At 66.4% G+C, this 115343-nt stretch carries 105 protein-coding genes and 2 tRNA genes (2 of these 107 cut by a window edge); 57 read left to right on the top strand and 50 right to left on the bottom strand.

Annotated elements, in window-relative coordinates:
- From ACW171_RS09715 to ACW171_RS09730, 4 genes are all read right to left on the bottom strand, one after another.
- On the bottom strand, positions 1–529 hold the 5' portion of the coding sequence (locus ACW171_RS09715; RefSeq protein WP_492092975.1) for an aspartyl protease family protein. The gene continues 491 nt to the left of window position 1, outside the view; only the first 529 of its 1020 coding nucleotides appear in the window; the start codon lies at positions 527–529; the stop codon falls past the left edge of the window.
- Positions 530–1204: 675 nt separating this feature from the next.
- Positions 1205–4546: an error-prone DNA polymerase gene (locus ACW171_RS09720; RefSeq protein ID WP_492092976.1), complete on the bottom strand. Its 3342-nt coding sequence runs from the start codon at positions 4544–4546 to the stop codon at positions 1205–1207.
- Entirely contained in the window at positions 4543–6135 is a 1593-nt protein-coding gene (locus tag ACW171_RS09725; protein WP_492092977.1) for a Y-family DNA polymerase, read from the bottom strand. Before ACW171_RS09725 ends, ACW171_RS09720 begins: the two co-directional genes overlap by 4 nt.
- Complete coding sequence (locus ACW171_RS09730) at positions 6056–6619, bottom strand: hypothetical protein (protein ID WP_492092978.1); 564 nt, start codon at positions 6617–6619, stop codon at positions 6056–6058. The genes ACW171_RS09725 and ACW171_RS09730 overlap by 80 nt, the downstream gene beginning before the upstream one ends.
- 271 nt (positions 6620–6890) lie before the next feature.
- Here ACW171_RS09730 and ACW171_RS09735 point away from each other — a divergent pair, with 271 nt between their 5' ends.
- On the top strand, positions 6891–8009 hold the full coding sequence (locus ACW171_RS09735) for a GNAT family protein (protein ID WP_492092979.1): 1119 nt from the start codon (positions 6891–6893) through the stop codon (positions 8007–8009).
- Positions 8010–8135: 126 nt separating this feature from the next.
- On the opposite strand, the gene mscL is transcribed toward ACW171_RS09735, so the two are convergent.
- The 6 genes from mscL to aroA form a co-directional block, all read right to left on the bottom strand.
- Positions 8136–8555: a large-conductance mechanosensitive channel protein MscL gene (gene mscL, locus ACW171_RS09740; RefSeq protein ID WP_492092980.1), complete on the bottom strand. Its 420-nt coding sequence runs from the start codon at positions 8553–8555 to the stop codon at positions 8136–8138.
- Positions 8556–8595: 40 nt separating this feature from the next.
- Positions 8596–8886 carry an integration host factor subunit beta gene (locus ACW171_RS09745; protein ID WP_492092981.1) on the bottom strand — a complete coding sequence of 97 codons (291 nt, stop codon included), beginning with the start codon at positions 8884–8886 and terminating at the stop codon, positions 8596–8598.
- 300 nt (positions 8887–9186) lie between these two features.
- Positions 9187–10890, bottom strand: coding sequence for a 30S ribosomal protein S1 (gene rpsA / locus ACW171_RS09750; protein WP_492092982.1), 1704 nt, complete (start codon positions 10888–10890; stop codon positions 9187–9189).
- A 158-nt stretch (positions 10891–11048) separates the two neighbouring features.
- Complete coding sequence (cmk, locus tag ACW171_RS09755; protein ID WP_492092983.1) at positions 11049–11699, bottom strand: (d)CMP kinase; 651 nt, start codon at positions 11697–11699, stop codon at positions 11049–11051.
- Positions 11699–11947, bottom strand: coding sequence for a hypothetical protein (locus tag ACW171_RS09760; RefSeq protein WP_492092984.1), 249 nt, complete (start codon positions 11945–11947; stop codon positions 11699–11701). The genes cmk and ACW171_RS09760 overlap by 1 nt, the downstream gene beginning before the upstream one ends.
- Before the next feature lie 47 nt (positions 11948–11994).
- Entirely contained in the window at positions 11995–13314 is a 1320-nt protein-coding gene (gene aroA, locus ACW171_RS09765) for a 3-phosphoshikimate 1-carboxyvinyltransferase (RefSeq protein ID WP_492092985.1), read from the bottom strand.
- A 133-nt stretch (positions 13315–13447) separates the two neighbouring features.
- Here aroA and ACW171_RS09770 point away from each other — a divergent pair, with 133 nt between their 5' ends.
- The 5 genes from ACW171_RS09770 (at position 13448) to ACW171_RS09790 (ending at position 17464) form a co-directional block, all read left to right on the top strand.
- Positions 13448–13915: a TIGR02300 family protein gene (locus ACW171_RS09770; RefSeq protein WP_492092986.1), complete on the top strand. Its 468-nt coding sequence runs from the start codon at positions 13448–13450 to the stop codon at positions 13913–13915.
- A 181-nt stretch (positions 13916–14096) separates the two neighbouring features.
- Positions 14097–14172 (top strand) — tRNA-Ala (locus ACW171_RS09775).
- Between the two features lie 188 nt (positions 14173–14360).
- Complete coding sequence (locus ACW171_RS09780) at positions 14361–16580, top strand: AGE family epimerase/isomerase (RefSeq protein ID WP_492092987.1); 2220 nt, start codon at positions 14361–14363, stop codon at positions 16578–16580.
- A 115-nt stretch (positions 16581–16695) separates the two neighbouring features.
- Complete coding sequence (locus ACW171_RS09785) at positions 16696–17112, top strand: Hsp20 family protein (protein ID WP_492092988.1); 417 nt, start codon at positions 16696–16698, stop codon at positions 17110–17112.
- Positions 17113–17197: 85 nt separating this feature from the next.
- Complete coding sequence (locus ACW171_RS09790; protein ID WP_492092989.1) at positions 17198–17464, top strand: DUF1150 family protein; 267 nt, start codon at positions 17198–17200, stop codon at positions 17462–17464.
- A gap of 91 nt (positions 17465–17555) precedes the next feature.
- Here ACW171_RS09790 and ptsN read toward each other — a convergent pair whose 3' ends face one another.
- From ptsN to ACW171_RS09830, 8 genes are all read right to left on the bottom strand, one after another.
- Positions 17556–18026 carry a PTS IIA-like nitrogen regulatory protein PtsN gene (gene ptsN / locus ACW171_RS09795; RefSeq protein ID WP_492092990.1) on the bottom strand — a complete coding sequence of 157 codons (471 nt, stop codon included), beginning with the start codon at positions 18024–18026 and terminating at the stop codon, positions 17556–17558.
- A gap of 86 nt (positions 18027–18112) precedes the next feature.
- On the bottom strand, positions 18113–18778 hold the full coding sequence (gene hpf, locus ACW171_RS09800; protein WP_492092991.1) for a ribosome hibernation-promoting factor, HPF/YfiA family: 666 nt from the start codon (positions 18776–18778) through the stop codon (positions 18113–18115).
- A gap of 74 nt (positions 18779–18852) precedes the next feature.
- Positions 18853–20355: an RNA polymerase factor sigma-54 gene (rpoN, locus tag ACW171_RS09805; RefSeq protein ID WP_492096612.1), complete on the bottom strand. Its 1503-nt coding sequence runs from the start codon at positions 20353–20355 to the stop codon at positions 18853–18855.
- Between the two features lie 92 nt (positions 20356–20447).
- The gene (gene lptB / locus ACW171_RS09810; RefSeq protein WP_492092992.1) at positions 20448–21239 is read right to left on the bottom strand and encodes an LPS export ABC transporter ATP-binding protein; all 792 of its coding nucleotides are present in this window, start codon (positions 21237–21239) and stop codon (positions 20448–20450) included.
- Between the two features lie 6 nt (positions 21240–21245).
- Positions 21246–21734 (bottom strand): LptA/OstA family protein, encoded by a 489-nt coding sequence (locus ACW171_RS09815; protein WP_492092993.1) that lies wholly within the window; start codon positions 21732–21734, stop codon positions 21246–21248.
- Position 21735: 1 nt separating this feature from the next.
- Positions 21736–22395 (bottom strand): LPS export ABC transporter periplasmic protein LptC, encoded by a 660-nt coding sequence (lptC, locus tag ACW171_RS09820; protein WP_492092994.1) that lies wholly within the window; start codon positions 22393–22395, stop codon positions 21736–21738.
- A complete protein-coding gene (locus ACW171_RS09825; protein WP_492092995.1) occupies positions 22392–23012 on the bottom strand; it encodes a ribonuclease D in 621 nt (206 codons plus the stop codon). The genes lptC and ACW171_RS09825 overlap by 4 nt, the downstream gene beginning before the upstream one ends.
- Positions 23013–23149: 137 nt before the next feature.
- Positions 23150–23236: transfer RNA gene (locus ACW171_RS09830), tRNA-Leu, on the bottom strand.
- A gap of 199 nt (positions 23237–23435) precedes the next feature.
- On the opposite strand from ACW171_RS09830, the gene ACW171_RS09835 reads away from it, so the two are divergent.
- Positions 23436–24425, top strand: coding sequence for a complex I NDUFA9 subunit family protein (locus ACW171_RS09835; protein ID WP_492092996.1), 990 nt, complete (start codon positions 23436–23438; stop codon positions 24423–24425).
- Positions 24426–24457: 32 nt separating this feature from the next.
- On the opposite strand, the gene ACW171_RS09840 is transcribed toward ACW171_RS09835, so the two are convergent.
- A complete protein-coding gene (locus tag ACW171_RS09840) occupies positions 24458–25369 on the bottom strand; it encodes an isopenicillin N synthase family dioxygenase (protein ID WP_492096613.1) in 912 nt (303 codons plus the stop codon).
- A 254-nt stretch (positions 25370–25623) separates the two neighbouring features.
- Between ACW171_RS09840 and ACW171_RS09845 the strand changes: the two genes are divergently transcribed.
- Both ACW171_RS09845 and ACW171_RS09850 read left to right on the top strand, forming a co-directional pair.
- Complete coding sequence (locus tag ACW171_RS09845) at positions 25624–26298, top strand: YiaD family glycine zipper/OmpA-like lipoprotein (RefSeq protein WP_492092997.1); 675 nt, start codon at positions 25624–25626, stop codon at positions 26296–26298.
- A 168-nt stretch (positions 26299–26466) separates the two neighbouring features.
- Complete coding sequence (locus ACW171_RS09850) at positions 26467–26652, top strand: hypothetical protein (RefSeq protein WP_492092998.1); 186 nt, start codon at positions 26467–26469, stop codon at positions 26650–26652.
- A gap of 180 nt (positions 26653–26832) precedes the next feature.
- Here ACW171_RS09850 and ACW171_RS09855 read toward each other — a convergent pair whose 3' ends face one another.
- From ACW171_RS09855 to ACW171_RS09865, 3 genes are all read right to left on the bottom strand, one after another.
- Positions 26833–28320, bottom strand: coding sequence for a capsular polysaccharide export protein, LipB/KpsS family (locus ACW171_RS09855; protein WP_492092999.1), 1488 nt, complete (start codon positions 28318–28320; stop codon positions 26833–26835).
- Positions 28321–28333: 13 nt separating this feature from the next.
- Positions 28334–28471, bottom strand: a complete 138-nt coding sequence (locus tag ACW171_RS09860; RefSeq protein ID WP_492093000.1) for a hypothetical protein — start codon at positions 28469–28471, stop codon at positions 28334–28336.
- Positions 28472–28848: 377 nt separating this feature from the next.
- Entirely contained in the window at positions 28849–30021 is a 1173-nt protein-coding gene (locus ACW171_RS09865; protein ID WP_492093001.1) for an OmpA family protein, read from the bottom strand.
- A gap of 856 nt (positions 30022–30877) precedes the next feature.
- Between ACW171_RS09865 and ACW171_RS09870 the strand changes: the two genes are divergently transcribed.
- The 5 genes from ACW171_RS09870 to ACW171_RS09890 all read left to right on the top strand — a co-directional run bounded on the left by ACW171_RS09870 (position 30878) and on the right by ACW171_RS09890 (position 35392).
- Positions 30878–31639, top strand: a complete 762-nt coding sequence (locus ACW171_RS09870) for an ABC transporter permease (protein ID WP_492093002.1) — start codon at positions 30878–30880, stop codon at positions 31637–31639.
- Between the two features lie 43 nt (positions 31640–31682).
- On the top strand, positions 31683–32846 hold the full coding sequence (locus ACW171_RS09875; RefSeq protein WP_492093003.1) for a KpsE/RkpR family capsule polysaccharide export protein: 1164 nt from the start codon (positions 31683–31685) through the stop codon (positions 32844–32846).
- On the top strand, positions 32846–33520 hold the full coding sequence (locus tag ACW171_RS09880) for an ABC transporter ATP-binding protein (protein WP_492093004.1): 675 nt from the start codon (positions 32846–32848) through the stop codon (positions 33518–33520). Before ACW171_RS09875 ends, ACW171_RS09880 begins: the two co-directional genes overlap by 1 nt.
- The gene (locus tag ACW171_RS09885; protein ID WP_492093005.1) at positions 33520–34425 is read left to right on the top strand and encodes a hypothetical protein; all 906 of its coding nucleotides are present in this window, start codon (positions 33520–33522) and stop codon (positions 34423–34425) included. Before ACW171_RS09880 ends, ACW171_RS09885 begins: the two co-directional genes overlap by 1 nt.
- Before the next feature lie 208 nt (positions 34426–34633).
- A complete protein-coding gene (locus ACW171_RS09890) occupies positions 34634–35392 on the top strand; it encodes an FkbM family methyltransferase (protein WP_492093006.1) in 759 nt (252 codons plus the stop codon).
- 8 nt (positions 35393–35400) lie between these two features.
- Here ACW171_RS09890 and ACW171_RS09895 read toward each other — a convergent pair whose 3' ends face one another.
- From ACW171_RS09895 to ACW171_RS09920, 6 genes are all read right to left on the bottom strand, one after another.
- Positions 35401–36729, bottom strand: coding sequence for a hypothetical protein (locus ACW171_RS09895; RefSeq protein WP_492093007.1), 1329 nt, complete (start codon positions 36727–36729; stop codon positions 35401–35403).
- A 119-nt stretch (positions 36730–36848) separates the two neighbouring features.
- Positions 36849–37721, bottom strand: coding sequence for a glucose-1-phosphate thymidylyltransferase RfbA (gene rfbA, locus ACW171_RS09900; protein WP_492093008.1), 873 nt, complete (start codon positions 37719–37721; stop codon positions 36849–36851).
- A complete protein-coding gene (gene rfbD / locus ACW171_RS09905) occupies positions 37718–38620 on the bottom strand; it encodes a dTDP-4-dehydrorhamnose reductase (RefSeq protein ID WP_492093009.1) in 903 nt (300 codons plus the stop codon). Before rfbD ends, rfbA begins: the two co-directional genes overlap by 4 nt.
- Positions 38613–39671, bottom strand: a complete 1059-nt coding sequence (gene rfbB / locus ACW171_RS09910) for a dTDP-glucose 4,6-dehydratase (RefSeq protein ID WP_492093010.1) — start codon at positions 39669–39671, stop codon at positions 38613–38615. The genes rfbD and rfbB overlap by 8 nt, the downstream gene beginning before the upstream one ends.
- A 27-nt stretch (positions 39672–39698) precedes the next feature.
- Entirely contained in the window at positions 39699–40274 is a 576-nt protein-coding gene (rfbC, locus tag ACW171_RS09915; RefSeq protein WP_492093011.1) for a dTDP-4-dehydrorhamnose 3,5-epimerase, read from the bottom strand.
- Between the two features lie 79 nt (positions 40275–40353).
- Positions 40354–41226 carry a class I SAM-dependent methyltransferase gene (locus ACW171_RS09920; RefSeq protein ID WP_492093012.1) on the bottom strand — a complete coding sequence of 291 codons (873 nt, stop codon included), beginning with the start codon at positions 41224–41226 and terminating at the stop codon, positions 40354–40356.
- A 177-nt stretch (positions 41227–41403) separates the two neighbouring features.
- On the opposite strand from ACW171_RS09920, the gene ACW171_RS09925 reads away from it, so the two are divergent.
- The 6 genes from ACW171_RS09925 to ACW171_RS09950 are packed head-to-tail and all read left to right on the top strand — an operon-like array spanning position 41404 to position 46445.
- Positions 41404–43380: a hypothetical protein gene (locus ACW171_RS09925; RefSeq protein WP_492093013.1), complete on the top strand. Its 1977-nt coding sequence runs from the start codon at positions 41404–41406 to the stop codon at positions 43378–43380.
- Positions 43381–43414: 34 nt separating this feature from the next.
- On the top strand, positions 43415–44152 hold the full coding sequence (locus ACW171_RS09930) for a glycosyltransferase family 2 protein (RefSeq protein ID WP_492096614.1): 738 nt from the start codon (positions 43415–43417) through the stop codon (positions 44150–44152).
- Positions 44153–44155: 3 nt separating this feature from the next.
- On the top strand, positions 44156–44782 hold the full coding sequence (locus tag ACW171_RS09935) for a PI-PLC domain-containing protein (RefSeq protein ID WP_492093014.1): 627 nt from the start codon (positions 44156–44158) through the stop codon (positions 44780–44782).
- On the top strand, positions 44779–45411 hold the full coding sequence (locus tag ACW171_RS09940; RefSeq protein ID WP_492093015.1) for an HAD family hydrolase: 633 nt from the start codon (positions 44779–44781) through the stop codon (positions 45409–45411). Before ACW171_RS09935 ends, ACW171_RS09940 begins: the two co-directional genes overlap by 4 nt.
- Positions 45411–46115: a glycosyltransferase family 2 protein gene (locus tag ACW171_RS09945; RefSeq protein ID WP_492093016.1), complete on the top strand. Its 705-nt coding sequence runs from the start codon at positions 45411–45413 to the stop codon at positions 46113–46115. Before ACW171_RS09940 ends, ACW171_RS09945 begins: the two co-directional genes overlap by 1 nt.
- A complete protein-coding gene (locus tag ACW171_RS09950) occupies positions 46116–46445 on the top strand; it encodes a cupin domain-containing protein (RefSeq protein ID WP_492093017.1) in 330 nt (109 codons plus the stop codon).
- A 9-nt stretch (positions 46446–46454) separates the two neighbouring features.
- On the opposite strand, the gene ACW171_RS09955 is transcribed toward ACW171_RS09950, so the two are convergent.
- Both ACW171_RS09955 and ACW171_RS09960 read right to left on the bottom strand, forming a co-directional pair.
- On the bottom strand, positions 46455–50363 hold the full coding sequence (locus ACW171_RS09955; RefSeq protein ID WP_492093018.1) for a rhamnosyltransferase WsaF family glycosyltransferase: 3909 nt from the start codon (positions 50361–50363) through the stop codon (positions 46455–46457).
- Positions 50364–50629: 266 nt separating this feature from the next.
- Positions 50630–51412 carry a phytanoyl-CoA dioxygenase family protein gene (locus ACW171_RS09960; protein WP_492093019.1) on the bottom strand — a complete coding sequence of 261 codons (783 nt, stop codon included), beginning with the start codon at positions 51410–51412 and terminating at the stop codon, positions 50630–50632.
- A gap of 56 nt (positions 51413–51468) precedes the next feature.
- Between ACW171_RS09960 and ACW171_RS09965 the strand changes: the two genes are divergently transcribed.
- The 10 genes from ACW171_RS09965 to ACW171_RS10010 all read left to right on the top strand — a co-directional run bounded on the left by ACW171_RS09965 (position 51469) and on the right by ACW171_RS10010 (position 66520).
- Positions 51469–53853 carry a hypothetical protein gene (locus ACW171_RS09965; RefSeq protein WP_492093020.1) on the top strand — a complete coding sequence of 795 codons (2385 nt, stop codon included), beginning with the start codon at positions 51469–51471 and terminating at the stop codon, positions 53851–53853.
- Positions 53854–53858: 5 nt separating this feature from the next.
- Positions 53859–56051 carry a tetratricopeptide repeat protein gene (locus tag ACW171_RS09970; RefSeq protein WP_492093021.1) on the top strand — a complete coding sequence of 731 codons (2193 nt, stop codon included), beginning with the start codon at positions 53859–53861 and terminating at the stop codon, positions 56049–56051.
- 118 nt (positions 56052–56169) lie between these two features.
- Complete coding sequence (locus ACW171_RS09975; RefSeq protein ID WP_492096615.1) at positions 56170–57030, top strand: class I SAM-dependent methyltransferase; 861 nt, start codon at positions 56170–56172, stop codon at positions 57028–57030.
- A gap of 62 nt (positions 57031–57092) precedes the next feature.
- Complete coding sequence (locus ACW171_RS09980) at positions 57093–57911, top strand: class I SAM-dependent methyltransferase (RefSeq protein WP_492093022.1); 819 nt, start codon at positions 57093–57095, stop codon at positions 57909–57911.
- Between the two features lie 78 nt (positions 57912–57989).
- A complete protein-coding gene (locus ACW171_RS09985) occupies positions 57990–59627 on the top strand; it encodes a glycosyltransferase family 4 protein (RefSeq protein ID WP_492093023.1) in 1638 nt (545 codons plus the stop codon).
- 41 nt (positions 59628–59668) lie between these two features.
- Positions 59669–61528 (top strand): glycosyltransferase family protein, encoded by a 1860-nt coding sequence (locus ACW171_RS09990; RefSeq protein WP_492093024.1) that lies wholly within the window; start codon positions 59669–59671, stop codon positions 61526–61528.
- A gap of 128 nt (positions 61529–61656) precedes the next feature.
- Complete coding sequence (locus ACW171_RS09995) at positions 61657–62568, top strand: hypothetical protein (RefSeq protein WP_492093025.1); 912 nt, start codon at positions 61657–61659, stop codon at positions 62566–62568.
- A gap of 20 nt (positions 62569–62588) precedes the next feature.
- Positions 62589–64016 (top strand): sulfotransferase family protein, encoded by a 1428-nt coding sequence (locus ACW171_RS10000; RefSeq protein ID WP_492093026.1) that lies wholly within the window; start codon positions 62589–62591, stop codon positions 64014–64016.
- Positions 64017–64181: 165 nt separating this feature from the next.
- Positions 64182–64919, top strand: coding sequence for an FkbM family methyltransferase (locus ACW171_RS10005; protein ID WP_492093027.1), 738 nt, complete (start codon positions 64182–64184; stop codon positions 64917–64919).
- Between the two features lie 203 nt (positions 64920–65122).
- Entirely contained in the window at positions 65123–66520 is a 1398-nt protein-coding gene (locus tag ACW171_RS10010; RefSeq protein WP_492093028.1) for a glycosyltransferase family protein, read from the top strand.
- On the opposite strand, the gene ACW171_RS10015 is transcribed toward ACW171_RS10010, so the two are convergent.
- Complete coding sequence (locus tag ACW171_RS10015) at positions 66517–68181, bottom strand: glycosyltransferase family 4 protein (RefSeq protein WP_492093029.1); 1665 nt, start codon at positions 68179–68181, stop codon at positions 66517–66519. The genes ACW171_RS10010 and ACW171_RS10015 overlap by 4 nt on opposite strands.
- A 90-nt stretch (positions 68182–68271) precedes the next feature.
- On the bottom strand, positions 68272–68871 hold the full coding sequence (locus ACW171_RS10020) for an acyltransferase (RefSeq protein ID WP_492093030.1): 600 nt from the start codon (positions 68869–68871) through the stop codon (positions 68272–68274).
- Positions 68872–69076: 205 nt separating this feature from the next.
- Here ACW171_RS10020 and ACW171_RS10025 point away from each other — a divergent pair, with 205 nt between their 5' ends.
- Together ACW171_RS10025 and ACW171_RS10030 are read left to right on the top strand one after the other, a co-directional pair.
- Positions 69077–70315 carry a glycosyltransferase gene (locus ACW171_RS10025; protein ID WP_492093031.1) on the top strand — a complete coding sequence of 413 codons (1239 nt, stop codon included), beginning with the start codon at positions 69077–69079 and terminating at the stop codon, positions 70313–70315.
- A gap of 252 nt (positions 70316–70567) precedes the next feature.
- Positions 70568–71440: a M23 family metallopeptidase gene (locus ACW171_RS10030; protein ID WP_492093032.1), complete on the top strand. Its 873-nt coding sequence runs from the start codon at positions 70568–70570 to the stop codon at positions 71438–71440.
- A gap of 218 nt (positions 71441–71658) precedes the next feature.
- Here ACW171_RS10030 and ACW171_RS10035 read toward each other — a convergent pair whose 3' ends face one another.
- From ACW171_RS10035 to ACW171_RS10055, 5 genes are all read right to left on the bottom strand, one after another.
- A complete protein-coding gene (locus tag ACW171_RS10035; RefSeq protein WP_492093033.1) occupies positions 71659–73341 on the bottom strand; it encodes a glycosyltransferase family 4 protein in 1683 nt (560 codons plus the stop codon).
- A 319-nt stretch (positions 73342–73660) separates the two neighbouring features.
- Entirely contained in the window at positions 73661–76696 is a 3036-nt protein-coding gene (locus ACW171_RS10040) for a beta strand repeat-containing protein (protein ID WP_492093034.1), read from the bottom strand.
- 292 nt (positions 76697–76988) lie between these two features.
- Positions 76989–77738 (bottom strand): sulfotransferase family protein, encoded by a 750-nt coding sequence (locus tag ACW171_RS10045; RefSeq protein WP_492093035.1) that lies wholly within the window; start codon positions 77736–77738, stop codon positions 76989–76991.
- A 7-nt stretch (positions 77739–77745) separates the two neighbouring features.
- The gene (locus ACW171_RS10050; protein WP_492093036.1) at positions 77746–79140 is read right to left on the bottom strand and encodes an HlyD family type I secretion periplasmic adaptor subunit; all 1395 of its coding nucleotides are present in this window, start codon (positions 79138–79140) and stop codon (positions 77746–77748) included.
- A complete protein-coding gene (locus ACW171_RS10055) occupies positions 79140–80936 on the bottom strand; it encodes a type I secretion system permease/ATPase (RefSeq protein WP_492093037.1) in 1797 nt (598 codons plus the stop codon). The genes ACW171_RS10050 and ACW171_RS10055 overlap by 1 nt, the downstream gene beginning before the upstream one ends.
- Positions 80937–81065: 129 nt before the next feature.
- Between ACW171_RS10055 and ACW171_RS10060 the strand changes: the two genes are divergently transcribed.
- Positions 81066–81341, top strand: coding sequence for a DUF6471 domain-containing protein (locus tag ACW171_RS10060; protein ID WP_492093038.1), 276 nt, complete (start codon positions 81066–81068; stop codon positions 81339–81341).
- Positions 81342–81378: 37 nt separating this feature from the next.
- On the opposite strand, the gene ACW171_RS10065 is transcribed toward ACW171_RS10060, so the two are convergent.
- Positions 81379–84876, bottom strand: coding sequence for a M10 family metallopeptidase C-terminal domain-containing protein (locus ACW171_RS10065; RefSeq protein ID WP_492093039.1), 3498 nt, complete (start codon positions 84874–84876; stop codon positions 81379–81381).
- Positions 84877–85076: 200 nt separating this feature from the next.
- On the opposite strand from ACW171_RS10065, the gene argB reads away from it, so the two are divergent.
- Genes argB through dapD form a run of 3 tightly spaced genes read left to right on the top strand, consistent with a single transcriptional unit; the run spans position 85077 to position 87561 of the window.
- Complete coding sequence (gene argB / locus ACW171_RS10070) at positions 85077–86003, top strand: acetylglutamate kinase (RefSeq protein WP_492093040.1); 927 nt, start codon at positions 85077–85079, stop codon at positions 86001–86003.
- On the top strand, positions 86000–86677 hold the full coding sequence (locus ACW171_RS10075) for a pyrimidine 5'-nucleotidase (protein WP_492093041.1): 678 nt from the start codon (positions 86000–86002) through the stop codon (positions 86675–86677). Before argB ends, ACW171_RS10075 begins: the two co-directional genes overlap by 4 nt.
- Entirely contained in the window at positions 86674–87561 is an 888-nt protein-coding gene (gene dapD / locus ACW171_RS10080) for a 2,3,4,5-tetrahydropyridine-2,6-dicarboxylate N-succinyltransferase (RefSeq protein ID WP_492093042.1), read from the top strand. Before ACW171_RS10075 ends, dapD begins: the two co-directional genes overlap by 4 nt.
- Before the next feature lie 37 nt (positions 87562–87598).
- On the opposite strand, the gene ACW171_RS10085 is transcribed toward dapD, so the two are convergent.
- Positions 87599–88741, bottom strand: a complete 1143-nt coding sequence (locus tag ACW171_RS10085; RefSeq protein WP_492093043.1) for a hypothetical protein — start codon at positions 88739–88741, stop codon at positions 87599–87601.
- A 40-nt stretch (positions 88742–88781) separates the two neighbouring features.
- Between ACW171_RS10085 and recQ the strand changes: the two genes are divergently transcribed.
- The 3 genes from recQ to ACW171_RS10100 all read left to right on the top strand — a co-directional run bounded on the left by recQ (position 88782) and on the right by ACW171_RS10100 (position 92142).
- Positions 88782–90647 (top strand): DNA helicase RecQ, encoded by a 1866-nt coding sequence (gene recQ / locus ACW171_RS10090; RefSeq protein ID WP_492093044.1) that lies wholly within the window; start codon positions 88782–88784, stop codon positions 90645–90647.
- Positions 90648–90808: 161 nt separating this feature from the next.
- Positions 90809–91429, top strand: coding sequence for a hypothetical protein (locus ACW171_RS10095; protein WP_492093045.1), 621 nt, complete (start codon positions 90809–90811; stop codon positions 91427–91429).
- Between the two features lie 206 nt (positions 91430–91635).
- Entirely contained in the window at positions 91636–92142 is a 507-nt protein-coding gene (locus ACW171_RS10100) for a L,D-transpeptidase (protein WP_492093046.1), read from the top strand.
- A 366-nt stretch (positions 92143–92508) separates the two neighbouring features.
- Here the strand turns inward: ACW171_RS10100 and ACW171_RS10105 are convergent, their stop codons facing one another.
- Both ACW171_RS10105 and ACW171_RS10110 read right to left on the bottom strand, forming a co-directional pair.
- Positions 92509–93042, bottom strand: a complete 534-nt coding sequence (locus ACW171_RS10105) for a phosphoribosyltransferase (RefSeq protein WP_492093047.1) — start codon at positions 93040–93042, stop codon at positions 92509–92511.
- The gene (locus ACW171_RS10110; protein WP_492093048.1) at positions 93035–93994 is read right to left on the bottom strand and encodes an MJ0042-type zinc finger domain-containing protein; all 960 of its coding nucleotides are present in this window, start codon (positions 93992–93994) and stop codon (positions 93035–93037) included. The genes ACW171_RS10105 and ACW171_RS10110 overlap by 8 nt, the downstream gene beginning before the upstream one ends.
- Before the next feature lie 77 nt (positions 93995–94071).
- On the opposite strand from ACW171_RS10110, the gene ACW171_RS10115 reads away from it, so the two are divergent.
- From ACW171_RS10115 to ACW171_RS10130, 4 genes are read left to right on the top strand one after another with little or no spacing between them, the layout of a single operon-like run.
- Positions 94072–94782 carry a cell division ATP-binding protein FtsE gene (locus ACW171_RS10115; RefSeq protein ID WP_492093049.1) on the top strand — a complete coding sequence of 237 codons (711 nt, stop codon included), beginning with the start codon at positions 94072–94074 and terminating at the stop codon, positions 94780–94782.
- Positions 94779–95717, top strand: coding sequence for a cell division protein FtsX (locus ACW171_RS10120; RefSeq protein ID WP_492093050.1), 939 nt, complete (start codon positions 94779–94781; stop codon positions 95715–95717). Before ACW171_RS10115 ends, ACW171_RS10120 begins: the two co-directional genes overlap by 4 nt.
- A gap of 9 nt (positions 95718–95726) precedes the next feature.
- Positions 95727–96350, top strand: a complete 624-nt coding sequence (locus ACW171_RS10125) for a YdcF family protein (RefSeq protein WP_492093051.1) — start codon at positions 95727–95729, stop codon at positions 96348–96350.
- A complete protein-coding gene (locus ACW171_RS10130; protein ID WP_492093052.1) occupies positions 96347–97057 on the top strand; it encodes a lysophospholipid acyltransferase family protein in 711 nt (236 codons plus the stop codon). The genes ACW171_RS10125 and ACW171_RS10130 overlap by 4 nt, the downstream gene beginning before the upstream one ends.
- Here the strand turns inward: ACW171_RS10130 and hisC are convergent.
- The 3 genes from hisC to ACW171_RS10145 are packed head-to-tail and all read right to left on the bottom strand — an operon-like array spanning position 97054 to position 99914.
- Complete coding sequence (gene hisC, locus ACW171_RS10135; protein WP_492093053.1) at positions 97054–98145, bottom strand: histidinol-phosphate transaminase; 1092 nt, start codon at positions 98143–98145, stop codon at positions 97054–97056. The genes ACW171_RS10130 and hisC overlap by 4 nt on opposite strands.
- 12 nt (positions 98146–98157) lie before the next feature.
- Positions 98158–98865: a hypothetical protein gene (locus tag ACW171_RS10140; RefSeq protein WP_492093054.1), complete on the bottom strand. Its 708-nt coding sequence runs from the start codon at positions 98863–98865 to the stop codon at positions 98158–98160.
- A complete protein-coding gene (locus ACW171_RS10145) occupies positions 98865–99914 on the bottom strand; it encodes a DUF2125 domain-containing protein (RefSeq protein ID WP_492093055.1) in 1050 nt (349 codons plus the stop codon). The genes ACW171_RS10140 and ACW171_RS10145 overlap by 1 nt, the downstream gene beginning before the upstream one ends.
- Positions 99915–100157: 243 nt before the next feature.
- Between ACW171_RS10145 and ACW171_RS10150 the strand changes: the two genes are divergently transcribed.
- Positions 100158–100592, top strand: a complete 435-nt coding sequence (locus tag ACW171_RS10150) for a VOC family protein (protein WP_492093056.1) — start codon at positions 100158–100160, stop codon at positions 100590–100592.
- Between the two features lie 24 nt (positions 100593–100616).
- Here ACW171_RS10150 and ACW171_RS10155 read toward each other — a convergent pair whose 3' ends face one another.
- On the bottom strand, positions 100617–100961 hold the full coding sequence (locus ACW171_RS10155; protein ID WP_492093057.1) for a hypothetical protein: 345 nt from the start codon (positions 100959–100961) through the stop codon (positions 100617–100619).
- A gap of 95 nt (positions 100962–101056) precedes the next feature.
- Here ACW171_RS10155 and ACW171_RS10160 point away from each other — a divergent pair, with 95 nt between their 5' ends.
- The 3 genes from ACW171_RS10160 to ACW171_RS10170 all read left to right on the top strand — a co-directional run bounded on the left by ACW171_RS10160 (position 101057) and on the right by ACW171_RS10170 (position 102859).
- Positions 101057–102361 (top strand): amidohydrolase, encoded by a 1305-nt coding sequence (locus ACW171_RS10160; RefSeq protein ID WP_492093058.1) that lies wholly within the window; start codon positions 101057–101059, stop codon positions 102359–102361.
- Positions 102362–102446: 85 nt separating this feature from the next.
- Complete coding sequence (locus ACW171_RS10165) at positions 102447–102596, top strand: hypothetical protein (protein ID WP_492093059.1); 150 nt, start codon at positions 102447–102449, stop codon at positions 102594–102596.
- A 38-nt stretch (positions 102597–102634) separates the two neighbouring features.
- On the top strand, positions 102635–102859 hold the full coding sequence (locus tag ACW171_RS10170; RefSeq protein ID WP_492093060.1) for a hypothetical protein: 225 nt from the start codon (positions 102635–102637) through the stop codon (positions 102857–102859).
- Here ACW171_RS10170 and dapE read toward each other — a convergent pair.
- A complete protein-coding gene (gene dapE / locus ACW171_RS10175; protein WP_492093061.1) occupies positions 102856–104043 on the bottom strand; it encodes a succinyl-diaminopimelate desuccinylase in 1188 nt (395 codons plus the stop codon). The genes ACW171_RS10170 and dapE overlap by 4 nt on opposite strands.
- Positions 104044–104090: 47 nt before the next feature.
- On the opposite strand from dapE, the gene ACW171_RS10180 reads away from it, so the two are divergent.
- Together ACW171_RS10180 and ACW171_RS10185 are read left to right on the top strand one after the other, a co-directional pair.
- Positions 104091–104567, top strand: a complete 477-nt coding sequence (locus tag ACW171_RS10180; protein ID WP_492093062.1) for a cupin domain-containing protein — start codon at positions 104091–104093, stop codon at positions 104565–104567.
- Positions 104551–105846 (top strand): MFS transporter, encoded by a 1296-nt coding sequence (locus tag ACW171_RS10185; RefSeq protein ID WP_492093063.1) that lies wholly within the window; start codon positions 104551–104553, stop codon positions 105844–105846. The genes ACW171_RS10180 and ACW171_RS10185 overlap by 17 nt, the downstream gene beginning before the upstream one ends.
- A gap of 164 nt (positions 105847–106010) precedes the next feature.
- On the opposite strand, the gene ACW171_RS10190 is transcribed toward ACW171_RS10185, so the two are convergent.
- The gene (locus ACW171_RS10190; protein WP_492093064.1) at positions 106011–107033 is read right to left on the bottom strand and encodes a 2'-deoxycytidine 5'-triphosphate deaminase; all 1023 of its coding nucleotides are present in this window, start codon (positions 107031–107033) and stop codon (positions 106011–106013) included.
- Between the two features lie 76 nt (positions 107034–107109).
- Between ACW171_RS10190 and apaG the strand changes: the two genes are divergently transcribed.
- From apaG to ACW171_RS10205, 3 genes are read left to right on the top strand one after another with little or no spacing between them, the layout of a single operon-like run.
- Positions 107110–107514: a Co2+/Mg2+ efflux protein ApaG gene (gene apaG / locus ACW171_RS10195; RefSeq protein ID WP_492093065.1), complete on the top strand. Its 405-nt coding sequence runs from the start codon at positions 107110–107112 to the stop codon at positions 107512–107514.
- A gap of 35 nt (positions 107515–107549) precedes the next feature.
- Positions 107550–107843, top strand: a complete 294-nt coding sequence (locus ACW171_RS10200) for a type II toxin-antitoxin system HigB family toxin (RefSeq protein ID WP_492093066.1) — start codon at positions 107550–107552, stop codon at positions 107841–107843.
- Positions 107844–107856: 13 nt separating this feature from the next.
- Entirely contained in the window at positions 107857–108237 is a 381-nt protein-coding gene (locus ACW171_RS10205) for a helix-turn-helix domain-containing protein (RefSeq protein WP_492093067.1), read from the top strand.
- A gap of 170 nt (positions 108238–108407) precedes the next feature.
- On the opposite strand, the gene gcrA is transcribed toward ACW171_RS10205, so the two are convergent.
- Complete coding sequence (gene gcrA, locus ACW171_RS10210; protein WP_492093068.1) at positions 108408–108944, bottom strand: cell cycle sigma 70 cofactor GcrA; 537 nt, start codon at positions 108942–108944, stop codon at positions 108408–108410.
- 210 nt (positions 108945–109154) lie between these two features.
- Here gcrA and ACW171_RS10215 point away from each other — a divergent pair, with 210 nt between their 5' ends.
- The 4 genes from ACW171_RS10215 to argF all read left to right on the top strand — a co-directional run bounded on the left by ACW171_RS10215 (position 109155) and on the right by argF (position 112739).
- Entirely contained in the window at positions 109155–109349 is a 195-nt protein-coding gene (locus tag ACW171_RS10215) for a hypothetical protein (protein ID WP_492093069.1), read from the top strand.
- A 40-nt stretch (positions 109350–109389) separates the two neighbouring features.
- A complete protein-coding gene (locus ACW171_RS10220) occupies positions 109390–110211 on the top strand; it encodes an ABC transporter permease (RefSeq protein ID WP_492093070.1) in 822 nt (273 codons plus the stop codon).
- Between the two features lie 285 nt (positions 110212–110496).
- Positions 110497–111678, top strand: a complete 1182-nt coding sequence (locus tag ACW171_RS10225; RefSeq protein WP_492096616.1) for an aspartate aminotransferase family protein — start codon at positions 110497–110499, stop codon at positions 111676–111678.
- Positions 111679–111824: 146 nt separating this feature from the next.
- The gene (gene argF, locus ACW171_RS10230) at positions 111825–112739 is read left to right on the top strand and encodes an ornithine carbamoyltransferase (protein WP_492093071.1); all 915 of its coding nucleotides are present in this window, start codon (positions 111825–111827) and stop codon (positions 112737–112739) included.
- Positions 112740–112808: 69 nt separating this feature from the next.
- On the opposite strand, the gene ACW171_RS10235 is transcribed toward argF, so the two are convergent.
- Both ACW171_RS10235 and ACW171_RS10240 read right to left on the bottom strand, forming a co-directional pair.
- Positions 112809–113312: a pyridoxamine 5'-phosphate oxidase family protein gene (locus ACW171_RS10235; RefSeq protein WP_492093072.1), complete on the bottom strand. Its 504-nt coding sequence runs from the start codon at positions 113310–113312 to the stop codon at positions 112809–112811.
- A 58-nt stretch (positions 113313–113370) separates the two neighbouring features.
- Positions 113371–113568: a hypothetical protein gene (locus tag ACW171_RS10240; RefSeq protein ID WP_492093073.1), complete on the bottom strand. Its 198-nt coding sequence runs from the start codon at positions 113566–113568 to the stop codon at positions 113371–113373.
- A gap of 229 nt (positions 113569–113797) precedes the next feature.
- On the opposite strand from ACW171_RS10240, the gene ACW171_RS10245 reads away from it, so the two are divergent.
- Positions 113798–115343 carry the 5' portion of an SEL1-like repeat protein gene (locus ACW171_RS10245; RefSeq protein WP_492093074.1) on the top strand. The gene runs 1487 nt beyond the window's last position, so only the first 1546 of its 3033 coding nucleotides appear in the window; its start codon is at positions 113798–113800; the stop codon falls past the right edge of the window.

Below are 115343 nucleotides of genomic sequence, written 5' to 3' on the forward strand. Positions count from 1 at the left end.
GCAGGTCCTGGCCCAGGATGAGGGGAGAGGCCAGTCCGTCGCCCTCGGCCAGCGGCCCCAGCGAGAGGATGGCGGCGCGCAGGGCTTCGATCCGCATTCCGCCGACCGAGACGTCCAGAGTGACGCCGCGCCCCATCTGGGCGCCGCCGCCGACGCCATAGGCGACCAGCGGGATGTCGAAGGCCTGGGTCAGTCCGAGGCGGTCGAACAGGCCGCGATCGATGACGGAATACTGGGCGCCCGAATCGACGAGGGCGCGGATCGACTGGCCGGCAACGGTGACGCGGACGGTGGGGACCACGGCGCGCGGCTCGTCATAATCGAGCCAGCCGCTGGAGCGTTCTGGCCCGAAGGCGATGCCGGGATCGCGCCAGAGGACATGGTCCCTCAGCCACCACGCCCCGCCGAGACCGGCGGCGACGAGGGCGGCGCGGGTCAGAAGGGCGCGGCGGTTCATGTCCTGACAGTGGGGATCGGTTGAGGCGCTGTCGAGGCGTTCGGGGGTCGCAGTCGTTCCGGCACGCGTCATCGTCCTTCCGCTGTGAACGGGTATGGGGAAGTCGACGGAGCCTGGGCGTTCGCCCGGAACCGAGGTGGCCCCCTGCTTTCGCGTTACGGGGACCGATTGATTGTGTTTTCGGCTCGCGCCGAAGGCTCCGTCCCCGACCGGGTCCGCGAGCGTCACCCAGCGGGTTTACGGACACCCCGGGGGGGCCTGCATCCCCGCCTCGGCGAAGACCGGCCACGAATCCCGAGTCCTTTGGACCCTCAGGCGATAGGCCCGCGACGGGCGGCGGGCTCAGGCCCGCCGGGCTCCGAGGTTTCACGCCCCCCGGACAATCCCGCTACGATCGGTCCCGCCGCACGTCCGGGTCCTGGGCCCAGGACGCCTTCCCCGACGACGGGATGGCTCCCATCATAAGGGATGTTCGAGGGGGCGCCGGTTCGGAGGGGTCTTAAAAGTTCGGGGTGTTGGAATCGTTGGGGGATTCGGGGCGTGTTTGGCCAAACTTGGATGTCTTTATCCGTGCACCCCGGCGAAGGCCGGGGTCTAGATGGAGGCACCCGACGGCTCAAGCAGCAACTCCGACGCCCATCCCGGCCGCCTGGACGTGTGATCTGGACCCCGGCCTTCGCCGGGGTGCACGGTGAGAGAGGGCGGGGATGACCCCTCATCCGCCCACAAGGGGGATGGGGGGGCGTCTCAGTGGAAATCCCGCGAGCCCGGCAGGATGCGGACGTCCCTGGGGTGGCGTCCGCGCGTCGGGGCGTGGCCCGATCCCGGCGTCGGATCGGTGGAGAGATGGCCCAGCATCGGGGTCCAGTCGATCAGATCCTCGACCACCAGATGGGTCACCCCCTCCTCCGACCGCTGGATCTTGCCGACGGCCAGGACCATCCGCGCGCCCATGGCCACGGGCCGCAATCGTTCGAACACGTCGGGCCAGACCACGAGGTTGGCCACCGCCGTCTCGTCCTCGATGGTCAGGAAGACCACCCCCTTGGCCGAGCCGGGGCGCTGACGGACCAGCACCACCCCGCCGACCCGGACGCGACGTCCGTCCTTCACAGTCTTGCAGGCCTCGGTCGTCACCGCCCCCGCCTTGGTCAGCCGCTCGCGCAGGAAGGCGACGGGGTGACCCTTCAGCGACAGGCGGATGGTCTGGTAGTCGCCGACCACCTCCTCGGCCTCGGTCAGAGCCGGCAGGGCCGCCGGCGGGGCGCCGTCCGCCTCGTCCAGCCCCATGGCCGCGAACAGGGGTGCCGACGACGCCGGGGCCGCGCCCTTGGCCGCCCACATCCCCTGACGCCGCGAGAGGTCGAGCGAACCGTAGGCGTCGGCCTCGGCCAGCCTGTCCAGGGCGGAGGGCGGGAGGTCGGCGCGGATGCGGAGATCCTCCAGATCGCGGAAGGGGCCGAGCGCGCGTTCGGCCATGATCTTCAGCGCCCAGTCCCTCTTGAACCCGTCGATGGACCGCAGGCCCAGGCGAAGGGCGCGGCGTTCCGAGGTTCGCCGCGGCTCCAGCGTCGCGTCCCAGTCACTGGCGTTCACGTCGGGATGTCGGATCTCGACGCCGTGCTCGCGCGCATCCCTGACGATCTGTGCGGGCGCGTAGAACCCCATCGGCTGGCTGTTCAGCAGACAGGCCGCGAAGGCGTCCGGATAGAAGCATTTCACCCAGGCCGAGATGTAGACCAGGAAGGCGAAGGCGCAGGCGTGGCTTTCGGGAAAGCCGTATTCGCCGAAGCCCTTGATCTGGTCGAAGCATTTCTGGGCGAAGACGGGATCGTAACCCCGGTCCTTCAGCCGGCCGACGAAGATTTCCTCATAGGTCCCGATCGTCCCCATGTGCCGGAAGGTGGCCATGGCCCGGCGCAGGCCGTTGGCTTCCTTTGACGTGAACTTCGCCGCGTCCATGGCGATCTTCATCGCCTGTTCCTGAAACAGGGGCACGCCCAGGGTCTTGTCGAGGACGAGCTTCAGTTCGTTCTTCGGACCGTGTTCGGGCGCGGGGTGCGGATAGTCGATGACGAAGGGCAGGCCCGCCTTTTCCGCCGCGCGACGTTCGGCCCGGCGTTTCAGATAGGGATGGACCATGTCGCCCTGGATCGGGCCGGGCCGGACGATGGCGACCTCTACGACCAGATCGTAGAAGACCCGGGGCTGGAGGCGCGGCAGCATGGCCATCTGGGCCCGGCTCTCGACCTGGAAGACGCCGAGCGAGTCGCCGAGACACAGCATGTCGTAGACCGGCTTCTGCTCCGTCGGGACGGTGTGCAGTTCCCACCGGTCGCCATAGCTGTCGGCGATCAGATCGAAAGCCCGACGCATCGCGGTCAGCATGCCCAGGGCCAGGACATCGACCTTCATCAGCTTCAGATAATCGATGTCGTCCTTGTCCCATTCGATGAAGGTTCGATCCGGCATGGCCGCATTGCCGATGGGGACGATCTCGACCAGGGGGCCGCGACTGAGGACATAGCCGCCGACATGCTGGCTGAGATGGCGCGGGAACTTGATCAGCTCTGCGGTCAGTTGGAGCGCGAGCGACATGCGGGCGTCGTGGCGACTGACGCCCGTGCGATCGACATGGTCCTCCTTCACATCCGAGCCGTAGGAGCCCCAGACGGTGTCGGCGAGACGCGCCGTCACGTCTTCGGTCAGGCCGAGCGCCTTGCCCACGTCGCGGATCGCCGAGCGCGGGCGATAGTGGATAATGGTGGCGACGATGCCGGCCCGGTCGCGACCATAGCGGCGATAGACATACTGCATCACCTCCTCGCGTCGCTCGTGTTCGAAATCGACGTCGATGTCGGGCGGCTCGGACCGGTCGGCGGAGATGAAGCGTTCGATCAGGACGTCCTGCTCGGCGGGATTGACGTTTGTCACGCCGAGACAGAAGCAGACGGACGAGTTGGCGGCCGAACCGCGTCCCTGGCACAGGATTTTTGCGTCCCGGGCGAACTGGACGATGTCGTGCACGGTCAGGAAATAGTTCGGATAGTCGAGCTGTTTGATCAGCTTGAGCTCGACGACGATCCCCTTCAGCACCTTGGCCGGGACGCCGTCGGGCCAGTGTTTTCGCGCGCCGGCGAAGGTCAGGCGGATCAATCTGCGCTGAGCCGTCCAGCCTGACGGGACCGGCTCCTCCGGGTACTGATACTGAAGCTCCTTGAGCGAGAACGCGCACCCGCGCACCACCTCCATGGTCCGGGCCAGGGCCGCCTCGTGCCCTTTGAACAGACGCGCCATTTCGGCGGCGGGCTTCAGGTAGCGTTCGCCGTTCGACTGAAGCCGCAGGCCGGCCTTGTCGATGGTCGTGCCTTCGCGGATGCAGGTCAGGACGTCCTGCATCGGACGGCGCTCGGCCTCGTGATACATGACCGCATTGGTGGCGATCATCGGGGCGCCCGTGCGGGTCGCCATGTCTGAAAGCCGGTTCAGCCGCGCGCGGTCGTCGCCGCGCCACAAGGGGGCGACGGCGAGATAGAGGGTGTCGGGCCAGGCGCGGCGCCAGGCCAGGAGGCGGGCCTCGAAGGCGGTGTCGGGGACCTCGGGCGCGACGGCGAGCGCGATCATCCCTTCGCCATGGGCCACGGCCTGGTCGAAGGTCAGGCGGGTTTCGCCCTTGGTGGTGCGGTCGGGGGCGGCGTCGTCGTCCACGGGCTGGACCAGGCGAAGGTGGGGATGGGGCGCGGCGGCGGGCGGTGGTGCGTCGTCGAGGATCTCGCTCTTGCCCAGGGTCAGCAGCCGGCACAGCCGACCATAGGCGGCGCGGTCGCGGGGGAAGACGATCAGTTCGGTCCCGTCGAGGAAGCCCAGCCGGACCCCGACGACCAGACGGATGTCGAAGTCCTCGGCCCCCATCAGGGCGCGGACCATGCCGGCCAGGGTGTTGCGGTCGGCGACGCCCACGGCGGCGAGGCCGAGCGCCTTGGCCTGCATCATGATCTCGCCCGGATGCGAGGCCCCCTCCAGGAAGCTGAAGTTGGTGAGGGCGCCGAGCTCGGCGTACCGGCCGTCCCAGTCGGACGGGGCGTTCACGGGAACATTCCGTGCATCCACCAGGACGGCGGCCGCTCGTCGTCCGCGCCCGTGTATTCCGCGCCGTACAGACCCTCGCGGAACAGCCAGTAGCGCAGGCCCTGGTCGTCCTCGATCCGGTAGTAGTCGCGGGTGCGGGCCAGGCGGCCGTCGGGACGCGGACGCCACCATTCCGGGGACAGACGTTCGGGGCCGTCGGCGCGGGTCACGCTGCGTCGAACGCGCCGCCAGGTGAAGAGGGCGGGCACGCCGTCGGGCATCTCGGCGATGGTCTCGACCGGCTCGGGCGGATCGAGCAGCAGGAGGGGGCGGGCACGCCGAGGATCACCGGCCGCTTCCTGCTTCGGCGGGGCCTTGGCCAGGGCCGGTCGCCAGCGCTCGGCGCGCTCGGGCAGCCAGGAGCCGAACGGATCGGCGACCCGCACCGCCCCCTCTCCCAGCCGGGCGGAGAGCCGGTCGATCAGGGCGGCCATCCCCTCGGCCTGATGCGCCTGTTCCTCCTCGCCCATGGCGACCTGAAGCGCCACCACCGGCTCGGTGACGTCGGCGGTCAGCATCAGGGCGTCTATGCCGAAGCCGGGGTCGATCCGCGCGATCCCGGCCTCGCGGAACAGCCGCATCCAGACGGTGACGTCGCGAAGCGCCCGGCCCATGCGGACCGAGAGGGCGCTGGTCCGGCCGTCGACGCGAAAGGCGGTCAGGGTCAGGGCCCGCGCCCCCTGCCCGTCCGCCTCCATCGCCTGCGCCAGCTGATCGGCCAGTCCGGGCAGGCGCGCCTCGATCCCGGCGGTGTCGCCCAGGGGATCGGCATAGGCCTCCCACCCGCGATAGCGAGCCGGGGCGCGGGTCGGGATCAGGGCTTCGTTGGTCGCGCCGGTCGCCTGATCCAGACGCCGGACCAGACCGACGCCGGCCCCGTCACGGAAACGGCGAGCCAGACCGGCGCGCGGCATGGGATAGAGGTCACTGATCCGCTTCAGCCCGAACCGTTTCGTCTGTTTCAGGGCGGCGTCGGTGAGGCGCAGGGATTCGACCGGCAGGGAGGCCAAGACGGCTCGCACGTCGGCGTCGGTGGCGATCCGCTTGGCGTCGCCCCAGCGGGCCAGAGCCCAGGCGGCGCCCGGTGTCGGGGCCATGGCGGCGCGGACGCGGATGCCCGCCGCCTTCAGCCGGGCCTGGATGCCGGTCAGGGTCTGGGCCTCGCCGCCGAACAGATGGGTCGCGCCGGTCAGGTCGAGGAACAGACCCTCGAGCCCGCCCTCGGACGGATCGACGGTGACGGAGGGCGACCACCGCTCGCCCCAGACGGCGAGGGCCTCCAGGGCGCGCAGGTCAGCCGCCGGATCGGCGGGATGACAGGCCAGATGCGGGATCATGGCCAGGGCGTCGGCCTGGGTCTGGCCGCGCGACAGGTTCAGGGCGCGCGCCGCCGGGTTCAGGGCATGGATGATCTGTCCCCGCGCCGTGCGCTGGATCAGGGCCAGGGGGGCTGCATCGGCGGCGAAGGGATCAGGCGTATTGAGCCCGGCCGATCGCGCCCAGACCGTCACCGGCCAGTCGATCAGCCAGGCGGAGACGATGCGTCTCATCATCCTGCTCCAGCATCCAGACGCCCGGCCGCTCAATCCGGCTGCGGGTCATTTCGGCACGGATCGTCATCCGGCCCGGCGCACGGCGATCGAAGCGATCGCCGTCACTCGCCAAGGTTGTGATGCGCCACCGGCGGCGTGCGGCGCTGAGGTCGCCGGTACGGGATCGCAGCAGAAGACCCGAACAGGCCCCGTCGCGTGAGGCGAACTCCAGCCGCCGGGTCTGGGCCAGTTCGGCCCCGTCGACCGTGCCGATCACCAGGGCCGCGCCGCCGGATCGCAAGGCCTGTTCCATGACCCACAACGCCTGGGCCTCCGTTCCGGTCTCGACCAGGAGGAAGCCGTCGCGCGCCTGAAAGCCCGCCAGGCCGGGACCGTAGGGCCGTCCGTTCTCGCCCAGCCAGGCCCGTGTCGCGCTGAGCACCACGCCCCGCCCCTTGCCGACATCGGCCCTGCCGAGGGCGAAAGCCATGGCCGAGGCCATGTCTCGCGCTCCGCCCGCACACACCTCCTCCAGCCCTTCGGACAAGGTCGAAAGGGGCGGCGGAACGCATTTTGACTGTGATGAGGATGGGACGGACATGGCGGGTGAAGACTCCATGTTCATTATTTGTTCCGTTTCCAGCGGAGTCAAACCCGGAATCGCTACGGCTGGATCGTTAGCGGTTGATTCTACCTTGCCGTGTTTTCTTTGGCCCGCGTCGTGCAGGAACAGGCGGCGGAGGGGACGCGTGTATCGCTTTGGAGCCTGAACGATGACTATCTCGGTGCGACCCATCGATGAGACCGACAACGAGGCCGTCAACGCCCTGCATCGTTTCGTCGGCTGGCCCTCACGGTCCGACGCGGGCTGGGCCTGGCTGGCGGGCAATCCGGCACGGCTGGAGACGGGCGCGCCCGCCGGCTGGCTGCTGGAATCCGAGGACGGAGAAGCCTGCGGCTTTACCGGCAATTTCGTGCAGCGCTTCCATCACGGCGACCGGATCCATCATGGCGTCACAGGTTTTTCGATCATCGTCACGCCACGCGCGCGGGGCAGCAGCCGCAAGCTGCTGAACGTCTTCAATGCCCAGCCGGGCATGGCCGCCCACTACACCTTCAACGCCAATCCGGCCTCCAGCCCCCTCTACAAACGCTACGGCATGGTCGCCTGGCCGCCCGCGACCCACGATCTGAAGCTGTCATGGCGGATCGACGCCCTGGCCTGCGCCGGGGGGCGGCTGTGGCGCGAGATCGACCGTCGCGCGCCCCGCCTGACCGAGGCCCGGCACGAGCGCCTTCTGAACCCCCGCCTGCATGAGCCGGCGGCGCTGGACCTGCCGGATGGGGTGGCGGTGCTGACCGATCTTTCGGACACATCGAGTTTCGCCGACTTCTGGGAAGGGCTGAAGGCGGAGGGACGGCTGATCGCGGACCGCAGCCCGGCCATGCTGCGCTGGCGACTGTCCGACCCGGATCTGACCTTGCGCCCGCTGCTGCTGGCCTATCATCGCGGCGCGACCATCGCAGGCTATGCGATGGCGATGATGTCCAAGGGCAATCCGATCGAGCCGCCGATGCTGGAGATCATCGACCTGGTCGCCCTGCAGGACGCCCCGGAGGCGATCCCGGCCCTGATGCAGGCCCTGCTGCACAATGCCCGCAGCCTGGGAGCGGCGAAGCTCCGCATACAGATGGTCAGCCCCGATCTTCTGCGTCGTCTCGGATCGCTGACCGATACGGCGCGGCGCGAGGGCGGCTGGGGCCATTGCCATGTCAGGTTCGGCCCCGACACACCGGGCGCGGCATTGTGGTCGCCGACCCCCTTCGACGGGGATTACGGCATCTGTCTGAGGCCCGTGCCGGTGGCCGTGCCGGAGCAGCGGGCGGCCTGAAGATTAGGCAGTAGGCAGTAGGCAGTAGAAGGAGCGCCGGCTGGGGGCGCGCACCCGCTTTTTCGGCATAGCTCGGGTGCAGGGCGTTGCAGAAAGTCCTACTGCCTACTGCCTACTGCCTACTGCCTATTGCCTGGCTTTCAGCTCGTCGCGGATTTCGGCAAGCAGGGCCTCGGTCGGGGTGGGCGCGGGCGGGGCTGCCGGTGCGGGATCGGCGGCCTGTTCACGGCGCAGCTTGTTGATGCCCTTGACCATCAGGAAGACGACGAAGGCCACGATCAGGAACTGGATCACGGTGTTGATGAAGGCACCGTACTGAATGGCGACCTCTTCGAGAGCCTCCGTGGCCGGATCCTCGGGCGACAGGACCCACTTCAGTTCGGAGAAATCGACGCGGCCGAGCATGAGGCCGATCGGAGGCATGACCACCTGTTCGACCAGGCTGGTGACGATCTTGCCGAACGAGGCGCCGATAATGACGCCGACTGCGAGGTCGACGACATTGCCGCGCGCGGCGAACTCCTTGAACTCGGTCAGCAGGCTCACGGCATATCCCTTCAGGCTCTTCGATCGAGCCTGAAGCCTATCAGGCGTCGCCCGAGGCGTTCAACCGCTCGCGCAGTTCCTTGCCGCTCTTGAAGAAGGGCACCGACTTGGCCGGGACGTCCACGGTCTCGCCCGTGCGCGGGTTGCGACCGGCGCGGGCCGGACGGGCGCGGACGGAGAAGGCGCCGAAGCCGCGCAGCTCGACCCGACCACCGTCGGCCATGGCCTCGGTCATGCGACCCAGAACGACATTGACTACACGCTCGACCTCGGCGTGCGTCAGATGCGTGTGCTCCGCCGCCAGTTTTTCGATCAGCTCAGACTTGATCATGACCAGGCGCCCGCCCTTTCCTGCCCTCTCGGAGCAAATACGGGTGCAACTTCAATCGGGTTGCAGGTGCATCCTAGCCTTCGCCCGGCTGGCGAAAAAGACCTGATCGTCAGTTTCCGTCAGGGAAGAGGGTTAAATGTCGGCAACCGTACACGGATTTCCGCCCAGCCATCGGGCGTGACCGGTTGCAGACCGACCTCACGGGCGGAAGGATATCAAAGAAAAGGGCGGCCGGATCGCTCCGGCCGCCCCTTCATTCCTGTCGAGCCTAAGGTTCGGCTCGACCGGGTCGCAAGGATTCTACTCCTTGCCGGCCTTCTCACGCAGGGCCGCGCCGAGGATGTCGCCCAGCGAGGCGCCCGAGTCCGAGGACCCGAACTGATCGATGGCTTCCTTCTCGTCGGCCATTTCCAGAGCCTTGATCGAGACGGAGACGCGGCGCGTGGCCTTGTCGATGCCCGTGATCTGGGCGTCGACGCGGTCGCCGACGGCGTAACGCTCGGGGCGCTGCTCGTTGCGGTCGCGGCTGATGTCCGACTTGCGCACGAAGGAGGTGACCGGCGCGTCGTCTTCGCCGAACTTCACTTCGATGCCGCCCGACTCGATGGACGTGACGGTCAGGGTGACGGTCTGGCCCTTCTTGTAGGTTTCGCCGTCGCCGACCGGATCGCCGCCCAGCTGCTTGATGCCGAGCGAGACGCGTTCCTTCTCGACGTCGACGTCCAGGACCTTGGCCTTGACCATCTCGCCCTTGCGGTAGCGCTGGATGGCTTCTTCACCCGAGACCGACCAGTCGAGGTCGGACAGGTGCACCATGCCGTCGATGTCGTTGTCCAGGCCGATGAACAGGCCGAACTCGGTGGCATTCTTGACTTCGCCTTCGACGGTCGAGCCGATCGGGTGGTTGGCGACGAACGCATCCCACGGGTTGTCCTGGGCCTGCTTGAGGCCCAGCGAGATGCGGCGCTTGGAGGCGTCAACATCCAGAACCACGACGTCGACTTCCTGCGAGGTCGAGACGATCTTGCCGGGGTGGACGTTCTTCTTGGTCCAGGACATTTCCGAGACGTGCACCAGGCCTTCGACGCCGGCTTCCAGCTCCACGAAGGCGCCGTAGTCGGTGATGTTGGTGATGCGGCCCGTGTATTTGGCACCGGGCGGGTATTTGGCTTCGACGCCGTCCCACGGATCGGACTGCAGCTGCTTCATGCCGAGGCTGATGCGCTGGGTGTCCGGGTTGATCTTGACGATCTGCACCTGGACGGTGTCGCCGACGGCGAGCACCTGCGAGGGGTGGGAGACGCGCTTCCACGACATGTCGGTGACGTGCAGCAGGCCGTCGATGCCGCCCAGATCCACGAACGCGCCGTAGTCGGTGATGTTCTTGACGACGCCGTCGCGGACTTCACCCTCTTGCAGCTGGCCGACCAGCTCCGTGCGCTGTTCGGCGCGTGCTTCTTCCAGGATCGCACGACGCGAGACGACGATGTTGCCGCGCGGGCGGTCCATCTTGAGTATCTGGAACGGCTGTTCCTTGCCCATCAGCGGGCCGACGTCGCGGACCGGACGGATGTCCACTTGCGAGCCCGGCAGGAAGGCCGAGGCGCCGCCCAGGTCGACGGTGAAGCCGCCCTTGACGCGACCGACGATGGCGCCGTTGACCGGGTGACCTTCGGCGAACACGACTTCCAGACGGGTCCAGGCTTCTTCGCGACGCGCCTTGTCGCGGCTGATGACGGCCTCGCCCAGGGCGTTCTCGACGCGCTCCAGGTAGACTTCGACGTCATCGCCGACCTTCGGGATGACGGCGCCTTCGCCCTGACCGAACTCGCGGGCGGGGATGCGGCCTTCGGTCTTCAGACCGACGTCGATGATGATGATGTCTTTTTCGATGCCGACGACGCGGCCGTGAACGACCTGGCCTTCGCCGAGGTCGCGGCCTTGCAGCTGCTCGTCGAGCAGGGCGGAGAAGTCGTCGCGGGTGGGGTTGAGAGTATCAGCCATGAAGCTCTGATGGTTCCGATAGGGCTATGGCGCGTGACCGGACGGCCCCGCGCGAGGTGGAAGTTGCAGTTGGGATAGTCGGTCGTGGACGCGAGGTTCAGTTGAACCAGGGGCGCCCGCGGAAGCCGAGGACGGAGCGCTGGATTTGCGGAACGGGCCTAGAGGCCGTGTTTCGCTCGCGCCGCCTCGACGATACGGCGGGCCGCATCGAAGGCGGCTTCTATATCCAGTTCGGTCGTATCCAGCAAGACGGCGTCGTCGGCCTGGATCATGGGCGCCGAGCCGCGGCCCGCGTCGCGTTCGTCGCGGCGCTGGATATCGGCCAGCATGGCCTCGTAGGTGATCATGTCGCCGCGCGCGTTGAGCTGGCGCCAGCGCCGGTGGGCGCGGGTCTCGGCCGTAGCGGTCACGAACAGCTTGGCGGGCGCGTTCGGGGCGATGACCGTGCCGATGTCGCGTCCATCCAGGACCGCGCCGCCCGCCTGGGCCGCGAACGCCTGTTGCAGATCCAGCAGGGCCGCGCGCACGCCGGGGAAGCCCGCAACGCGACTGGCCGCCTCGCCCGCGTCGCCCGAGGTCAGGGCCGCGTCATCGGACAGCCGGTCGGTGTCGAGGGCGCGGGCCGCTCGTTCCGCCGCCTTGGCGTCGCCCAGGTCACCGCCGCCGGTCAGGACGTCGAGGCCGACTGCACGGTAGAGCAGGCCGGTGTCGAGGAACGGCAGGCCGTAGTGGGCGGCCAGGCGCGAGGCGATCGTCCCCTTGCCCGAGGCGGCGGGGCCGTCGACGGCGATGACGAAAGGAACGGTCATTAAGGCTGTTCGCTACCACGTCCGGGCCCGACCACAATGTCCCATGCGGTGGAAAGCAGTCCGGCGAGCGACAGAAGGAACAGCAGGCCGATGAACCCGAGGCCGATGTAGAACTGATCCGGGTCGGTCAGCCGATCAGCGACGAAAGTTCCTTTGGCGCCCCGGGGGCCGCTTCGGACGGCGATCTCTCCGGCGGCGTTGACGGCCAGGAACCACCAGCCCAGCAGCGGGGTGACGATCAGGGTCAACACGAGCCTCATCGGATCGCCCTCCGGCCCCTTCTCGAAGCGAGAGATCAAGCCCCGACGTCTCCGCCCAACCCCTGCATCATCTCGACGAAGCCGGGGAAGGAGGTGGCGATCATGTCGGGCTCGTCGACCGTGACCGGCTGTTCGGCCGCGAGACCGAGCACCAGGTGGCTCATGGCGATCCGGTGGTCGTGGGCGGTGTGGACGGTCGCGCCGCCGGGAACGGAGCCGCCGGTGACGATGAAGCCTTCCGGTTCCTCCTCCACCGCGACGCCGCAGGCACGCAGGCCGTCGACCATCAGGCGGATGCGGTCGCTCTCCTTGACCCGCATCTCGCCGACGCCGCGCATGACCGTCCGGCCCTCGGCGAAGGCGGCGGTGGCGGCGAGGATCGGGTACTCGTCGATCATCGACGCGGCGCGGCTCTCCGGCACGACGACGCCCGTCAGAGCGGAATGGCGGGCGGTGATGTCGCCGACATCCTCGCCGCCCGAGACGCGGCGGTTTGCGATGGTCAAGTCGGCGCCCATCTCGATCCAGGTGTCGAACAGGCCGGTGCGGAGACGGTTCAGCATCACCCCTTCGACCGTCACCTCCGAGCCCGGAACGATCAGGCCGGCCGCCAGAGGGAAGGCCGCCGATGACGGGTCGCCCGGCACGGCGACGGCGGTTCCGGTCAGTGGCTGGCCGCCTTGCAGGCGGATGATCCAGCCCTCGCCGTCTTCCTCGACGTCCACCACAGCTCCGAAGGCGCGCAGCATCCGCTCGGTGTGGTCGCGGCTCTTTTCCGGTTCGGTGACGGAAGTGACGCCGTCCGCGTTCAGCCCGGCCAGCAGGATCGCCGACTTCACCTGGGCCGAGGCGACGGTTTGGACATGGTCGATGGCGTTCAGCCTTCCGCCGGTCAGGGTCCCCGGCAGCAAGCCCGGCTTGCCGCTCCAGTCGAAGGTCGCGCCCATGCGGGTGAGATGGTTGGTCACCCGACCCATCGGGCGGGACCGCAGGGATGCGTCGCCGTCGAAGGTCGCGGAGATCGGATAGCCGGCCGCCGCCCCCATGAGCAGCCGCACCCCCGTTCCGGCGTTGCCGCAGTCGATGACGCCGGCCGGGGTCTGGAAGCCGCCGCGTCCGGTCACACGCCAGCGTCCGCCGCCCAGCCTCTCGACCGTCGCGCCGAAGGCCTCGGCCGCACGGGCGGTGGCCAGGACGTCGTCGCCTTCCAGCAGGCCCTCGACCTCGGTCACCCCGGTCGCCATGGCGCCCAGGATCATCGCGCGGTGGGAGATGGATTTGTCGCCCGGCGCCCGCACGGTTCCCCTGAGAGGATGGCCGGAGCGCGCGGTCAGATGGGAGGCGTTGGAGGCCAAGAAAGGCTCCGTCAGACAGAATGCGGGAGGGAGCGGGCACGGCCACGCTGAACACGGCTTTTGACAGCGGCCCCCCATGGTGGCAAGGGACGCGGCCGAAATCCCCTCCTCCATCCAAAGGTCTCCATCACCCGTGGCCGATCCCAAACTTGGCGCCAAGCAGGTCTGTCCGAACTGCCAGGCCAAATTCTACGACCTGGGCCGCCGCCCGGCGCACTGCCCCAAGTGCGACACCGAGTTCGATCCCGAAGAAGCCATCAAGCTGCGCAGCCGTCGCGGCCGTCCGGGCGGCTATGCCGCTGACGACGCCGAAGACCAGGTCGTCGAGAAGAAGGCCACCGACGACGAGGACGAAGAAGAAGACGATACCGTCGCAACCCCGGAAATCGACCAGGAAGGCCATGAGCCGATCCTGACGCCCGACGACGAGGACGAAACGACGGCCGATCCGTCCGAAGAATCCGGCATGGGCACGACCGACGGCGACGACGACGACGTCCTGGGCGACGACGACGATGACGACTCCGTCCCCTTCATCGAGGACGAAGACGACGACGCCTTCGACGGCGACATCGCCAAGGGCTCGAAAGACGAAGACTGATCGCAGTCAACCATTTGATTTCCTGACAGGTTTCGGCCTGTCGGGGGTCGAACGAAAGAATGCGAAAATAAATGACGGAAGCGGGTTGATCTGAAAATCGACCCGACATAGTTTCCGCCGCCTTGACGGGGCCCAGACGGACCCGTCGAACCAGACCGACGGACGGTGAGTCCAAAGGTTCGGGGCTTTAGCTCAGCTGGTAGAGCGCTTGCATGGCATGCAAGAGGTCAGCGGTTCGACTCCGCTAAGCTCCACCAAATTCCGAGGGGCCGGTTGCATCGCAGCCGGCCCCTTTTGGTTTCGCAGAACCGCGTTGCCCAGAAGGACACACCCGCCGGTTATCCTTCGGGATCCCCGCCGGACTGGTTGCGACCGCTCGGTGGTCCCGTTAGGTTTCGCGGGTCGAGAGGTATGCCCGAACAGGGTCTTGGTCCGGGCAATCACGATGGCGCTTTACCCGGTAATCATGTGCGGCGGATCCGGCACCCGCCTGTGGCCCGCCTCACGACCGTCACGCCCCAAACAGTTCATTCCCCTGTCCGGCAACCGATCGCTGTTCCAGGAGACCGTGGCCCGCGTCGCGCCCCTGACCGGGGACGACGGCATGCTGATCATCGTCGGGGCGGTGCGCCACCGCGAGTGGATCGTCGACCAGTTGCGAGAGATGGAGGTCACCGCCCAGGTGTTGCTGGAGCCGGAGGCGCGGGATTCCGCCGCCGCCATGGCCGCCGCCGCCGCATGGGCCGCCCGTCACGATCCCGAGGCCGTGATCGCCTTCGTCGCCTCCGACCACCATATCCCGGACCATGACGCCTTCCGCGAGGCGGTGACGACGGCGGCCGAGGGGGCGACCGGCAGGCGGATCGTCACCCTGGGCGTGACGCCGACCGAACCGTCCCAGGCCTATGGCTACATCAAGCCGACCGGCCGTGGCCTGTCGGCGGTCGGAGCCTTCGTCGAGAAGCCGGATCGCGTCCAGGCGCAGGCCTATATCGACGCCGGCTACCTGTGGAACAGCGGCAACTTCATCGCCTCGGCCCGGACCCTGATCGACGAGATGAGCGTCCATGCGCCGGCAGTCCTGGACGCCGCGAGCGCTGCCCTGCCGGACGAAGGCTATGACCGGGTCCAGACGCTGGGCCCGGCCTTCGCCGGATCGCCCAAGATTTCGATCGACTATGCGGTGATGGAAAAGACGGCCCGCGCCTCGGTGCTGGAGGTCGATTTCGCCTGGTCGGACCTGGGCGCCTGGGACTCGATCGCCGCCAGCGGCGAGGGAAGCACGGGCCTGCACATCCTGGAGGACGCCGAAGGCTGTCTGGTCCGGGCACCCGACGGGGTGCTGGTCGCGGTGCTGGGGGTGCGGAACCTGGCCATCGTGGTCGAGGACGATGCGGTCCTCGTCTCCGACCTGGCCCAGTCGCAGAGCGTCAAGAAGATCGTGGCGCGGATCGCGACCACCTCGCCCCGCCACCTGGATTTCGCCGCCGAGCCGCCGGAGGGTCTGGCGGAAGGCGCGGCGCGGTTCGCCGACTGGCTGCGGGTCCGCGCCCTGCCGATCTGGTCGACGCTCGGCCAGGCGACCGACGGCGCCTTCTCGGAGATGCTGTCCCTGGCGGGCCGTCCGCTCAGCAGGCCGCGTCGCGCACGGGTGCAGGCGCGCCAGATCTTCGTCTACGCCAGCGCCGGCATGAACGGCTGGCAAGGCCCCTGGCGCTGCATCGTCGAGCGCGGGCTGGAGCGGCTCTACTCCGACTATCTGCGCCCGGACGGATTGTGCCGGACGACGCTGACCCCGGACGGCGCGCCGCTGGATGACACGCCGCACCTCTATGACCAGGCCTTCGTCCTGTTCGCCCTGGCGACCGCCAAAAGCGCGGGCGTGGACGACCCGACGCTGGAGGCCCGCGCCGTGACGCTGCGCGACGCCCTGCTGGCCGCCGCCCCCGCGACGGGCGGGCTGATCGAGGCGGGCGACCATCCGTATCAGGCCAACGCCCACATGCACCTGCTGGAGGCCTGCCTGGCCTGGGAAAGCGTCGGAGGCGATGCGGGCTGGGCGGCTCTGGCCGACCGGATCGTCGACCTGGCCCTGACGCGGTTCATCGACCCGGAAGGCGGCTTCCTGCGGGAGTTCTTCGACGCCGACTGGCGCCCGGCCGAGGGTGAGGACGGACAGCTGGTCGAGCCCGGCCATCAGTTCGAGTGGGCCTGGCTCCTGGCGCGCGTCTCGCGGATGCGGGGCCGTGCAGACGTCCTGACGGCGGCCCAGCGGCTCTATGCCTATGGCCGGCGCGGCATCGCCGAACGGAACGCCATCGCCATCGCCATCGACGCCATGAACGACGACGGCACGGTGCGCAGCGGGCGGGCGCGCCTGTGGCCCCAGACCGAATGGCTGAAGGGGTCGCTGATCCTGTCGGAGACCGCGGTCGACGGCGAGCGACAGGCCTTGATGGAGGATGCGGCGAGTGCGCTACGAGCGCTGTGGCTCTATCTGACGCCGGACGGTCTGTGGCGGGACAAGCACCTGCCCCAGGGCGGCTTCCTGGACGAGCCGGCGCCGGCCAGCTCATTCTATCACATCGTCGCGGCCTTCAATCAGGTGGCGGAGACCGGCAAGGCCGAGGGTCTGCGCGACATGGCCGATATCGACCTCGGCTGACGGCGTCTGGACGGGCTTGCTCCCGTCGCCCCGCCTGCCCATATCGGTTCCACGGCCGACGCCTCGCCGATCCCGGGGGGCTTCAAGGCCGCAGTCGCTTGTCGAGGACTGAACCATGACGACCCGAACCGTGCTGTTCGACAGCCCCTTCCTGTTGGGCTTCGACCAGACCCGCGCCCTGATCGACCGCGCCGCAAAGGCGGCGGCCGAGAGCTATCCGCCCTATAATGTCGAACAGCTGGGCGACAATGCTGTCCGCATCTCGCTGGCCGTCGCCGGGTTCTCGCCCGACGATCTGGCCATCACCATCGAAGGGCGACAGCTGACCATCGCCGGCAAACGCGAGGCGGCCTCGCCGGACCAGGCCTTCCTGCATCGCGGCATCGCGGCGCGCGGCTTCGTCCGCAGCTTCGTCCTGGCCGACGGGCTGGAGGTGGAAGGCGCCCGGCTGGAGCACGGACTTCTGCACGTCGATCTGGTCCGGCCCGAGAACCTCGAGCCCGTCCGACGCATCCCGATCAGCGTCGGCTGATCCGTTCACCTGACGCCCGACGACGCGGCTGCGAACCCGAGCCGTATCCGGGCGTTTGTCACTCTTGAGTAAGGAGGCGGTCGCTATGACGCCGATGATGACCAATAAGGATTTTGCCGGTCTGGGTGCGCCCGACCTGGTTTACGTGCGCGAGATCACAGCCGCCGACGTCATGGCGGACGCCCTGACCGACGCGCCGCTGGAGGACGCCAAGGGATTGGTGATCGATCCAGATCAGACCCTGTACGCGGTGCATGGCGCGGACGGCGAGCGGCTGGCCGTCATGCTGGACCGCGAGACGGCCTTTGCCGCCGCCGTGGCCCATGAGCTGGCGCCGGTGTCGGTGCACTGACGGCAAGGCCGTCACTCAATCACGTAGAAACGCGCTCAAGCAGAGAGCAGCCGCGCCGCGAGGATAGGGTCCGAGGCAGGGGCGGCGGTGTCTACGCCGCCGTGGCCGGAGCCTTGGCGTCACTGACGAACAGGGCGTGGATCGCGTCTTCGGTATGGGCCTGACGCAACTGCTCGCGCAGTTTCGGGGACCGCATGGCCCGGGAGACCGCCGCCAGAGCCCGCAGATGCTCGGCACCGTCGCGGGGCGGTGCGAACAGGGCGAACATCAGGTCGACCGGGCGATCATCCACGGCGTCATAGACTACGGGTGTGTCCAGGCGCACGAACACAGCCTTGATGCTGTCCAGACCCGCCAGTCGGGCGTGCGGAACCGCCACCCCCGAGCCGAGGCCCGTCGAACCAAGAGCTTCGCGCTCCATCAAGGCGTCGAAAACGCGGGCCTCGTCCAGGCCCAGAGCATGAGCCGCAGCGGTCGCGACCCCGTGCAGAGCCTGCCGCTTGGAAGACGCGCCGGATCTCAGAACGATACCGTCCTGAACCAGCAATTCCCCGATATCCATAATCGTCCCGACTTACATACTCGAGGTTGTGGGCAGCACCCTTTGGGCGCGCGCCGTCTAGACGGTTCGCGCGCCCATGGGAAGCCTTATGCGCCAGAACCGTTTACAGAACCGTGTCCATTGAGGGAGGCGGTACGCTCGGGATCGATCCAGCCGACGTTGCCGTCCGGTCGGCGATAGACCACCGACAGGCCGCCGTGCGCCGCATTCTTGAACAGCACGACCGGATAGCCGGTCATGTCGAGTTCGAGCACCGCGCGACCGACGGTGATGGTGCGGATCTCCGAAACGCTTTCGGCGATGACCATGCCGACAGGAGGCGGACCGTCGTCGGCGCCGGCCGTGTCGAACATCGAATCCTCGACGTCATCGTCGGGGTTGCGCAACACGATACTGCGGGCGACCGAGGCGGCGGCCATCTCGGTCTTCTCGGGCGACAGGCCCTTGGGACCGATGTGGTGATCCTTGAGGCGGCGCTTGTAGCGACGGACCCGCTTCTCGAGCTTTTCGAGACTGTCGGTGAAGGCGGCATGGGCGTCGCCGCCGAGGCCGGTGGTCACGAGCGACTGCCCGGATGCGAGGCGGACCCAACAATCCACCTTGAAGCCGTGGCCGTCCTTGGACACCACGACCTCGGCGTCTTGACCGCCGCGTTCGAAGTATTTTCCGACTCCGTCTTCGAGTTCCTGGGAGATGCGCGAGCCTAACGCTTCGCCGACATCCACGTGCTTACCACTGACTTGGATCTGCATCTCGATAGAACGCGACCGACCGTGAAAGGTGTCAATCGGGAACGCCGATTTTACAGTCACGCTTTGTTGTTCGGTCAGCCGGTCTTCAGCATGCGGCGGCGCTCGATCGAGGATGGAATCCTGAGCGCTTCCCGATACTTGGCGACGGTCCGTCGGGCGATGTCGATGCCCGCTTCCTTGAGAATCTCGACGATCCGGTCGTCGGACAAAACGTCGCCGTCACGGCCTTCGTGGTCGATCATCGACTTGATCCGATGACGGACGGCCTCGGCGGAGTGGGTCGCGCCGCCGTCGGTCGCCTGGATCGCGGCCGTGAAGAAGAATTTCAGCTCGAACACGCCGCGCGGGGTCGAGACGTATTTGTTGGAGGTGACCCGGCTGACGGTCGATTCATGCATGCCGATCGCATCGGCCACGGTCTTCAGATTGAGGGGCCTCAAGAACTCCACGCCGAAGGCCAGAAAGGCGTCCTGCTGGCGCACGATCTCTGACCCGACCTTCAGGATGGTCTTTGCTCGCTGGTCCAGCGACTTGACCAGCCAGTTGGCCTGGGCCGCGCAGTCGGCGACGAAGGCCTTCTCCGTCTCGGTCCGCGCGCCGGCCGAAACCGAGGCGTGATAGCGTTTGTCGACCAGCAGACGCGGCAGGGTGTCGGAGTTCAGTTCCACCCGCCAGCCGCCCGCCGGATCCGGCCGCACATGGACGTCGGGGATCACGGTCTGGGCGATCTCGCCGGCGAAGCCCGCGCCCGGCCGGGGCGTCAGGGCCTTCAGCTCGGAGATCATCTCCGACAGGTCCTCGGCATCGACGCCGCAGACGGCGCGCAAACCGGACAGGTCGCGCCTGGCCAGCAGGTCCAGATTGTCGAGCAGGGCGCCCATGGCCGGATCGAAGCGGTTGCGCTCGATCAGTTGCAGTTGAAGGCATTCCGGCACCGACCGGGCCATGACGCCCGTCGGCTCGAACCCCTGACAGACGGCCAGCACCGCCTCGACCCGCTCCAGGCCACAGCCCAGCCGGTCGGCGATCTCGGCCAGTTCTGCGCGGAGGTATCCGCCGTCATCGACCCCATCAATAAGCGACAAGGCGATGGCGTGATCCGTGGCCGAAAACCCGGCCGAGGACGCCTGCTCCTGCAGATGCTCCCACAGGGTGGGATCGTGGCGTTCGGGGCGTTCGCCGCCGTCGCCGTCGTTGAACGACCCGCCCTTGCCCGCCGCAGACCAGTCGGACAGGCCCGGCTGTTCGGCGGCCTCGTCGGACAGACGGTCCGAGGTGCGTTCGCCCGGCGTCGCGTCGCCATAGACGTCGTCCTCGCGCGCATCGACGGTAGAGGACCGGTCGGAGGTCTCGGCGTCGGAGAAGCTCAGTTCGCTGGAGTCCGCCGGCGCCTCGCGTGCGACCTCGGCCCCAGTCTCGGGCTCCTCGCGCTGGAGCAGCGGATTCTTCTCGAGCTCGGCCTCGACGTATTCGTCCAGCTCCTGGTTCGACAATTGCAGCAGCTTGATCGCCTGCTGCAGCTGGGGCGTGATGACCAGCCCCTGCCCCTGCCGAACCTCGAGCCTCTGACCGATCACCTGGAGCACCCCCGAGGGCCGTCTTGGCCCGGAACTTGCTGTCAGGATGAACGCGATCGGTTAACGCGGGCTTTCTGTGGTCCGAGACGGCGTCAGCCGTAGAGGTCGCCCAGATAGACGCGGCGAACCTCGGGGTCATGGATGACCTCGTCGGCGGTGCCTTCGAACAGCACGCTGCCGTTCGAGATGATCGAGGCGCGGTCGATGATGTCGAGCGTCTCGCGGACATTGTGATCCGTGATCAGGACGCCGATGCCCTCGCCCGCCAGATAGCGGATGACCTGGCGGATGTCGGCGATGGCCAGGGGGTCGATGCCGGCGAAGGGCTCGTCCAGCAGCATGAAGCTGGGCTTGCCGGCCAGGGACCGGGCGATCTCGACGCGCCGACGCTCGCCGCCCGACAGGCCGGTGGCGGGCGCATGGCGCAGGTGCTGGATGTTCAGCTCTTCCAGCAGACGGGTGGTTTCGATCTCGATGGCCTTGCCCGTCTCGTTCAGTTCGACGACGGCCATGATGTTCTGTTCGACCGTCATGCCGCGGAAGATGGAGGCTTCCTGCGCCAGATAGCCCAGGCCCATGCGGGCGCGCTGGTACATCGGCTGGGCCGTGATCTCCTCGCCGTCCAGCCAGATCGAGCCACTGTCGGCCGGGATCAGGCCGGTGATCATGTAGAAGCAGGTGGTCTTGCCGGCGCCGTTGGGCCCCAGCAGACCGGCCACCTCGCCCCGCTGCACCGTCAGGGAGACGTCGGAGACCACCTGACGTGCGCCGAAGGCCCGGGCGATGTTCCTGACCCGCAGACCTTTTTCAGGCGCGGGCTCGGGCGCGACGGCCGTGGCCGCGCGGTCTTCCAGATTGAGGGCTGAGAGTTCCTTGCGGGCCATAAAGGCTCAGTTGGTCCCGCTCGGATAGAAGACGCCGCGCACACGGCCGCCGTTGGCCGCCGGGCCGCCCTGGATCCGTGCCTGACCGGTATCGACATTGTAGCTGAGGCTGGCGCCCGTCAGGACGTTCTGACCCTGGGTCAGGATGACGTCGCCGGTCACCACGACCGTCGAGTTCGCGACCGTATAGACCGCACGGTCTCCGCGGATCGTCTCGTTTGGGGTGACGTAGTAGACCTCGCCCGAGGCCTCTATCCGCGTCAGTTCGCCGTCCGACACATCGCCCTGGATGGCGTTGGCGCGCAGGCGGGTCTGCCCTTGGGTGATCTCAGCCCGCCCGCTCAGCGTCAGGTTGGTATTGGTCATCTCACCGTCGTCGGCCCCGAAGCCGATCGGCTGGTTGCTGACGTTGGAACGGGTCTGGGCGATCGCTGCGCCGCCGAGGCCCAGGGCCAAGACGGCCGCGCCGGTCAGGATGAGGTGGGTCGTCTTCATGTCATTCACCGGAAGCGGGGCTTATGGTCCCCTGCACCTTGTTATCGCCGGAACCGCTGAACACGACCCGTTGGCCCTGTTCATGGATGGCATAGGACGTTGCCGAGATGGTTCCAAGAGGGCCGCGCCCCTGGACGCCCTTGTCGCCGGTCACGACGCCCGTCGCCGTATCGACCACGGCCTCCGGCGTCGTCAGGGTGAAGCCCGATCCGCCGTCGGAAATCCTCACGTTCGGACCGATGGTCACGCTGCGGTCGGCCTCGTTGTAGATGCCGGCGTCGGCGGTCATCTCGGTCACCTTGGTGCCGCCGAGATTGAGCCTCAGCACCGGCCCGTTGAGCCGGAAGCGCCCTGTCGCCGGATCGCGCACCGCGCCCTGGGCGCCGATGATGAAGGAGCGCCCCTGTGTGTCCTGGCCGTGGAATATGGGATTATCCAGGCGGATTTCCCTGGACTGGCTGGCCTCGCGCTCGACGCCGGACATGACGGTGCGGAACACCGTCCAGGTCAGGGCCCCGCCCGCCAGCACCACGATCAAGATCGGCAGAAGGCGACGATACAGCTGGACCCGCCGCGAGCGCGAGCGCCAGCGGCCGGCCTGTTCGGCCAGCCGCGCCTCGTCGGCGCGCTTGCGGTCCTGTGCCGGGTCGAAGTCGGTCATCTGGCCCAGGTATGAGCGAAGACGTCGTCCTCGAACCCGTCGAGGTCGAGACGCGCCCGCACCGGCAGGAAGTCGAAACAGGCCTGGGCCAGCGCCATTCGGCCCTCGCGGACCAGCATGTCGTTCAGGCGGCGCATGATGACGTGCAGGTGCAGGACGTCGGACGCCGCATACTCCAGCTGGGCCTGCGACAGTTCGGCTGCGCCCCAGTCCGACGACTGCTGGGCCTTGGACAGGTCGATGCCCGCCATCTCGCGCGCCACATCCTTCAGCCCATGCCGGTCGGTATAGGTCCGCGCCAGCTTGGACGCGATCTTGGTGCAGTAGACCGGCCCGGTCTCGACGCCCAGATGCAGCTCCACCATGGCGATGTCGAACCGGCCGAAGTGAAAGATCTTCAGCACGTCCCGATCGGCCATCAGCCGCTTCAGGTTCGGGCAGTCGTAGTCGGGGCGGTTCATCCGCACGACATGGGCGTCGCCGTCCCCGGCCGACAACTGGACGACGCACAGGGGATCGCGCCGGAACCTCAGTCCCATGGTCTCGGAATCGACGGCGACCTCGGGCCCCAAGTCGAGGCCGTCGGGAAGGTCGCCTTCATGCAGATAAACGGTCATGCCTTCCCCTAAACCAGCAGGGGCGCGGAGGCGATAGCGCACCCGCTCGCGCTCAAGCAGCGAGACGCCGCGCGTCGAGCGGTAGCGCACCAAAAAGAAACGGCGCTGCACCTTGCGGTGCAGCGCCGTTTGGAAACTGGTGCCCAGGAGAGGACTCGAACCTCCACGACATTTCTATCACTGGCACCTGAAGCCAGCGCGTCTACCAATTCCGCCACCTGGGCCCCGGAAGGTCCGCGCCGAAACGCTTGCCTCACCGGAAGGCGCGGACCCTTAAGGCAGTGTTTGTGACGGGTCAACACGGTTTTCGACGGTTTCTTGTCGGTCCGCACAATCCCCCGCGTTGCGAGCGCCCGGCCCATCGGTTATCCCCCGCGTACAAGGCTCGCGCTGGCCTTCACGACGCCGCTCAAGGAACGCCCGATGTCCGAATCCACCCCCGGCCTGGTCACCGTCTTCGGCGGCTCCGGCTTCGTCGGAACCCAGGCCGTCCGCGCCTTGGCCCGCAAGGGCTGGCGTATCCGCGTCGCGGTGCGCACGCCAGCCTCGGCTGGAGACCTGAAGGTCATGGGCGACGTGGGCCAGATTCAGCCCGTGCGCTGCGACATCACCAACCCCGAGGACGTGGCCCATGCGCTGCGGGGCGCCGACGCGGCGGTGAACCTGGTCGGCATCCTGTTCGAGACGCCCGGTCGCGGCTTCGACAAGGCCCATGTCGAAGGCAGCCGCAACATCGCCCAGGCCTGCGTGGCCGCCGGCGTCGGTCGTCTGGTCCAGATATCGGCCATCGGCGCCGATCCTCGGTCGGAGGGGGACTACGGCCGCTCCAAGGGCCAGGCCGAGGCCGCTGTGCGCGAGATCAAGCCGGACGCCGTCATCCTGCGTCCCTCGATCGTGTTCGGGACCGGCGACGGCTTCCTGAACCGCTTCGCCTCGATGGCGACCATGGCCCCCGCCCTGCCTCTGATCGGCGGCGGCGAGACGAAATTCCAGCCGGTCTGGGTAGGCGACGTCGCCGAAGCCATCGCCCGCTCAGTGTCGCGCACCGATGCCGCCGGCCACACCTTCGAACTGGGCGGCCCCGAGGTCTGGTCGTTCAAGCAGATTCTCGAATACATCCTGCGCGAGACCGGCCGCAGCCGCCTCTTGGCGCCCCTGCCCTTCTTCGCCGCCGGCATCATCGGCTCGCTGGCCGAGATCACCGCCGTCCTCGGCATCGCCCCGGTGCTGACGCGCGATCAGGTGGTGATGCTGAAGACCGACAATGTCGTGGCTGCGGGCGCGGTCGGCCTGCCGGACCTGGGCATCGAGCCGACCGGCCTGGAAGCCATCGCGCCGTCGTACCTGTGGCGCTACCGCCGCGGCGGTCAGTTCGCCGAAGGTCCAGGCGCCGTGCAGACCGAAGCGGCGTAAGCCTCCCTCTCCCCGCCTGGAGAGGGTTCGGATCACAGCAACCGGATTTCCTTCAGCCGCTCCGTCAGGAAGTCCTCGGCCATGATCGACTTGCCCGCGTAACGGTCCGGGTTCTCGGCCGTGATCGTCGACGGCAGGGTCTCGATCACGAAGTCCGGGTTGAAGTGCAGGAAGAAGGGCGTGGAATAGCGCGCGAAACTGGCCCGTTCCGGCGCCGGATTGACCACCCGGTGGCTGGTCGACGGCAGGACGTGGTTGGTCAGCCGTTGCAGCATGTCGCCGATGTTGACCACCAGGGCTCCGGGCGGCGGCGCGACCTCCAGCCACTCCCCGTCGGCGTCCTTGAGCTGCAAGCCCGCCTCTTCGGCGCCCAGCAACAGGGTGATGACGTTGATGTCTTCGTGCGCGCCTGCGCGGACGCCCGGCGCCCCGGCCGGCACCGGCGGATAGTGGAGCATCCGCAGGATGGAGTTCCCCAGCTGCACCTTGTCTTCGAAATAGCCGTCATCGAGCTTCAGATATCGGGCGATGGCCCTCAGGATCCTGGCTCCGAGCGCGTCCAGCGCCTCGAACATTCCGTAGAAATGCGGCTTGAAGCCCGGCACCTCCGACGGCCACAGGTTGTCGCGCATGTACTGGCGATAGGGGTGGCCCTCGGGCAGTTCGCGCCCGACGTGCCAGAACTCCTTCAGGTCCACGGCCGCCGCCCCCTTGGCCGCCTCGACCCCGAAGGGCGTCAGACCGCGCGCCCCGCCCGTGCCCGGCTGGTGATACTGACGCTTCACCGCCTCCGGCAGGGCGAAGAAGGTCTTGGCGTCGTCGATCGCCGCCAGAATGACCTGCTCGTCCAGTCCGTGATCCGACACGACCGCGAAGCCGTAGCGGGTGAAGGAGGCGCCCAGGTCGTCGCTGAAACCCTGGAAGTCGGTGTCATAGCGCGACATGGAAACCGGCTTGATGCCTTTGGAGGCGACCGAGGGGGCGTCGAGGGTGGAGGTCACGGAGCGGGCCTTTCAGTGCGTGCGCGGCGATCGACAGACCGCCGGGGGAGAGGTTCATACGCCTTGTCGTCGGAAATTGGCAGATTGAGGTCGAAACGCGCGGTTTCCCGTCCGTTCATCCCCCGGTCAGGCTGGAACCTTCACCATAAGGCCACGTTCCCGGTCGGTACGGACGTGAACATTTCAAGGACGACCTAATGCGTATGAACCTGATCGCCACCAGCCTCGGCGTCGCCGCCATGCTCGGAGCCGGCGCCTGCACCACCATGGATCCCTATTCCTCGACCCCGCAGCGGAACAACACCGGCACGGGCGCCATCTACGGCGCGCTCGGCGGTGCGGTGTTGGGCTATCTGACCAACACCTCGGACGGTGAACAGGGTCGTCGCAACGCCCTGATCGGCGCCGGCGTCGGCGCCCTGGGCGGCGCGGCCGTGGGCAACTACATGGACCGCCAGCAGCGCGCCATGGAGGCCGAACTGTCGGGCACCGGCGTCGGCGTGGCCCGCCAGGGCGACAACCTGGTCCTGCGCATGCCGTCGGACGTCACCTTCGCGGTGAACCAGTCGAACATCGAGCCGCGCTTCGACGCCGTCCTGCGCGACGTCGCCGGCGTGCTGGCCGAGTATGACCGTTCGCTGGTCGACGTGGTGGGCCACACCGATTCCTCGGGCGGCGACGCCATCAACCAGCCCCTGTCGGAGCGCCGCGCCCTGGCCGTCGCCGATGCCCTGATCGGCTCGGGCGTGCAGCGCGAGCGTCTGTTCGTCGCCGGCCAGTCCTCGCGCGTCCCGGTGGCCTCCAACGCCACGGTCGAGGGCCGCGCCCAGAACCGCCGCGTCGAGATCCTGATCCGCCCCTTCACGGGCTGATCGAGCTCAGGCTGCAAGACGGCGTGCGTCGGTCGACGGCGCGCCAGGACGGATTTCAGGCGGCTCCCGACGGGGCCGCCTGAACTCTGTTTAACGCACACGGTTCAGTGACTTGCGTCCCGATTCCCGGTGTGGTCCTAAGGTATGCTGACGACTCGGGGGAGCGGCATGGATCAGGACATCTGGAACCGCGACGAGGGTCATCTGGCGCAGGGCGCGCGGATGATCGCCGCCGCCCTCGTCTCCGCCGTCCTGACCGCGACCCTGGTGATCGCCGTGGGACAGGCGGTGGTCGAGCGCCACACGCCCCAACCCGCCCGATCCGACGCCCTGCTGGTCCGCACAAGCCACTGAGCGCAGGCTTCCCGAGACGCGCCGAGCGCCCCGCCGCCCTCCTGCCGTTCTGGCGCTTTCTGCCTGCGGTATGTGCAGCGTCTGCGGTTGGCGACGACCTTGCTTTTGCAGTTCACGTCGGGGCCGGATCGGCGGCCCTGGCGGCTTTGGCATGACCCGGCTGGGTTGCGGAACCGCGGGTCAGCGGGCGGCGGCGAACCTGCGGGCGAGGGCGCGGGCGGTGTGCTTGCGGGCGCGGGGCTCGTGGTAGTTGCCGTTGACCTGGGTGCGGTTGATGACGTGGGCCTTGAAGCGCAGGAACAGGTCGTCCTCGGGGGCCCTGGGCGCGGTCCAGAAGCCGTCGATGGGCTGCTGGTCGGTCAGGCCGTCGATGTCGAAGAAGGCCTCGCCCAGGACCTTGACCGGGGTGGAGAAGCCGAGCGCCGAGAGCGCCGCCGAGGAGTTGTTGACCACCATGCCCGAGGAGGCCCGGCACAGGGCCGCCAGGTTGCCGCCGTCGATGAAGTCGACCCGGTCTGCGATGCCGCGCTCGACCGCCAGGACGTGGGTCATGCGGGCCAGGTCGACCAGGCCCGGATCCAGCGGGTGGTTCTTGATCACCAGCCGCGCCTCGGCGGGGGCGTTCCGGGCGAAGGAGGTCAGGACCTCGGCCAGGAAGGCGGTGTTGTCGGCGTAGTGGGAGTAGCGCAGCAGCTGGGCGTCGCCCTCGCGCTGCAGGCAGGCCAGGAAGAAGGGGCCGCGCCGGCGGATCACGTCGGCGTCGCTCTCGGACTTGGAGCGGAAGGTCAGGCTCAGATAGCGCCGCACATGGCCCGCGAACTGGAGCCAGGGCGACTGGGTATAGGGATAGACGTAGCGGCGGAACACCAGCCGGCCGAACGGCTGCATGGCGTGATACAGGCTGATGTTGATGACGTGGTGCGGCAGGATCCGGCCCACGGACCGGGTCGGCAGCATCTCCGGGATCGGCGGGTCATAGGCGTCGCGATCGCGCGGCAGGCCGGACGAGGCGTTGACCCCGTTCTCCTCGACCGTGATCCAGTCCGGGCGGAAGTAGCCGTTTTCCAGCACCCAGATGCGCATGGGCGCATCGGGGTGGGCGGCTGACGCCGCACCGCTAACGCTCGCGCCGCGGGCGCTCGCTGCTTGAGCGGAAGGGTTGCCGGTATCGGAGGCAGCGGCCTTGGCCAGGGCTTCGGCGCGGAGGGCCTTGAGCTTGGTGGCCTGGGACAGGACGGCCTGATTGTAGGGGCCGCCTTCGCCGAAGACGATCAGGTCGGTCAGGCCCTGGTCCTGGACCATCTTGGCCAGGCGGGCGGGCCAGCGGCGCACGTCGCCGGTGTAGGGCTGGGCACCCGACCGGCGCCAGTAGGCGGCGTCGCCGGCGTTGAACAGCATGCGGGCCACCGACGCGCCCTCGGCCGTCAGCTGTTCGGCCAGGGCCCGGCCGAACGGGCCGAAGGGGGCGGTGACGATCAGGAAGCGGCGGCCGGCCAGCGACTGGCCCGGCGTGAAACGGGTCGCGCCCTGGACGACCGGCGCAAGAGGGGTCTGGGGCGCGGGATGGACCTGGACCGGAAGGGCGGTCGTCCGGGCCGCGCGCGCGGACGTCTCGCGCGAAGCGAGGTCGGCGGAGGCTTGCCTGGGGGTGATGCGGATGTCCGCCATGGTCAGGACCGGCTCACGCGAGGTCTTCGGAACGGGGATGATCGGCCGAGCGCCAGCACAGGGTCTGGCCGTCCGTTCCGCCCAGGTCCCGCAGGATCGGGAGGAAGGCGGTTCCAGCGCGGACCGGACGAGAGGCTCGGAGCTGTGACATGGGGGCCTTTGTCGCCGCCCCTGTCTCTCGGATCAACCGACTTGTCCAAAAAAGCGAGCGCCGTCGCTCCAGGTTCGCCAGACCGTTCAATCCCGTAGCGGGCCTCGGGACCGCCCCGACCGCCCTCTGGGCAGGCTGGAGCGAAGGCGCAGAAGCGGGACGGTTCGGAGGCGACCTTTTCGGGTTCGACGCCCTGAAACGCAAAACCGCCGGCCTCCTGGAGGGGAGAACCGGCGGCTCAGCATACGGATCGTGACGAGAGGCGTTGTGGGTCCGGCGGCCCGCGAAGGCCGTCCGACGCATCGACCCCTCGACGTCTTCTGGTCGGTCGGATCGGGCCCCGATCCCTTGCGGGACCGGGGCCTTTTCCGGACGTCTTAGAAGTTGATGCCGATGGTGGCGCGACGGTTCAGAGGCTCGCGAACGCCGTCGGCGGTCGGACGAGCCAGGTTGGTCTCACCCTTGCCGTCGAGAGCGATCACGCCGCCGGCGACGCCTTGGGCGACCAGGGCGTCAGCCACGGTGCGCGAGCGACGGTTCGACAGACCCACATTGTAGGCGGCCGAGCCGGAGGTGTCGGCGTAGCCGACGACCAGCACGCGGGTCGGGCGACCCGTCTTGGCGTAGTTCGCCGCCTGGGTGACCACCGAGCGGGCTTCGGCCGTCAGGTCCGAGCGATCCCAGTCGAAGTACACGATGAACTCACGCGCGACCGGAGCCGGAGCCGGCGGAGGCGGCGGGGGCGGCGGGGGCGGAGGAGGCGGCGGGGGCGGGGGCGGCGGGGGCGGAGGCGGCGGAGGCGCCGTCTCGCCGCCGAAGGCATAGCGCAGGCCCAGGGTCACGGTGTGGCTCTGGTCGTAGTCGCCTTCGAAGGTGCCGTAGTTGTTGGCGGCCAGGGTCGAGGTCGTGAAGGTGTCGAACTCGAAGTCGCCCGTCAGATAACGATACGTCAGGTCGATGTTGGCGCGCTCGCCGACGGCGTAGCTCAGGCCGGCGATGGCTTGAGCCGCGAACTTGGTCGAGGAGTCGTCAGCGGCGACGGAGACGCCGCGCTGGCCGCGGATCGTGCCCACGAACTCGGTGTTGACGCGGTTGACGCCGACGCCGAGGCCGACGAACGGACGCACGCCCCAGTACTCGCCGCCCAGGTCATAGATGACGTTGGCCATCAGGGTGGTCGATTCGACGTCGCCTTCCGGCGAGAAGCAAGGACCGGTGGCCGGGGTGAAGTTGCAGACGCCGGTCGGAACCGAGCCCGTCGAGTGACGGATGCGGCCGATGTCGCCCGAGCGGTAACCGCCCTCGAGCTCGACGCGCCAGTTCGGGTTGAACCGGTAGCCCAGACGCGCGAACGCGGCCCAGCCGTCGTTGGCTTCGATCTGCCAGTTCACGCCGTTGCCCGAAGCCTCGACGTTGTAGTTTTCGTTAGCGAAATGGTAGCCGGCGTCTACAGCGCCGTACCAGCCGTCCGGCTCAGCCGAAGCAGCACCAGCGGACAGGGCGAGAGCCGCCGCCGCGCTGGAAGCCAGGAACAAGGTCTTGAAACGCATGGGTGTGAGCCCTCCGCAGCCATAATTGATTATTGCGGCGGTCTCACCGCCTGTCGGGGTCATAACAGCGTTGCCGCAGGAGGTCGATAGCGCCGCATGCCGAATTGGACGCTGAAACCTCGAGCGTGACGTTGAAGCTACAGGAGAAATCGGCGACCAGCGTGCATCGAAGCGGTTGCAAGCCCACTGGCGCCGGCCGCGCCGCGCCGTGTCGAGAGGGCTCCCCGCCCTCTCCCCGTGACCGGCCCGTCAAGCCCGTCGGGCATGATGCAGGATATCCGAGGACAATCCGGGCCGCTCAGGCATGGCGTCGCGGCGCTGCCGGCGCAAAACGAACACCTGTTGCGCCCCTCCTCGGCGGCGCTGAAAAATCAAGGACGGCTGGAAAATCGAGGACGGCAGTTCCAGTCATTTTTGCTTCATTCACCAAACGCCGGATGGCGGGTCTTTGGCAGATCTGCGCTGCCGGAAAGGCGGCGGCGCTGCGCTTCACCGCAGCGATCACCCGCCACCGCGGCGACTCGCTGCAGGAAGAGATACTCTTTCGATCGCTCGGATCGGTGCCTTCACTCAGGCGGCTTCGGCATCTGGTCGACACGCATCTGATCCACGAGCACCAGGAGGCATCGCCTCTGGATTCGACAACGCCCAGACCAATCTCAGGGCGGCGATTGCCAAAGACTGATCCGACCAAGCGTCCCGCTTGCGCTTGCTGTCGGTCGGCGTATGTTCCGCGCCGGGTCCAGCAGCTCTTTCTGGTCGGCAAACAGGCGTCTCGGCAAGCCGAAACGCCTCGTCCTGTCGGGCGGCGGCCCGCTGCGCCTGAGATCAATCGACCGAGAAACGTGTGTCCTTCGTGAGCCGACATTTCAGGATCATCGGCGCACTTTTGATGCGCGAGATGACCACCCGTTTCGGTCGCGAGGGCTTGGGCTTCGTTTGGGTCATCGGGGAGCCGCTGATATTCTGCTTCGGTGTGCTGTTCATGTGGAGCATCATCAAGCCCCCCTATGAGCACGGCATCAAACTCGGACCGCTGGTCATGACGGGCTACATGTCATTGCTGCTGTTCCGTCACATGATCTCGTTCAGCCTGGGGGCGGTGTCCGCAAACATCGGCCTGCTCCACCATCGCCAGATCGGCATCGTTCATATCTTCCTGTCGCGAAACCTCATGGAGTTCGGCGGATCCACCGCCGCCTTCGTGGTCGTGTACGTTATCCTGATGGCCATGGGGCAGGTCGACCTGCCCCATAACTACCTCCTGCTCTATTGCGGATGGCTGGTCGTTGCGTGGGTCGGCCTGGGTCTGGCGCTTCTGTTCGCCGGACTGTCAGCCCGGTTCGAACTGATGGAGCGTCTCGTGCCCGTCATCACCTATGCGATGATCCCGCTGTCCGGAGCCTTCTTCATGGTGGCGTGGCTGCCGCCCCAATATCGCGAAACCTTCCTCCTGATTCCCATGCCGCATGGTATCGAGATGGTCCGGGCCGGCGTGTTTGGAGAGTTCGTGCCCACCTATTTTCATCCCTTCTATGCGTTGGCGGTCGGCGGCATCATGATCGCAGCCGGTCTGCTGCTGCTCGCAGACGTGAAGAACCGCCTCGTCATCGAATGACACCGCATAGCGCTGAACGGCGCCCAGCGCCTCCGGACGACCAATGACCGACCAAAAGCTTAACTATATCGGCCCGATTCCGAAGATGCTCGCGTTTGAACGCGAGCCTGTTTCGTGGTGGAGGCGTCTTCCCGTGGCCATGCTGCTGGTCGTCGGCCTGCCGACGCTTCTGGCCTTGATCTACTATATGCTGATCGCCTCGCCGCGGTACGTGTCCGAAGCGCGCTTCATTGTGCGCGCCCAAGGGGCGAGCGCGCCATCATCACTCGGCGTCGCCCTGCAGGGTGTGGGTCTCGCGCCGACGCAGACCGACGCCTTCGCGGTCCACGAATACATAACCTCGAGAGACAGTCTGAGCGAACTGTCGCGTCGCTTTGAGATCGGCGCGATGCTCGCCCCGCGCGGTGTCGACGCCCTGTCCCGCTATCCGCGTCCCTGGGAGGACCGCTCGCAAGAGGGGCTCTACAAAGGCTTCCAGCGTTTCGTCACCGTCGGGTACGACTCCACCACAGGGATCAGCACTCTGCGTGTGGAGGCTTTCCGAGCGCGCGACGCCCAGGCCCTAACCGAAGCCCTGCTCGGCGGCGGCGAGCGATTGATCAACCAGATGAACGAACGCTCCACGGCTGATTCTCTGGCCCAGGCCAGGCAATCGCGGGACGAGGCTCGGACACGGTTGTCCACGGCCCAACAGCAGCTCACGGCGTTCCGCAATCGCGAACAGATCATCGATCCGGCGAGCACGGCGCGCGAGAGCTCGCAACTGATCGGCGGGCTGCTGGCCGAGGTGGCTCGACTGCGTGCCGACCGTGCCCAACTGGCGAACGAGGCGTCCAACAGCCCGCAGATTCCGGTCTTCGACAGCCGTATCCGGGCCTACGAACGTCAGATCGCAACGGAGCGCGAGAAGGTGGCAGGCGACGCCAACTCGCTCGCTCCCAAGCTCAGCGTCTATGAGGACCTGGCGCTCGCCCGCGAGTTCGCCGATCGAGAGCTCACCCAGGCGACCGCCGCCGTGGTCAGCGCGGAACAGGAAGCGCGCCGTCAGAAGCTGTACCTTGATCGCGTCGTCAGCCCTAGCCTCCCGGACGAGCCCGCCGGTCCCCGGCGCTGGCTTGCGGTTCTCACGGTCTTCGCCTCGTCGATACTGGTCTACGGAATTGGCTGGCTCGTCTACGCCGGCGTCCGGGAACACAGGCAAGATTGATGGACCTCGTCGCGGACGTTGTCGGCCTGAGCGTCGAGAACCTAGGCAAGACCTATCATGGCGCTTCCAAGCCGCTGTTCACCGGACTGAACTTCACGCTCGGTCGTGGCGGTCGTCTGGCGATCCTCGGGCGGAACGGCCAGGGGAAGTCGACACTGATCAAGATGCTCGGCGGGGTGCTTCCGGAGACGGAGGGTCGCATCCGCTGGGGCATGACTTCGTCGTGGCCGATCGGCTTCGGCGGGGGATTCCAAGGCAGCCTGACCGGCTTGGACAACATCAAGTTCCTGGCCCGCATCTACAATCGGAACTATAAGGAAACCCTTGATCGGGTAGACAATTTCGCTGAACTCGGCTCCTCTCTGAAACAGCCCGTCAAGCACTATTCGTCCGGCATGCGAGCCCGCCTGGCCTTCGGCCTTTCACTCGCCATCGAGTTCGACTGCTATCTGATCGACGAACTCGTGGCCGTCGGCGACGCCCGTTTCCAGCAGAAATGCCAGGAAGAGCTTTTCCAGCATCGGGCCGACCGATCCTTCATGATGGCGTCGCATGACACCCACTTGATCGCGCAACACTGCACGCGCGCGCTGATCATCGAAGGGGGCAAGGCCAAGATGTTCGACGACATCGGGGAAGCAGTCGATATTTATACTTGGCTGAGGGCTGCGTAGTGGAAAGCGAGCCCCTCGCGCTGGATCTTTCTGCTGCCTATTGGATCGTCCTGACCCCGTCGGTCGATGATGCCGGCTGGCGCAAAGCCATTCTCTCCGCTGCAGACGAAGCGGGTTGGATTGTGGTCAGTGAACGTGACGCATCGGTCACGAGCGTCAGTTGTCCCGTCCTGGTGATCACAGAGGATGCCGAGCGTCCGGGGCTGTACGCAGCCGATCGGATTGCAGCGATCATAGCCGAGCCCGAGACGGCGCCGGAAGCCGCTGGCGAGCTGCATGGAATTTATCCACCCGAAAGCAACCACCTAGCGTCTCTTTTGCTTGCGCGCGCCATGGCGCTGGCGCCCGCCTACCGGTTGGTCACACCAACCGAACTGTCCGCAAGACCATCGACCATCGCGCTCTTCGATGCGCTGAAGATCACGCCGCCGATTTCCAAAGCCGAAGTCTCTCGGAAACCTGCGGTCAGTGCGGCATTCAAACTCTTTCGCACTGAGCCGAAAGACTTGGAGCATCCTGTCGAGTGGTCTGAAAAGCTGTTCAGTTATGATCCGAAGGCGTCCCGGGACTGGCCGGCCTGCGGTGTTCTGGACACGACCGGACGTCCGCGAATGCTTGTCTTCGGACCGTTTCTGTCCATGCCGCCCGGTCAATGGCGCGCACGCATGCGCTTCGCCGTGGATTCCGAGGCGGCAAAGCGTCAGTACCGCCTAGATTGGGGCACACGGACGGCCTGCGTCAGCGAGTATGTAACGCCGGGAGCCCCCGGGATGTACGAACTGGAAATGGACTTCACCTGGACCGAAGTCGATGTCGCAGAGATTCGCTTGATCCTAGTCGAAGGCTCATTCATGGGAACGCTGATGTTCCAGGGCATGACCGTCCAGCCGACGCCCAAGTTCTGAAGCCAATGATTCGGGCGACGGCCCATATTGCCCGACTGACTGACTGCCGCCTGAGTTAAGGACTTCCATGGGACTGCGACATCGCCTTGCCGTTATGCTTCGGCGCTGGTCAGAAGCACTCGAGCCGGCATTCGCTGATCGCCGGAAGAGGGCGCCGGCCCCAGCCCTGGACGGCACGCGGTATTTCTACCTCGGAGCCGACGTAGCAATGACCCGGCTGACCGATGGACACCATATGTTCGTCGATCCGCACGACCGGACCGTCGGCAGCCATCTCATCGCCCATGGCTACTGGGAACGTTGGATACACGCTGTCGTCTTCGCGCTCGTGTCGCCCGGAGATCGAGTCGTGGAAGTGGGTGCCAACCTCGGCTACTACACGATCGCCATGGCGGTGAAGACCGGAAGTGAAGGTCGCGTGACGGCCTTTGAAGGCAATCCCCGCCTGTGCCGACTGATGCGGCGAACAATTGAATTCAATGGTTATAGCGATCGCGTCGAAGTCTTGAACAAGGCAGCGACCGACGTGGCTGGCCCCATTTCCTTCTCCATTTCGCGCACGAACTCGGGCGGAGGCCATGCTGGATCCTATCCGGGCTGGCCGGCACCGGACATGGAGCAGATCGAAGTCGAGGGGGTGGTTCTGGACGACGAGATCGACGGCGAGATCGATTTTCTTCGCATGGATGCCGAGGGCTCCGAACCCCTCATCCTGCGAGGCGCCGAACGCCTTCTGTCGAATCCCAAGCTTACCGTCGTGATGGAGTGGGATGTGATCCAGATGTCAGGCCGTTCGTCAGTGCCTGAACTGGTGGGCTGGTTGACCGCGAAAGACTTTCGTTTCTGGCGCATCGAGGTCGATGCGACTTTGACGCCGATCGCGGCGGAGGACATGCCGGCTCTAGCGGCCTGCGACATCGTGATGACGCGGGATGAGCCATGCCTGCTCAAGCCCATCACTATTTGAGGCCACGCTCATCGAGCGATGTAGGCTGCCGTGACGGCGATTGGGACGCGGGCCGTTTGCGGGGAAACCTCAAAGGTGAAGGTCGCGGCATGGCTGTCGCGACGAACTCGTCCCTCGAAGGTTCGGAAACGCGACCGAACCCTTGCCTCAATGGTCTCATTCGAGAGTTCGCGGCCGGACGCGTCGTGTTGAACGATACGGATTGCGGCCAAAGCCGTCTGATCTGATCCAAGCTCTGGAGCCAGGAGGCTGACGCCAAATCGGTAATCGCCTGCGGCGGGCGCATTAATCGTCTGGGTATAGGCGCCCGCAGGGACGTTTTCGGCCAAGATCGTCCTTATACAGTTGCCGTTGCCACCCCAGGGCGCTCCGTCAAGTTTTCCCGGCAGGAGCGGCGCAGGGTCGCGCAGCGCCCCCCACCCCCTTTCATCACAGCTGAACGATCCGTCGGGTTCATAAGGCCCCCCGACGTGGGTGTTGGTGAGAAGATTCTCTCCTGTATAGAGCGGATCGATCGGGAAGGTTCTGATGGCGGGGTCTTGCGACGAGGCTCCGTCCGGGTCCCAACTCCCACCCGTCGGACGCACCAGCGTCGTCCAGTTTCGGCAGTCGACCATGGAAAAGGTCTTGCCGTGAAACCGCGCCTGATAGGACGAGGCGGGACATCGCGTCTTGAGAAACTCGGGGGTCAGGCCCTCGCCGGGGCGCCAGGCCTCCCAGCGCGTCGCACCGTATTCCTTGGTGAAGTAGTTCGTCTCCATCGACCCATAGCCGGCGGAAAAGTGCCGGACCTGAATTGAATCCAGCTGGCGGGTCAGAGAGGGCGTTTCGGGATCGACGACGTAGGGATGCTGCGGAATGAACAGCCACTCCACCGTCGACGCATTGGTCCTGATCCGCCCCACGCACCCGGGAGCGAAGGTGGCCGGCGACGGTGCGTCACCACGCCTGAACGCGCGACCGTCGTTCGGATAGAGCAGCCAGCCCCGGGCCTTGCAGTCGGGCGTCCACCACGGCTGCCAATAGGCGCCCGGATCCGATGTCCCGCGGAAGAAGACGAAATCCTCGTCCGCACCCATGATGTTGTATCCACCGCGCGCGGGATCGTGGTGCACCTGGTTCAAGAAGGCCGGATCGTCATCGAAGGCGTCGGTGAAGAAGTAGCTCTGCACGCCGAGCGTCAGACCGTTCGCATCGGCGATCGGATAGGAATCGCTGATCTGGAAACCGCCCACATCGACCTTGTGATAAGGCAGGGCTTCGCCGATGCGCAGCTTCCTGCGGCTGTCGACACAGTCCACCGGGTCGCCGAAGATCGCCTGGTCGGCGGCGTCCACGCAGACCATCTGGATCAGATAGTCGGTCGGACGGTCGCTCTGATCCGTGCTCGGCGACAAGGCGCACCCCGCCAGAAGGACGGTCAGGCCCAGCCACGCCAGACCCGCCGCCTTCGGCATCACTTGCGCTCCAGCACCATGCTGCGCAGGTAGCGGCCGTAGTCGCTCTTGCCGAGCGCGCTCACCAGCGTCTCCATTTGCGCGCTGTCGATGAAGCCTTGATCGAAGGCGATTTCCTCGGGGCAGGCGATCTTGAAGCCCTGACGCTTTTCCAGCGTGCGGACGAACTCGGCGGCCTCCAGCAGGCTGTCGGGCGTGCCCGTGTCCAGCCAGGCGAAACCGCGCCCCATGATCTCGACCGAGAGCTGGCCACGCTCGAGGTAGACGCGGTTGACGTCGGTAATCTCGAGTTCGCCGCGCGGCGACGGCTCCAGGTTGGCGGCGATGTCCACCACCTGCCCGTCGTAGAAATACAGACCGGTGACCGCCCACGGCGACTTGGGCTGAGGCGGCTTCTCCTCGATCGACAGGGCCCGCATCGACGGATCGAACTCGACCACGCCGTACCGTTCCGGATCGTTGACGTGATAGGCGAACACCGTCGCGCCGCTGGTGCGGGCCGTCGCGCTGGCCAGGAGGTCGGTCAGGCCATGACCGTGGTAGATGTTGTCGCCCAGGATCAGGGCCGACGGCTGGCCGCCGACGAAATCCGCGCCGATGATATAGGCCTGGGCCAGGCCGTCGGGACTCGGCTGGACCGCGTACTGGATGTCCATGCCCCACTTGGATCCATCGCCTAGCAGGTCCTGGAAGGATGGGGTGTCGCGCGGGGTGGAGATGATCAGCACCTCGCGGATGCCGGCCAGCATCAGGGTCGACAGCGGATAGTAGATCATCGGCTTGTCGTAGACGGGCATCATCTGTTTCGACGACGCCAGCGTCATGGGATGCAGGCGCGTGCCCGATCCGCCGGCAAGAATGATGCCCTTCATTGCATGGTCTCCTGGTGCAGCTCGGCGACGATCTCGGCCACGGCGTCCTGCCAGGGCCGGGGCGCGACGCCATAGTCGCGGGTGATCTTGAACGTCGACAGGCGGGAATTGGAAGGCCGGCGGGCCGGCGTCGGGTATTCGGCCGTGGTGATGCCCTCGACCTCGGCGGACGGGCCGCCCACGGCCGCGCTGCGGGCGAAGATCTCACGGGCCAGTCCGGCCCAGCTGGTCGAACCGCCGTTGACGAAATGATAGACGCCGGTCGGGGCCTCGGGATCGGCGATCATCTTCAGAGTTATGTCGGCCAGGGCGCCGGCGATATCGCGCGCCGAGGTCGGGCTGCCCGTCTGGTCGTCGACGACGCGCAGCGCGGGACGGTCGGCGGCTAGACGCAGCATGGTCTTGAGGAAGTTGGCGCGGTGAACGCTCAGCACCCAGGCCGTGCGCAGGACCACCGAGCGGGGATTGCCCATCCGGACCGCGTACTCACCCGCCAGTTTGGACGCGCCATAGACGCCCAGCGGCCCGACAGGATCGGTCTCGGCATAGTCCTGCTCGCCCGAACCGTCGAAGACATAGTCGGTCGAGACCTGGATCAGAGGGATGCCGGCGTCGCGCGTCACCTCGGCCAGGATGGCGGGGCCCATGGCGTTGGCGGCGAAGGCGGCGGCGACCTCAATCTCGGCCTTGTCCACGGCGGTATAGGCGCCGGAGTTGATCACGGCCTTGAACGGGACCCGCGCGAACAGAGCGCGCACCGCCTCGGCGTTGCCCAGATCCAGTTCGGCGCGCGTGGGCGTGTGCAGGCGAACGCGCGCGGGCCAGCCGACCTGCGCCAGCTCCAGCCCGACCTGCCCCGCACCGCCGGTGACGAGGATGTCGACGACGTCATCAGCCATTCGCGACGCCCAGCCGTTCGGTCTGATAACGGCCGTCCAGGATCGCCTGCCACCAGCCGCGATTGTTCAGGTACCAGTTGACCGTCTCTTCGATGCCTTCCTCGAAGGTGCGCGACGGCAGCCAGCCCAGTTCATCGCGGATCTTGGTCGCGTCGATGGCGTAGCGCGCGTCGTGACCCGGGCGATCGGTCACGAAGGTGATCTGGTCGGCGTAGGGCTTCCCGTCGGCACGAGGCTGGAGGCGGTCCAGGGTCGCGCAGATCGCCTTGACCACGTCGCTGTTCTTGCGCTCGGCATTGCCGCCGACATTGTAGGTCTGGCCCGGGCGGCCGCGCTCGAACACGGCCTGCAGCGCGCGGGCGTGGTCGTCGACGAACAGCCAGTCGCGCACGTTCGACCCGTCGCCGTAGACCGGCAGAGGCTCGCCGTTCAGCGCCCGGATGATGATCAGCGGGATCAGCTTCTCGGGGAAGTGATAGGGCCCGTAGTTGTTCGAGCAGTTGGTCATCAGGACAGGCAGGCCGTAGGTGTGGCCCCAGGCGCTGACCAGGTGATCGGACGCCGCCTTGGACGCCGAATAGGGCGAGCGCGGGTCGTAGGGTGTGGTCTCGGAGAACAGGCCGGTCTCGCCCAGGGATCCGAAGACCTCGTCCGTCGAGATATGATGGAAGCGGAAGGTGGCCTTGTCCGCGTCGCTCAGGGCCCGATAGTAGCCCAGCGCCTGTTGCAGCATGTTGAAGGTGCCGACGACATTGGTCTGGACGAACTCCCCCGGGCCGTCGATCGAGCGGTCGACATGGCTTTCGGCCGCCAGGTGGGCGATGACGTGCGGCTTGAAATCGGCCAGGGCCGCAGCGACCGCCGCCGGATCGCAGATATCCGCCTGGACGAAGCCGTAGCGATTGCTGTTCGATGCCGGCTCCAGCGAGCTCAGCAGACCGGCATAGGTTAGCTTGTCGAACACCAGCACCTCGTGCTCGGTGTGTTCGATCAGCCGACGAACCAGGGCCGAGCCGATGAAGCCGGCGCCGCCGGTCACGAGAATGCGCATGCGAAATGTCTCCTGGAGGCCCGCGATCTAGCCCAGATCGCCGGTCACGGCCATCGGCACGCCATCGTAGGTGAAGGGGCTGTCGAAATCCGCCAGCTTCGGCAGGACCTTGTCCTTGTCGGACAGGACCGCGCCCGAGGAAGGCAGCGGCCAGTCGATGGCCAGGTCCGGATCATCCCAGGCGACGCCGCCGTCGCAATCAGCCGCGTAGACGTCCGACACCTTGTAAGCGACCTCTGTATCGGGCTCGAGCGTCACGAAGGCGTGGCCGAAGCCGACCGGCACGAACAGCTGCTTGCCATTCTCGGCGCTGAGCTCGGCGAAGGCGACCTTGCCGAAGGTCGGCGAGCCCTTCCTCAGATCGACGGCATAGTCGATGATCGAGCCGCGCACGCAGCGCACCAGCTTGGCCTGGGCGTGCGGCGCCGTCTGGAAATGGATGCCTCGCACGGTCCCGGCGAAGGCGGAATAGGACTGGTTGTCCTGGACGAAGCGCACGTCGACGCCCAGCGCGGCATATTTGGCCTCCGCGTAGGTCTCCGAGAACCAGCCGCGGGCGTCGCCGAACCGGCGGGTTTCGATCAGCGTGACGGCGTTGCTCAATGACTTTTCCATTTGGTTTCCCCAACTCACCCTGATCGTCGCCTAGAAGCTGGGCAAACCCGGATCAAGGGTCGGAAACTTACGACTGGCGCGCCGGCTTCTTCGCGCTGATGCACACAGGCATCATATTGGCTTCCGGGATCGGGCACCCGGTCGAGACGATACCCAAATCGGGTCGATAGAGCAGCTTGATCTGCACATCTTCGAAACCCGCGTCCCGGCAGTCGTCAATCAGGCTCCAGCCGAAATTGTAAAAGGCCAGAATACCCTCGGGGACCAATGGGTCTCCGTGAAGCTCAGGCGGCGCAAAGTGAACGACCGACCCTGACTCGTCGATCGCCGCCCGCACGAACGTCTCATCGAGCAGATGGAAGAAGGGCGCGGTGAAGATCGTCGCACCGCCGGGCCTCAGGACGCGCAGAGTCTCGCGCAGAGCGGCCTTGTAATCCGGGATATGCTCCATGACGTCCTGGTGCAGGACGAGGTCGGTCGACGCATCCCCGAGCGTCATGCGGGTCATGTCTTCGTTGCGGACCTGCATGTCTTCCACAGGCACGCTCTGGCCCGGCCCGGCCTTGTCGCCGAAATATTCGCAGAACAGAATTCGTTCGCCGTGGACGCGTCTTGCCCATCGCGCCCAGCCACTGAGCGCGCCAAAGAAGACGGTGTGTCCGGCGATCGCGAGCGAGTCTCGGCTGGCCAGCATCATCAGACGATCGCGACTTTTGGCGCCGCACGGGCAGACCAATCCTTCCCGGAGATTGGGATATCCGGCACCGAAATCTGGCCCGCCATTGACGGTCAAGACGGTGCGTCTTTCACAGATGTGGCAATACCCTCCCACCTGTGCCTCCGACCGCATGAAGTTTTCCTCAGCGTCAGCGAACGACGTTTCCAGCGCTACGCTGCGGCGGAGGGTCGGCAGATCATCGAAGGAGGAGAACTGGATCATTGCGGTTCGTGTTGACTGCGCGACCGTTCGCCACGTGACGAGGTCCTAACCCGAGCGCTTTTCATGAACAAGGCGGCCAGTCGGGATAGGCCTGACGCCTTTGGCGTTGCAGGAGCGAGACGCCTCCCCTACCAGCCTGTGACGACCATCTCGTGTGCTCGCGTGATCCGGAAACCCATGTCGATCAGTTCGCCAGCGACCAGTGCCTCTGACCGTTTTGAGAGGCTGCTTGCCCTCGGCGCGCTGGTGGACGGCGACCAAATCGACACATGGTCTGCAGCTGAACGGGATCGGTTGCGCTGGAAGTTGGTCCATTGGCGGGACGAAGGCCGCCGCGAAGACGCCATCGCCGCCTTACGCCTCGCGGCGCGTCAATGGCCGGACGATCCTGTTTTCCTGCTCGAACTGCTCGTTCTCCAGCTCACTACGCCCGACCTGGATCTGCAAGCGGAACTCGATAGCGCGTCACGGGACTGTCTGACTCATCCGGAAATCGCTCTTATCCTAGGTCACCATTCGCTCCTTGCTGGCGATTCAAGCGAGGCGCGCCTGTTCCTGGACGCGATCGGTGATCTGCCGAGAGAGCGAATGACGCCATTCGCCGCGCTCTACAGAGACCTATTGCAGGGCGCGGGCCTGGAACCGGCACGAGCCCGCTATGTCGCGACCGCTCAGAATGCGCCTGCGCCGCTGGAGACCGCCGAGGCCGCCGACCTGATCCAGGTCCTGGCCTTGGTCATGGTGCACGCCGACCGCTACGAAAACCTGTTCGATGTCGTGCGGGCGGTCATGTATTTCGACACCCTCGGAGCACCATTCAGCGAACACATTGTCTTGCGTGCGATGAAGTTGGCAGGTCCACGCCTGAGCATCGACGGCAAGGCGATCAGACTTCAGCTCATGGGCGCGACCTACGGACCGGCCGAAACCCTGCCGATCATTCGCAACCTTCTGGACCAGGAGGATTCGCAGACTTCGGCGAGGTTCGCCAGAACCGCCTCGACGATCGCAGCGCGGGCGAAGGACGGCGCTTTGGAACGCGAAATTCTATGTCGTTTCACACCGGCGGGAGCTGACCAGACGAAGCTTGAAGCGGCACAGACAGCGGAGATACTCACGCGCCGGAAGACACTGGGGCTCGAACAACCTCTTCAGGTATTCGTGGGCTTTTTCGGCCAGATGCGGGAGCCCGAGGCGGTCATGCCGGCGGCGGTCACGGCTATTCAAGAGGCCTTCGACGGCGAGCGGTATGGACGAGCCAACCTGCATTTCGCACTGAGCACATGGCCCCGGACAGGAGGTCGCGCGCTCAGCCTGCACGACGCCGCAGGATTTTTCGCACAGGCAGCGCCGCCGGAAATCCGCGACCTACTGACGTCACGTCTCGGCGCGTCGGGCCAGGCGCTCGCGTCACGACTGCCTCACCTCGTCGGAGCCTTGATCGACCACAGTGTGCGCAAGGCGGCGCGGGACACCACCCCGGCCGAGCTCGGGGCGTATCTTCCGGACGGCGCGATCGTGACGATGAGCCCGGAATCAGAGATCGAGGAAGAGGTTCGCCCGGGTCTGGCGCGGATCAATCGCGATCACCCCGCGACGATAAACCAGCTCAAGATGTGGTCGCGCATCGGCGCGCTGCGCGAACCCCTGTTGGCCCACGAAGCAAAGTTAGGGCGTCCGGTTGATGTCTGCCTGCTGATCCGTTGCGACCTGGCGCGGGTCCAAGGTTCGCTCGGTGAACTCGCCGCCCGCGCGGCCTCACCTTACGAAGACACGTCGATCTTCTACGATTATGATCCCCATGCGGAGTTCATCGCCGGGTCCGGTGACCGCTACATGCTCGGCAATCGTCGGAGCATCGAACCGCTGTTGGGCGGCTATGCCCATTACCTGGACGTCGTGCGAACCGAACCCACCGGCCCTCTGTCCGAACGCATCGAGGCCCACTCCGGCGTCCAGTCCTTGATGGTGCTGAATGGCCTGACACCGTCGCCCGTCTGGGCGCTCGGCTATGAGCTTCATCGCGGGGCACCCTCCGCAGCGTCCCTGGTGGCGGCTTTGCAGGCAGACTACGAGACCTCCTCCGACCAGGGGCTCCGAAGCGAGATAGCCGCCATACTGGCGCTGCTGGCGCCTCAATCGACACCGCTCTGAATCAGGATTGCCCGTGATCACGATCGTTATTCCCATGGCAGGCCGAGGCAGTCGCTTCGCTGACGCCGGCTACACCACTCCCAAGCCGCTCATTCCGATTCACGGCGTTCCCATGATCCGCCTTGTCGTCGAGAACATCCGTCCCGCCCAGGAGCATCGGTTCGTCTTCATCTGTCAGCGGGAAGCCGTCGCGGCCTACGGTCTTCGCGAGCGTCTACAGACCTGGGCACCGGGCTCAGGCTTGGTCGAGCTGGACGGCGTGACCGAGGGCGCGGCCTGCACGGTCCTGACAGCGGTGGACGAGATCGACCCCGAGCAACCGCTGATGATCGCCAACAGCGACCAATACGTCGATATCGCCATCGACGACTATCTGGACGACATGCGCGACCGTGATCTGGACGGCCTGATCATGACCATGGACGCCGACGATCCGAAATGGTCGTTCGCCGAGGTCGATGCGCAAGGGCTTGTAAGACGCGTCGTCGAAAAGCAGCCGATCTCCCGTCACGCCACCGTCGGCATCTACAACTACAGACGCGCCGGAGACTTCATCGAGGGGGCGCACGAGATGATCCGGCAGAATCTTCGGGTCAACGGCGAGTTCTATGTCGCCCCGGTGTACGATCGGATGATCGCGGCCGGTGCCAGGATCGGCATTCACGACGTCGGTTCTGAGGGCGCTGGGATGTATGGCCTTGGCATCCCCGCCGACCTGGAGAGCTTCCTCGCCCTGCCTCTGTCGTCGCGTGCGACCATCGGACTGGCCTGATCGATGGATATCCTCAGCCACCGCGGGTATTGGCTCGACGCGAGCGAGAAGAACCAGCGAATCGCGTTCGAGCGATCGTTCGACCTGGGCTTCGGCACAGAGACGGACGTCCGGGACCACGGCAGCAGGCTCGTCATTTCCCACGATCCGGCGACCGGATCGGAAATGAGCCTGGATGATTTTCTGGACATCCTGAGCGATCGCGACCTGCCTCTGGCAATCAACATCAAGGCCGATGGACTGGGGCCGGCGATCCTCGACACGATGGCGAAACGGCCGCTTACACGCTGGTTCACCTTCGACATGTCCGGGCCCGAATTAATCCGCCAGAAGGCGCAAGGTCTCCCCGCGTTCACTCGCCAGAGCGAGTACGAGATTCAACCGGTCCTATACGACCGTGCTCAGGGACTATGGCTGGACGGCTTCGACGGCATCTGGTTCGACGCCGAGCATGTCCGCAAGCTTTTGGCCGACGGCAAGCAGGTCTGCGTCGTTTCGCCGGAACTGCATGGTCGCCCGCCGGCCGCTCTCTGGGATATGCTGGAGCGCGAAGCCCTGTTCGATACCGATCTGATGGTCTGCACCGACATGCCCGAGGCTCTTCGCGCCCGAATGGGAGACGCCGCGTGACGATCAAGGCCGTGATTTTCGACATGGACGGCGTGCTGATCGACGCCCGCGATTGGCACTATGAGGCCCTGAATCGCGCGCTCCGCCTGTTTGGCATGGAGATCAGCCGATACGATCACCTGACGACGTTCGATGGTCTGCCGACGAAGCGCAAACTTCAGATGCTGACCGCCGCGCGGGGCTTGCCTGCACAGCTGCATGATTTCGTGAATGATATGAAGCAGTTGTACACGATGGAAATCGTCGCTGCCGAGTGCAAGCCGACCTTCAATCAGCAGTACGCCCTGTCTCGCCTGAAGGCAGAAAACTACAGGCTGGCGGTCTGCTCGAATTCGATCCGGCGCAGCGTCGAGGTGATGATGGAGCGGTCAGAACTGATGCCGTATCTGGACTTCCTGATCTCCAATCAGGACGTGGTCCGGTCCAAACCCGACCCTGAAATGTACGCCTTGGCGATCTCGCGGATGGGCCTGACGCCGGATGAGGCCCTGGTGGTAGAGGATAACGAAAACGGCGTGGCCGCCGCCCGCGCCGCCGGAGCGCACGTGCTGGAGGTCTCCGGCGTCGAAGACGTGACCTACCAAGCCATCAAGGCCCGGATCGCGGCCGTGGAAGGGTCGGCTTACTGATGCGCAAGATCCTGGTTCTCGGCGCGACGACGCCGGCCGATGGCGATCCGCCGATCTGGATCGCCGAACACGGCGGCAAGCTCCTGATCGAGCATATCGCCGACGCCTGCGGGCCGCTGAAGGCCCAATTGGTGTTCGCAATGCTCAAGTCGGATTCGCGTCGCCATCACCTGGGCGGCATCGCCCGACTGGCGGCCCCGGACTGTGCGGTGATCGAGATCGAAGCCCAGACGCAGGGCGCCGCCTGCACGGCCCTCCTGTGCATCGACCAGATCGATCCGGCCGACGAGCTGATCATCATGAACGCCAACGAGATCATCCAGGCGGATCTGGCCGCCATTGCCGACTCGTTCCGAACGCGGGAGCTCGACGCGGGGGCGATCACCTTCTCCTCGCTCCATCCGAGATACTCGTATGTTCAGCTCGATCAGAACGGATACGTCGTCCAGGCGGCTGAGAAGAGGCCGATCAGCCGGTCCGCGATCGCCGGCTTCTTCTGGTTCCGCCGCGGCTCCGACTTCGTCGACGCGGCCCAGGCGATGATACGCAAGGATGCGAAGATCGATGATCATTTCTTCATCAGCCTGACGCTCAACGAGCTGATTCTCAGGCAGAAAGCCGTGGGTATTCACGAGATCGACCCCGGTTGTTATCAGCCTTTGAAGTCGAGCCGTCAGGTATCGAACTACGAAGCCGAGGTCTGAATGCGTCACGCCCGTCTGGAAGACATGACCAAGGGATGGTTCGTCGGCGAGTTCACACCGACGGCCCTGTCGACCGACGTCTGCGAGGTCGCGGTGAAGACCTACAAGGCCGGCGACCGAGAGGACCTTCATCACCACAAGGTGGGCACCGAGGTCACGGTGATCGTTTCGGGGCGTGTTCGCATGCTCGACCGAGAATGGTCAGCCGGGGACATCCTGGTGATCGAGCCGGGCGAAGCGACCGCCTTCGAGGCGATCACGGACGTGGTGAATGTCGTTGTCAAAACGCCTAGCGCCAAGGGTGACAAATACATCGGAAGCGCCGACTGACGCCGCCTATCAGTCGGCGTTGAGACTGCGTTCCGCCGTTCGAAGGAAGGCGTCGAGCCACAGATCCGGGAACGCGCCCTTGGGGCTGACCGGCCAGTCTATCGGTTGGCTGGAGATCGGACCCGCGTTCACCCGCCTGACGGCAGCGACCAGCGACCGGGCGATCATCGGCACATCCGGTTCGGCGACGTCGATCAGATCCGAAATTCCTGCGAAGGCATCGCGGGTCTTGGTCATGCAGGCGTTGGTCACCGTCACAAGTCCAGCGGCCGCCATCTCCAACGGTACGAGGCTGGGGTGGGGCGTGTACATCAAAGCCAGGCCGACGTCCGAACTGGCCAGCATCTGGCGGTAGCCGTCGCCGTCCAGTTTGCTGATCAACCGCAGCTCCCGGTTCCCGCCCAGATTGACCAGGGCGTTCTCGCTGGCGCCGACGCCGACGAGGTCCCAGCCATCGAGTTCGGCGCCGAGTTCGCGGATTGCCTGACGAAGCGCGGCCAGGCCGAAGTCGTACATGTTGCGCGAGGCGTGCGCTTGGGGCCGGGCGTAGAACAGCAGCCGGGGCCGGCGGCGTGCAAGTGGCTGGCGCTCGATCCCCTTCAATCCGGTAATCGGGTTGCGGAATGCGAGCGATCCGGCGTCGTCCAACGCCCGAGGCCCGTACACCCCGATCTTCGCATGGGCGAAATAGTCCTGCAGGATCTCCGTCGAGAAGATCGCATCGTGCGGGAAGTCGTAGCTCATCTCCGCGCCGCGATAATTCGTGCCGAGTTCGAAGGTGAAGGGCTCGTACTCCTGGATGAAGTACAGGAACCGGTTGCGGCCAAGCCGGCGGCGCACGTCGTTGACGATGTGCGAGGACCACCAGGTCGTGGCCAGAAGCACGTCCTGCGCACCGACCTCCAGCGTTCCCGAGCGGGCTCCGTGGGCCTCGATCTCAGACCGCATCAGCCCCGCTTCCAACTCGGGGAAGGCGCCGACGATCCGGGCGATGTTGTCATAGTCGATGACGGGCTGATCGACGAGGATCAGGCGAGTCTGCACGCCCCGCTCCACGAGACGGCTGATCAGCGAGATCTTGCTGTGATAGCCCCCGAAGAAGGTTCCGAGCTGCAGCTCCGGCAGGAACATATTGATCCGCACGGGACCGGCAGACCCGGCTTTCACCCGGACGTCGAGCGGCTGGGTCTTGCGTTCGAACACGCTGGTGTCGGGGTCGTTGTCGCGTGCGATCTGCAGCCTGCGTCCTCGGTAGGCGTCGTCGCGGATCGTCCTGATATCCGCCGGCGTCACGGTTCCGCGCTCGATCAGCGCCCGGGCCGTCAGAACGGCGATGAACATGTCGTCGATGTTGAGAAGACCGCTCACGCCGCCCGCGCGGCGGGCCAGCCTGCGCCAGCCCCTCAGCAATCCCTTCGCATCGAACGGGCGGCCCTGAATGGCGTCGGAAATGACTCTGGCCAGAGCCTGGACCTCAGGATCGCTCCAGACCGGCACCCGCAGCAGGGCCTCTTTCAGAAGGACGAAGCGCTGAAGCAGCGGGATCGTGGACCCGAGAGCGACCTCGACATAGGCGATATCCCTGCGGTCCGCCCTCCCCCGCCGCACTGCGGTTCGCAGACGACGCGCGATGGCGCTCCAGTGCGCCTCCGTTCCGCTGCGCGAGCCGGTGAAGCCTAGGACGTTCCCACCATGCTGCACATAGTCGTAGAGCGGCTCCGACGTGTACTCGATCCGACCCGCCGCGGCCGCGACCACCGCCAGCCACTGGTCGTGATAGACCCCCATGTAGCGCGGGAACGGCGTCATGATTTCGGCGAGCCAGACCGGGAAGGCGGCGGCCGCACCGGTCACGGTATTGGCGACGCCAAGAGTCAGAGGGTCGGCGTAGTGAACGCGCCGCCCTTGCCAGAAGGTCTCGCTGATGACTTCGCCGTCGCCCTTGACGATCCGCATATCCGAGAAGGCGCAGGCCACGCCCGGCCCCATCATGGAAGCCAAGGTCGCCACCTTGTCGGACCGCCACACATCGTCCTGGTCGGCGAACAACAAGGTCTCGGCGCTGTCCGAGCGCATGTAGAGGCTGCGTTCGAAGTTCGAGACGAAGTTGGCGTTGCGGGTGTTCACGTCCAGATCGATCCGCTCCCAGCCCGCGTAGGCGGCCAGAACCTGAGCGCCCCCTGGCGGTGAGGCGTCGTCGGAAATCAGAAGATGGGTCTCTGGATTGGCGAGGATACTGCCCACCTGAGCCGCAAAGGGGGCTTCCGGAGGGTTGTAGGAGGCCATAGCGACTTGGATGCGGGCTTCCGACGTGGAGACTTCCGGTCGCTGGAAGACATCCATCTGGATCGTCTCGTGGGTTACGACCTGTGACCGGTCCAGGCCGTCGGCGAAGGCGAAAGCCAGGTCGAGATAGTGGGTTCCGGGCGCCAGATGGACGGCGGAAAAGTCGAACCAGGCCATGAAGCCGGTCTTCAGATCGTCCGCACCACCGCCGAACAGGGCGGCGGCTTCCGCCTCCTCCAGGCGGTGATACCGGAAGAACTCGCAGTCCATATTGATAGGCTCCGAGACCACCCGCACCCCGACAAGTTCCAGCACGCCAAACGCCGCCAAGCCGCTGACGTAGAACCGCGCGTGGTCACAGACATGGATCTGTTGCTTGCGACCGACGTCGATGGCGATTCGCGGCCGCCCCATGAGCCTGAGGGCTTGACTGATCGCCCCTGTCGCCGACGCCCCGGCACCGTCGGTCAGCAGGATCGAGACGAGGTCTGCGCCGTCGGAAGGCCGCCGCGCCTCGCGAAGAATTTCCGCAGGGCGTCCGGGAAGCCGGACGAGCTTGCCCCCCGCCACATGGTCGCGCGTATCCGGCAGTCGCCGGTGGAAATGGCGCGTCACCGGGCCGATGTCCGGGCGGCCGAAGTCACGCGTCTCGAGCCGGCCCTGCTGCCAGAAGTGACGGAACGGCGTCGTCGCCTTGCTCTGGGAGACGTCCGGGTTGGCCTGCGCATAGGCGACGGGGTCGAAGAAGGCGCTCGGCCGATGGCCCGCCGCCTCGCCTTCCATGACGAAGTGAGAGAAGGCATTCGGCCACTGGCCGTCCTCGACCGCTCGCCGGGCGTCGGGATAGGTTCGCAGGTACCATATCGCGTCGAAGGCCGGGTTCGGCTCCAGGCCGTTGCGCCATCCTTCGCTGACGTAGTGGGCGAAGGGCGCGCTGTATCGCCGCCTGTCGGCCTCGGTGATCTGGGTCCCATAGTAGCCGGTATCGAAATGGACCGCTGTCGACCGGTGCTCCGAGGCGTCGCGGACGATCAGTTGCTCGAGATAGTTCTCGATCTGTCCGGCCTGAACCGCGCGCAACAGGTCCGGGTTGCACTGCGCGAAGGTGCGCAGGTTCATGAAGGCGTTGGGATGGCGCCCGTCGGCTTCTCCGCCTTCGACGTAGAGTCGCAGATTGTCGAAATAGTTGGTGACGCCGGTCTTGTAGCGAGCGGCGTAAAACGGCGCGTCGAACAGATCGTTCGCCCGAAACGCAGCGACCTCGCCGTAGCGATACAGCGCCTCCACGTTGGGCGACCGGCCCAACCCCCAGCGCGCCAGGATCGCCTGGCTGATCAGGGAGGACTTTCGTTTCAGAAGCCGCGCGACGAAGCGTTCGGTGTCGGCGGACGGCAAGACAGGCGGCAGGAAGACGCTCGGGCTCCAGGGCCAGGCATCCTCGGTGCGGACTGTCTCCATGAAGATCGGATCGGCGAACAAGACCGCGAGCAGGGCGCCGCGGGTGGCCGGCGCCTTCACGCGATCCCGACCGTCCTTCGACAACGGCAGACGCCTGGCCGCCCAGTCCACACTCGCGGGCGGAACCGGCTCCGAAAGGCCGTGAAGGTCGCGCGCCATGGCGGCGCTGACCATCCACTGTTCAAAGGCCGACGAACCCAGGTAAAGCCGCAGCACCTCCGTGAGGGACGACGAAGGCGACGCCTGAGGCAACGACTTCCGGGCCTCGTTCGAAAAGAGGACATCGCGAGCCCGCGCACGATCGTCCGCCGTGGCGTGTTTGTCGCTGGTCCGGCCAGTCAAACGATTTGCAAAACGGACAAGCTTTGCGGTGGCTTCAATCATGCAACGTTCCGTGGGCGGACAAGCGGAAGTACGATCACCTTGGAGAGGGTGCAGCGCTACGCGACGGCGATCCTGCGGCCAATAGACGAATTCTCATCTCGGGAGGCGGCGAAAACAGAGCGCATGGAACGTTCACCTTCGTCCGCCCCAGACGACAGGCCTGCTCGGGGCAAATCTTCGGCCCGTCCGAAAATCGCGGTGAGCCAGGCGGGCCGCGGGCCATCTGTCCAGGTGGGGAAAACACCACGCACCAGCCTCGGATGTCGGAGCCAGACATCGCCGGCGGCGACCGTCAGAGCTTCTCCGACGAGACCGCGATCGCGGATTTCCTGTGCGACGCGAAACATGGCCTCACCCCGGTCAGGGCCGGGGGCGGCCGGCGCAATCAGATGGCTGCCGCCGAAGAAGCGATAGGTGCACGAGGCACTTGAGCTGTCTTGCAGCATTACGACCGCGGTCGCCGACCGAATGGTGGGACCGCTGGTTGGATCAAGCGCATCCAGACCGAACGTCTCCGTCATCCCGCTGCGAACCGACAGAAGCACCGGATCGGCGCCCATCAGTTTCCCAACCGGCTCCGCCACCGACCGGACCAGTTCCTCATGCGCAGCAGCATAGTCATCGGTGCCGGGAACCACCGCGCCAAGTCTCGCCACTTCCGCAGAGGACAGATGGGACTTGAGGATGAGAAAGCCGCGTTCGTCCCAGGCCGAATACTGTTCGGCGGTCAACTGAGCTCGCTCCGATTTGGTCAGTGAAATCTGGTGCATGACGCCTCTGGATGAACGCAGTACCGACAGGCCGGCCTGCCAACAACCAGAAACGGGATCACCGCCCATCTTAGGCTTGCCAATCCGCCGGCAGTCATTAAGCGAAGACCCGAGAGCGGATGGGCATGAAGCGTCTTAAACAAATTCTTCGGCGGACCGCGCGGCGTCTGCGCGGGCCCGCGCCTGTCAACGACCGTAATCTCGGCGACGAGCGGCGCTCCGCCGGCGATTGGGCCATGGCGGTTCGCCACTACCGCGCCCACGTCACGAAACACCCCACGGATTTCGATATCTGGGTCCAGTTGGGTCACGGTTACAAGGAGACCGGCAGGCTCGCCGAGGCCGAAGCGGCCTATGCCGCCGCAGGCCGCTTGAACGCCTCCGATTCCGACCTTCTGCTCTGTCGGGGTCATCTGGCGAAGTCGATGGACGACGCGACGACGGCGGCCAGTTTCTACGCACGCAGTTTCGCGATCGACGGAAACCCGGCGGCGGCCCGCGAACTGGGGCAGTTCTCCGCCGTCGGAGAGGCGCCGCCTCCGAACGACATCCTGCGCCTGACGGGCGGTATTGACGGTTTCGCCGACGGCCTTCTGGCGGGCTGGGCCATCGACGCCCGACAACCCGACACTCCCGCCGAGATCGAGATCCTGCTCGATGGTAGGGTCATCGCTACCGGCGTCGGCGACATCCGCAGATCAGACATCCCCGCTGCGGGCCTGGGGCGCGGAGAGGTCGGCTTTCTGATCGATCTCTCGGGTCTTCTGGACCTGTCGAAGCCCAGCGAGTTGCACGCCCGCATCGCCGGCTCCGAGGCTGAACTCGCCGGTTCGCCGATCACTGTCGAAGTCGCGGACGATCATCGAGCCTGGTCGGCGCGCTGGGAACCGCGGTCCTCCAAGACGACGCGCGCGTTCGCCGAACTGGCGCGGGAAACCGCGCCTGCGGCCACGCTGTCGCTGGTCATTGCAGTCGAGGACGGCGCTCTGTCCACAGACCTGATCGAGAGCCTTCAGCGCCAGTGGTGCGATCGCTGGGAAGCTCTGCTCGTTCCGACAGGCGGACGAGCGCTGAAGCTGTCCAGATCCCAGGAGAAGCGGATCACGGAAGACGCGCGGTTCCGCATTCTCTCAGCCGGTGACGGCGGGCTCGCCGGATCGCTGTCTCGAGCGGCTGCCGAGAGTTCGGGCGATCACGTGGTGCTGCTTCCCGGCGACTCAGTGCTGGAGCCAGAGGCGATCTGGAGAACGCTCGACGCGTCGTCGCGCGATGCCGATCTGATATACTGGGACGAGGCCCGGATCGGCCGATCCGTTGAAGGAATCGAACGGTTCGTATTTCGGCCCCTTCTGTCACGAGACCATGTCGATGCTTTCCCCGGCCTGATCGGATCGTTTGCCGTGAAGCGTGCGGTGATGCTGGCGGCGCTGTCAGGCGGGTCGTCCGCCGATCTTGAATCCATGGACGGCGTCAGGCGAGCCTGCGTCGCCCGCGCCCGGGCGGTCGCCCACGTTCCGAACATACTGGAACGACGCCGGGAGCAGACGCCGCAGGACCGGGAACCCGCCTTCTCTCTCGCGCCAGGCAGGTCGACCCGGGATGCGAAGGACCGCACTCTGGTCGTCATCGCCTTGGGGTCTGAGCTCAACACGCTGCGCCCGACCATTCAGGCCGTCCTCGCCTCGACAACGCGAGCCGATACAGACCTGGTAATCGTCAGTCCCGCCACGCGATCGAAAGCCACCGAGCGATACCTTGATAGATTGGCCGGGGCCGCCGCCGTTCAGACCTGCGAAGACGATTGTCCAGTCGCCGTCGCCGTCAACGACGCAGTCGAGAAATACGGGGCCGGCCACGACTATATGGTCTTCATCCATGCCCCGGTCACGCCCTCGGCGGGCTGGCTCTCTCCGCTACTGGACCTCCTGGCCCGTCCGAAAGTCGGCGTAGCCGCACCTGTGCTGGTGTCTCCGGACGGCAGCGTGCTCAGCGCCGGTATGAGCGTGACGCCTTATTCTCTGGCGCACAGTCATCGGGGCGTGCCGCTCACCACAAGCCGTGGGCGCAGCCTGGGATGGAACCGATCGTTGGTCAGCCTACGGGAGCAATCGGCGGCCTACGGCTGTCTGGCGGTTCGCGCCAGGACGTTCGCCGAGGCCGGGGGGCTCGACCCCGCAGTCGCGGACGGGCTCGCCTTCACCGACCTTTGTCTTCGTCTCGGCCACACGGGCCGCCGCACCCTGATCGAGCCTCGCGTGGTGATGAAGACGTTTTGGCATGAACCGGCTTCGCAACTTGATGCCGCCTTCCGTGCGCGCTGGGCCGGGTTGATCGGGCAAGGGGATCCTTTCCTGCATCCGGTCCTGACCGATCGACTGGCGCTCGCGGCCCTGCATGGGCGCTTCATTCCCGCGCGCATTCGTGTCATCGATCCGTCTCTGCTGGCCGCCGGCCTGGGACGTTTCCCGCTTCTCGGCGCCATCTCACCTAATGGGTCGGGCGCTCTGTGAAGTCGTTGAGGCTGTTCATCGCACGGATCGTCCGGGGCCAGCGCCCCAAGGCGCCCCCCTCCGCCCGAGAAGCCGAGTATCGGGCGATCGTGGCTGCGGGCAATGAAGCCCGTAGCCAGGGCCGTTGGGACATCGCCATCGATCGCTATGCGGCGGCCTTGATCTACGAACCTGACAACGCTGCGGTCCGGGTCCAACTGGGACATGGTCTGAAGGAACTGGGAAGACTGCCCGAGGCTGAAGCCTCCTACCGGGCTGCGTCGGCGATCCAGCCCGACGACGCCGACATCCTGGTGCAGCTTGGTCACGTCCTCAAGATGCAGGGACGATCTGAGCAGGCGCTGGATGCCTATGCCGAGGCCTTGCGCCGTGATCCGGGATCGGAACACGCCCGTACCGAACTGATCGCCGCCGGCGGCCGAAGCCGACTGCCGGACACCCTCTATGGCCGCTCCGCCACAACAGACGCCCTAACACGACTTTCAGAGGCGATGCGGGCGCAACACCGCGCGTTGCAGGAGGTCGCTTCTGTTTCGACCTATCCCGTGGAAGCCTACGACGCTTTCAGGCACGCGTTTCCGCTGGAGGCTCCCGTCGGTTCCTTGACGACCTCGGCCCCCGTGGTCGTGCTCATCGACGCGACCGACGCCCACCCTGGCGAGGTGAGGCTAAGCCTTGCCAGCCTGCTCGATCAAAGATGCGCAAACTGGAAGGTGGTCGTCAGGCACGCCGGTGCCATGGCGGAACAGCCCGTCGCCAGCCTCTCGGAACAGGACGATCGGATCGTCTTCGCTCAGGCCTCGGCGGACGGCTTCGACTGGTCCGATGATGCATGCCTTCTGCTGTTTGACGCCGGGCTTGCTCTGGACCCTGAGGCCATAGGTTGGTTCCAGATGGCCCAGCAAAGGACCGGCGTCGACTTCGTCTATGCGGACAACGACCACCATACCCACCACTGGAGGCGCGGCCGGACCTATTCGGATCCCGAGTTTCAGTGGATGGCCGATCCTTGGAACTTTACGCAGGCGCCGGTGCCGCCAGCCGCCGTTCTCGTCGCTCCGTCTCGCCGCGATACGGCGACGGCGACGATCGCCGAAAGCGCGGGCGCTGATCTGCGGCGCCGCCTACTCGTGGAAGGACTGGCCGCGGGAGCCCGAGCGGCGCACATTCCGCGTCTGCTTTCCAGCCGCCGAGTTTCGGCCCTGAATGGCCCGGTCGATACCCGACCGGCAGGAGTTCCGCCGTTCATTCCAAGCCGGGACGATCGACTGATCCGCGTCATAATCCCCACCCGCGATGAGCCGCAAGTTCTCAAAGCCTGCGTCGACAGTCTTCTTGAAAAGGCCGCAGGACGCGACCGGATCCTGCTCGAAATCATGGACAACCGGAGTGAAGCTCCGGAAACGGCCGAGCTCCTGGCATCCTGGGAAAGCGATCCGAACATCCAGGTCAAGCGCTTCGACGAGCCGTTCAACTGGGCCAGAATGAACAATCTGGCGGTCGCCGGTGGACCCGATGGATCGGTCCTCGTCTTTGCCAACAACGACGTCGAGATGCTGACCCAGGACTGGGACGAGCGGCTTCGAGAAATCTTGGCCGATCCTGGCGTCGGCCTCGTCGGCACGCGGCTGCTCTATCCCGATCGAACCGTTCAGCACGCCGGGGTCATGCTTGGCGTCAATGACAGCCGACCTGTCCACGAAGGCCTTGGCCAATCGGAACAGGCGGTCGGTCCGAACAGTCGCTGGGTTCGCCGCCGTCAGGTGGCGGCCGTCACGGGCGCGTTCATGGCCTTGGATCAGACGGTATTCGAACGCCTTGGCGGCTTCGACGAACGCCTAGCCGTCGGCTACAACGACATCGACCTGTGCCTGAAAGCGCGCGCTGCGGACCTGGCGGTTTTCTATGAAACCCGCATCGAGCTTATTCATCACGAGTCGAAGACGCGTGGCCGCGCGGATGGGGCCAAGGTCGCCTGGGACGACGAGGAACTGACAGATCTACACGCTCGCTGGGGTGGCTGGATGCGGTTTGATCCCGGTAAGAACCCGCACTGGTTTTCCACCCACGAGCGCCCTTTCGACGGCCTGCGAAATCCAGGTCGTGTAGAAGTGATGAGGCACATCGATATGAGCGCCAAGGCGCGCCCGTGGTCGATCGACCAAACGACCGATCCCTTTGCAGAGAACGGCGAGTAACGCGGCTGTCATTCTGATGTAGCCCTCGCGTTTCAAGCCTTGGTAGGGCTGCGCCGACAGACGCAACCTTCGGAAGCTCCGCGCACTGAACATCATAGGTTCGGTTCGGGGCGTGACCATGCTGCAAGGCCAAAGCGAGGCAGACCGTCGATTGCCCACGACTGATCGGGCCGGGACGTCATCGCCGCCTGACGACCGCGCGCTTTTCCGGGCCTGGAAGTCAGCTGCTCCCCCGGCCGTTCAGGCGCAGAAATTCTGCGAAATTCCAGACATCATAGAGACCTGGCTCGCGCCCTACGGCGGCTTCGCCGGCCGCGATATTCTCGACTTCGGATGCGGCTTCGGGGAAATGGCGGCGGGTATCGCCCTTGGGTATGACCCGGGTAAGGTCGTCGGCGTCGATATCCAGGACAAGCCAGCCCGTTGCGAAGACATCCTTCGCGATCAACTCGGCCTTTCCGGCGTGCCGCCAACCTTGTCGCTCAGACAAATCGAAGAGTGCGGGTCGCTCGGCGTTTCAGCCTTCGATCTCGTGATCTCCTGGTCCACGCTGGAGCATGTCCGGCGCGCGGTCCTGCCTGCGACGATCGCGGACCTATGGTCCGCCTTGCGGCCCGGCGGCCTCGCTTTTGTACAGATATCTCCGCTGTACTTCAGTCCGGAGGGATCACACCTGTGGGCTCTCGGCTATCACGCCTGGGAGCATCTTCTGCGTCAGACGAGCGAAGTGCTCGACGACATCGAGGGCGCTCCCGGAGTTACGGACGACGCCAAGGGTCGGCTTGTCCAACTGTTTTCCACCCTGAACCGGGTCACCGCGAACGACCTTAAGCAGAGCTTCGAAAGTGCGGGGTTCGAGGTCTTGCGCGAACAGCGCGACCGGACTGACGCCATCCCCGAGGCCCGGCTCATTGAGGCGTACAGCCTGGATGCGCTCACGACGTTTCAGATCGTCCTGCTTCTGCGCAAACCCGCCTGATCGGCATACTCCCAGCTAAGGCGACGCTTGACTCCTCACACCTCCACGGTCACGGCAAATCCATGGGTTTGAACTCCGAATACGCTGCGCGCTTGCGAGAACTTGTCGCGAACGGCGACGACCTCGAAGACACGCAACTGCTCGGCAAGGCGTTGATCATGTCGGCCGTCTGGCGGAGCAAGCTGTGGGCCGCAACGCTGGCGGCGCTCGATACGCATGTGCGAAGCGGCCCCTTCAAGGGCATGAACTACATAGTAAAATCGGCCGAAGGCGCACTGCTTCCTCGTCTTCAGGGGATTTATGAGCGCGAGCTCCACCCCGATCTGGAGCGTTTTGCCGACGAGGGCCTGGAAGCCGTTATCGATATCGGTTGCGCCGAGGGCTACTACGCCGTCGGACTGGCTCGGATGATGCCCGACGTGACCGTCTACGCCCATGACATCGATGAGACGTCGAGGCGGCGGTGCGGCATCCTCGCCAATGAAAACGGAGTCGCCGATCGGGTCATCGTCGGCGGAGAATTCCGGGGCGAGGATTTCGAAGCCTTCACCGGGCGGCGGACGTTGGTGTTCATCGACGCGGAGGGGTTCGAGGACGATCTGCTCGACCCGGCACGCTATCCGGCCCTGGCAAGCCTCAGCGTCATCGTCGAGACCCATCCCATGACGCGGCCAGGCGTGACCGAACGACTGATCGAGCGCTTCAGCGCCACTCACGACGTTTCGCGGCTCGACCCTGTGCTTCATGCGGCAGAGGTCGACCCAAGGCTGGCCGATGCCAGCCATCTTGACATGATGCTCGCGGCCTGGGAGTGGCGCGCCGGCCCGACTCCCTGGTTGGTGATGCGACCTCTGGGGTGGTCAGACGGCGCGAACGCCTGATACCTACACGCTTACGCTTGAGGTCGAAGTCCGCATGCCCCAGTGGTCGCGGCGGATCGGCCATTTTGGGGAGCGCGCGTGAGTCCGGTGAATTTCGCCATATTTACTTCGGGCGATGCCTACAGCACCGCTCAGAAGATCATGGGACGCCAGAGCGCGGGCAAGGCCATGATCCGCGGCGTGGCGCGCCGGTGGCCTGACGAAGAAGTCCACGCGTTCGGCCACAACCGGTCGTCGGGCCAGGCCTTGGCGGCTCAACTGCAGGCGGAGGGACATCGCGGCGTCGTGAAGTGGCGGCAAAGTCCCGGTGACGCCGTGCTCGACCGTCTGGGCGCCGTCTATTATCCCGCGCCGCTGGCTCAGGGATTGGCTCATGCCAGGAACAGCCGCGGCCCTGGAAACTACAGCCTGTTCGGAGTGACCCACACCCTGTCCTCCGAAGGCGCCATGGATCAGGTCGCCGCGCTCGTGCTTCCGCCGTTCAAGCCGTGGGACGCGCTGATCTGCACCTCCGACGCCGCGCTGTCCGTGGTCACACGCATGCAGGACGAGATGCGGGAGTGGCACGCGCGCGAGACCGGCGCTACCCGCTTCAACCCCATCCAGCTGCCGGTCATTCCGCTCGGAATTGACGCCGAGGCCTTTGCCCGCACCCCGGCCCAGATCAGCGAGGCGAGACAGGCCATCGGCGTCGCCGAGGACGAAATCGTCCATCTGTTCGCCGGCCGCCTGTCCTTCCACGCCAAGGCCAATCCGTCCGCCCTCTATCAGGCGCTGGAAAAGGCGGCGGTACGCACCCGGAAGCGGCTGGTGTGCGTCGAGGCCGGTGTTCACCCCAATCCGTATATGGCCCAAGCCTTCGCCGACGCGCAGAAGGCCCTGGCCCCCTCCGTCCGGTTCATTGGCGTCGATGGCGAGAACGAGACGCTGTACCGGCACGCATGGCAAGCCGCCGACGTTTTCGTCTCACTCTCAGACAACATCCAGGAAACCTTCGGCCTGACCCCGCTGGAGGCCATGGCGGCCGGCCAGCCCGTCCTGGTCAGCGACTGGAACGGCTACAAGGACACCGTCCGCGACGGTATCGACGGCTATCGGATTCCCGTCACCCTGCCCATGGCCGGAACGGGATCGGATCTGGCTCTCAGGCACGCCCTGGGACAGGACACCTACGACATGTTCATCGGCCGGGTGAGCATGGGCACGGTCGTCGATGTAGAAGCGCTTGCGGACAGAATCACGGCTCTGGCGGAGGATGCGGATCTGCGACGGACCTTGGGGGCCGCCGGCGCCGAGCGAGCCCGAAAATCCTTCGACTGGCCGGTCATTCTCGATCGGTACGTTTCGCTGGCCCAGGACCTAGCGGAAATCCGGCGTGCCTCGGAGGGTGGGCCGGGGGAGCCCTGGCCTCTTCGCCCGGACCCGTTCTCGCTGTTCGCAGAATATCCCACGCGGACATTGACGGACCAGTCGACGGTCATCGTACGGTCCGAAACCTCAGCGGTGCAGGCCCTTCTGGATCTTCAGATCGCCCGCTATGCGCTGGCCGATCCTGTTCTGACGGCCGAGATGATCCTTAAGGTGCATGGCGTCCTCGGCGCTCCCGGAGGCGCAAGCGTCGGATCTCTTCCGGCGCGTTCGGGCCTCCCGCAACCTCAGGCCGTCAGAGCGCTGATGTGGCTAGCCAAGTTCAATCTCGTCGAGATCATCGCCTGATGCCGCGTCGCGGTGCTCAGAGTGGCGACCCGGTGGCGCCGATGGATTCAGCGGCACGGGTCTTGGCCGAGTTCGACGGTGACTTCTACTTGTCGCGTTACCCGGATGTGGCCGCCGCGGGCTTCGCGGCCTGGGATCACTTTTGCGCCGCTGGCTGGCGTGAAGGTCGCGATCCCGCCGACTGGTTCTCAACCACCGACTATCTGGCCGCCAACCCCGATGTCGCCGCGGCGGGTCTCGAGCCGTTCAGCCATTACATCCTCAGCGGACGGCACGAAGGCCGCCATCTGGCCCCTGAGCCCCCTAGGGACGAAGACCTGGCGATCGCAAAAAGGGACCTTCTGCAGCCCGTGATCGACGCGTTCGACGCGGACTATTATGCCGCCGCAAATCCGGACGTCCGGACGAAAAAGATCGGACTGTTCGAACACTATCTCGAAGCCGGATGGCGCGAGTTCCGCGACCCCACGCGCTGGTTCTCCACGCGCCGCTATCTTGAGGCCAACGAGGATGTCGCGGCGACAGGCGTCAATCCTTTCGTCCATTATGTTTTGAGCGGACGCAACGAAGGCCGTTCCCTCGAACATGACCTGGGCTTCCGATACGACCTCGTTCGAGACACCGAGAAGTTCGAGCCCTATGTCCAGGCTCTGATCCGGTTCGTGCCGGATCCCGCCCCTTCGGCCCCGGACATCCTGATCGAGCGCTTGTCCCAGAACGACGGTCGCTCAGATGTGCACATCACCGTAAGCCACGATGACTACACCGCTTCCCTCGGAGGGGTGCAGCTCTGTCTGAAGCTGGAAAGTCAGGCCATGCGCTCAGCAGGCGCGACCCATATCCACCTGTTTCCGGGTGCCGTGAGCCCGGTTCTCGACGTTCAGCGCGAGCACCCGCGGATCGGCGTCGTCGTCGATGGCGAGCTTGCGGGCCATTTCGCGGCGGACACGGTCGCCGACGTGTTCGCTGGAGTCTGCAGCGATCGCAAGGTGACCGTCGCCGTCCACAGCCTGATCGCCCACAATGTGGCCAACATCATCGCCATCTTCGCCCGGCTGAGGATCGCGCAAGCCTTCTACTGGCTTCATGACTTCTCGAGCCTGTGCTCGAACTACGCCTTGATGCGCAATGACGCCGTCTTCTGCGGCCCTCCGCCGGCCCAGAGCCTGGCGTGTGAAATCTGCGTCTACGGCGCCCGGCGTCAGATTCACCTGGCCCGGCACGTTGAACTGTTTCAGGCGTTGGACCCCGTGGTCATCGCGCCATCCGAGGCCGCCCTCGCCATCTGGCGGCGCAGCTTTCCCCTCAGCGGTCGGCGCGGCGTGGTGCATTCTCATGCCGCCTTCGCGCCTGACATGCGTCGCGCCCGAAAGCCCCAGGTGACAGGATCCGAAGACACCCGCCCGCTACGCGTCGGCTTCCTAGGCATGCCGACGATCCACAAGGGCTGGCCCGTGTTCGCCCGGTTGGCGAAGCGGTTCGCCGACGATCCGCGCTATTCGTTTCATCACCTGGCGAACAAAACCGATCCTTCGACGCCGACGACCTGGACCCGCGTGTCGCCCACACCGACGAAGCCCGCCCCGATGATCGACGCGGTGCACGGGCTGGACCTCGACGTCGCATTGATCTGGTCGCTCTGGCCGGAAACCTTCTGCTTCGCCGCCTATGAGGCCGTCGCGGGCGGAGCGGCGATCGTGACGAATCCAGACTCGGGGAACGTGATGGACCTGGTTCAACGCCGGGACTTCGGCCTGGTCGTGGAAGACGACGTGGTCCTGACCGAGATGTTCGCGTCGGGCGCCATATCCGCACTGGCGCGCACCAATCGCAATCCGGTTCGTCAGTCTCTCGACTATTCGCGCATGACCGCCGACTTCATCCTGGGGTCCCCGGCGTGAAGATCCTCTGCTTCTCCAGCTTCACCTTCTCCTACCTGAACCGGGCGCGCGTTCTGTACAGGACGCTGCGGCGTTATCACCCGGAGTGGCATCTCGTGGCCCTGATCACGGACCGGCCGCCGTCTGGCGTGGACATCGACCTGTCGCAGGAAGACTTCGACGAAGTCGTCTGGTTTGAAGATCTCGACCTGCCGGGCGGCGTCTCCTGGCTATTCGGCCATGACATCGTCGAGGCTTGCACGGCGGTGAAGGGGCCGTACATGCATAAGGTCTGCGAGGCGGGAATCGTCGATGCCATCGTCTATCTCGATCCCGACATCGCGCTTTTCAACCGGCTGGACCCGATCGTCGAACTATTGGCCGATCACGGCGGCGTGCTGACCCCGCATCTTCTCGAACCGGAAGACGAGACCCAGGCCATCCTCGACAACGAGGTGGCGACCCTTCGCACCGGCATCTTCAACCTCGGCTTCGTCGCCATCCGCACTGATGGCGAAGGCGCGGCCTTCGCGCGCTGGTGGAATGACCGCCTGCTGAGCTATTGCCATGACGACATTCCCCGCGGCCTGTTCGTGGACCAGCGCTGGTGCGATCACGTTCCGGCCTTCTACGAGACGTTCAAGATCCTGCGTGACCCTGGCTACAACGTCGCCAGCTGGAATCTGAGCCGGCGCAAGCTGACGATCGACTGGGCGGGCGAGGTGAAGGTCAACGGATCGCCGCTGCGGTTCTGGCACTTCACCAAACTGGGCCCTGTCGGCGACAGCATGACGCGGCGCTACGCAGGCTCCAACTACCAGGTCTACGAGATCTGGAACTGGTATCGACGACAGGTCCAGCTTATGACGGACCCGCGCATTCCCGCCAGATACTGGTTTTACGGCGCGTTCGAGGATGGTCGGGCGATCGAGAAGATGTATCGGGAAATCTATCGAACTCGACCGGATCTGGGCGACCGGTTCCCGCAGCCATTCAGCATCGGCCCTGAATCTTTTCAGGCCTGGTTGATCGACCAATCCATGATGGGGATGCAGGCCTGATGCCAGGCGATGCGAGCCCCATGTCCGCGCGCGCCGAGCGCCACATTCTCGTTGTGGCGGGAATGCACCGAAGCGGAACCTCGGCCATGGCCCGTGTCCTCGGTCTGGCCGGCGCCCACATGCCCGAACGTCTGATCAAGCCAGCCTCGGACAATCCCTTGGGGTTCTGGGAACCGCAGGACATCGTCGCCTTGAACGATGAAGTGCTGCGCATCATCGGTTCGGACTGGAACGATGCATTCGGCATTCGCGCCGATGAACTCGCGAGCGCACATGGCGACCTTGTCGAGCGGGCGCGTTCGGTCCTGTCGATGACCTACGGCGATGCGCCTTTGTCCGTCATGAAGGACCCAAGAGTTTCCAACCTCGTGACCCTGTGGCGCAAGGCGATGCAGGTCGAAGGCTTCAAGCCCGCGTTCGTCATCATGGTCCGCGATCCACTGGAGGTGGCCCAATCCATCGCAGCGCGCGGGGGCGGATCGATCCAGGAATCGATGCTTGCTTGGCTCAGCCACATGATCTCCGTCGAACGGGATACGCGCGATCTTCCAAGAAGCTTCGTTTCCTACGACGCGCTTCTCGAGGATTGGCAAGGCGTCCTGGCCAAGATGCGGCGTGACCTTTCGCTACCGCTCCCGGTATCGTCCGAGCAGTCAAATGAGATTTCCAGCTTCCTGTCTCGCTCCGCGCGCCATCACGCCACGGACGACACCGCCTGGACCGGACGGTCTGACCTCTGGCCGGGCATCGCCGAGGCCTGGCGATGGCTGAAGGCGGCGACTGCCGACGGGAGCCCCCCGTCCCCATTCCCGCCGAAGATCGCAGACGATCTGGCCATGCTCTCAACTCAGTTGGGCCCGGTCGTCGAAGCGCAAAAGATCGCGGCGTCGAAGCGCGAGCAGAGCCTCATGTCGGCCTTGGCCGATCGGGAAGCCGTTGTGTTGAGGCTCAAGGCCCAGGCGCATGAGTTCGAGGTCGCGGGCGCGGATCTTTCGCATGCACTGGCAGCCGCACGACACGACCTTGCTGAAACCGGCGCGCAGGCGACCCGGGCCTCGGCCAGGAACCGACGCCTCGAGCGAGACCTGAAAGCCATCAGGGCGCAGGATCATCTGCATCGGCTTGCGCTGGAGCAGGCAGCAACACAGGCCGCACTGGCGTCAGAACACGAAGCGATCGCTCGGGACCGAATCGCACAGCTCGAGCAAGACGCGGCGGTTCGCCAGCGACACGCGCAAGAGACGTCGGAGACGCTGCTGAAGACAACCACGAACCTCGACGAGGCGCTAAGAACGCTCGCCGAAACCGAGGCGCGTGCGCGTGACTTGGCTGCCGAACTGGAGAGCAACAGGCATAGACTTGATGCGATCCTCGCTAGCCCTAGCTGGAGCCTCACTCGGCCCATCCGTGTCGTCAGCAAGCGACTATCGGGCAAGGCAGGTTCGTAATGGCAGGTCGATCCGCCGCAGAGTTCCCAAGCCGTCCGGACATGGGCTAACCAACCAGCGATATCGCTCGGCTCGACATCCCGATATGACGCGCAGGGGCAGAGCCGGTCCCCGCTTTATAACGACCGCAACCAGGCCCCGCGCCCAACTATGTGAAGATAATCGATGACGAACAACTTCACATTCAAGCAGGTGCTGGATGCGGTCTCGGCCGTGCGGATGATGCGTTTCCGCGACAACCTGAACCCTCGCGAGGACTGGTTGCTGTACTGCGTGTCTCACGCGGCTCGCAGCCACGCGCAATTGTTCCAGGACCTTTGGGTTCTTCACGAGACGAAGGAGATGAGAGACGGCTTCTTCGTCGAGTTCGGCGCGGCGAACGGTGTGAAATTCAGCAACACCTTCTTGCTGGAGGAGGAATATGGCTGGAAAGGAATCCTGGCCGAGCCAGCCAGGTCCTGGTACCCGGAAATCCGCCAACGTCGAAAAGCCAAGGTGGACCCCCGGTGCGTCTGGAGCCGTTCAGGCGAAACGGTCGAATTCGTGGAGCAGAGCAACGCGCTGCACTCCGCAATGTCCGGCTTCTCCGTCGTCGATCCTAAGACGACCACGAGTGAGACCTACGCCGTCGAAACGGTCTCCTTGAATGACCTTCTGATCCAGAACGGCGCTCCGCCCCGGATCGATTTCATGTCTCTCGATACCGAGGGTTCGGAGCTGGAAATTCTGAAGGCCTTTGATTTCGACACATGGGATGTGCGTCTGATCGCGGTCGAACACAATTTCTCAGACACCCGACAAGGGCTGTACGACCTCCTGACGTCCAGAGGGTACGAACGCAGGCTTGAAACTCTGTCGGATGTCGATGATTTTTACGTCAAACTGCCTTCCTCTACGGGGTGAGGACGACCGGAATCCGGGCCAACACGCCTCTGCCGACTAATAACGGCCAAACCACCTCCGCGAGTTCGAGTATCTCAAGCGCTATGGCCACTGAACCTTCGCCGGCAAGGACGACTTTGGAGGCTGTCGGCGGAGCTTCCGCTGCCTCTCCATCCCAGGTCGAGACGCTGAAACGGGTTCCCCAGGGAAAAAACCGGATACTCGTGATCGGCCCCTCCGATCTCGTTCAGGCGCACATGGCGCTGAGCCCGTCCAGCCGGCACACCCGGCTGAACGATCTGGATGAAGCCGGCCTGAACGCCGCACTCGACACAGGCGCTTTCGATGCGATCGTGATCGCCTCTGACGGCGAAGGCGTTTCCGAATCTCTCCTGGCGATGCTCAGGCAACGGTCGGCCGACGGAACGGCCCTCGTTTGGTTGCGCGTCCAGTCTCCGGCAGCCCCGGACGTCAAGGACGCTGCGGCCTTGGCCGCGCTGGATACGGCCGGCTGGAAGCTTCTCGACGTGACGCCAGTGATCTCTTCCGCTGACACCGAGGATCTGCATGCGGCATCGGTGATCCGGGCGATCATCGGTATGGACCCGACGCCGATCACCGTGGCCGCGCTCGGCATGCGTAAGTTCGCCGGGGTGACCGAAGCCCGAATCGACCATCCGATGAGCGCCATCGCGAGCCTGCCCCTCGTGCGCGCCACATGGGGTGCCGGAGGCGTTCAGGTGCCCGGCGGGTGGGCGCCCGGTGTCCTTATTCTCCACCGACAGTTCATGGATGGGGCCGGCTTTGTCGATGCGATCGAAAAACGCATCGCGGCCGGCTGGGTCGTGGTCTCGGAGATCGACGACGATCCAAGGCACTGGCCTCAGTTCGGCAAGGCTGGATATCGGGCCTTCCGCGGCGTGCACGCGGTCAGCGTGAGCACCGAGCCCCTGGCGAAGATGATCCGTCGGCTGAATCCCCACGTCAGGATATTCCCCAACGCGGTTCCCTATCTGCCGGTTGTCGGGCTCGAGACGCCGAAGAATGGACGAAGGGTGCGCGTCTTCTTCGGCGCCATAAATCGGGAGAAGGACTGGGCCGGCATCGTTCGCGGTCTGGAGAAGGTCGCTCTGGAACTTGCGGATATCATCGAGTTCGTCGTGGTCCACGACAGGACCTTCTTCGACGCCCTTCCCGATGTCGCGAAATCCTTCACCGAGACTTTGCCGTATGACGACTATCTCGCGCTGATGGCGACCTGCGACATCGCCCTGCTCCCGCTTAACGACACACCGTTCAATCGGTTGAAGTCGGACATCAAGTTCATCGAATGCTGCGCCGCCGGCGTCGTACCGATCTGCAGCGGCCCGCTCTACGCGGAACACCCCCGACACAGAGAGATCGGCGTCTTCGCCGAGACCCCAAAAGACTGGATCCGCGCCCTTAGCGCCCTGGCACACGACCCCGAAGATCTGGCGCGACGCCGCGGGCTAGCGCTGGACTACGTCCGGACCGAACGCATGCACGCCGATCAGGCCGCCTTACGAGAAACAACCTATCGTGCCCTGATCGCCGACCGAGACATGCTGGAAAGAGACCGCAAGGCGCGGCTCGCGAGCTAGCGCCAGTGAAGCAGACCCAGTTTGCACATCCACAGCAGGCTGAGCTGGACGCGACGGCCCCGGTGCGCGGAAAACGCGGCGAGCAGTTCGCCGACCGGCTTCGGTCCGCTCGCCAGCATGTCGAGCACGGTCTGACATTCGGCAATTGTTCCACGCCAGTTGCCGCCGAACATGTCCAGTGCGAGACTGGCCGATCGCTCCAGATCGGACGGCCCGACGCCCGGTCGCACCGACATCAGGTTCTGAGCGGAGAGGGCCGTCGTCGCGAAGCCGGCGAAGTCGCGGAAGGGGTCGCCCTTGGTCGGATGCCGGGTCTGGCCGACGGGGCGACCGGGACTGGATTGCCGGATCTCGGCCAGTTGGTCCGCAAGCGCGACATACTGGGGAGCCACCACCTTCCAGTCGAACATTTCACGAATTCGCCGCCGCCCAGCCTCGCCCATTCGCTTTCGGAGATCGGGCGACTGGATCAGCGCCGTGAGCGCCGCCGCCGCCGCGCCGACATCGACGGCCGTATGCTGGGCCAGAACGCCGACGTACTGCTGATAAGTCTTGGTTCCGAACGCATGGCCTGCGGTCAGTTCGGGCGGAGCCCCCGTCGGAGCTCCGATCAGGGTTGGGATCAGCATCCCCTGCTTCCCATCCTGGACCGTGTAGTTGTAACCGTCCCAGTCGCTGACCACGACGGGCAGTCCCGACGCCATGGCCTCCAGCGGCGTGATGCCGAAGGTCTCCTGGATGTTGTCGACCAGGGAGATGAAGATGTCGGAGGCCGCCCACATCCGTCCCACGAGATCCCGGTCGTTGCCATCGACGATATGGAACTCGACCTCCGGCCCGTAGGCTGCGGCGGCCTCGCGATACATTCTTGAGCCGGAAACCGGATCCGGGAACCAGCCCACCATGGCGAAATGCAGTCGCCGCCCGGTGGCTGCCGCAGCCTCGGCGATTGCGCGGAACATGGGTTGGGGGAAGGCCTTTTCGAAATACGACAGTCTGCCGACCCAGATGATCAGGATGTCTTCGGGCTCACAGCCCAGCCCCTCTCGCGTGGCGACGCGAACGGATGGCCGATCCGCATCCTCGGCGAAGCGGTCGCCGTTCACGCCCAGAGGGAGCAGAGGCAGCCGCGGCCGCGGCGGGTTCACCGGCCCCAGCCGTTCGCACAGGTATTCGACCCAGTCGTCGAACAGCCGCTCCACCGCCGACTTCACGGACGGCGACGTGCAGACCATCGCGTCCCAGGGATGGATCGGCGTGATGGTGGTGCCGGCGATATCGTGACGCATCGGCAGCGGCGCGATCGTGTGGATCAGTCCGACAAGACTGTATTCCCTTTCCATCGACTCGCGCCTGCGCAACCAAGCCAACTCATCGAGGCGCGGGCCGCCCTTGAACAGCGTTCCCGCCTCCCGCGCCGCCCGCTGATTCATGATGTCCGCCCAGCCCAGCGTCGTGTGCGGGACCTCTCCGTCCAGAAGATCGGCGACGATAGAGTCCGCCGTCATCGGACTTGGGGTCAGGAAATCGACGCGATCCAGCCCGCCGTAGCGTATCAGGGCCTGGAACATCTCGCGGTTGGCGACAGTGGCTCCGAAGACATTGTCGCCGACGCCCGCCTTCGTGGGTTGATGGTGCAGGGCCAGTCGCTTCACGGACACGCGGTAAAAATCCTTCCGATTTGCACGCGCGACGCGCGAGCCGTCATTTTGATACGGCGCGGCCGGCGCTTCCGCCAGCACGCCCTGCCCCTATTCGAAATCCCGGCGCCATTCGACGTTCTCTCGCAGCACCCGGGCCGGCGCGCCCGCGACAATGGAGTCCGCAGGGACATGGCCCGAGACCACGGCGCCCGCCGCCACCACAGCCCCGGAGTCGATCCGGGCCCCCTTCATGATCATCGACCTGAGACCCAGCCAGACATGGTCGCCGATCACGACGGAGGCCGGCGGGTTGATCCGCTCGCCCGTGGCGCGATCGTAGATCGGATGAATGTCGCTGACCGAAATGTAGACGAGCGTCGAGACCATGCAGTCGCGGCCGATCTGGATCGTCGCGCACTCGTGCACCTGCATGGCGCCCTTCACCATGGTGGTGCCGTCCCCGATCTCGATCCGGCCCCCCGCACGCAGATTGGCGTTGAACGTCAGGATGCAGTTCTCGCCGATCACGATCCGGCAGTCGTCACCCTCGATCCGTAAGGAGATGTTGAGCCGGCTTTCGGGGCCGATGATGACCTCGTTACGGTCGCCCGAAACCACGATGGCCGTATCCTCCCGTGAGAGATCGTCGCTGGCCAGGGAGACGCCGGACCCGAGCGTCAACCGGTTCCCGTCGCCCTGCAGGATCACGCGAGCCCTCACATCGGTCCCGGATGCAATCTCTACGCGGTTGTCATCTCCGTGGTCGGAGAGCCACGGGTACAATAGGTTAGAAGCCACCGAATCCCCTGCGCTTCGCAAACTGGTCTGTGATGGGATAGGTGATCCCGCGCCCTGATGCGATTGGCGGGCGCACCTTGACTTCTGTCAATGGGAAGATTGACCAGGAAGCAGCATGACCCAGACCCCTCGTCGCATCCTCTTCGTTCACCAGAACTTCCCCGGCCAGTTCCCGCATATCGCAAAGGCCGCGCTGAGCGCCGGGTACAAGGTCGCCGCCATCGGCGGATCCACGGCGAAGGGCGTGCCCGGGGTCGATCTTCGCCGCTGGACCCTGAACAGGGGCACGACCCCGGGGATATTCGATTCCGCGATCCGGGCCGAAGCCGACCTGATGCGCGCTCAGGCGGCGGGGGAACAGGCTCTGAAACTCAAGGCCGACGGCTTCCAACCGGACCTGATCATCGGCCACCCGGGATGGGGAGAGACCCTGCATCTGAGCGAGGTGTTCCCCGGCGTGCCGCAGATCGTCCTGGGCGAGTTCTTCTACCGCTCGCACGGTGCCGACGTGAACTTCGATCCCGAATTCGAGACCAGCACCCCGCTGGCGGACTGGCGGGTGCACGCCAAGAATTTGGGCCTGTCCCTCGCCTATGCCCAGGCCGATGTCATTGTCTGCCCCACCGCGTTTCAGGCCAGCAATTTCCCCGAAACCTTCAGGCCCAGGATTCGGGTCGTTCACGAAGGCGTCGACTTTTCGAAGGCCGCGCGAAAGCCTGGGGCGAAGTTCAGGCTCGCGGACGGCTGCGTGCTCGACGGGTCTCGGCCGGTGATCACCTTCGTGAACCGGACGTATGAGCGATTGAGAGGATTTCACATCTTCATGCGCGCCCTGCCCGCCCTTCTGGAGGCTCGCCCGGACGCGGAGGTTCTGGTCATCGGAAGCGACGCCGGCCGCGGCTATGGGGGCGGCCTTCGCGGGGGAGAGACCTGGAAGTCGCGGATGCTGGCGGAACTGGGCGACCGGCTGGACCTCTCCCGCATCCATTTCACCGGCCCCGTGGCTCATGCGGACATGATCGCCGCAATGTCCATCTCATGGGCCCACGTCTACTATACCTACCCCTTCGTGCTCTCGTGGTCTTTGACGGAAGCGATGGCCTGCGAGTGCCTGATCCTGGGATCGGACACGGCGCCGGTGCGGGACGCCATCGTCTCGGGTCAGACTGGCGTCCTGAACGACTTCTTCGACGTGCAGGCCTTGTCCTCGGCGATGATCGACGCCTGTGAGCACCCGGAGGCCTATCAGGACATGCGACGTGAGGCGCGACGGTCGGCCCTGGCTCAGTTCGACCGCGAAACGGTCGGAGTGCCGGCATGGATGAGCCTCATTGGCGAGGTCCTCGAACGATAGGCCAACTTGGACGTTCATCGTTTCAACCTTCGGAGGGTCGTCGTGAAGACAGGACTTTTGATTCTTGCCGGAGCGATCATCTGCCTTGGAGCGGCGGGTCTCGGTCTCGCACTGGGAAAGGCCAAGGACGGTAGCTATCAGGCTGCGGCGGTGCCAGCGACCACAAGCGGCACGGATGTAGGCCGGCCGATCCTTCCGGCGTCGTCAGGCGGACTTCGCCTACCTCTCGACTGCGTTCCAGGCCAGACCTGCGTGATCCAGAACTATGTAGACGTCGATCCTGGCCCCGGCGTCCGAGACCATCGGTGTGGGAGCAGGACCTATGAGGGACACAACGGGACCGACTTCCGTCTGCCGGACGAGTCCGCGCGCTTGCGGGGTCTCGCCGTTCTCGCGGCGATGGACGGGGTCGTACAGCGGGTTCGCGACGGGGTGCCCGACATCTCCGTGATCGAACGCGGACTCGCGGCCGTGGAAGGCCAGGAGTGCGGCAACGGGGTGATCATCGCACACGGAGACGGCCTGACGACCCAGTACTGTCACATGGCATCGGGCAGCGTGAGCGTGGCGGCGGGCCAGACGGTGCGGGCGGGCGACCCCATCGGCCGGGTCGGCATGTCGGGACAGACCGAATACCCCCATCTGCATTTCACGGTGCGCGACCATGATGGGGTGGTCGATCCCTTCGCCCCTTCCGAAGCGCAGGCGGTATGCAGCGCATCGCCCGGCCGGACCCTATGGGCGGCGGAGACGGCGCAGGCGCTGGCCTATCATGAGCGGAGCGTCCTGAATGCCGGTTTCGCGGGGGCCCCGCCCAGCATGGCGTCGATCGAAGGCGGAGGCTTGCAGCCGCCGAACCAGACCTCGGACGTACTGGTCGCCTATGTGCGGGCGATCGGCCTGAAGGCGGGCGACGTCGAGCGGCTGACCGTCATAGACCCGAAGGGCGAGGTGGTCGCCACCACGCGGAGCGATCCTTTGGTCAGCAATCGGGCGCAGCAGATGGTGTTTGCCGGTCGGCGCGCTCGGGCCGGCGGCTGGGCGGCGGGCGTTTATATCGCGACCTATGTCGTCGAGGCCGAGGGACAGACGGTACTGGAGCGGCGTTTCAGCTTTACTCTGTGAAGCGAACCAGCGCGGTTTCGGCGTTCGTCACGGAAATGTGCGCTGAAAATCAGCTCTTGAGGGTTTCCATCTCACAAGCATGTCGTATCGGCCTTTGTTTGCGGCAATGCTTATGGCATTAGAAACTTCAGCCTCGTTCTCCAGCGAGCTGTGTCACCACGGCCGGATCGTGAATTCGTTTCATGGTCCGGCCGATCGTGGCTCTGCCGACGCCGCCCTTAGCCGGATATTTCCCGGGCGCGCGGCAGGATCGTCACCACATCGTATTTCGCCAGATACAGCAGGCCGCGCTGAACCAGGGCTCGGCGGCCTTCGGGGAATCCGTTCGCGAGTTCGCCGGCCGAAATCTGGCGGTGGTGGGTCAGGCGATCGACCATCCTCTTTAGCTCGGGGACGCTCGGCAGGGCGCTGCCGCCGTGGGTGGTCAGCCGCATGGAGATCAGGGTCTCCAGGGTTTGCAGCGACTGACCGGGCGTCAGCATGACCATGGTCGTCGGGCTCAACCATTCGCTGGGATAGCCGCCGAACAGGTGGAAGGGGTCCAGCCGGCGGGGATTGGGTGCCAGATTGCGCGGCGCCATCTGGCCGGCGGGCGCGGCGAGGCGGTCCTCGGTCATTTCAGCCCACATCGCTTCGTACTGGGGGATGATCTGCGACCAGTCGAAGATGTGCCGCGCCCGGGACCGGCCGGCGTCGCCCATGCGTTTGCGCAGCTCGGGATCCTCGATCAGGTCGAGCAGGGCCTTGGCCGCCTCGCCGATATCGACGGCGGTCAGCTGGCTGGCGCCGCCCACATACTGGTCATAGGTGATCCAGCCGTTGGCGTGGCGATAGGCCAGGTCCTGGCCTGCCCCGGACGCCGGCGCATAGGTGGAGGCGCGGAAGCCGTCGACACCATGACGGACGGTGTCGCGATAGCCGTTCCAGTCCGACACCACGCACGGCAGGCCCGCGGCCATGGCCTCGACCGGGGTCAGGCCGAAGGTCTCCTGGATGTTGTCGGACAGGGAGATGAAGATGTCCGCGACCGACCAAATCGAGAAACGCGTCTCGGCCGGGCGGCCGTCGACGATGCGGTAGCCGACGCTGGGGCACTGGGCCCGGCATTCGTCGTGATAGATCTTGTCGGCTTGTTCGCTGACGCCCCAGCCGGCCTGGACCCAGAAGACGGGGCGGCTGGCGGCCTGGGCTGCGCGCTCCAGCGCCATGGCCATCGGGATGGGGTTCATCTTGGCGTGGGTGTTGAACCGGCCGATGTAGAGGGCGACCACGGCGTCTTCGGGAATATCGAGGCGCGCGCGCCAGTCGGCGCGAGCGGCGTCGGTCACCGAGAAATCGGCCGTGTTGATGCCCAGCGGGATGGTGACGAGCCGGGGCTCCGGCAGCCGGGTCGCGCCGAGCCGGACCTCGAGGTCGTTGCGCACGGCCTCCAGCTCGACCTCGACGCTCTGGCGGACGGCGTTGGAGGTACAGATCAGGCGGTCCCAGGGCTCGATCGGGGCCAGCAGCATGTTGGCGATCGAGTCCATGACCCATTCGCTGGCGGTCGTGTGGGTGATGGTCGAGATGCCGTAGTCGGAGACGCATCCGGCGGTGCGACGCGCCCAGGCCTCGCGGGCCAGGTTGGGGTTGGTCAGGAAGACGTTGCCGGCGCGGCCCAGGCCGGGGCGATCATGGCGGGCGACGATGGAGTGCGGGCGGCCCACGGGATTTATGGTCTCGACGAAGGCGGTCAGGTCCGCCTCGGACCGGTTGGCGACATTCCAGAACCAGGCGTGATCGGCGCGCGTGTGCTGGAGATAGCCGCGTAGGAAGCTTTCGCCCGCCGACTGGCGACCCATCAGGGCCTTGCCCTTCGTGTCGTAGGCTTCGGGGTTCAGATACAGGGCGGCGTTGGACATGGGTCCTGACTAGGACGGATTTCGCCGATTCCCAAGGCCCCCGGGCAGGGGCGGCCAGACCCTTGATGCAAGAAAACACCGTCTACTGAGTCCACTGAGTCCACTGAGTCCCACATGCACGGCCGCCCAGTTGGCGGGGCGGCGGCGACGTCAGTCCAAATCCTCCGTCAGCCTGAGGCGGGTCAGCCCGCCCTGGTCCGATCCGGCCAAGGGTTCGATTTAGGAACTCCGGGTCATCGTTCAACGCCGGCCTCCGCACAAAAGAAAAGGGCCGCCCCGAAGGGCGGCCCAATCCTTGGTCTGACTAGACTTCGTCGTCTTAGACGAAGTCGCCCGTGGCAACCTGACCCAGCGTGATGCCGGCCAGGAAGAAGGCACCGTCAGCATCTTGCGGTCCGACGCCAGCGCCGTCCGTGTCGAGGAAGACGTAGACGCCAGCCACACCACCGATACCTGCGGCAGCGGTGACTTCCACCAGGTAGACGTTGGTGGTGTTGGCCTCGAAGTGAGCGTTCGCAGCAGTCAGAGCGGCCGAGAAGGTCGTCAGAGCGGTACCAGCAGCCGACGTGTCGGTCGCGACGTTCTCGACATAAACCAGAGCGGTGGTGCCGAGGACGTCGATGACGTCGGACGCGGTGGTGAAGCCGATCACCGAGTCCATCGTTGCTGCGGTCAGGCCGAGGTCCGTGCTCGTGAACACGAAGCGATCGGCTTCCGAACCACCCGTCAGTTGGTCGTTACCGGCACCACCGTTGATGGTGTCAGCTTCCGAACCACCGTCGATGACGTCGTTACCGGCGCCACCGTTGAGGACGTCGTTACCGGCGCCACCGTTGATGACGTCGTCGCCGGCGTCGCCGCCGAGCGTGTCGTTGCCGGCGTCACCGTTGATGGTGTCAACGCCTGCACCGCCGTTGATGACGTCGTTGCCGTCGTTGCCGCCCAGGGTGTCGTTACCGTCGTTGCCGTTCAGCGTGTCGTTGCCGGCGGCGCCTTGGATGGTGTCGTTGCCACCGAAGCCGCTCAGGCTGTCGTTGCCCGAGGTGCCGACGATGAAGTCAGCGCTTTCACCACCCGTGGTCGAGACCGTGAAGGTCGCGGCCGAGAGAGCGGCGTTCGTAACGTTCGGCAGGAAGAACGACTGGTCGGCAGCGTTGTCGTTGCCCGTGTTGGCCACGAACACCCACACACCCACGCCGGTCACCTGCACGGCGACGATGCCGATGCTGGTGGTGAAGGTCGCGTTGGCTGCGATCAGGGCCGCGTCATAGGACAGAGCCGTGGTCGCGCCCGCCGTGGCGGTCGTCGTCGCGAAGCCGGTGCGAGCACCGTCCACGTTGACTTCGAAGGTGTCGCCAGCCGCGAAGTCGGTCACGGTGTCGTACTGCGTGGCCACGGTGCCACCGTCGCCGGTGTTGAACACGAAGACGTCGTTGCCGGCACCGCCGGTGATCGAGTCGACGCCCGCTCCGCCGAAGATGCGGTCGTCGCCTTCGCCGCCGTTGACGACGTCGCTGTCGGCACCGCCGTTGATGGTGTCGTTACCGATGCCACCCAGCAGGGAGTCGACGCCCGCGCCGCCGACGATGCTGTCAGCGCCGTCGCCGCCGTCGATGGTGTCGTTGTCGTCACCGCCGTCGATGATGTCGTTGCCCGTACCACCGAGGATCGAGTCATTGCCCGCCGCGCCGGTGAGGGTGTCAGCGCCGTCGCCGCCGTTGACGACGTCGTCGCCGGCATCGCCGTTGACCCGATCGTTGTCAGCGCCGCCGTTCAGGACGTCGTTGCCCGTGCCGCCGTTGACGGTGTCGGCACCGGCATCGCCGTTCAGCGTGTCGTTGCCGGCGTCGCCGTTCAGGATGTCGGCGTCGTTGCCGCCGTTCAGGACGTCGTTCTCGTCGCCGCCCGAGATGGTGTCGGCGCCGTCTTCACCGTTCAGGGTGTCGTTGCCGCCTTCGCCGTTCAGGATGTCAGCACCCGCGCCGCCGTTGACGAGGTCGTCGCCGGTTCCGGCGTTGACGCTGTCGTTGCCCGCGTCGCCGTTGATGGTGTCGGCAGCCGAACCACCGGTGACGGTGTCGTTGCCGTCGCCGCCCGACAGGACGTTGGCACCCGCCGTGGCCGTGATGGTGTCGTTACCAGCGCCGCCCGAGACGGTGTCGTTGCCGGCGTCAGCGCGCAGGGTGTCGTTACCGGCATCGCCCGTGATCAGGTCGTTGCCCGTACCGCCGTCGATGGTGTCGTTGCCGTCACCACCGGTCAGGGTGTTGTTGCCCGAAACAGAGCCGATGATGTCGTTGCCGGCACCGCCGTTGATGTTGTCGTTGCCGGTGCCGCCGGTGATGTTGTCGTCGCCGTCTTCACCGACGATGGTGTCGTTGTCAGCGCCGCCGTCCATGGTGTCGTTGCCGGCGCCGCCGAACAGGGTGTCGTTGCCGTCACCGCCGTTGACGTTGTCATTGCCGAGATCGCCGAGGACCAGGTCGTCGCCGTCGTTGCCGCCGACCGTGTCGTTGCCCTGACCACCGTAGACGGTGTCGGCGCCAGCGCCGCCTTCGACGACGTCGTTGCCGAGACGGCCGTGCAGGAAGTCATTGCCGTCGTTGCCGAACAGGCGGTCTTCGCCCTGGCCGCCTTCGACGATGTCGTCGTCGTTGCCGGCCTGGATCGAGTCGTCGCCCTGGCCGCCCTGGATGGTGTCGGCACCGATGCCGCCGGTGATGGTGTCGTTGCCGAGGTCACCGAAGATCAGGTCGTTGCCGTTGTCGCCGGCGAGGGTGTCGCCGCCTTGACCACCCAGGATGGTGTCGGCGCCGTTGCCGCCCTGGACGTTGTCGACGCCGAGGTTGCCGTGCAGGTAGTCGTTGCCGTCGCCGCCCGTCAGAGCGTCGTCGCCCTGGCCGCCGAGGACGATGTCGTCGCCGTTGCCGCCGTTGACGTTGTCGTTGCCGAGGTTGCCCTGAAGCGTGTCGTTGCCGTCGTTGCCGTTCAGGGTGTCGATGCCGTCGCCGCCGAAGATGACGTCGTTGCCGTTGGCGCCCGACAGGACGTCAGCGCCGCCGTTGCCGAACATGTAGTCGCCCAGCGCGCTGCCGACGACGGTTTCGTCGGCAGCCGCGCCGTACAGGAAGACCGAATTGTCGGCGAAGATGACGCGGTTCGCGCCTTCAAGAGCGCCCGTCGGGAACTTGAGGGTCTTGCCGTTCAGCGTCAGCTCAACGCCCGAACCGGCGCCGGCGGTGATCACGTTGACGGTCAGGCCCGAAGCGGTTCCGGTCGGGAACAGCAGGGTGTCCGCGTTGGTGAAGGCATCAGCCTGCGCCTGGGTCGCGGTGTCGAAATTAAGAGTAGCCATCTAGAAGTTCTCCATTTGTGTCACAGACCGTGGTCCGCCGTCGTCCGCCCCCACCATGGAGAACGTCTAAGCGTAAGCCCGCCCTTGGCCGCTTTTAGCCGAGGCGCGGATTATTACAACCCGTCCTGATCGTTACCAAAATCGGCGGAAGACGCAACGGCCGCTCGCTTGTGGGGCGAACAGCGCGATAGCCGGATAAGGGCCCTGTGGTTATGCAATGATTAAGGGCGTCGGAAGGGTGGCGCCAATGTGTTTTCGAGGCGGATTTCAGCCCTCGGACAACAACGGTCGGCTAGGTCGCAAAGTGAGTAGCCCACAGGTTTCGGAATAGTTTCTGATCGTCCCTGTAGACGTCATTGAGATATGTACGATCGTCGTCTGTAATCGACTTGGCGCGATCTATGGAAACCCCCACGTGACTGAGACGCGGAGCCACAGTCGTGAGATGGGGAGCGTGCAAAAAATCACACACCTGTCGCAAAATGCGATCGGGCGCCGCAAGCAGGTCCTCGGACCGAAGGCACAGCAGCTGTTCGGGAGGGAACAGGGTCAGGGCGTGGCGGAGCTGAGCGCCATAGAAGCCGCGTTCGACATAGGAATAGACGCGGTGAGCCCCATCGGGACGGCGGCCGGCCGCGACACGGGCTCGCCCCTGTCGGATACACCAGGCGAACGGCTCGGTCTCGGCGCCCCGCGCCGTCTCCATGCGCCAGTGGGACCAGGCCCGCTCGACCGGATCGCGGAAGAGGAGAACGAGCCGCATGGCCGGATTGTAGGCGGCGATCCGCTCCAGGCTGTGTGGCCAGTACAGGTAGATGGGGGTCGCCTCGCCCCGGATCGCGCCGGGCCGTTGGTCGAACATGGCGTGGTAGGCGGCATAGTCGGGGCGGGACCAGTCCTGACCCTCGTCGTCGAAGAAATGCGCCTCCTTGCAGGCGGGCAGGCTGAGCGCCGGATGCTCGACGAGATAGTCGAACAGGGCCGTCGTGCCGCCCTTCTGGACGCCGGCGACCAGAAAGGCGACGCGATCGACGGGGTCCACGACGGGCCTATTCCTCGCGCAGGGAGTTGTTGGCGATGTCGCCGATCGGGCCGAGCAGATAGCTCATGATCGTGCGGCGGCCGGTGCGGATCATCGTGGTCGCCTGCATTCCCGGCGTGATCTGGACCCCGTCGGGCAGGCGGCGCAGCTCCTCAGGCGGGATCCGCAGGTCGGCGGTGAAATAGGTGGCGCCGGTCTGCTGATCGGTCAGGGCGTCGGCGGAGACCGTCACCACCTCGGCATGGAGTTTGGGCACCTTGTTCGTGTTGTAGGCGGACAGGGTGACCTGGGCCGTCAGCCCGGTGCGGACCTGGTCGATATCGGCCGGCCGGACGCGGGCCGAGACCAGGAGCGGCGCATTGGAAGGCACCACGTCCATCAGGGTCTCGCCCGGCGCAGCGACCCCGCCGACAGTGAACTGGCTCTGGTTGAGGACATAGCCGGTCATCGGCGCGACGACGCGGGTCTCGCGCAGGCTGAGCTGAGCGGCATCCAGACGCGGGGCGAGGTCGGCCAGGCGTGATTCGGCCTCTCGCAGGCCGGTCGCCGCCTCGCTGTTGCGCTGTTCGTACAGCAGGGCCAGCTGGAGACGGGCCTCTCCGACCTGTTGCTGATTGCGCTGGATGTCGGCGGCCAGGGCGCCGCGACGGCCACCGATCTCAGCGAGCTGGCGCTGATAACGCAGGATCAGGGTGCGCGGCGCGAAGCCCTGTTCGTACAGGCGCTGATAGCCGTCCAGCTCCTGCTGGATCAGACCGACCTGGTCGTCGATCGACTGGACCTGAACGTTCAGGCCCGAGCGGGCGGTCTGCAGCTGCACGATCCGCTGCTCGAGGATCGATTCCTGGCCCTGGACCGCCAGGAGCCGCGAGTTGAACACCAGGGTCTCGTTCGTGACGATGGCGGCGACGGCCGGGTCGTTCAGACGCGCGGCGAGAGCGGCCGGCGGGGCGAACGAAGTCTGGCCTCGCACCTCGGCCCCGAACCTGGCCGCCTGGATCAGCAGGCTGTCCCGCTGATTGGTCAGCACCGCCACCTGGGCGCGGGCGACCGTATCGTCCAGCTGCATCAGGACCTGACCGGCCTGGACCTGATCGCCTTCGCGGACATTGATGGCACGGACCACGCCGCCTTCGCGGCTCTTCAGGGTCTGCCGGTTGGCTTCGACCCGGATCACACCGGGCGCCACGACGGCGCTCCAGATCGGCGCGAACGAGGCCCAGAGGCCCACGCCGACGACACCCACCAGTATGATGATGAGGCCCGCGCGCACCGGAGCGCTGATGCGCTTCTTCTGTTCTTCGCTCTGCGCCGTCGATCCCGTCCCGAATGCGGGCGCTTCGATCGGGGTCTGCGACCGGCCGGGGACGAGACGGCCGAAACGTTCCAGGTCGAGTTTCATCAGCTGGCTTTCGAAGTCTTGTCAGGGCTCGCAGGCGCGGGAGCGTCGGCGGCCTTCTTGTGAACCATCCTCGGCGGGGGAGGCGGAGGCGGAGGCGCGGGCGGCGTCGCCGGTGCGCCGGACAGGCGAGCCAGGACCGCATCACGGGGGCCGAACAGCTCCGGACGACCGTCCTTGATCACCAGAAGCTTGTCTGCGTCGACGAGCATGCTGGGCTTGTGCGAGACGACGACGATCGTCGACCCCTTGCCCTTGAGCGTCTTGAGGGCGTTCAGCAGGGCCTGTTCGCCCTGTGCGTCCAAGTTCGCATTGGGCTCGTCCAGCACGATCAGGGGCGGCGCCCGCAGCAGGGCCCGAGCCAGGCCCACGCGCTGACGCTGGCCGACCGACAGGACGATCCCCGCGGTGCCGAGTTCGGTCTCGTAGCCTTCCGGCAGCCTCAGGATCATGTCGTGAACCCCTGCCGCCTGAGCCGCAGCCACGACTTCCTCGTCGCGAACGTCCGGCAGGAAGCGCGCGATGTTGTTCCGGATCGTTCCCGCGAACAGCTCCGTGTCCTGGGGCAGATAGCCGACATAGCCGCCGAACTCGGTGCGATCCCATGAGAAGACATCCGAGCCATCCAGGCGCACGACCCCGTTCAGGGGTTTCCAGATGCCGACCAGCAGACGCGACAAGGTCGATTTGCCCGCGCCCGACGGGCCGACGATGCCCAGGAACTCGCCCGGGTTGATCGCGAAATTGACGCCCGTCAGGATCAGGCGGCCGCCCGGCGTGGCGAAGTTGACGTTCTCGACCGACAACAGGCCTTGGGGCCGGGGCAAGGACATCGTCGGTTTGACCGGCTCGTAGCCGGCCAGCAGTTCATTCAGCCTCTCATAGGACTGGCTGGCGGCGATGAGGGCCGGCCACGCACCGACCGTGCGCTCGATCGGGGCCAGGGCGCGCGATGACAGGATCATGTTCGCAAACAACAGGCCCGCCCCGATCTCCTGCTTGATGATCAGATAGGCGCCGGTTGCGATGATCAGGACCTGGATGGTCATGCGAACCAGCTTGATCGCATTGCCCCAAAAATCGGCCTGCTCGTTGGCCGAAGAGCCATGCTCCAAGGCCTGGCTGCGGAAATGACTCCAGCGCGTGCCGATGTGATTGAGCATCCCCATCGCGCGCACGACTTCGCTGTTGCGCAGCCCGGCTTCGGTGAAGGCATAGCTCTTGAGCGCCGCGTCATTGGAGGACCGCGTAGACTGGCGGCTCGTCCGGTCCTGAATGAAGGCGAGAACCAGCAGGATGATGCCGCCGACCAGCGTCACCAGACCGACCAAGGGATCGATATAAAAAAGCACGCCGAGATAGATCGGCATCCACGGCAGATCGAAAAGAACGTTGATGCCGGGCCCGGTCACCGTCTGCTTGAACGAATCCAGGTCACGTAGCGCCTGGGCGCCGGCCTGCGGCTCTCGGCGAACAATGCCGTCGAACAGCGCCGAAAAGGCGTGACTTGAAACCCGCTGATCCAGTTGAACCCCGAAGGCCGACAGCACGCGCTGACGGTACACGTCGATCATGCTGGAGATCACGAAGACGAAGATCGTGCCAACCGAGAGGACAAGCAGGGTCGGAACGCTCTCGCTGCTCAGGACGCGGCTGAACACCTGATTGGTGTAGAGCGGCAGCGCCAGGTAAAGCGCATTGGTCACCAGACTGAATCCCGCGGCGGCCAGCAAGGGCCTGCGGCCCTCTCGGAGCGCGGTGATCAGAAGGCTTTCGGTCTTGCGTTTAGGCCGTTGCATCTTGTTATGGTCTGAATCCGATACGCACCGCAGGCCGGCACCGTCCTCGAAACGGCGCAATCCCACCGCAGAGCGGCGCACGGATGACCCTCTGGCGTTTCGATGTCAATGGCATTAGTATCGAAAACGATGACAAACGTCTCGCCAGAACCAGCGCCTACCGTCGTGCCTGCGGGCCCAGACGCCGTCAAAAACATCCTGAAAGGGGAGTTGAAGCGACGCGGTTTGACCTATGCCCAGCTGGTCGAACGGCTGGCCGCCCAGGGCGTCGTCGAAACCGAGGCCAATCTGCGCAACAAGATCAGCCGGGGCGCCTTCACCGCGGCCTTCTTCGTCCAGTGTCTGAGCGCGATTGGATGCGAGGTCGTCCAGATCAAGGTCAATCGGACGCCGCCCACGGATTGAGGCTCTGCGAGCGCCGACCACGCGTTCCGTCTGCCCCTCAGATCACCGACGCGTCCTGAACGACCCACAAGGCATTCGGATCGACACTGAATACCGTGGGGTCTCCGAGTCGAACGATCTCGTGGATATCCATGTCCCCAAAATAGGCAGCATCGGCCTCGGCGGAGCCGGCCGCCGAAAGCGCGGCGTTCGCCTCCAGGGTCGCGGTGGAGAACTGGGCGGCCGACCACGGCTCGATCTTGTCGACCGGTTCGGCTATCGCGGCTCCGGCTGCGGTCGGTCTGCCCTCGTTGACGCCTGCCTGGATGTAATGCCGGGTCGCCGCCTCCAGGTTCGTGCCGAACGCGGCCTTGAGGTCCGGGTTGGCGTTCAGATAGTCAGTGGCGCTGAAGGTGATGCCGCGCCCCTCTGCGGCTCCTGCGAGGACATAGTGCTGCGACCCGAGATTGCCGTTCGCGCCGAGCGATCCGATCAGGTCCCGGTATGAGGCGATATAGGCGAGACCATCGAAGGAATCGGCCACCCGACCCTCCGCCTGACCGTTGCGGACATAGTGCAGATAGGCGGCGAGGGGATCGGCCTTGAAGGCGGCGAGCAGATCGGCATAGCCGACCATATAGCCGTAGGCGTCGAAACTCTTGCCAGCCAGAACGCTCAAGGCCTCGATCGGACCGCCCACGAACTGCCCCAACTCGATGCTCGACAGGTTATCGACATCCGTCGGGCCATCATGGATTCGCCAGGCGTCCGCCCCCGTCGCCTCGAAATAGACCAGCGATACCGCCTTTGTGTACCAGGCGATGTCCACTCCGTCCCCGCCGACGAGCGAGTCGGAGCCGGCCCCGCCCTGGATGACGTCATTGCCCGCCCCGCCCTGAAGCACGTCGTTGCCGAGGTCACCCAGCATCAGATCGGCGCCGTCTTCGCCGAAGACGGTGTCCGCGCCCTGACCGCCGTACAAGGTGTCCGCGCCCAACCCGCCGTAGACGATGTCGTCTCCGATATTGCCCTGAACGAAGTCGGCGCCCACCCCGCCGTAGAGGACGTCGGCTCCCTGGCCGCCATAGACCCAGTCGTCGCCCTCCCCGCCATCGACGGTGTCGGCGCCCTGGTTGCCTTGCAGCAGTCCGTCGGAACCGCCCAGCCCCTGTAGGAAGTCGTCGCCCGTGCCGCCGAACAGAGTGTCCGAGCCCAGCCCGCCGCTCAGGGTGTCGTTGCCGTCTTCGCCCTCAACCAACGACCCCACCAGCGAGAGCGGCTGGACCGAATGACTGGGGATCGAAACGTGCAGGGTGTAGCCACGGCCGGCCGCCGGGGAGACGGTCGTGAAGGTCGAACCGGAGTTCACCCCCCACTGACCGACCTGGATGAAATAGACGCCCGCTGTCTGGAACGTGAATGTCAGTTGAGAATCGGTGGACGTTCCGCCGTTGTCGCCGTTGTTGTCGTCGTTCGACGCCAGTTCGGCGCCGGATCCGTTGAACAGTCGCAGCGTTGTGTCGAACACCCCGCCGTCGATGTCGAATACCGCCGTGGAGCCCGCCGACACGGTGAAGGCATAGTACTCGAGCCCGCCGTGCGTCGTGCCGAGGATCGTCGCATGCGGGATCGTCGTCGAACTCACCACGTCGCTCCGGGCGAGCAGGTCGAAGCCCCCGTCGATGTTCAACGCGTTCTGGATCGAGTTGTTGGCGATCGCCTGGCCCTTGACGATGTCCGGGGCGCCGCCCGTCTGGCCCGGCGCGCCACTGGCGGAGATCTTGTCCGCCCCGGCGCCGCCCCGCAGGGTGTCGGCCCCGCCGCCTCCCTCGATAATGTTGGCGCCCACATCGCCGGTGACGAGGTCCGAATAGACGGTCCCGACGACACCCTCGATGTTGCTGAGCACATCCGTTCCATCGCCGCCCGTCGCGGCACCGGTCGCGAGGTTGACGGTCACACCCCTGCCCGACGCGCCCTGATAGATCACCGTATCGAAGTCAGCGCCGCCGTCCACGGTATCGTCGCCGGACCCTCCGAGGAGCGTGTCTGCGCCGGCTCCGCCACTGAGACTGTCGTTGCCGGACCCACCCGAAAGGTCGTCGGCCCCGTCCAGGGCAGACAGAATATCATCGCCGCCCAAACCGGACAGCCGATCGTCAAAGGCGGTGCCGGTGACGACATTGTCAGACGCATCGCCATCGATGGTGCGTCCGCCGGTCGGCGCCGGGGCCATGACGAGGCCGTCGGCGAACTGGAACTGCTCGACATTTGTCAGCAGATCCGCGCCGTCCGATCCGGTGATGATGGCGGAGTTTCCGGAGTAGCTGATCGTGTAGGCGCTCCGAACACCCGAGAAGATCACCGTGTCGTTGCCCAGACCACCGTCGATCGTATCTGCCCCGGCCCCGCCGGTCAGCCGGTTGTCCGCCGCATTGCCGATGATCCGGTCGTTCCCGGTCCCGCCCACCGCGTTCTCGATCACCGCTCCCATCGCGATGGCCACGTTGCCGACCAGCCCGCCGACATCGGAGAAGGCACCCTGACGCAGATCGATGACCTGGCTGTCGGAATAGCCCGAGAAATCTAGCGTATCGACGCCGCCGCCGTCCCAGACCGCGAAGATCACGTCCGTGGCCGCGGAACCCGCCGCATACCAGGCTCGATCCGCCGTCGAGTTGAAGCCATAGACGGTGTCGCCGGCCCGGGTGGCCGTGTTTGCGCCGTAGAGGCGCTGCGCCGCTGCTATGTCGTCCAACAGGGGCGCGGCCGAATACTGTCGTGCCCCCGTGGCTGCGTTGAAATTGCCGCCCGTGTTGCTTTCGCTGAAGTACGACATGATCGTGTACTGGCGAGAATCTTCGTAATAGGTCGCATCGGCCGTGTAGGTGATCGAGACACCCTCCGCCGCGTTGTAGGCGGCGGGGTGCGAAAGACCGATCGCGTGACCGACCTCGTGCGTCAGAACCTGGAAACCGTAGCCCAGAAGCACCGGCGACGCGTTGTAGCCGAGCGAAACATTGACCCAGACATCGCCGGCGTTCGATGTGCTGGAGGTCGATCCCGGCATGTAGGCGAAGGCCGCCGATCCCGTCGATCCCGCCCCGTAGTTGCCGAACAGCATGGTGGCGCTGTTGCTGAATCCGTCGCCGTCGGACACGCGCTGGAAGGTGATGTTCGCTACGTCCGACCAGGCCGTCAGGGACTGTAGGGTGGCGTTGATCTGGGCCGCGTTGAAACGGCTGAACTCCGAGACATCGCTCGGCAGGCTGGCCGGAGCCGACGATCGGAAGGCGTAGGTCACCGTCCCCGCCTGCCCCAGGCCGGACGCCCAGCTGGCGTTGGAGCGAGTGATCTGAGCGCCTGCTTCTTCGGTCGTGAGGGAGGCCTTGCCGTTCGGGCCCAGGTCGCCGCGATCATCGGCGTTCAGGGCGAAGAACGACGTCGATCCGGCACCGTCATAGACCGCGTGGAACCCGCCACAGCAGGCGCAAGGCGAATAGCCCCCGACCGCGCCGAACGGGGACATGGCTTGGGCGCCATCTTGAACAGCCATGTCTCGATCCGCCTTCGCGAACGCCCTCCAAGGGGGTCCTTAATGCATTTCAGCGCTCGAATTCCTTAAGAACCGTGATCGGCTCTTCAACTTGTCGCGATGTTCGCTCGCTTGCGTACTTTGCCGCCCGTGGAGACACAGACGCGATCCCGCCACGCTTCGGGGTGACACCCGAGCCCTCGCCCGGTATCAGCCCGCGCATGGACGAGAATGAACGCCAATCCGAGGAGCGGGGCTGGGCCACGGCCAAGACCCTGGCCGAGGCCCTGCCCTATATCCAGATCTACGATCGCGAGACCGTGGTCATCAAATACGGCGGCCATGCCATGGGCGAGACGGCCGTCGCGAAACAGTTCGCCGCCGACGTCGTCCTTCTGCGCCTGATGGGCGTCCTGCCGGTGGTGGTCCACGGCGGCGGCCCTCAGATCAGCGCCATGCTGGACAAGGCCGGGGTCAAGTCCGCCTTCATCGACGGCCTGCGCGTGACCGACAAGGACACGATGGCCGTGGCCGAGATGGTCCTGTCTGGGGCGGTCAACAAGGAGATCGCCCACTGGATCACCGTCGCCGGCAAGGAGGCCGACGTGCGCGGCATCGGCCTGTCCGGCAAGGACGCCGGCCTGCTGACGGTCGAGAAGACGACCCGCACCAAGCGCGACCCCGACAGCCTGATCGAGCATGAGGTCGACCTGGGCTTCGTCGGCGAACCGACCAAGGTCGATCCCAAGCTTATCAAGGGCCTGATCGCCTCGGAAACCGAGGATTGGGTCCCGGTCATCGCCCCCATCGGCGTGGCCGAGGACGGCCAGACCTACAACGTCAACGCCGACACGGTCGCCGGTGCCGTCGCGGGGTCCCTGAACGCCAAACGCATGCTGCTGCTGACCGACGTCAAGGGCGTGATGGACAAGAACGGCGACATCATCCGGCAGATGACTGTGGCGGAAGCGCAAGGCCTGATCGACGACGGCACGGCTTCGGGCGGCATGATCCCCAAGCTGGAGACGGCCATGGCCGCCGTCCGCGCGGGCGTCGAGGCCGTGGTCATCCTGGACGGCCGTCGCCCCCACGCCATGCTGGTCGAACTGTTCACCGAATACGGCGCCGGCACGCTGGTGAAGGCGTGACACTGGACCTGAGCCATATCGACGCCTGGGTCTTCGACCTGGACGACACCCTGTATCCGCCTGAACAAGGGCTGATGGTCCTGATCCAGGCGCGCATCAACGCCTTCATGGTCGACGCGGTCGGCCTGCCAGAAGACGAGGCCAAGGTCCTTCAGCGTCAGTTCCTGAACGAGCACGGCACCACGCTCGCCGGTCTGATGGCCAACTACGCCGTCGACCCGGAGAAATTCCTGCACGAGGTTCATGACGTGCCGCTGGACTCGCTGGAGCCCAATCCGCGTCTGGCCGAGGTCATCCGCCGCCTGCCAGGCAGGAAATATGTTCTGACCAACGGTGCCCGCTTCCATGCGGCTCGCGTGATCGAGCGCATCGGCCTGACCGGCCTGTTCGACGGCGTCCACGCCATCGAGGACATGGACCTGACGCCCAAGCCGGCGCCCGCCACCTATCGCCGCTTCCTCGAGACGTTCGCCATCGATCCGACCCGCGCCATCTTCTTCGATGACACGCCCAGAAACCTGACCCCGGCCAGGTCGCTGGGCATGACCACCGTCCTGACCGACACGCCCGAACACCTGGCCGAGCGGGGCCTGGTCGCGGGCGAGGGCATCGACGCCACCGCCCCCGACCTGCTCGATTTCCTCACGCCCTACGCCCTGAAAGACGCCGCATGACCGACAACTCTTCGTCTCCTTGGGCCCAGCTCGAAGCCGTCATCGAAGCCGCCTGGGAGGCCCGCGCCGACCTGTCGCCCTCGACCCATGGCGAAACCCGCAAGGCCGTCGAGACCGCCATCGACCTGCTCGATTCCGGCCAGGCCCGCGTCGCCTCGCGCGGCGGCGACGGCGTCTGGACCACGCACCAGTGGCTGAAGAAGGCGGTGCTGCTGTCCTTCCGCCTGAACGACAACGAAATCATGCGCGCCGGCGAACGCGGCCTGTCGGCCCCGTCCTCCAGCGGCGGCGCCCCGGCGGTCGGTCCCTGGTTCGACAAGGTGCCGAACAAGTTCGCCGACTGGACCGCCAACGAGTTCAAGGAAGCCTGCTTCCGCGCCGTTCCAGGCTCGATCGTGCGCAAGGGCGCGTTCGTGGACCGCAAAGTCATCCTGATGCCGTCCTTCGTGAACATCGGCGCCTATGTCGGCGAGGGCTCGATGGTCGACGGCTGGGCCACGGTCGGCTCCTGCGCCCAGATCGGCAAGAACGTCCACCTGTCCGGCGGCGTCGGCATCGGCGGCGTGCTCGAACCGCTCCAGGCCAACCCGACCATCATCGAAGACGGCTGCTTCATCGGCGCCCGCGCCGAGGTGGCCGAGGGCGTCATCGTCCGCGAGGGCGCGGTCCTGTCCATGGGCGTCTACCTGTCGGCCTCGACCAAGATCGTCGACCGCGCGACGGGCGAGATCACGCGCGGCGAGGTTCCCGCCTACAGCGTCGTCGTCCCCGGCGCCCTGCCCGACCCCAACGGCGGCCCGTCGCTCTACTGCGTCGTCATCGTCAAACGCGTCGACGCCCAGACCCGGGCGAAGACCGGCGTGAATGAGTTGCTGCGGGACTGATCAAGCCGGTCGTTCGCCCACGCGCGGATTGACGGGCTTAGTTGGTATCCCTGTAAGTCACCGTCGGCATTCTGAACGGGAGCCTCAGGCCTTCGCTCGCTGACCCGAGCAACGCCTGTTGAGCGGCCCGCCTGATCTCCCCAAGCTCGTGGAGGACATCGCGTGGCGACCAGTCGCTCCGGACCGGCGTCTCAGTCGCCAGCGATCGACGCAAAGCCCCCACCGCCTCCAGGTCGGAGGTCCAGACAAAGCCGCCCGGCTCTGCATCCATGATCGTCTGCGCCGAGCCGGATGCAGGTGTGGTGAAGTCCTGCAGCAGCCAAAGGCTGCATTCCGCCGCGTTCATGTCGTCCGCTCGAACGAGACCCGCGCGGGCGCCCTTACCCAATCCTCCCAGGCTGACGTTCTCGAGGATGTAGTCGAGCCACCGGAGACGAATAGCGTTGTAGAAATCCCATTGCTGATACCGCTTGACCAGTTCCCGTCTGAGCCGGGTTGCGAGGCCAAAGCTGGGAAAGGTCGACCAGTAGGCCTGCATAATCTGGTCCTCTTCTCGAACCGGATGCAGCCAGCGTTGAATCTCCGGCTCATGGCTCGTTACCGCAGCGGGCGCCCGCGAAGAGACCGGCGGCAGAGCGATGACGTAGGGTTCCATCGAGTAGTTCGACTGTTGTCCAATGGCTCCGGCTCGACCGCCGAAGATAATGTCACACGCGAAGAACGGCGCGGTCAGATCCGCGTAGGGAGTCCACAGAGAACGTCCGCCGCTTTTCATCTGCCGTCCGACAGTCTCGAAAAAATCGTCCTCGATGAAGACGTCCGGTCTTAGACGAAGAACAAAATCTGACGGATCGACATCCGCAAGTCCTGCATCCAGGCTACGAACCTGATGAAAGAAGTGTCCCGGCGACGTCAGCTCAGGCTCATCGATCACGACAAGCCGCTCCACGGCCTCCGGAACGGCCGCCGCGAGCGACGCCGCGAGATCCGCTTGATTTGTCCAGACCACCCAGATCGCAGCTTGCAGATGTCCGGCCCGGCGCGCCCTCGCCAAACGCACCAAAAGAGCCTTGGCGCAGGCGATATGGCGAATCTGACCGCAAACGACGACGTGCATGTCGTCGTCTATATCGCTTTGCCGAGCGGCCTCCACCCAGCCGCACTGTTTATCCGCCAGCATACCGGATGACACCCCGGAACGGATCGGGCACAAACCGCCGATGCTCGCCGACTCACCCACCTCCCCGCCCGGCCTAGACGCCGCGCGGCAGACGCTCGAACGCGTGTGGGGCCACGCCGACTTCCGGGGGCTTCAGGCCCAGGTGGTGACCGAGATCATGGCCGGGCGCGACGTGCTCGCGGTCCTGCCGACCGGCGGCGGCAAGTCGGTCTGCTATCAGATCCCCGCCATCCTGCGGCCCGGTCTCGGCCTCGTCATCTCGCCCCTGATCGCCCTGATGACCGATCAGGTCGAGGCGCTGAAACAGCAGGGGGTGGCGGCCGCCCGCCTCGATTCCGGCCTGTCGCTGGATGAGCGCACAAACGTCCTGCGCGCCGCCCGAGCGGGCGAACTAGATCTGCTCTACGTCTCGCCCGAAGGCCTGGCCTCGGGTGCCCTGACCGACCGGCTGCGCGACCTGCCCCTGTCGCTGATCGCCATCGACGAAGCCCACTGCGTCTCGCAATGGGGCCACGACTTCCGCCCCGACTACCGGACGCTGGGCCGGCTCGGCGAACTCTTCCCGGGCGTGCCCCGCATCGCCGTCACCGCCACCGCCGACGCCCGCACACGCGACGACATCCTCGCCTCGCTGCATCTGGAATACGCCGCCGTCTTCGTCGACAGCTTCGCCCGCCCGAACCTGCAGCTCTCGGCCATCCGCAAGGAAAGCGCCTCGCGCGCGAAGACCGACGCCCACGTCATCGAACTGGTCCAGGCCCGCCGCGGCCAGTCGGGCGTCGTCTATTGCGGCTCCCGCGACGGCTGCGAGCGCGTCGCCGACGCCCTCAAGGCCGCCGGCTCGAACGGCATCGCCTATCACGCCGGCATGTCGGGGCCTGAGCGCGACCGCCGCCTCGAACGCTTCCTGGCCGAGGACGGCGCCGTCATGGTCGCCACCATCGCCTTCGGCATGGGGGTCGACAAGGCCGATGTCCGCTTCGTCATCCACGCCGATCCACCGGGCAGCCTTGAGGCCTATTGGCAGGAGATCGGCCGGGCGGGGCGCGACGGCGAACCGGCCGAGGGCATCACCCTGTATGGTCCGTCCGACATCGCCTGGACCCTGAAGCGGCTCGACGGCCGCCCGATGGCCGAGGAGGTCAAATCGGTCCAGACGCGCAAGGCCCGCCAGCTGTTCGCCATGCTGGACGGCGCCACCTGTCGGCCCCAGGCGGTGCGTCGCTATTTCGGAGAGACGGACGCCGGCCCCTGCGGCGTCTGCGACATCTGCTCGGACCCGCCGGCCCTCTATGACGCCACCGTCCCGGCCCAGAAGGCGCTGGCGGCGGTCCAGCGTCTGGGCGGCCGTTTCGGCAAGACCCGGATCGTCGATCACCTGTTGGGCAAGACCAGGGATGTCCAGCCGTGGGAGTCAGACCTCTCCACCTGGGGCATCGGCAAGGACGTCGCGGCGACCGGATGGCGTGACATCCTCGACCACCTGATGTTCGAGGGCCTGCTGCTGGAAGACCCCAATGACGGCAAGCCTCTGGTCGGCCTCGGCGACCCGGAACGCGTCCGCGCCGTCTATCGCGGCGAGACCGCCGTCGAGGTCCGCCGCAGCCCGCCGGGCATGGACGCCGGTCGCGCCACGCCGCGTCGTGCGAAGAACGACCGCAACGCCGCCGTCGAGGCCCTGGACGCCGACGTCCGCGCCCGCTTCGAGGGGCTACGCGCCTGGCGCCGGGACCGCGCCTCGGAGCAGCACGTCCCGCCCTATGTCATCTTCCAGGACAAGACCCTGCTGGAGATCGCGCAGAGGGAGCCGGGATCGCTCGAGGCGCTCGCCGCCATCTCGGGCGTGGGCCAGTCGAAGATCGACCGCTACGGCAAGGGCGTGCTGGAGGCCTTGGGCGCAATGTGATCCCAAGGTTAAGCTCGGGCGGTAGACAGTCGAAAATGGTTAATATAACCGTGATCAAGCGGAGTGCCGATCTCCCTTCAGGGTTCGCCTGGGAGGAGAAAGGGAAAGTCTCGCAGCGATTTGAAATGGTAGCTGACTGAATGGATCCGATCACTTCAATCATGACCGCCATGCTGATCTCAGGCGCCGCAGCGCCGGCGGACGGCCATGGTTGTACCGAGGCGCCGCATTACGGCAATGTGCCGTGCGCGTGCACACGCGTCGTCGACTTCTACGGCCCGTGGACGGGCGGCGGCGCAGGCTGGCCGGGACCGGGGGGCTGGGGCCCGCCGATCAACAATCCGGGACCCGCCATTCGCGTCTCGTCGCCGGGCGTTCGGGTGATCGGCCGTCCGATCAACGTCGCCGGCCCGACGATCTATATCGCCGGACCTCCGGTCTATGTCGATGCGCCGCCGATCCGCATCGCCCCGGCCCAGATCTACGTCCAGCGTCCAGAGGTCCATGTCCGTCCGTCGGAAATCATGGTCGAGCCGCCGGAAGTCCACTTCTCGGACTGCGCCGACGGCACGGTCTGCACGCCTGTGACTGGCGTCAGCGGTGTCCCCATGGCGGCCCACGAGACTGCGCCGCCGCCGATGGGCGAATCCGTCGTGCTTTCGTCGAGGGTGCCGGCACTCGCTCCGCCGCCGGTGATCGAACCCGTTGCGCCTTCGTCAGGCATGCAGTCCCCCCCTCCGCCGCGCGTTCCGGTCTATCCTCCGAAGCAGGATCGAAACTGACTGTGACGGCCGAGGCCTGCGTTCGGACGACAGCGCCGACGGGTCGCCCACCCCAATGGAGCCGTATGCTCCGGCGAGGGGTCGGCGCTGCCGGACTGGCTCTTGGGCTCACCTTCGCCGTTTCCTCCACGGCGGCCGCGCGACAGCCCGCGGCACCGGGTCAGGCGGAGGCCGTCGAACGGGGGGCCTCGCCCGCCGTTCAGCAATTGAAGTCATGGGTTCTGGAGACCGGCGACAATCAGGGCCTGCCGTTTGTCCTCATCGACAAGATCAACGCCCAGGTCTTCGCCTTCAGCCGCGACGGGCTGTTGCTGGGAACCACACCTGTCCTTCTGGGTCTGGCGCGAGGAGACATCGCACCGCCCGGGATCGGCGATCGCCCCCTGTCCGCCATCACGCCGGATGAACGCATCACGCCGTCGGGGCGGTTTGTCGCCTCGATCGGCGAGAACCTGAGTGGGAAAAGTATACTCTGGATAGACTATGCCGGTGCGCTCTCGCTGCATCCCGTCGTGACGGGGCGGCCGGCTGATCGTCGTCTGCAGCGCCTGACCACGCCGACCTCGGAGGACAACCGTATCTCCTACGGGTGCGTGAACGTCCCGGCCGCCTTCTTCGCGGAGATCATCGCACCGACCTTCAGAGGCACGGTTGGGATCGTCTACATACTGCCTGAGACCCTCTCGATCGCGGAAGTCTTCCCCGGGGCCTGACGGGTTTTTCAGGACGACGGATCGACCGGCGAGGCCCGGCTGCAGCTCGCTATAGCGAAGGACGCTCTACCTCGCCGGCAGCGTCAGGCCCGTTTGACGCGGTGCGTTTACGACGACCGGTCCGAGTTTCAGGTTTCCGCTCAGCTTCTCGGAGAGCCGCGAACTTGGCAAAGGATCGTCGAAATTGGTCAGTTGTTTCAATGACCCGCCGCGATTTAAACCTCTACTCTTGGCGCCCCTCAAAACCGTGAGACACTGTCCCTCGGTCTTTGACATCGCAATCCCAGGGGCTGCCCCAGAGCGAACGCTTCGCACGCTTCGGACGCTTCGGACGGTGTTTTTCAGTCCGCCGAAGCCGATCCGCTGTCAATCCAGAGCGCAGATGTCCGGCAGCCCCCGCAAGGCTCCGGCGTGGTCCAGGCCGTACCCCACCAGGAACCGGTTCGGCGCTTCCCAGCCGACGAAGTCCGGCTCGGGCGCACGGGGCTCGGGCCAGGGCTTCCTCGCGAAGACGCAGGTAAGGACCTCGGCCGCCCCCGCCTCTTTCGCATGACGCACCGCCTCGGCCAGCGACAGACCGGTGTCGAAGACGTCGTCGAGGATCAGAACCTTCCGCCCCTCGAGCGAGCGCTGGAACGGAGCATGGACGTCGATCCGGCCCCGGCTCGACTGTTCATCGCCGTAGGAGGCCAGCCACAGGGCGTCGAACCGGACATGTCGCCCTATCCGCGACAGGGCCCGCGTCAGATCGGCCGCGAACCACAGGCCGCCGGTCAACAGGACGGCCGCGACCGTCTCATCGTCGGTGACGGGGGCGATCCGTTCGGCGAGTTCAGCGACGATGCGCGCGACCTCGGCTTCGGGGAGAAGGACGGTGGGCGTCGGGGAAGCTTCAGCCATGCGAGGCGGATACCGCCCCGGACCCATGGCTGTCGATAGGCGCGTGCCCCGCAGCCGGAGCATGGGCCGGTTCGTGCGAAGGCTCGGCGTGGACCGGCGCCGCATCGATGGGTGCGTCATGGGTCGTCGTGGCCTGCTCGATCAAGGCGGGACGAAGGCCGTGGTCGTCGGCTTCCGGCAGCGGGCGGGCGTGGGCGGCAGGCGTGGCAGGGTCGTCGCCATGGCCCTCGCCATGAGCGGCGCCAGCGTCCCCGGCCTTGGCGAAGTCGACGCCGACATCGACGCCGTGCGCGCCCGGATCGCGGATCAGAGCCGCGAAGCCCTGGACCCCGCCGGGCAGAACCGGAGCGCCGTGCAACTCGATCAGGGCGTGACCGACCTCGGCGCCGTGGGCGTCCAGCAGGGCGACGCGGATCGGCGGGGCGACGATCTCACGATCGCGAACGTTCCTGAGGGCGCCCGACACCATCACCATGTCCGGACGATCGGCGACGGCCTTGGCGGTGATCGCCTCGAACTCCAGCCCGACTGCATTCACGGGGGTCCCCACCATGGCGTAGGCGGCGGCGGCGCGGGGATAGAGCTCAACGACCTCGACCCGGAACAACCATCCGGCGGCCAAGAGCCCCACGAACATGCTGGCCAGGCCCGCCCACACGGCTCCGTGGGTCGCGGCGCGGCGCAGGCGGCGCTGCTGCTCGGCACGGGCGCGGAAGGCCTTGGGCAGTTCGGGCGCGGGGGTCTCGGGCGAGACCGGAGGCGCCTCCTCGAACGACCGGGGCTCGGGCGTCGGCGTCGGCGCGCTCTCGGCCGTCAGCTCCAGCGGTTCGTCGGTGGGCATCCCGTGCCAAACGTGGGCGCAGGACTGGCAGCGGACCTTGCGGCCGGCAGGCGGAATCGCGCCGTCGGGGGCGAAATAGCTGGTGGCGCAGGACGGGCAGGTCAGTATCATGGTCGCTGACTGCGAGGCCGCTCGCCGGCCCCCTCCTGTCGGAACGCGACGCGCTCCGGTCCATACGAAAAAATCAGATGCCTCAGTCGCCCCGTCGCGCCGCCGAATCCGCGCCTTCGCCCGAAACCGTCCGCCTGTCGGCGGTCGGGTTCGGCTATGCCGATTCGCCCGACGTGCTGCGGGACGTTAACCTCATCCTGCCGCGTGGCTCTTTCCACTTCCTTACCGGCGCGTCGGGAGCGGGAAAGTCTTCTCTTTTGCGGCTTCTGACCCTCGCCGATCGCCCGACCGAAGGCCGGATCAGCCTGTTCGGCCAGGACGTCACCGAAGTCACCGCCCGCGAGCGCCCGGAGTGGCGTCGACGAATGGGTGTGGTCTTCCAGGACTTTCGCCTGCTGGATCATCTCAGCGTCTTCGACAACGCCGCCCTGTCTCTCAGGGTCCGGGGCGGCAAACGCGCGGACCATGCCGCCGACGTCGAAGAGATGCTGGCCTGGGTCGGGCTCGCCGAGCGCGCCCACGCCCTGCCCACGACCCTGTCCGGGGGCGAAAAGCAGCGGCTCGCCATCGCCCGCGCCGTCATGGCCAAGCCCGACCTCATCCTGGCCGACGAACCGACTGGCAGCGTCGATCCGGCCATGGCGGACAGGCTGCTGAAACTGTTCCAGGCCCTGAACAGATTGGGCGCCACGGTCCTGATCGCCAGCCACGACGAGGATCTGGCCAGACGCTCCGGCGCGCGCCGACTGGTCCTGCAGAACGGCCGAATCTCGGGGGCCGGCGCATGATCCGCTGGTCCACCTTTTTCGGGCCCGGATCTGCCAAGCCGCCTCGCCCGGCGCGCCCGGAGACCGGCCTCCTTCCCCGTGATGCGGCCGGAGAGCGCTGGCTGGCCGCCGTGATCGCCGTGCTCTGCTTCCTCGCCAGCATTGCCGCCGTCGGCGCGGCCGCGGCCGATCGTGCGGCCCACGGCTGGGCCCACGAACTCAGGGCCGAGGCCACGGTCCAGGTCCGCCCGCGTGTCGGGGAAAGCGGCGACACCGCCGCCGCTCGCGCCGCCGAGACACTGGCCGGGGTCAACGGTGTGTCCGAGGCCGCCGCCATGGACCGCGAGACCGCCGAAAAACTGCTGCGTCCCTGGATGGGCGAGGCCGTTCTGGCCGATCTGCCCCTGCCCTTCCTCGTCACCGTGCGGCTGGATCCCGACGCCCCCGCCAGCGCCCTGACCCTCGGCCGCGCCCTGGCCGAGGCGGGTCTGGACGCCACCGTCGACGACCACAGCCTGTGGCGCGGCGAGGTCGAGCGGTCGGCGATGCTGATCACCGTCCTGGCGCTCGCCGCCTTCCTGACCACCGCCTTCGCGGCCGGGGCGGCCATCATCTACGCCGTCCGCGCCGGTATCGAGGCGAGGCGCTCCGTGATCGAGACCCTCAGCCTGTCCGGCGCTACCGACGCCTCCATCGTCTGGCTGTTCCAACGTCGCTATGCCTTGCTCGCCCTTGTGGCCGGCGCCGCCGGATCGGTCGCAGCCATCGCCCTTCTGGCTCTCCTGCGTTTCCTCGGCGGATCGGATGGCCTGACCCCCGCCCTGCCCGTGGCCTGGGCCGATATTCTGATGCTCTCGCCATGTCCGCTCTTGGCCGCTACGGTAGCGCTTGCTGCGGCGCACCTAAGCGCCCGCAGGGAGATGGCGAGACTTGGCGCGACCCAGGTCGGCGGCTAGAGATTAGCTATGAAGTTTCTGGCGCTTGTGGGCATCGTGGCCCTGATCTGGCTGGTGGGGCTGTTCGCCTTCGCCGACCGGGTGCGCAACTTCACGCCGGCGCCGGAGCCGGAGCGCGCCGACGGCATCGTCGCCCTGACCGGGCCCTCGGCCGAGCGGGTCAACGCCGCCATCCGTCTGCTGGAACAGGACAAGGGCGAGCGGGTGCTGATCTCGGGCGTCAACCGCGAGGTCCGCCGCCAGGAATTGCGTGAACTGACCCCCGGCTCGACCCGCCTGTTCAACTGCTGCGTCGACCTGGGCTTCGAGGCCGAAACGACGACCGGCAACGCCCAGGAGATCGCCGCCTGGGCCCGCGCCAAGGGCTACGACCACCTGATCGTCGTCACTTCGGACTACCACATGCCCCGTTCGCTGATGGAGATCCGCGGCGCCGCCCCGGACCTTGAGCTGACGCCCTACGCTGTCTCGACGCCGTCGCTGGACAACTCGGGCTGGTGGCGGGCGGCGGTGACGGCGCGGCGGATGACGCTGGAGTACGTCAAATACCTCGCCGTCCTGGGCCGCGAGACCCTGCACAAGATCACCGGCGGAGACCAACCGTCGGCCGAGAAGGAAGCCGTTTCCGCGTGAAGAACCTGCGTACCTTCTTGTTCGTCGTCTGGTTCTATCTGTCGATGGCCGCAGTCGCTGTGGGCCTGTCGCCGGCGCTGTTGATGGGCCATCGCCAGGCCATGGGCGTGGTTCACATCTGGGCTCGGACGGCTCTGTGGGGCTATCGCTGCATCGCGGGCGTGAAGGTTCGGACGCTGGGGACGGAGAATGTCCCGACCGGGGGCGCCCTCGTCGCCTCCAAGCATCAGGGCCTGCTGGACTTCGTGGCCCTGATCGCCGTCCTGCCGGACCCCTGCTTCGTCTTGAAGAAGGAGCTGACGCACATGCCCTTCCTAGGCTGGTTCGGGGTCAAGACGAAGATGATCGCGGTGGACCGGGACGGTCACGCCAAGGCGCTGAAGGACATGGTGCGCCAGGCCCGCGACCGTCTGGCCGAGGGCCGCCAGGTCATCATCTTCCCCGAAGGCACCCGGGCCGAGGTCGGCGCGGTGCCCGAGTACAAGCCCGGCATCGCCGCCCTCTATCGCGATCTGGAGACGCCCTGCATCCCCGTGGCCACCGATTCCGGCGTCTGGTGGCCGGCGAAGGGGACGATCCCTCAGGGCGTGGCCACATTTGAATTCCTTGAGCCGATCCCCGCCGGGCTGAAGCGCGGCCCCTTCATGGTCGAGCTGGAGCAGCGGATCGAGACGGCCTCGACCGCGCTGCTCCAAGCGCCTGACTAGGTCGCCGCGAACTCGCTCAGCGCATCGATCACCGCGCGGTTCTGGTCCTCGGTGCCGACGGTGATGCGCAGGCCGTCGTGGATGCCGTAGCCGCCGACCGGGCGGACGATGATCCCCTTGGAGTTCAGGTAGTCGTTGGCGGCGGCCGCGTTGCGCTTCTCGTCCCTGAACAGGATCAGGACGAAGTTACCGGCCGAGGGCAGGACTTCGAAGCCGAAGCCCCGGATGGCCTGGGTCAGGCGCGGGCGCCAGGTCTGGACCAGGTCGCGCGAGGCCTTCTGGTGCGCCTCGTCGCCGATGGCGGCGGTGGCGGCGTCCAGGCCCGGGACCGAGACGTTGAACGGCAGGCGGATGCGGTCAACGGCCTCGGCCACCGCGATCGGCGCGTAGCCGAAGCCGATGCGCAGGCCGCCCAGGCCGTGGATCTTGGAGAAGGTTCGCGTGACGACGATGTTCGCCGCGTCCTTGGCCAGCGGGAAGGCGGTTTCCCAGTCGGCCTCGGCCACGAACTCGGCATAGGCTTCGTCCACCACCAGGATGACATGGGCCGGAAGAGCCTCGTGCAGGCGGCGGATTTCCTCGCCGGTGTTGTAGCTGCCGGTCGGGTTCGACGGGTTGGAGACGTAGACGATCTTGGTCCGCTCATCGACCTGTTCGAGCAGGGCGTCGACCTCGGCCTTGTAGCCGGGCTCGGGCGCCAGCTTGACCTGGGCCTCGCAGGCCATGGCGGAGATGCGGTAGGCGAGGAAGCCGTATTGGCCGCAGACGATGTTGTCGCCCGCCGTCAGATAGGCCTGGTTCAGCAGGGCGAAGACCTCGTCCGACCCGTTGCCGAAGATCAGCCGCTCGGGCTCCAGACCGTGATGCTCGGCGACGGCGGTGCGCAGCTTTGTGGCGCGACCGTCGGGATAGATGTGGATGTTCTTGATCGCCGCCTCATAGGCCTCGCGCGCCTTCTGGCCGGCGCCCAGGGCGTTCTCGTTCGACGACAGCTTCATCGGCTCGGCGATGCCGACGATCGACGACTTGCCGCCGACATAGGGGGCGATGTCAAGGATGCCGGGCTTGGGCGCGGGGGCTTCGGTCATGGAATGTCTCGTTCAGAACAGGGGAGCTGAGCCGATCACGCCGGACAGCGAACCGGGCGCATCGTTCAGCCGCCCGTCTTCGGCCTGCACATAGCCCGCCAGCATGAACAGCTTCAAGCCGCTGGCCGCAGCCAGCGGCGCGCCGACGAAGCCGCAGGACGCTAGGGCCTCGACGATCCGGCCGTCAGACAGGCCGGAATCGGTAACCCAGAAGGTCCGGTCTTTGCCCGTCGGGCCGGTGGCGGAGGCAGCGACCATCAGGGTCGAAGGAAGGCCGTTGTCGTCGTCGGGCAGTGCAGCGATGACGCGCAGGTCCGGCCGGGCCAGCAGCTTGCCCCACCACGGACGTCCGGTGGCGAGATCGATCAGGGCGCGAGCGCCGGTCGCGGCCCGGGCAAGGGCGGCTTCGGGATCGGCGACGGCCTGGGCCGACAGACCGAACCGGTCGGCGGCGAGCAACTGGGCGGCCGGTCCTGCGACGACCATGGCGGCCCCGGTGCGCGCCTCGATCCGACCCCAGAGGGCGCGGAGCATGGCGGATTGATGCACGTCATAACTTTCGGCCAGCAGGGCGCGCAGGGCCAGGGTCGAGGCATCGGGCGCGGGATCGGACCCGGCCGCCAGCCGATCGGTCAGGGCCTCGATCAGGGCCTGGTCGAGCACCAGCCGGTCGTTGTCGACCCTGGGCTCCTCCAGCAGCGCGCCGTGCCTCCTCGCCATCAGAACAGCTTGGGCGCCGGGACGATGGCGAAGGGGCCGAGGAAGGTTCGGCCGTCGCGGAACGTCAGCTGCAGCGTCATGTCGTCATCGCCCCGGACGGCGGTCGCAGCGGCGGCCCCGGCGGCGCCCATGCGGTTGACCGAGCCCGACCCGGACTGGGCCAGACCGGCGATGGCGGCCATCGGCTTCACAGCCTGCAGCGAGACGGTCCCCTGCAGGCGTCCGTCAGGCGAGGCTGACAACACGTCGCTGGACAGGGTCGCGCGGCTTTCGCCCGCCGACAGCTCGCCGCGCACGGCGGTGAAGCGCCCGCCTGCGCGGGTCCAGGCGGCGAAGATTCCGGCGGAGTCCGCACCCTGAAGCTGGTCCGCGTCTTCGATGACGGTTTCGATCTGGGCGGTCAGCCTGCCGTTGCGCGCCATGCCCTCGACCGGGCCGCCGGGACGACCTTCGGCATCGATCAGGCGGAACAGGACATCGACGCTGGTGTCCACGCCGGGCGACCCGGCCGGAGCGAGGTGGGGCCGGACATAGAGCTCGACCCTCTCGGCGCGCGAGATCGGGAAGACCTCGGCACCCTGGTGCGAAGTGAACTCGGGCCGGGCCAGCTCGACGGCGATATTGGGCCAGCGCTGGGTCAAGCCGTGGACGCTGGCGCGGATCGCCTGTCCGCGCACGGCGACCTTGCCCTTGCCCGGCCGGGTCAGGACCAGACCGTCGCCGACGATCAGCACCCATTTGTCGGGGTTCCAGGCATTGGCCTCGGCCGCCAGGTCAGGCGCGGCGACGGCCAGTCCCGACGGCGCAGTGACCGAAACATTCTCCGCCCCCAGCCGCACGCGGAACGGCCAGCCCGAGGTGCTCATGCCGGTATAGGCCACGTCCCAGCCGCCGGCGCGCATGGCCTCAACCCGCTGGTCCAGCTGGGTGCGGACCTGGCCGGCCAGCACGAACCACCAGATCGACCAGCCGATCAGGGCGATGAGAAACAGGCCGATCGGCGCGAACAGACCGGAGCGCTTGTGGCGGGGCGGCGATGCGTCGGTCATGCGGTCCTTGGGCGAGCGAGCGGAGAAGGGAGTAGGGATAGTCCATCGAGGCTGGAAGCCCGAACCCGGAATTCAGAGTCCAAGTCGTCCATAGAGTCCCGATCTGCGGCGCCAGGGCTGCGCGTCAAGGGGGGCGGATATGGGGCCGTTGAAGCTTTGCGGCAAGGTCTGCGTCCTGCTGACACGGACGGGATCGCTCGCGTGGTACGGCCGTTCCGACATCATCATCGAAGGGAGAACGCCGTGAAGACGCAGTCGCTGCATCGGGGTCGGCTGATCGATCACATCCAGCTGGTCGTGCGCGACCTGGAGGCCAGCCGGAGGTTCTATGACGCCGTGTTCGGCGCGCTCGGCCTGACGATAGAGGGCGAAGGGCCGGGGTTTTTCTGGATCGACGAGCTGTTCGTTTCGACGGCGGGTTCGGAGGCGGCCGTCGGAAAGCTGACAGGTCGGCACCACATGGCCTTTCAGGCGAGGGACCGGGCGACCGTGGAGGCCTTCCACACGGCAGGACTGGCGGCGGGTGCGACGGACAATGGCGCGCCCGGGGAGCGGCCCTATCACCCCGGCTACTACGCCGCCTTCCTGATCGACCCCGACGGCAACAACATCGAGGCGGTCTATCACGGCCCGCACGCGCGCTCGGCGGACAGCGTGGAAATCACGTTCGACGATTGATCCCCGTCCCTCTCGGATGGGAGGTCACATCACCGTCAGGGTCGGCTTCAGGCGACGACCGTCGTCCAGTTTGAGACGTGCCTTGACCTCGAACAGGTCGGCGCCGACCGGGACGATCAGCAGGGCCTTGGGCTCGGCCGCGTTGACGCAGACGACCGCATTCCTGGGGCAGATGTCGAAACAAGCGGTCTCGATCACGGCGAGTTCGGCCTTGCGGCCCTTGCCGTCGCCGGGTTTCAGATAGGTCTTGAGCGCCTTCTTCAGGCTCTTGTCGCCATTGGGACCGAAGCCGCCGTCGAGCTTTTTCTGGCATTTCTTGCAGACCAGGACGACGTCGCGCCATTTCGTCTTGGAGGTCTTGATGGCCATGACCGACATGTCGGTCAGCGAGCGCCGTGATGCAAGGCGCTTGCGCTGCGGAGCGGCCTGCCGCCATCATCGCCGACCTTGCCCGGAGCCGTCCCATGAAATCCGTTGCCGTACTCGCCGCCGCCCTGACCCTGATCGGCGCCCCGGCGTTCGCCCAGGTGCCCGCCGCCGACATCGCGACGGCGGCGCAGGGGATCGAGGCGGACGTGATCGCCTGGCGCCGCGACCTGCACGCCCATCCCGAACTGGGCCTGGCCGAGACCCGCACCGCCGCCTTCGTCGCCGGACATCTGCGCACGATGGGGATCGAGGTTCGTGAAGGCGTGGGGCGGACCGGGGTCGTGGGGGTCTTGCGCGGGACCGGATCGGGTCCTGAGCACGTCGTGGCCCTGCGCGCCGACATGGACGCCCTGCCGGTGCTGGAGGCGACGGGTCTGCCGTTCGCCTCGACCGCGACGGGGACCTATCAGGGCCAGACGGTGCCGGTGGCCCATGCCTGCGGCCACGACGCCCACGTCGCCATGCTGCTGGGCGCCGCGCGGGTGCTGAGCGGGATGAGGGAGCGCTTCTCGGGGACCATAGTCTTCCTCTTCCAGCCGGCCGAGGAGGGCGCGCCTCCGGGAGAGCCGCTGGGCGGGGCGCGGCTGATGATCCAGGACGGCGCGCTGGAAAATCCCAAGGTCGAGGCGATCTTCGGTCTGCACGTCGTGCCGGGCCGTCCCGGATCGGTCTTCTATCGGCCGCAGGGCTTCATGGCGGCGTCGGATCGCGTGGACATCACCCTGAAGGGGCGTCAGACGCACGGCGCCTGGCCCTGGCGCGGGGTCGATGTGATCGCCGTGGCGGGACAGGTGATCTCGACGGTCAATACCCTGACGGCGCGGACGATCGACCCGACCACGACCCCGACCGTCTTCACCATCGCCACGGTCAATGCGGGCGTGCGCTACAACATCATCCCCGACGAGGCGGTGATGTCGGGGACCCTGCGCACCTTCGACGTGGCCCAGCGCGACGACCTGGTGAAGCGGGCCGAGGCCGCCATCGACCACATCGCCGAGGCCTATGGCGCCACCGCCGAATTCTCGATCCGCCAGAACGCGGCCCTGGTGTTCAACAACGAGGAACTGTCGGCCTGGCTGGCGCCCGTCCTGACCGAGGCGGCGGGCGAGGGCAACGTCAATCCGGCCACGCCGCCCACGACGGTGGCCGAGGACTTCTCCTATTTCCAGAACGAGGTGCCGGGCGTCTTCTATCACCTGGGCGGGACGGCCGACGGGGTCGACCCGGCGACGGCGGCGCCGAACCACTCGCCCCAGTTCGACGTCAACGAGGACGTCCTGGTCCTGGGGGTGAAGACCCATGCCCTGTCGGCGCTGAGGTTCCTGGAGCGCGAATAGGGTCACCGGCGCGTTCGCCATGTTCGTGAACGATCGGTCAAGACACCGGGCGCAAGCCTTGCGGCGTCAGCCCTGGAGACCCACGATGAGGCTCGCCCCGTTCCATCTGTCCGCCCTCGAGACCAAGCCGCGCCGCGAGCTCTGGCGGGAGACCTTCTTCTTTCTCGCCTCCTTCGTGGCGACGCTCGGCGGGTCGATGATCCTGATGAACCACGCGGCGGCCGTGCTCGCCTGACGCTTGACCTCCTCCGCCGGGGCGGCGAGGGGAAGGCGATGACACACCCCGACACCGAAATGGACCGGTTCAAGGCCGCGCGCGACACGGCCATCCATCGCCTGCGCCTGATCGAACAGGGGGCGCAGATCCTTTACGAGGACGGGACGCCGGTCGATATGGCGTCCGAGAAGGCACGGCTGGAAGGGGTGGTCGCCGACATGGACCGCCGCATCGCCAGGCTGGAGCTGGCGGCGGCCAAGCCGACCGGACCCCTGAACTAGACGGCGGTCTGAACGGCTTCGATGACCCGGCGATAGGTGGCGGTCAGGGCCTGAAGCTCCGCGACCGGAACCCGCTCGTCGACCTGGTGCATGGTCTGGCCCACGAGGCCCAACTCCAGCACCGGGCACATCGCCCGGATGAAGCGGGCGTCCGAGGTGCCACCGGTGGTCGAGGCCTCGGGACGGACGCCGGTCGAGGCCTCGACCGCATCCTGAACCGCCGTCACGAAGGCGCCGTGGGGCGTCAGGAAGGCCTCGCCCGAACACATGTGTTCGAGCGTGATCTGAAGCCCCGTCTCGGCCTGAACGCGGCCGGCCTCGCGGTTCAGCCAGTCGATCAGGCCGTCGCCGGTCTGGGCCGGGTTGAAGCGGATGTTCAACCGGGCGTGGGCCTCGGCCGGGATGACGTTCGTCGCCGGATTGGCGATGTCGACGGTGGTGATCTCCAGGTTCGACGGCTGGAAGGCTTCGTAGCCGGTGTCCAGAACGTGGGCGTCGAGCGCGGCCAGCAGCCGGACCAGAACCGGCGCGGGGTTGGCCGCGCGATCGGGATAGGCGACGTGGCCCTGCTTGCCGTGAACGGTGATCCAGGTGTTCAGCGAGCCGCGCCGGCCGATCTTGATCATGTCGCCGAGCTGGTGCTGGGACGAGGGTTCGCCGACGACGCAGGCGTCGATGACCTCGCCCTCGGCCATCAGGGTTTCGACGACACGTTTGGTGCCGTGCAGGGCCGGACCTTCCTCGTCGCCGGTGATGAGGAAGGAGAGGGAGCCGGCCGGTTCGCCCTCGGCAAGCACCTGGGACACGGCCGCGACCCAGGCGGCGATGCCGCCCTTCATGTCCACGGCGCCGCGACCGAACAGAATGCCGTCCTTCACCTCGGCCTCGAAGGGGGCGGAGGACCAGGCGGCGGCCTCGCCTGTCGGGACGACGTCGGTATGGCCGGCGAAACAGAGGTTGGGCGAGGCGATCCCGCGCCGGGCGTAGAGGTTCTCGATCCGCGCCTCCCTGCCCTCGCCGCCCGGTCCCTCGAAGGCCATGCGGCGGCAAGTGAAGCCGAGCTCGGTCAGGACGCGCTGCAGCGTGTCCATGGCGCCGGCGTCGGCGGGCGTGACCGACGGCCTGCGGATCAGATCGCGGCACAGTTCGACAGGATCGATGACAGGCGTTGGTGCAGCGGGCATGCGACTATGCTTTAGGGAGATCGCGTCCAGCCGGAAAGGGGAGCGCCGTGCCGAAGATCGACATCGAGACCGCCCCGACCAGTGACGGGACCAGCTATCCCGAAGCGTTCGCCGCACCCTGCAAGCCGCGGCGACGCTGGAAGCTGGGCGATGCGGTCGGGCTGGACCAGTTCGGGGTCAACATGCTGCGGCTTCCGGCCGGGGCCTGGTCGAGCCAGCGGCACTGGCATGAGACCGAGGACGAGTTCGTCTGGGTCCTGTCGGGCGAGGTCGTGCTGGTCGAGAACGACGACGAGACCGTGCTCAAGGCCGGCGACTGCGCGGGCTTCAAGGCCGGCGTGCCGAACGGCCACAAGATCGAGAACCGTTCGGATGCCGAAGCGGTTCTGCTGGAAGTCGGGAGCCGCAACCCCACCGGCGACGGCGCCGACTATCCCGATATCGACATGGTCCTGCCTCAAGGCGCGGACCGCTATTTCCACCGAGACGGAACCCCGTACCCGAAGCATGACCGACGCACCTGAAGCGCCCGAACCGATCACCAAACCCAACGCCGAGGCGGCGCTCGCGGCGCACGGGACCAATCCGTGGAAGCTCCGCGACTTCCGCCTGATCTGGCTGGGACGGGTGCTGGCGGTGCTGGCGATCCAGATCCAGTCCTCGGCCCTGTTGTGGCAGGTCTATGAGATCGCGCGACGCGACCACCCGATCGAACAGGCCAGCCTCTATCTGGGTCTGGTCGGACTGGCGCAGTTCATCCCGTTGCTGCTGCTGACCCTGCCCGCCGGCGAGATGGCGGACAGGCGCGACCGCCGGCGCACGGTGATCCTGTCGATCATGGCCGAGGGGACCTGCGCCCTGAGCTTCCTGGCCATGGCGATCCATGGGCATCCGCCGCTGTGGGGGTTGCTGGCTGTCGCCGTGGGCTTCGGGGCGTCGCGGGCCTTCCTCGCTCCGGCCAGCCAGGCCTATCTGCCGATGGTGGTGGGTCGGGCGGCCCTGCCGCGCGCCATCGCCGCCCAGTCCATCGCCTTCCAGACCGGCGCCATCGCCGGACCGGCGCTGGGCGGGTTGATCGTCGGCCGTTCGGTGCCCCTGGCCTATGGGGTGTCGCTGGTGTTGTTCGCCATCGCCTTGATCTGTTTCCTGATCATCCGCACCAGCGGCAAGCCGACGCCGGTCGAGGCCTCGGGCGATCGCTGGGAGGCGGTCAAGGACGGTCTGAAATACGTCTGGAACACCAAGATCGTGCTGGGCGCCATCTCGCTGGACCTGATCGTGGTGCTGTTCGCGGGGGTCGCCCTGCTGACGCCGATCTTCGCTCGGGACATCCTGCACGTCGGGCCGGAAGGGTTCGGCCTGTTGCGCGCGTCGTTCGGCGGCGGGGCCTTCCTGATGGCTCTGGTGCTGGCCCGCTATCCGATCCCGGGGCGGGGCGGGCTGCTGATGTTCGCCTCGGTGGCGGTGTTCGGCGTCTGCACCATCGTGTTCGGCCTGTCGAAGATCGTCTGGATCTCGGCGGCGGCCCTGTTCATCGGCGGCATGGCCGATATGGTCAGCGTCAACATCCGTCAGACCCTGATCCAGTTGTCGACGCCCGATCACATGCGCGGCCGGGTCTCGTCGGTCTCGATGCTGTTCATCGGCGCCTCCAACGAACTGGGCGAGGCCTATTCCGGGCTGATGGTGCGGATCCTCGGCCCGATCGGCGCGGCGGTGTTCGGGGGTATCGGGGCGCTCGCTGCGACGGGCGTCTGGGCGAAACTGTTCCCGGGACTTCGGAAGGCGGACAAGCTGGTCTGAGTTGAGCGTCTCCTCCCTGCGCGCAGCGTGGGGAGGTGGCTCGTAGCGAAGCGGAGAGACGGAGGGGTTCTTTCTGCGCGCACGAAGAACCCCTCCGTCTGCTCGCAAGCGGCTCGCATCCACCTCCCCATTCGCCAAGCGGCGAACGGGGAGGAGACTCTCTCTCAGCCCCACGCCCGGAAATGCTTCGACAGCTTCAGGCCCTGCTTCTGGTAGTGGCTGCCGCCCTCTCCGTAGAGACGCGAGGGCCGCTCCGTGAGGGGCTCGTACACCAGCCGCGCGACGATCTGGCCGTGTTCCAGCAGGAACGGCGTGTCGTGGGTGCGGACCTCCAGCACGCCTTTCGAGCCGGCGCCATGCGCCTCGTCCGTGCCGAAGCCGGGATCGAAGAAGCCGGCGTAGTGGACGCGAAACTCGCCGACCGAGGGGTCGATCGGGGTCATCTCGGCGGCCTGCATGACCGGGATCTCGACGGCTTCGTTGGAGGCCAGGATGTAGAACTCGCCCGGATCCAGCAGCAGCTCCCCGCGACGCAGCGTCAGCGGCTCCCAGAAGTCCTTGGGGTCGTGGCCGTCGATGCGGTCCAGGTCGACCACGCCCGCGTGGCGACGGCCCCGGAAGCCGACGATGTCGCCGCCCTGCAGGTCAACGCCGACGCTGCGGGTCTCCAGCTTCGGCGGGGCGCCGGCCTTGAGGCGCAGCTGGTTCAGACGGGTGCCCGGGCGAACCAGGATCGAGAAGGTCTGGGGCGCGATCTCCAGGTACAGCGGTCCTTCGTAACCCTCATCCACGTCGTCGAACGAGCCGCCGCGATCTGTCAGCAGGCGCACGAAGACATCGACGCGACCGGTCGAGGACTTCGGATTGGCGCGGGCGATCAGGCCCTTCGGCAGGCTCAACCGCTCCTGAAGTTCAGCGATATAGACGCAGCCCTTCTCCAGGACGATGCCGTTGGTCATGTCGATGGGGTGCATCTCGACATCGGCGATGCGTTCGGACACCAGCCGTTTGCCGGGCAGGAAGGAGGCCCGCACGCGCCACGCGCGGTCGGACAGGCGCAGGTCGAGGCTGGCCGGCTGGACCTGATCGGCGTCCCACGGCGTGGCCGAGGAAATGGCGCCGCCCGCGATCAGGGCTTCGATGGACTGGGCCGGCAGGATGCCGGGGGTGGGGAATTCAAGAGTCATAGGGAACGCCATACACACGGATCGCCGCGCGCGCGACCACGGTTGCAACCCGGCTTGCGTCAGGCGACCATAGGTCATGCACGATACCCAACCCTATGTGGCTGAAACTGAAGGCGTCATCGTGCGCGTCCGGCCCAGCTATCTGGCCGGACAGTCCGATCCCGACGAGGGCCGCTGGGTCTGGGCCTATCAGGTCGAGATCGAGAACCGGGGCGAAGAGGCGGTGCAACTGATGGCGCGCCGCTGGATCATCACCGACGCCACCGGCCATGTGGAGACGGTGCGCGGTCCGGGCGTCGTCGGCGAACGGCCCCTGATCGCGCCGGGCGACAGCTATTCCTATGCGTCCGGCTGCCCGCTCTCGACGCCCTCGGGGTCCATGGAGGGCGCCTACATGATGACGGCCGCCGGCGGCCGATCGTTCGAGGCCGCCATCCCGGCCTTCAGCCTGGATGTGCCGGGCGGGCGGGTGCTGAACTAGTTGCTCCCATTATGGGAACATGATAGGGTCGCTTCATGAACGTTGTGGCGCGCCGCACGCTCGTCGAGTTCTGGACCCGTCACCCTCGGGCAAAAGGTCCGCTGTCAGCCTGGTACGACCTTGCACGCGCCGCCGAATGGCGGACACCGCAGGACGTGCGCGACGACTTCAACTCCGTCGACTTCGTCGGTGACAACCGGGTCATCTTCGACATCGGCGGCAACAACTATCGGCTGGTCGTGCGGATTTCCTATCCGTTCAAACAGGTGCTGGTGAAGTTTGTCGGCAGTCATGCCGAATATGACCGGATTGATCCGGCGTCGATCTGAAGGAGAGGCGACCATGACCCCATACACCGTTCGCGTCATCCATGATGACGATCAGCTCGCGGCCGCCCTGGTCGCCTATGAAGCCCTCTTCGACGCCGAACCCGAGCCGGGGACCGCGGAGGGGGACAGCTTCGAACTGCTCGGCCTGGTGATCGCGGCCTATGAGGAAAGCCGATGGCCGATCGCCACGACCGACCCTGTGGAGGTGATCCGCCTCGTGATGGAGGGGCGCGGCTATAGTCAGTCGGATCTGGCCGCGCTGCTGGGATCCAGGTCGCGAGCCTCTGAAATCCTGAATGGTCGGCGCGGGCTTTCCGTCGAGCACATCCGAACCATCAGCGCGGCATGGGGCATTCCGGCCGGCGCCCTGATCGGGACCGCCCAGGCGGCCTGAAGCCAAGAGAAAGACCCTCCCCCGCCAGGCGGAGGAGGGTCGAAAGAGTTGGGGCCGCGTCAACCCGGAGAACCATGGCCCCGCCCCGTCCCCGCTTTCGCGGGGATGACAAAAGCAAACCGCCGAACGCGCTCAAGCAGCGTAGCGCCGCGCGCGTAGCGGTAGCGCCCTTAGATGTAGCGCCGCAGCGACCGGGCCAGCTCTTCCTTGCCGCCGCGCTTCATCTGCGGCTGGTAGGCGACGCGGGCGTGTTCCTGGCAGTAGACGCCTTCCGAGGCGCGGCGGCCGCAGAAGCTGAACTCGGTCGAGGACGGATCGCCGATCGGCCATTTGCACATGTGGGCGCCCAGGGTCATCACCGTGGCCGTGCCGGGCAGTTCGGCGATGGACGGCAGGGTCGGGGCGACCGCGACGGGGCGCGGGGCCGGGGCCACGGCCTCGATGCGGCTTCCCTCCAGGCGACGAGGCGCCGAAGGCTGGGCCGGGGGCGTGGTGCGCGTGCGGGCCGGGCGGAAGCTGGTGGTGGCGGTGCGCGCCGGCTGCGACGGGGTCGCGCGACCCGACAGGCCCAGGCGATGGACCTTGCCGATCACGGCGTTGCGGGTGACGCCGCCGCCCAGCTGCTTGGCGATCTGAGAGGCGGATTGCCCCTCGAGCCACAGCTTCTTCAGCGCGCCGACGCGATCTTCGGTCCAGCCTGCGGTCATGCGACCCTCCGGGGTACGGTTTTGATTCAACATTTGGCGCCTGGAGCCCCTCCCGGGTCCCGTCGGCCACAACTAATCGTAAACGAGACCTTAACAGACGCAAGATGTGCGAATCAGTCGTCCACAGGAACTACATCTTGAATCGGCGTTCGCTGAGCGCGCAAAGCGCCGCGATACGGAACGGGCGCGTTCAGGCCGGGTTGAGCCTGCATGTCCGACCTGTCCCCCGCCGACCCGCCGATCACCCGTAAGCCTTTGACTCCGCTGGCGGGCAACGGCTGCGTCAGGATGGTCGATCCGCCGGCCGTCGCCATCACCCTGACGCCCGACGCGGCCGAAATCTCCGGCCTGCGCCTGATCGCGGAGGCCGACGCCGCGCGGCGCAAGGCCAACCCGCTCGCCTAGGCCCTTGCGCGCCGCGTCATGCGGCCGCATCTGACGGCCCATGACCGATCTCGCCTCGACACGCCCCTCAGGCCTTCCGACCCCGCGCCACTATGCCGGGGTGAACTGGATCGGGGTGCAGACCCTGTATCTGCGCGAGGTCCGCCGTTTCTGGAAGGTGGGGGCTCAGACGGTCGCCGCGCCGGTGGTGACGACGCTTCTCTACATGCTGGTCTTCGTCGTGGCGCTGAAGGGCGCGCGGCCGCCGCTGCACGGCACGCCCTTCGCCGAGTTCGTGGCGCCGGGCCTGATCATGATGGCCATCCTGAACAACGCCTTCGCGAATGCCTCGTCCAGCCTGATCCAGGCCAAGATCATGGGCACCTCGACCGACTTCCTGACCCCGCCGCTCAGCCCGCTCGAGCTGACCATCGGCTTTTCGCTCGGCGCGGCGACGCGGGGCATAGCGGTCGGTGTGGTCACCGCCGTCTGCGTGATGCCGTTCGCGAAACTGGGCGTCACCAACCTGTTGGCCATCCTTTATTTCGCCCTGATCGCGTCCTTGCTGATGGGGATGGTCGGGGTCCTGGCCGGCCTGTGGTCCGAGAAGTTCGACCAGTTGTCGGCGGTCCAGAACTTCGTCGTCCTGCCGATGACCTTCCTGTCGGGCGCCTTCTACCTGGTCGAGAACCTGCCCCAGCCGTTCGCGGCCATCAGCCACTGGAACCCCTTCTTCTATCTGATCGACGGCTTCCGCTACGGCTTCATCGGCCAGGCGGAGGGCAATCTGATGATCGGTGTGATCGGCAGCGCGGCGCTGACCGTGGTCATGGCCGTGGCCTGCTGGCTGGTGTTCCGGTCGGGGTGGCGGCTCAAAAGTTAACCCTCTCCCGCCGGGAGAGGGCTTGAGGCTCGCAGAGCGAAGCGAGGCGTCTCTTAGCCGAAAGGGTGAGGGTCCTGCCCCCACCGGTTAGCGCCAACCCCTCACCCTTTCGCGTTTCCAATCGCTGACGCTCTTGGACGCTCAAGCCCTCTCCCGCCGGGAGAGGGAAGCAGTGGTGTTGACTCACCCCCGCCCTCGTCCGACAACCTCCGCTTCTGAAAAGTCCCGTCGCACCCGCGCCGGGGCTTCGTTTCTTTTGGAGGTACGTCCGTGTCCGGTCATTTGATGGGTGTCTACAATCGCGCGCCGCTGGAAGTGGATCGCGGGCGAGGCGCGCGTCTGTGGAGCGTGGACGGGACCGAGTATCTGGACTGCGTCCAGGGCATCTCGACCAACGGCCTGGGTCACGCCCACCCGGTGCTGGTCGAGGCGGTGAAGGCCCAGGCCGAAAAGCTGTGGCACGTCTCCAACATCTACAAGATCCCCGGTCAGGACGCGCTGGCCGACCAGCTGACTGAAGCCAGCTTCGCCGACGTGGTCTTCTTCACCAACTCGGGCACGGAAGCCGTCGAGTGCGCCATTAAGACGGCGCGGAAGTTCCACTCGGCCAACGGCCAGCCGGAGCGGATCGACATCTACGGTTTCGACGGCGCCTTCCACGGCCGGACCTACGGCGCGATCAACGCGGCGGCCAACCCCAGCTACACCGAGGGCTTCGGGCCCAAGATGCAGGGCTTCCACCAGCTGAAGTGGGGCGACCACGACGCCCTCAAGGCCGCCATCGCCGAACCGACCACCGCCGCCATCATCGTCGAACCGGTGCAGGGCGAGGGCGGTTGCCGGGCCATTCCCGAACACTGCCTGCGCAGCCTGCGGGACCTGTGCGACGAACACGGCGTGCTGATCATCTTCGACGAGGTTCAGTGCGGCATGGGCCGGACCGGCAAGCTGTGGGCTCACGAATGGGCGGGCATGGCGCCCGACATCATGGCCGTGGCCAAGGCTCTGGGCGGCGGCTTCCCCGTCGGCGCCTGCCTGGCCACGACCGAGGCGGCCAAAGGGATGACGGTCGGCGCCCACGGCTCGACCTTCGGCGGCAACCCGCTGGCCATGGCCGTCGGCAACGCCGCCTTCGGCGCGATCAACACGCCGGAGATTCTGGGCAATGTGTCCGAGATCGCCGCCTATCTGAAGCAGCAGCTCAACGGTCTGGCCGAGCGCTTCCCCGACGTGATCGTGGACGTGCGCGGCAAGGGTCTGCTGATCGGTCTGAAGCTGGTTCCGAACAACCGCGACTTCATGGGCTGGGCGCGCGACGAACAGCATCTGTTGATCGCGGGCGGCGGCGACAACTGCGTGCGCATGCTGCCGCCCCTGAACCTGACGCTGGACGAGGCCCGCGAGGCGGTCGAGCGGCTCGAGCGGACGTGCGAGTTCGCGCGCGGCAAGATGACGACGGCGGCGTAACCATTCTCTCCGCTCATCCCCGCGAAAGCGGGGACCCAGTGATTTGGGCGATCGGAGCTTTCACATCCGGCGCGGTGGTCATCCCAGACACCATGCCTCACTTAAGGACTGGGTCCCCGCTTTCGCGGGGATGAGCGGGTTTTAAGATGGTCAGACACTTCCTCGACATCCACCGCCTCGAAGCCGCCGAGCTGCGCGCCATCCTCGACGACGGCCATGCTCGCAAGGCCGCGCGCAAGGGCAGGCCCCAGGGTGGGGTCGACGCCGATGCGCCGGCGAAGGACCGCGTCCTGGCGATGATCTTCGAGAAAAACTCGACCCGCACCCGCTTCAGCTTCGACGCGGCTATCCGCCAGTTGGGCGGATCCTCGATCATCGCCACCGCCTCCGACATGCAGCTGGGTCGCGGCGAGCCGGTCGAGGATACGGCCAAGGTCCTGTCGCGCATGGTCGATGCCGTGATGATCCGCGCCAACGACCACGAGGACGTCGAGCGGTTCGCCCGCGTGGCGACCGTGCCGGTCATCAACGGCCTGACCGACCGCTCGCACCCGTGTCAGATCCTCGCCGACATCATGACCATCGAGGAGCAGCGCGGGCCGATCGCCGGCAAGACCCTGGCCTGGATCGGCGACGGCAACAATGTCTGCCACAGCTTCATGCACGCGGCGCCGAAACTGGGCTTCCACCTGAATGTCGCCTGCCCGGCGGAGTATCACCCGAACCTTCACGACCTGGCCAAGGGCGGGAACGCGGTCAGCCTGACCTCGGACCCGCGCGACGCGGTCAAGGGCGCCGACGTGGTCATCACCGACACCTGGGTGTCGATGGGCGACAGCGACTACGAGGACCGCCTGCACGCGTTCGAGAGCTATACCGTCGACGAGGCCCTGATGGACCTGGCCGATCCGGACGCCGTCTTCCTGCACTGCCTGCCCGCGCACCGCGGCGAGGAGGTCACCGATGCAGTGATCGACGGCCCGCGCTCGCTGGTCTGGGACGAGGCGGAAAACCGAATCCACGCCCAGAAGGCCGTGCTGGCCTGGTGTTTCTCAGAGTAGGTCGTAGGGCTTAGTGATCAGGGCTTAGCAGCACCGTCTCACCAAGCCCTAAGCCCCAAGCTCCAAGCTCTAAGCCAGATTGACGTCCGCCACGCCGCCGACGTTCGGCATGGTCTTGGTCAGGTTGGCCTTGGCGATCTCGAAGAAGAAGCCGGCGGGGCCCTTCTTGGACAGCCAGACACGGCCGTCGTCAGCGTCGAAGCGGATGATCGTCAGATGCGGGTCGTCCTTGCCGTCCGGGTACCAGGCGGCGAGGATCGGGTTCCAGTGCTTGTCGATGACCGCCTGGTCCCGACGCAGGGAGAGCGAGCCGTGGAAGCAGGCCCAGACTTCCTGGTCCTTGGAGCCGTAGGTGAACATGCCCTTCTGTTCGCCCTTGGCGATGTCCTTGGCGAGATCCGTCTCATCGCGCGTGAAGAACCAGATCGTGCCGGTCTCTTCCTCGCGATAGGCGGTCATCGGCTGGGAATGATAGCCGGGCGCGTCGATGCCCAGCATGCCGGTGTTGGAATCCTTCAGGTGTTTCCAGAATTCTTTTTCGGCGTCGGCGGCGGAGAGATGTTCGTCGGCCATGGTCGGCTCCTGCGTGATGGGTCGGCTGCAACAACCGCCCAGCCGTCGCGCCGTTCCGTCAGCCTCCGCGCGGAGTGACGCCCAGCAGGGTCCCGACGTGGATGATCAGCAGAAAGGCGAAGGCCCCGGCCAGAAGCATGATGAACCGCCAGGGCACCATGCGGGGCCTCAGGAAGTCGCTGGGACGCGCCCCGCGCCAGCCGGCGAAACCGCCGACGATCAGGGCGGCGGCGAGCAGCGAGAGGGTCATCGTCATCGACATCGACATCGGCGCGATGTGGCGACAAGGCCGCGCGCACGCAAGCAAACCCTTACCCGGAGCTTAATCTTTACGGGTCGTTAACCACGTCGGGCCAATGAAATCAGTCTTGATGGGGCCTATCCACAGCTGATTGGCAAGCCTTCAAGATGTTGGGGTTAACGACACGTTTACACCCCGGATATGGGCGATATACCGTGCGTCGTATGGGTCGGGAGCCGAATCAGTGAGCGCAGCCGCTGCGCCTTGGAGCGTAAAGGGTATCGACCCGAAAGCGCGTGAGGTGGCCAAGGATCTGGCGCGTCGTTCAGGCATGACCCTGGGCGAGTGGCTCAACACCATGATTATGGACGACGAGGACGACGGCGTTTACCCGCTGCCGCGCCGCCCGCATGCCGCCGAACAGTTCGACCGTCGCGGTCGCTCTCGCCGTCTGGACGATGCCTATGAGATGGAGGGGCGCGTTGCCCCTTCCCGTGACCTCGGCCGTGACGACGAGACCCTGCAACGCGTCGCCGCCTCGGTAGAGGCCATCGCCGCCCGCCTCGAAGCCGCCGAGCGTCGCTCGACCCTCGCCATCCAGGGCGTCGATCAGGCCGTCGCCGGTCTGGTCCGCAAGATGGAGGCCCAGGACCAGCAGGCCGGTCAGTACGGACGCCGCATCGACGACATCTCCGACGAACTGAAGGAGGGCCACAAGCGCCTTCGTCGGTTCGAACAGGAGGCCGGTCCCAAGACCACCGAGACCATCGGCAAGGTCGAACAGGCCCTGGGCGGGCTGGCCGGTCGCCTCTACGACATCGAAGAGCGTCAGCGCTCGGGCCTGAACGAGGTGCGTCAGCGTCTCGACGGCGTCGAGAAGGCCGATGCCTGGGGCAAGACCGACACCGCCGTCGCCGCCCTGACCAGCCGTCTCTACGACCTGGAAGAGCGCAACCGCGCCCACGGCCAGACCCTGTTGTCGCGGATCGAGGCGGTCGAGAAGGCCGCGCCGGGCGCGGGTTCGGACGTCCTGGCCCGGGTCGGTCAACGGCTGGATGCGGCCCAGAGCCAGACCTCCGAGGCCCTGCGCAATCTGGAACGCTCCTTCGCCGGTCTCGACCAGCGGCTGCGCGCCGCCGAGACGCGCGTCGAGCCGGAGGGCGTGCGCGAAGCCGCCCGCTTCGAGAAGCTGGCCGAAACCCTGTCACGTCAGGTCGACGCCAACCGCACCGAGATGATGCGCCGGCTGGACACCGCCGAAAGCGAAGGCCGGATGGCCCGCATCGAGGCGACCATCGCCTCGCTCGGCGAACAGGCCCGTTCGTCCGAGCAGCGCTCCGCCCAGGGCATCGACGCCATGGGCCGCGAGGTCCTGCGCATCGCCCAGAACCTGGATGCGCGCGTCGGTCGCGTGGAGCAGATGGGCGAGGCCCGTCTGGAGACGCTGCAGGCCGGCCTGAACCAGACGATCTCGGAGAAGATCGAACGCGACATGGGCCGCTATGGCCAGGCGATCGAGCATCGCCTGACCCGCGCCGAAGACCAGCACGCCATCGCCATCGAGAAGCTGGGCGTCGAGATCACCCGCATCTCGGACCGCCTCGCCGACCGCATCGCCCAGTCGGAACGCAAGTCCGCCCAGGCCCTGGAAGACATCGGCCGCCGCCTGGGCGAGGGCTCGGAACGGATAGAACAGCGCTACGACCGCGCCTCGGGCGAACTGGCCGAGCGCATGCGCCTGTCAGAGGAGCGCACAGCCAAACTGCTGGCCGAAGCGCGCGAGACCTTGG

This window comes from Brevundimonas sp. FV1ye28 (assembly GCF_058681135.1).

Coding starts and splice junctions, on each gene's coding strand:
- ACW171_RS09725 (WP_492092977.1), bottom strand. CDS start 6,135: ATGAGACGCATCGTCTCCGCCTGGCTGATCGACTGGCCGGTGACGGTC.
- ACW171_RS09730 (WP_492092978.1), bottom strand. CDS start 6,619: ATGGCCTCGGCCATGGCTTTCGCCCTCGGCAGGGCCGATGTCGGCAAG.
- ACW171_RS09735 (WP_492092979.1), top strand. CDS start 6,891: ATGACTATCTCGGTGCGACCCATCGATGAGACCGACAACGAGGCCGTC.
- ACW171_RS09745 (WP_492092981.1), bottom strand. CDS start 8,886: ATGATCAAGTCTGAGCTGATCGAAAAACTGGCGGCGGAGCACACGCAT.
- rpsA (WP_492092982.1), bottom strand. CDS start 10,890: ATGGCTGATACTCTCAACCCCACCCGCGACGACTTCTCCGCCCTGCTC.
- cmk (WP_492092983.1), bottom strand. CDS start 11,699: ATGACCGTTCCTTTCGTCATCGCCGTCGACGGCCCCGCCGCCTCGGGC.
- ACW171_RS09780 (WP_492092987.1), top strand. CDS start 14,361: ATGGCGCTTTACCCGGTAATCATGTGCGGCGGATCCGGCACCCGCCTG.
- ACW171_RS09785 (WP_492092988.1), top strand. CDS start 16,696: ATGACGACCCGAACCGTGCTGTTCGACAGCCCCTTCCTGTTGGGCTTC.
- ACW171_RS09790 (WP_492092989.1), top strand. CDS start 17,198: ATGACGCCGATGATGACCAATAAGGATTTTGCCGGTCTGGGTGCGCCC.
- ptsN (WP_492092990.1), bottom strand. CDS start 18,026: ATGGATATCGGGGAATTGCTGGTTCAGGACGGTATCGTTCTGAGATCC.
- hpf (WP_492092991.1), bottom strand. CDS start 18,778: ATGCAGATCCAAGTCAGTGGTAAGCACGTGGATGTCGGCGAAGCGTTA.
- lptB (WP_492092992.1), bottom strand. CDS start 21,239: ATGGCCCGCAAGGAACTCTCAGCCCTCAATCTGGAAGACCGCGCGGCC.
- ACW171_RS09815 (WP_492092993.1), bottom strand. CDS start 21,734: ATGAAGACGACCCACCTCATCCTGACCGGCGCGGCCGTCTTGGCCCTG.
- lptC (WP_492092994.1), bottom strand. CDS start 22,395: ATGACCGACTTCGACCCGGCACAGGACCGCAAGCGCGCCGACGAGGCG.
- ACW171_RS09825 (WP_492092995.1), bottom strand. CDS start 23,012: ATGACCGTTTATCTGCATGAAGGCGACCTTCCCGACGGCCTCGACTTG.
- ACW171_RS09835 (WP_492092996.1), top strand. CDS start 23,436: ATGTCCGAATCCACCCCCGGCCTGGTCACCGTCTTCGGCGGCTCCGGC.
- ACW171_RS09840 (WP_492096613.1), bottom strand. CDS start 25,369: ATGTCGCGCTATGACACCGACTTCCAGGGTTTCAGCGACGACCTGGGC.
- ACW171_RS09845 (WP_492092997.1), top strand. CDS start 25,624: ATGCGTATGAACCTGATCGCCACCAGCCTCGGCGTCGCCGCCATGCTC.
- ACW171_RS09850 (WP_492092998.1), top strand. CDS start 26,467: ATGGATCAGGACATCTGGAACCGCGACGAGGGTCATCTGGCGCAGGGC.
- ACW171_RS09855 (WP_492092999.1), bottom strand. CDS start 28,320: ATGGCGGACATCCGCATCACCCCCAGGCAAGCCTCCGCCGACCTCGCT.
- ACW171_RS09860 (WP_492093000.1), bottom strand. CDS start 28,471: ATGTCACAGCTCCGAGCCTCTCGTCCGGTCCGCGCTGGAACCGCCTTC.
- ACW171_RS09865 (WP_492093001.1), bottom strand. CDS start 30,021: ATGCGTTTCAAGACCTTGTTCCTGGCTTCCAGCGCGGCGGCGGCTCTC.
- ACW171_RS09875 (WP_492093003.1), top strand. CDS start 31,683: ATGACCGACCAAAAGCTTAACTATATCGGCCCGATTCCGAAGATGCTC.
- ACW171_RS09880 (WP_492093004.1), top strand. CDS start 32,846: ATGGACCTCGTCGCGGACGTTGTCGGCCTGAGCGTCGAGAACCTAGGC.
- ACW171_RS09890 (WP_492093006.1), top strand. CDS start 34,634: ATGACCCGGCTGACCGATGGACACCATATGTTCGTCGATCCGCACGAC.
- rfbA (WP_492093008.1), bottom strand. CDS start 37,721: ATGAAGGGCATCATTCTTGCCGGCGGATCGGGCACGCGCCTGCATCCC.
- rfbD (WP_492093009.1), bottom strand. CDS start 38,620: ATGGCTGATGACGTCGTCGACATCCTCGTCACCGGCGGTGCGGGGCAG.
- rfbB (WP_492093010.1), bottom strand. CDS start 39,671: ATGCGCATTCTCGTGACCGGCGGCGCCGGCTTCATCGGCTCGGCCCTG.
- ACW171_RS09920 (WP_492093012.1), bottom strand. CDS start 41,226: ATGATCCAGTTCTCCTCCTTCGATGATCTGCCGACCCTCCGCCGCAGC.
- ACW171_RS09925 (WP_492093013.1), top strand. CDS start 41,404: ATGTCGATCAGTTCGCCAGCGACCAGTGCCTCTGACCGTTTTGAGAGG.
- ACW171_RS09930 (WP_492096614.1), top strand. CDS start 43,415: ATGGCAGGCCGAGGCAGTCGCTTCGCTGACGCCGGCTACACCACTCCC.
- ACW171_RS09935 (WP_492093014.1), top strand. CDS start 44,156: ATGGATATCCTCAGCCACCGCGGGTATTGGCTCGACGCGAGCGAGAAG.
- ACW171_RS09945 (WP_492093016.1), top strand. CDS start 45,411: ATGCGCAAGATCCTGGTTCTCGGCGCGACGACGCCGGCCGATGGCGAT.
- ACW171_RS09950 (WP_492093017.1), top strand. CDS start 46,116: ATGCGTCACGCCCGTCTGGAAGACATGACCAAGGGATGGTTCGTCGGC.
- ACW171_RS09955 (WP_492093018.1), bottom strand. CDS start 50,363: ATGGTCAGCGCCGCCATGGCGCGCGACCTTCACGGCCTTTCGGAGCCG.
- ACW171_RS09960 (WP_492093019.1), bottom strand. CDS start 51,412: ATGGGCGGTGATCCCGTTTCTGGTTGTTGGCAGGCCGGCCTGTCGGTA.
- ACW171_RS09965 (WP_492093020.1), top strand. CDS start 51,469: ATGAAGCGTCTTAAACAAATTCTTCGGCGGACCGCGCGGCGTCTGCGC.
- ACW171_RS09975 (WP_492096615.1), top strand. CDS start 56,170: ATGCTGCAAGGCCAAAGCGAGGCAGACCGTCGATTGCCCACGACTGAT.
- ACW171_RS09980 (WP_492093022.1), top strand. CDS start 57,093: ATGGGTTTGAACTCCGAATACGCTGCGCGCTTGCGAGAACTTGTCGCG.
- ACW171_RS09990 (WP_492093024.1), top strand. CDS start 59,669: ATGGATTCAGCGGCACGGGTCTTGGCCGAGTTCGACGGTGACTTCTAC.
- ACW171_RS10000 (WP_492093026.1), top strand. CDS start 62,589: ATGTCCGCGCGCGCCGAGCGCCACATTCTCGTTGTGGCGGGAATGCAC.
- ACW171_RS10005 (WP_492093027.1), top strand. CDS start 64,182: ATGACGAACAACTTCACATTCAAGCAGGTGCTGGATGCGGTCTCGGCC.
- ACW171_RS10025 (WP_492093031.1), top strand. CDS start 69,077: ATGACCCAGACCCCTCGTCGCATCCTCTTCGTTCACCAGAACTTCCCC.
- ACW171_RS10035 (WP_492093033.1), bottom strand. CDS start 73,341: ATGTCCAACGCCGCCCTGTATCTGAACCCCGAAGCCTACGACACGAAG.
- ACW171_RS10040 (WP_492093034.1), bottom strand. CDS start 76,696: ATGGCTACTCTTAATTTCGACACCGCGACCCAGGCGCAGGCTGATGCC.
- ACW171_RS10050 (WP_492093036.1), bottom strand. CDS start 79,140: ATGAAACTCGACCTGGAACGTTTCGGCCGTCTCGTCCCCGGCCGGTCG.
- ACW171_RS10055 (WP_492093037.1), bottom strand. CDS start 80,936: ATGCAACGGCCTAAACGCAAGACCGAAAGCCTTCTGATCACCGCGCTC.
- ACW171_RS10060 (WP_492093038.1), top strand. CDS start 81,066: ATGACAAACGTCTCGCCAGAACCAGCGCCTACCGTCGTGCCTGCGGGC.
- ACW171_RS10065 (WP_492093039.1), bottom strand. CDS start 84,876: ATGGCTGTTCAAGATGGCGCCCAAGCCATGTCCCCGTTCGGCGCGGTC.
- argB (WP_492093040.1), top strand. CDS start 85,077: ATGGACGAGAATGAACGCCAATCCGAGGAGCGGGGCTGGGCCACGGCC.
- dapD (WP_492093042.1), top strand. CDS start 86,674: ATGACCGACAACTCTTCGTCTCCTTGGGCCCAGCTCGAAGCCGTCATC.
- ACW171_RS10085 (WP_492093043.1), bottom strand. CDS start 88,741: ATGCTGGCGGATAAACAGTGCGGCTGGGTGGAGGCCGCTCGGCAAAGC.
- recQ (WP_492093044.1), top strand. CDS start 88,782: ATGCTCGCCGACTCACCCACCTCCCCGCCCGGCCTAGACGCCGCGCGG.
- ACW171_RS10095 (WP_492093045.1), top strand. CDS start 90,809: ATGACCGCCATGCTGATCTCAGGCGCCGCAGCGCCGGCGGACGGCCAT.
- ACW171_RS10105 (WP_492093047.1), bottom strand. CDS start 93,042: ATGGCTGAAGCTTCCCCGACGCCCACCGTCCTTCTCCCCGAAGCCGAG.
- ACW171_RS10110 (WP_492093048.1), bottom strand. CDS start 93,994: ATGATACTGACCTGCCCGTCCTGCGCCACCAGCTATTTCGCCCCCGAC.
- ACW171_RS10115 (WP_492093049.1), top strand. CDS start 94,072: ATGCCTCAGTCGCCCCGTCGCGCCGCCGAATCCGCGCCTTCGCCCGAA.
- ACW171_RS10120 (WP_492093050.1), top strand. CDS start 94,779: ATGATCCGCTGGTCCACCTTTTTCGGGCCCGGATCTGCCAAGCCGCCT.
- ACW171_RS10125 (WP_492093051.1), top strand. CDS start 95,727: ATGAAGTTTCTGGCGCTTGTGGGCATCGTGGCCCTGATCTGGCTGGTG.
- hisC (WP_492093053.1), bottom strand. CDS start 98,145: ATGACCGAAGCCCCCGCGCCCAAGCCCGGCATCCTTGACATCGCCCCC.
- ACW171_RS10140 (WP_492093054.1), bottom strand. CDS start 98,865: ATGGCGAGGAGGCACGGCGCGCTGCTGGAGGAGCCCAGGGTCGACAAC.
- ACW171_RS10145 (WP_492093055.1), bottom strand. CDS start 99,914: ATGACCGACGCATCGCCGCCCCGCCACAAGCGCTCCGGTCTGTTCGCG.
- ACW171_RS10155 (WP_492093057.1), bottom strand. CDS start 100,961: ATGGCCATCAAGACCTCCAAGACGAAATGGCGCGACGTCGTCCTGGTC.
- ACW171_RS10160 (WP_492093058.1), top strand. CDS start 101,057: ATGAAATCCGTTGCCGTACTCGCCGCCGCCCTGACCCTGATCGGCGCC.
- ACW171_RS10165 (WP_492093059.1), top strand. CDS start 102,447: ATGAGGCTCGCCCCGTTCCATCTGTCCGCCCTCGAGACCAAGCCGCGC.
- ACW171_RS10170 (WP_492093060.1), top strand. CDS start 102,635: ATGACACACCCCGACACCGAAATGGACCGGTTCAAGGCCGCGCGCGAC.
- dapE (WP_492093061.1), bottom strand. CDS start 104,043: ATGCCCGCTGCACCAACGCCTGTCATCGATCCTGTCGAACTGTGCCGC.
- ACW171_RS10185 (WP_492093063.1), top strand. CDS start 104,551: ATGACCGACGCACCTGAAGCGCCCGAACCGATCACCAAACCCAACGCC.
- ACW171_RS10190 (WP_492093064.1), bottom strand. CDS start 107,033: ATGACTCTTGAATTCCCCACCCCCGGCATCCTGCCGGCCCAGTCCATC.
- apaG (WP_492093065.1), top strand. CDS start 107,110: ATGCACGATACCCAACCCTATGTGGCTGAAACTGAAGGCGTCATCGTG.
- ACW171_RS10200 (WP_492093066.1), top strand. CDS start 107,550: ATGAACGTTGTGGCGCGCCGCACGCTCGTCGAGTTCTGGACCCGTCAC.
- ACW171_RS10205 (WP_492093067.1), top strand. CDS start 107,857: ATGACCCCATACACCGTTCGCGTCATCCATGATGACGATCAGCTCGCG.
- gcrA (WP_492093068.1), bottom strand. CDS start 108,944: ATGACCGCAGGCTGGACCGAAGATCGCGTCGGCGCGCTGAAGAAGCTG.
- ACW171_RS10215 (WP_492093069.1), top strand. CDS start 109,155: ATGTCCGACCTGTCCCCCGCCGACCCGCCGATCACCCGTAAGCCTTTG.
- ACW171_RS10220 (WP_492093070.1), top strand. CDS start 109,390: ATGACCGATCTCGCCTCGACACGCCCCTCAGGCCTTCCGACCCCGCGC.
- ACW171_RS10225 (WP_492096616.1), top strand. CDS start 110,497: ATGGGTGTCTACAATCGCGCGCCGCTGGAAGTGGATCGCGGGCGAGGC.
- argF (WP_492093071.1), top strand. CDS start 111,825: ATGGTCAGACACTTCCTCGACATCCACCGCCTCGAAGCCGCCGAGCTG.
- ACW171_RS10235 (WP_492093072.1), bottom strand. CDS start 113,312: ATGGCCGACGAACATCTCTCCGCCGCCGACGCCGAAAAAGAATTCTGG.
- ACW171_RS10240 (WP_492093073.1), bottom strand. CDS start 113,568: ATGACGATGACCCTCTCGCTGCTCGCCGCCGCCCTGATCGTCGGCGGT.